Below are 115343 nucleotides of genomic sequence, written 5' to 3' on the forward strand. Positions count from 1 at the left end.
GGGCCGCTCCCCGTGGGGAGCGGCCCTTTTCGCGAAGCTATCGCGGCGGCGGCGACGTTCCGGACCGGTTCCGCCGGATCGTGTGCACCACGAACAGCGTGATCAGCAGCGCGGCCACACCGCCCGCGGTGCCGGCGAGCGCGACGATCATCGGCGTCGAGCTGATGCCGTCGGCCGGGGGCAGCTTGGCGTCCTGCACCACCGGTTTCGGCAGCGCGAGGTTGCCGGTGTCGCCCGGCAGGTTCGCGGTGAGCGCGGCCACCGGGTCGATCACGCCGTAGCCGAGGAAGTTGTCGCGCCCGCCCGGAGCGGCCGGGTGCTGCGCGGTCGCCTTGAGCCGCTTGACCACGTCGCGCGCGCTCAGGTTCGGGTACATCGAGCGGACCAGCGTGGCGACGCCCGCCACGTACGGCGCGGCGAAGCTGGTGCCCTGGATCGGCGACGGGTTGCCGTTCGCGATGGTCAGGTTCGCGAGCCCGGTCGAGTGTTCCGCCGGGTCGAGCGACACGATTTTGGTGCCCGGCGCGGCGACGCCGACCCACGGGCCGTGCACGCTGAACGGCGCGACGCCGCCGTCCTCCTGGATGGCCCCGACGGACAGCACGTCGTCGGAGAACCACGGCGGCGTGACGACCGACTTCGGCTTGTTCGGGTCGGCCTGGTCGTTCTGCGGGCAGTTTTCCGAGACGTTGCCCGCGGCCGCGATGACCACGATGTTTTTCTCCGCCGCGTAGTGCACCGCGGCCTGGACCAGGCGTTCGCCCTTCTGGATGTCGCCGGGCGCGGTGCCGGGGCGGCAGTGGTCGACCGACATGTTGATCACGCCGGCCCGGCCGCTGTCGGCGATGTTGCGGATGATCTGCGCGAGCGTGTTCAGCGTGCCCGCGGTGCCTTCCTTGGCCAGCTGCCGGTTGTCGCCCTTGTTGTCCTGCTGGGGCGAGGTGCCGGTGCCGGTGCCGCCGCCCGAGGACGGGGGCAGCTGGCTGTTGCTGCTGCCCTCCGGGGGCTTCTGGTTGCCGCCGCTCGCGGGCGGCTGGCCGGTTCCGCTGGACGGGGGAGCCGAGGGCTGCTGCGGGCTGTCGTCCTTGGCGTAGTTCTCGCTCAGCTGCCGGTAGGACACGATGCGCGCGTCCGGTGCGACGCCGATGAAGCCGACCTTCGGATCCTGCGGGTTGCCCGCGATGATCCCGGCGACCTCGGTGCCGTGGCCGTCGCAGTCCTGCAGGCCGGGTTCCGCGCCGTTGTCCGGGGTGGCGACGTAGTCCCCGCCGCTTTCCACCCGGCCCTGGAACCACGGATGCGGCGTGACGCCGGTGTCGATCACGGCGACCCGCTGGTTGCCGCCGACCGATCCGGTCGCCGCGCGGACGATCTCCTGCGCCTTCTGCAGCTGCAGGTAGTCCTGGCCCCACGGGCGGGAGTTGATCTCGACGTTCTGCCCGAGACTGCGCTGCACACAGTCGTTTTTCTTCTTGTACGTCGTGTCCGGGCCGTGGCCGTCCGCGGGCGGCGCGTCGCCGGGGCCCAGCGGTGGCGGAGTGGCCCAGGTGCCCGCGGGGGCGTCCGCCGTCTGTGCCGCCGCCGGAGCGGCGGCGAAGGGGGATGCCAGCCCGAGCCCTGCCGCGAACAGCGCCACCCCGGCCCGGCCGGGGAGGCCGAGCCTGCGGGGGAAGGAACGTCGGGAGCCCATCGCGCGGCTCACTTGAGGTTGAGGTGGCGCAGCGTCGAGTAGAGGTCCATCACGCCGAGGGCCAGCGGCAGCACCACGGCGATGCAGATCGCCTCGATGATCTCCACGGTGCGCCGCAGCGGCGGCGAGAAACGCTGGTCCGGGAAGACCACGCCGACCACGAGGGCGGCCGCGGCGATCAGGATCAGCGCGCCGAAGACGTACAGCAGCCGCTGCTCGGCGGTGGCGGAGAAGAACAGCCAGCCGAGCAGGATGCCCGCCGCGGCGACCATGCCGGTGGTGAGCAGCGCGATGGCCTGCGCGCCGTTGGCGTAGGCGCGGGCGCGCAGCAGCAGGACCAGCGTGGCGATGACGCCGAGGATGATGCCGAAGACGTTCGGCGCGGTGGCCGCGAGGACCGCCGCGACGGCCGTGGTGGCGCCGCAGCCGATCATCAGGCCGGTCATGTAGTCGTGCGCGACCGCGGTGCGCTGCTCGATCGCCTGGTAGTCCGGGAAACCGGAGTCTTCCTTCAGCTCCTCGGCGGTGCTCGGCACGTACGGCAGCGGCAGTTTGGCGAGCCAGATGGTGGCGCGCGGCAGGAACGAGATGCAGCCCAGCGCGACGGCGACCGTGCCCGCCGCGACCGCCGCGGTGCCCGCGCTGGTCACGAGCGTCGCGACGAGGAAGGCGAGCGCGCCGAACACGCCCGCGGTGGCGGTGGCGATGAACACCCGGATGCCCGCGCCGACCACGAGGATGCAGACCGCCGAGACGATCAGCACCAGTACCGCGCCGAGCAGCAGGTTCGCCCGGACCGACAGCCCTGGCACGATGTAGAACCCGCTCACGAACGCCAGCGGCAGACCGCCCGCGGAGGCGATCAGCACGCCGGTGGCCTCGGCCTGGTAGGCCTTGGCGAGCGTGGCGCCGACCGCGACGCAGGCGATCGCGCCGAGGCCGCCGGCGATCGCCGGGCCGAGCGCGGAACCGCCGTAGAGGGAACCGCTGAAGAACAGGGCCAGCGCGGAGAAGAACAGGGCGAGCCCGCCCGCGGTGTGACCGAACCGGCGCGCGGTTTCCTTCGTCCACGGGCGGAAGGTGTCCGGATCGGCCTCCGCGATGGCGTCGACCACGTCGTCGTACATCGGCGGCGGCGGGTTCTCGTTGCGCTTGCGCAGCTGCAGCAGCTCGCCGTCGACCACGCCGAGGGACGCGAGCGTCCGGCTCGGGTCGAGCGGGGCGTCGCCGAGCTTGGCCAGCGCCCATCCGCCGTGCCGGGCCCCGCCGTCCGGAGTGACCTCCTTGGCCATCTCCAGAAGCATGGGCAGCAGGTCGGCCACCGCCACGTCGGCCGGAAGCGCGACGTCGATGCGTGTCGACGGTGCGACCACCGTGACCCTGCTGAATACCGTCGTGCCCGTTGCCACTAGATCCCCCGCTCTGAAGAGTCAGCTCCCGGGGGAACTTATACCGAACCTGGTGACAGGTTTCAGCGCGTCTCCGCAAATCATCGGCGAAAGTACCCGTCCAGGCCGGGTTGGGCCAGACCGACCAGCGGGTTCGTCCGCCTGGTCCGATAACTGTCGGTGGCGGTCCTTACACTCGGGCGCACGGGGAGGACGGATCCCGCCGGGGGTCCGAGGAGGGGGTGTGAGATGCCGATCCTGGAGTTGGCCGGATTTCCGGGGCGACGTTCGATAGGTTGTCCCGCGCACCCGGGTGCAGGCGTCGAGCAGGAATAGAGGGGTCCCTTCGATGAGCACGCTGCAGTTCAAGAAGTCGCCGCGGCTGGCCGCGCCGCGCCCGCCCGGCGGCGAGGTGCATCTCGAGCCGCCGCCCGAGGTGCCCCGCACGATCCCGGGAAACATCGTCGCCAAGGCGATTCCGGGCGTGATGATCTTCGCGTCGCTCGGGATGATGATCTTCATGTTCACGGCGGGCGGAAAGAACCCGACCACGATCATGATGAGCGGCATGATGCTGATGGGCACCGTCGGCATGCTCGCCGGGGGCGGCGGCAAGGGCGGTGGCCAGAAGAAGGCCGAGATGGACGAGGACCGCAAGGACTACCTGCGGTATCTCGGCCAGATGCGCGACCGCGCCCGCGAGGCGATGGTCGACCAGCGCGCCGCTCTCGAATGGGTGCACCCGGACCCGCAGTCGCTGTGGTCGCTCGCGGCCAGCCGCCGGATGTGGGAGCGCAGGCAGAACGACCAGGACTTCCTGCACCTGCGCGTCGGCCGCAGCTCGCACCGCCTCGCCACCCGGCTGGTCCCGCCCCAGACCGGCCCGGTGGACGAACTGGAGCCGATCGCCACCCTCGCGCTGCGCCGGTTCGTGCGCGCGCATTCGATCGTGCCGGACCTGCCCACCCAGATCACCCTGCGCGGGTTCGCGGCGGTCAGCATGCAGGGCGAGCGCCACCGCACCCGCGCGCTGACCCGCGCGATGCTGGCTCAGCTGGTCGCCTTCCACAGCCCGGACGACGTCATGATCGCGGTCGCCACCGCGGGCAGGGCGAAGCAGGAATGGGAATGGGCGAAGTGGCTCCCGCACGCCCAGCACCCGACGCTGTCGGACGGCATCGGCCAGTTGCGCATGATGGCGGGCTCGCTCAAGCAGATCGAAGACTGGCTGGACGAGGAGCTGCGCGACCGGCAGCGGTTCTCCCGCAACGCGACGCCCGCGCCGGACCAGCCGCACGTCGTGATCATCATCGACGACGCCGAGGTCACCCGCGAGGAGCAGATCATCCTCGAAGAGGGCCTGGTCGGCGTCACCCTGGTCGACCTTTCCGATTCGATCGGCAACCTCGCCGCCCGGCGCGGCCTGCGGCTCGTGGTCGAGGAGGACCGGCTCGGCGCGCGCAGCGCGGGCGGGGTCGAATGGTTCGGCCGTCCGGACAAGCTCAGCGTGGTCGAGGTCGAGGCGCTGGCCCGGCTCATCGCGCCGTACCGCGTCGGCGGGGGCGGCGGCCAGGACGTCAGCGAGGAAGAGCCGCTGCTGTCCAACCCGTCGCTGCTGGAACTGCTCGGCATCCCGGGCGACCCGATGACGTTCGACGTCCAGCAGGCGTGGCGGCCCCGGCCGATCCGCGACCGCTACCGCGTCCCGTTCGGCGTCGGCGAGTACGGCCAGCCGGTGGAGCTGGACATCAAGGAAGCCGCGGCCGAGGGCATGGGGCCGCACGGCCTGTGCATCGGGGCGACCGGTTCCGGTAAATCGGAGTTCCTCCGCACCCTGGTGCTTGGCATGCTGGCCACGCACTCGTCGAGCACGCTGAACTTCGTCCTCGTCGACTTCAAGGGTGGCGCGACGTTCCTCGGGCTGGACAAGGCCCCGCACGTGTCCGCGGTCATCACCAACCTCGCGGACGAGGTCACGCTGGTCGACCGGATGAAGGACGCGCTGGCGGGCGAGATGAACCGCCGCCAGGAAGCGCTGAAGAACGGCGGCAACTTCAAGAACGTCTGGGAGTACGAGAAGGCCCGGGAAAACGGTGCCGACCTCGACCCGCTGCCCGCGCTGTTCATCGTCTGCGACGAGTTCTCCGAACTGCTGGCGGCGAAGCCGGACTTCATCGACCTGTTCGTCGCCATCGGCCGGCTGGGCCGGTCGCTGCAGATGCACATGCTCCTCGCGTCGCAGCGGCTGGAAGAGGGCAAGCTGCGCGGTCTCGACTCGCACCTGTCCTACCGGATCGGCCTGAAGACGTTCTCCGCGGCGGAGTCCCGCGCGGCGATCGGCGTGCCGGACGCGTTCGAACTGCCGTCGGTCCCCGGTGGCGGTTATCTGAAGTACGACACCTCGACCCTGGTGCGGTTCAAGGCTTCCTACGTCTCGGGCCCGTACCGGCCCGCCGGCATCAAGGCGGCCGGACCGGCCGCGACGGTGGTGCGCGCGGACAAGCGGCCGCAGCTGTTCGTGCCGGACTTCGTGGAACTGCCGAAGGAACCCGAGCCGGAGCCGACCCTTGAGGAAGAGGCTCCGAAGCAGCAGGAGTCCGAAGAGGCCGTCGAGCCCAGCGAACTGGACGTCATCGTCAGCCGCCTGGTCGGGCAGGGCCCGCCGGCGCACGAGGTGTGGCTGCCGCCGTTGAACGAGCCGAACTCGCTCGACACGATGCTGCCGAACCTCAACCCCACCGACGACCGCGGTCTTTCCCCGGTCGGGTTCTTCGGCAACGGCAGGCTGCAGGTGCCGATGGGCATCGTCGACCGGCCGTACGAACAGCGGCGCGACCTGCTGTGGGCGGACTTCTCCGGTGCGCAGGGCCACGGGGTCATCGCGGGCGGTCCGCAGTCGGGCAAGTCGACGATGCTCCGGACGCTGATCATGTCGATGGCGCTCACCCACACCCCCGAGGAAGCGCAGTTCTACTGCCTCGACCTCGGTGGCGGTACCCTCGCCGGCCTCGCCGACCTTCCGCACGTCGGCGGGGTCGCGGTGGCCCGGCGCGAGCCGGACAAGGCCCGCCGCATCGTGGCGGAGCTGACCACGCTGCTGACCGAGCGCGAAGGCCGGTTCGGGGCGCTGGGCGTCGACTCGATGACGGAGTTCCGGAACCGGAAGCGCCGCGGCGAGATCACGCCGGAGCAGGACCCGTTCGGCGACGCGTTCCTGATCGTGGACAACTGGCGGGCGCTGCGCGACGACTTCGAGGAGCTGGAGACGTCGATCACGCGGCTGGCCACGCAGGGTCTCGCCTACGGCGTGCACGTGATCATCTCGGCCAACCGGTGGGCCGACCTCCGGCCGGCGATCAAGGACATGCTCGGCACGCGGTTCGAGCTGCGTCTCGGTGACCCGACGGAGTCCGAAATGGACCGCCGGATCGCGGTCAACGTCCCGGCCGGGCGGCCGGGCCGCGGTCTCACCCGCGACAAGCTGCACCTGCTGACCGGCCTGCCGCGGATCGACGGGTCGAGCGATCCGGAGACGGTCGCGGCGGGCGTCGCGGACGCGGTCGCGAAGATCCGCGGCGCGTGGCGCGGCCGGGTGGCTCCGCAGGTGCGCCTGCTGCCGGAGATGATCACCTACGAAGAGGTCCTGCAGATCGACCAGAAGCGGGACACGAAGCTCGTCCCGATCGGCGTCAACGAGGAAGACCTGCAGCCGATCTACCTGGACTTCGACGCGGACCCGCACTTCTTCGCGTTCGCCGACGGCGAGTCCGGCAAGACGAACCTGCTGCGGCAGATCGCGCGCGGCATCACCGAGCGCTACACGCCGCAGGAGGCCGTGGTCCTGCTGGTCGACTACCGGCGCACGATGCTCGGGTTCCTCGAGGGCGATTCGCTGCTCGGCTACGCCGTCTCGTCGGCGCAGCTGGACAGCATGGTCCAGGACGTGCACGGGTCGATGACGCGGCGGCTGCCGGGTCCGGACGTCACCCAGGAGCAGCTGAAGACCCGGTCCTGGTGGACCGGTCCGGAGCTGTTCATCCTGGTCGACGACTACGACCTGGTGGCAACGCAGTCCACCAACCCGCTCAAGCCGCTGTCGGAGTTCCTCGCCCAGGCGAAGGACGTCGGCCTGCACTTGATCGTGGTCCGGCGCACCGGTGGTGCGTCGCGGGCGGCGTACGACCCGATCATCGGCAAGCTCAAGGAGCTGGCGGCGACCGGCATGGTGATGAACGGTTCGCGCGACGAGGGCGTGCTGATCGGCAACATCCGGCCGAGCGCCATGCCGCCGGGCCGGGGCAACTTGCTGAGCCGCAAGAACGGGAAGCAGCTCGTGCAGGTGTCGTGGATCCAGCCCGACTGACCGACTGGGGAGCCGTCGCGGTTGACGGAAGGGGTGCCCGGTGACGGTGCGGGTCGCGGTCGACTTCGGGACCTCGAGCACCTGTGTCGTCGTGTCGGTCAACGGCCGCGAGCCGCAGGTCGTGGTGGTCGACGGGCAGCCGCTGATGTCCTCGGCGGTGTACGCGGCGTCCGACGGCACCCTGTTCGTCGGCCAGGAGGCCGAGCGGCAGGCGGCCGTCGACCCGTCGCGGTACGAGCCGAATCCGAAGCGGCGGATCGACGAGGGCGATCTGCTGCTCGGCGATTCGGTGCTGCGGGTCATCGATGTCGTGCACGCGGTGCTGGACCGGGCGGTCGCGGAGGCGCGGCGCGTCGCGGGCGACGTCGAGGTGGATCTGCTGGTGCTCACCCACCCGGCGGACTGGGGCGCGATCCGCACCCGGCTGCTGCGCCAGGCCGCGGGCAGGCTGGCGCGTGAGGTGGCGCTGGTGCCGGAACCGGTGGCCGCGGCGGTGTACCACGCGGCCACCTTCGCCCCGGAAGCTTCGCCGGGCGGTCGGACGGTCGAGTTCTCCGGCCGTCCCGGTGACGCGCTGGCGGTGCTCGATCTCGGCGGCGGCACGGTCGACGTTAGCGTCGTCCAGCGGTCGCCGGAGGCCGCACGCGCGGCGCGGGTGCCGGGCGCACCGCCGCAGCGAGGCGGCTTTCAGGTGCTGGCCACTCGCGGCGACCCGAGTTTCGGCGGCGCGGACATCGACCAGGCGTTGCTGGAGCACGTCGGGTCGCTGGTGTCCGGTACGGATCCGCAGGCGTGGCAGCAGCTGGTCGAGGGCCGGGAGCTGGCCGAGCGGCGGCGTCGCCGGGTGCTGCGCCAGGACGTCCGCGGCGCGAAAGAGACGTTGTCGCGGCATACGTACACCGATGTGCCGTTGCCGCCGCCGTTCGCGGACGCGCACGTGACCCGGGCGGACCTGGAACGGCTGATCGGGGCTCAGCTCGGCCGGGTGGTCGAGCTGACCAGCGCCGCGATCGCCGACTCCGGCCTGCGCCCGAAGCAGCTCGCGGCGATTTTCCTCGTCGGCGGTTCGAGCCGGATCCCGATGATCTCCCGGCTGGTGCACGAGCGCACCGGGGTGGTTCCGACGAGCCTGGACCAGCCGGAGACGGTCGTCGCGCGCGGTGCGCTCCGGGCGGTGCTGCTGGAACCGGACCGCACCGGGGTGCTGCCCGGTTCGTCGATCCCGGGGCAAACCGACCACCGCACCGAGATCGTCCGAGGGGACGCACCGACCCGGCGCAGCCTGCCGCCGGTGCCGAATGCACGGAACGCGCCGCCGAACGCACGGAACGCTCCGTTGCCGCCGCGCGGGTTCTCGGCTGCCGAGCCGGCCAGGGGCCCGCAAAGCGTGCCGTTCGGTGCCGTAGCGCCCGTCGGTCCGAGTCCAATGCAGACTGGGCCGGGAAAGAACGCGTTGGGACAGAACGGTTCTGGGAACGCAGCGTTCGCCGTCCCCAGCGCGGACGCGCCTGCTGGTACCGGCGGCAAGGAGAAGAAACGCCGTCGGCTGTGGCTGATCACCGCTGCAGTAGCGGTCGTGGCGTTGGTCGCGGGCGGAGTCGTGTACTTCGTCAGCAGCGGGGACAACTCCGATCAAGGCCGCTCGTTCTCCCAATACGACTTCAGCCTCGTCGCGCCGAGCGATTGGATCCAGACCACCGACGAGGTCGCGGACCGGCAGGTGATCCTGCACCCGCAGGACGCCGACAAAGGCAACGATCTCGTGCTCGCGCAGGAGTTCGTCATGGACTACGACGCGACGGCCGACCGGCAGAAACTCGTCGACGCTTTGCGGTCCGGGGTCAGCGGAAACGCGAACTACACTGCGTTCCGCCCTGATCTGACTTACGGTGGCCGGAACGTGATCGGCTATGTCGAGAGCAAACCGGAACGGATTACCGTCCGCTGGTACGTGCTCGTGCAGGGGCGGATCCGGGTGCACGTCGGCTGTCAGTACCAATCGCCAGCGGTACAGCAGCGCGTCGACGCCGCGTGCGAGCAAGTGGTGCGCACGTTGAAGATCACCAGCTGAAGGAGTTCCCGTGGCGTCCGTTCCGGAATCCGAGCCGGCGGCATTCACCCGAGCGGGACAGGACGCCGTCACTTTCTCGCGCCGCGTCGCGGGCACCGCGCTCGCGCGCAGCGAACGGCACCGCAGCGAAAACCGGGAACTGCTGAAGGAGTTCGGCAGGCGGCGGCTTTCCGGCGCTCCGGAACCCGCGCCGTCCGCGTTGCGCGGGGCCGCCCGGCGGTTCCGCGCGGCCCGCGGATTGCCGATGCCGCCGGAGCCGGTCGCGCCCGAGCCGGTTCCCGTTCGTCCCAAGATTTCGCCCGAACAGACACGGACGAGTGAAGAGGACGAGGACTTTTCGCAGTCGCGAATCATGAGCCGGGACTCCTGAAATATTCCGGGAACCGGCTGTGCGTGTGCTAACCACGCTGGTGGACAAGGTTTTTTCGCGAGCACTCCAAGGCTGTTCACCCGCCTGTTGCCGGGCGGTTCCCTGATCTGGCGTTTCCGCAAGCAACTACTTGCGAAGAAGTCGCGACAAGTGTGAACCGAACTGGCAATGTCTTCGTCGTAGGTGCAGTGCCGGATACACCAGCCGGCGCGCACAACCACTGACGAAGGGGGTAGCTCCCATGGCTGCTGGCGGTTTCACTGGGGATCCGAAGGAATTCACCGCGGCGGAGGGGCGCGTCGTCGACGCGACCAGCCGGATGAACAAGAACCTGAGCGACCTGCGCTCCAACATCGAAGCGACCCGCGCGGGCTGGGAAGGCGACGCGCAGCGCGCCTTCGACAACGTCATGCGCCGCTTTGACGACTGCGGTCGTGGCCTGAACGACGCGCTGCACCGCATCGGTGAGCTGCTCCAGGAAGCGGGTTCCACCTACGCCAAGAGCGAGGCGGCTCAGCACGAGCACATCAACTCGCTCAACAAGGGCTTCGGCGTTCTCGGCTGATCCAGTTCTTTTCCGTTCAGATTCGCCTTTTTCCTCATTCTTTCTTCTGACAGGAGTTCGACATGCCTGACGGCCGCATTGTTGTTGATCCGGGTACCATCCACCGCGCCGCTGAGGACTGCACCGCCACCGGCGGCGAGCTGAAGACCCTCTTCGACAACCTGAAGAGCGACCTCAACCCGCTGACCCACAGCTGGACCGGTGAAGCGAAGGACCAGTACATCCAGGCCCAGAACGAGTGGGACCAGAAGTTCGACGAGTTCACCCAGCTTCTCGCGCAGATCGCCGCCGTGCTGCCGCAGATCGCGGACGGCTACCAGGCGACGGACCGCTCGGTGCAGAACCTGTTCTGAGCCAAGCTCCGAAACCACGGCGGGCCGGGCACCTTCGGGTGCCGGCCCGCCGTTTTCGTTGTCTGGAAAAGAATTTCGCGGCTCGCGTGCCGCGCGTCAGTGCGGAGCGCCGACAGAATATTCCGGCTTGTCGTTGAGTACCCGCACCGTCACTTTCTTCGGCTGCCCGCCGACCTGCACCGTGCAGTCGAACGTGGTGCCGTTCTCGATCGTCTGCCCCGACGGGCACGCGACGTTCTTCACGTCCGGTTCGCCGTAGTTCTCGTTGAGTACCCGGGAAACGCCTTCCTGCAACGACTTCTGGTCCAGCGTGTCGCCGCTGAAGACACCGGTCGCCCACGAGATCCCGGCCGCAGCGGCCAGCACCACCACGACCGCCCCGCCGATCAGGAACGGTTTCTTCGACCGCGGTTTTCCCGGCTTGGCCGAGGAAAACGCGCCGAGCCCGCCGTATTCGGACGGCTGAAACCCGCCGCCGTAAGGACTTCCGGACGGCTGCTGTCCCGGCTGGCCTTGTGGCTGGACCGGAGTCGGCTGGCTGTGCGCCTGGCCGGGCCCGCCGTACGGCTGACCGGGCGTCGGCTGGCTCTGTTGCTGACCGTACGGCTGGGCCGGATATCCCTGCTGCGGATACTGCGCCGGCGGGAACTGCTGCTGCGCCGGGGGTTGCGCCCACTGCCCGCCCTGCCAGCCGGAACTGTCCGCTTCGGACGGATAACCCGGCTGCTGCGGCGCGTTGGCCCCCGGCTGCCACCACTGCGGCTGTCCCTGCGGGTGCTGGTCGGGAGGCTGGGTCATCGGAGGTCACCTCGGCGGTCGATGAACGGGGAGGTCAGCGGAAGGGCGGGCATCAGCGCCCCTGCAGTTCGCCGAGCCGGCGGTAGAAGTCCTGTTTGGCCGCGTTGTCCGCGAGCACGGTGACCTGGGAGGCGTCCGGCACCGTCGGCAGATCGGACGCGGTGGCCTCGCCGGTGAACTTGAAGTCGTAGCGCAGTTCGACCTTGTGCCCGTCGCCCTCGAATTTCGCCGCCATGCTGAACTGGGCGAGCGAACCGTCCGGCTTGAGCGTGATCGTGCTCGGCACGACGGCCTTGCGCAGTTCCGGCCCGACCTGGTTGAGCACCTTGTCCGGCAGCAGTTCGACGCGCCGGTCGAGGAAGATCGGGAACGGCACGTTCACGGTCAGCTGCTCAGTGCCGTCCGCGGAGCTCTTCGCGCCGCGCAGCGCTTTCTTGTCCGCCTTGTAGGCGCTGTCGACCGCGTCGCCCATCTTGCACGCGATCTGCACCCCGCCCCACGCGCACGGCTGCACGAGCCCGGCCTCCGGTTTGGGCATCGACACCCACGGCGTCGGCGCGAGTGTCTTGTAGGCCGGGCCGAGGTAGAGATATTCGACAGTGCCGTCTGCCGGGGTGAACGAGTCGAGGAACTCGTTGGGGTTCTTCTGCGACCGGTTGTGCACGATGCGGCTCTCCGGGCTGCCGGTGCGCGCGGAGGTGACGATGTTGTGCAGGTACTTGTCGTCGAACTTGAAGAACCGGTCCGCGGAGTTGGTCACATTGCGCGGCTCGACGATCGTGTCCGCGAGCTTCGACATGGCCTTCTCGAACTTCGCGCCGACGTACGCGGCGGCCTGGTCGCCGTCGGGCAGCGCGGTGCCGCCCCTGGCCTGTCCGCACGCCGTCGCGAGCGCAAGCACGGCGGCGACGGCTCCCGCCGTCCGTGCGGCTCGGATCGTCCTCGCTCGTGTCTTCAACTGCTGTCCCCAGGTGCTCGTCGTCACGCGCGGCCGCGCGTGACGAATCGTCTCATCCTGTTCCGACCCGCGCGGCGGCGTGGTGGTTCCGGGAACCGGTCAGGTACGCTTTGACCGGCCGATGAGGCGCCTTCGCACCCCCGCTGCACAACAGGCGGGACCACAGGGGTATCTTCATATGTCGTTGTGCGTTGCGGCGCGTCAGCGCTCGGCCCGCACATTACCCACACGCAATGACGACGAGGTAGACCCTTGCCCACGTACAGCCCCAAGCCCGGCGACGTCACTCGTGCCTGGCACGTGATCGACGCCGAGGATGTCGTGCTCGGACGGCTCGCGACCGAGGTCGCCACGCTGCTGCGCGGCAAGCACAAGCCGACCTACGCCCCGCACGTGGACACCGGTGACTTCGTCATCATCGTCAACGCCGAGAAGGTCGCTCTCACCGGTAACAAGCGCGAGCAGAAGTTCGCGTACCGGCACAGCGGTTACCCCGGCGGTCTGCGGAAGCGCTCCTTCGGCGAGCTGCTCGACACCAAGCCTGAGCACCTTGTTGAGAAGGTGGTCAAGGGCATGCTGCCGAAGAACAAGCTCGGCCGCGCCATGGCCAAGAAGCTGAAGGTGTACGCCGGCCCGCAGCACCCGCACGCCGCGCAGCAGCCGCAGGCGCGCGAGATCACCAAGATCGCGCAGGTCGCGCAGTGAGTGAGGAACAGTTGACCAGCACCGAGACCGAGGTCGTCGCTTCGACCGAGACCCCCGCCGAGGCTGTGGCGACCAGCGAGTCCGCCGCCGCTCCGCGCCCGTCGCGTGCCGCCGGTGGCAACGCGCAGACGGTCGGCCGCCGCAAGGAGGCCGTGGTCCGCGTCCGCGTCGTGCCGGGTACCGGTGAGTTCAAGCTCAACGGCAAGTCGCTTGAGCAGTACTTCCCGAACAAGGTGCACCAGCAGCTCATCAAGGAGCCGCTCGTCACCGTCGAGAAGCCGGACTCCTTCGACATCTTCGCCAACCTCAAGGGCGGCGGGATCTCGGGCCAGGCGGGCGCGCTGCGTCTCGCCATCGCCCGTGCGCTGGTCGAGGTCGACGCCGACGACCGCCCGGCTCTGAAGAAGGCCGGCTTCCTGACCCGTGACGCGCGCGCCACGGAGCGGAAGAAGTACGGCCTCAAGAAGGCCCGTAAGGCCCCGCAGTACTCCAAGCGCTGATTTTTCAGCTCTGGCGCAACCCCGGAAGCGCCCATCCGTCCATCGGATGGGCGCTTCCGGCGTTTTCCGGGGCTGGCTGATGCGTTCTCTGCCGCTGGCACGACTGTCTTGGGGTAGGGCAGGGGAGCACCCTTGCCGAGTCCGGCGCTAGGTTTGTCGAGGCCCGGCGCGCCCCGAGGCTGGTGAATCCAAGACAAGGAGGTCGAGATGGCTCGACTGTTCGGCACCGACGGGGTACGCGGTCTGGCCAATGCCGACCTGACCCCCGAGCTGGCCCTGTCGGTCGCGGCGAGCGCCGCCCGAGTGCTGGCGGCGCACGACCGTTCGCACCGTCCGGTGGCCGTGGTCGGCCGCGACCCGCGCGCCAGCGGCGAGATGCTGGAGGCCGCCGTGGTGGCGGGCCTCGCGTCGGCCGGTGCGGACGTCCTGCGGCTCGGCGTGCTGCCGACCCCCGCCGTCGCGTACCTCGTGGGTGCGCTCGACGCGGACCTCGGCGTGATGATCTCCGCCTCGCACAACCCCATGCCGGACAACGGCATCAAGCTTTTCGCCGCCGGCGGGCACAAACTGCCGGACAGCATCGAGGACGAGATCGAATCCGGCCTCGCCGCGACGAACGTCACCCGCCCGACCGGCGACGGCGTCGGCCGCGTCACCGACGTTCCGGACGCGCTCGACAAGTACATCGAGCATCTGGTCGCCGCGACGCCGCACCCGCTGACCGGCCTGAAGGTCGTGGTGGACTGCGCGAACGGCGCGTCGTACGCGGCCGCGCCGGAGGCGTACCGCCGGGCGGGCGCCGAGGTCGTGGCCCTGCACGCGGAGCCGGACGGCATCAACATCAACGACAGCTGTGGCTCGAACCACCCTGACCTGCTGCGCGCGGCGGTCGTCGAACACGGAGCCGACCTCGGCATCGGCCACGACGGAGACGCCGACCGCTGCGTGGCCGTCGACGCCGCCGGCGAGCTGGTGGACGGCGACCAGATCATGGCGGTACTGGCACTGGCGCTGGCCGAAGAGGGCGCGCTGGTGAAGGACACTCTGGTCGCGACCGTGATGAGCAACCTCGGTCTGCACCTGGCGATGAAGGCGCACGGCATCACGGTCGTCACGACTGCGGTGGGTGACCGCTACGTGCTGGAGGAGCTGCGCGCCTCCGGGCTCGCCCTCGGCGGCGAACAGTCCGGCCACGTAGTCCTCCCCGCCCACGCCACGACCGGCGACGGCCTGCTCACCGCGATGCGGCTGATGGCCCGGATGGCCGCCACGGGCAAGCCGCTGGCGGAACTGTCCGCGGTGATGAACCGGCTGCCGCAGGTGCTGGTCAACGTCCCGGTCGCGGACAAGGCAGCGGTGGCGGGCTCGGCCGAGGTCCGCGACGCGGTAGGCGAGGTCGAAGCCGAACTCGGCGAGGAGGGGCGGGTTCTGCTGCGCCCCTCGGGAACCGAACAGCTCGTGCGGGTGATGGTGGAAGCCCCGGCCCACGCCACGGCCCAGGCGGCGGCGGATCGGCTTGCTGGAGTGGTGTCCGCGGTCTCCTGACCGAAATCTGGTGAATACTCTGCGCCACCACTGACCCGGCAGGTACATTCCGCAATGCGGGACCAATCGGGGAGGGGCGATGTACGACCAGAGTGAGGTGCCTCCACATTTCGCCAGAAGCCTGGCGGCGATGGAAGAGGTGCGCGCGCAATACAGCGCCGATCACGAACGCGCGATCGCCGACGACGAGGCTAGGCAGGCCGCGTTCGAGAAACTTCTCGAGGAACACCGCGCTCAGGACGCCCAGTCGCAAGCCGACCGCGAAGCCGCGATCGCTGCCGCTGCTGAGGGAACCGAGGACGACCGGGCCGCGTCGGAACAGGCAGAACGGACAGCCCAGCGGGTTGCCAAGCAGGTCGCCGAGGACGATGCCGCCGCCGCGATGTTCCGCGTCGAGGACGACACCGAACCGGTCGCGCCGGCAGCGGCGGCGCCCACCGCTCCGCCAGCGGTGCCTCCTCCGCCTGCTCCGGCGGCCCGGCACCGGGCGTGGGAGGACGACGACTTCTCGGCCACCAACTGGATTGACGCAGAGTAGCCGCGGGCGCGAGGGGAGAGGGCGACGATGGCGAAATTCCACATTGAGCCGGACCAGGTCAAAAAGGTGGCGAACGATGTCTCGACGATGAGCACCTCGCTCAAGGAGATCAAGACTTACACCGCGCAGTCCCAGCTGGCGCCGGCGCATTTCGGCAAGATCCCTGGCCTGTCCGAGGCGGCCGGAGCCTACGTGGCGAAGATGCAGGCGCTCGGCGACTCCGCCGCGAAGGGCAGCACTTTTCTCGGCGGTTTCGCGGAACGGCTCAACACCTCGGTGACCTTGCACAGCGAGAACGAGCAAGAGAACGCCTGGGGCGTCACGAACGCCGGCAAGGGAGCCTGACTGTGACTCCTCCGCCGGACCAGGGCACGGGTCGTCTCGGCGACACGATCATCGCCCCGCTGCAGCCTCCCGCGGACGTCCGTCTCGACGACACGTCCGACAACATTCTCAAGCCGCTGGCCGGTTTCCGGGAAAAGATGACCGGCAAACTCGTGCAGCCGTACACGCGGTGGATGGGGCATCCGTCGCGGAACCTCGGGCTGCGGTTCGCCCCGCCGTACGGCCAGGGGGACGAAGAAAACCGGATGCTGAACGAACTCGGCGGGTTCGGATTCGGCTATTTCTGGGGCGCGCAGGGACGTGCGGCGAATCTCGGCAAGGCTGCGAAAGCCGCGCAGGACGACACCGCGCAGGTCAAGCAGGGCCTGACCGCTGCCTGGCAGGGCAAGGCCGCCGATTCGGCCGCCGAAAAGCTGGACGATTTCAGCAAGGCATCCGGCGAATACCTCGGCACGGTCAACGGTTTCAGCCAGTTGCTTCAGCAGTTGTGGCAGACGGTCCGCAAGCCGATCGTCGATTTGGGACAGCTGCCCGAAAACGGCGGACAGGCGCCCAAGAAGTTCCTGGACGCGCACAAGCCCGAGGACACCGACGGGCTGCTGATGTTCATCGGCCGCCTCGACGACGCGATCAAGTGGGGACGCGCCGGGACAGCCGTTTCGGAGGTCGCCCAACGCGGACCAGGCACTGGCCCGATCGGCGCGCAGGACATCCGGAACATGTCAGTGGACCTGGACATCCATTACAACTCCAAGTGGTCCGACATGTTCTGCCGTCAGATGGACGAGTACTGCCAGCAGTACTCGGACGCGATGGATTGCTTCCGGCAGTACATCCGCAACGCGCACACGGCGGCGACGAACGCACTGCGCGCCTTCTCCGACGGCCTGAACGTGCCGACCGATCCGTTCGGCCGCCTGCAACTCGGTGCCGACAGCGGCGGGCACGACAAGGGATCGTCCGGCCGGAACGACGGCGGTGGCGGGGACACCAAGCCGCGTTCCTCCGGCGGTGGGGGCGACACGAAGCCGCAGGAGGCCACCGTGCCGCCGCAAGTCGGCCCGACCCCGGCTCAGCAGCAGACCCCGCCCGCGCAGCCGGATCCGAACCAGAACCCGGTCACGCACAAGCCGCTCGAGGTGGATCCGGAGACCGGCCAGCCATACCCGATCGACCCGCGGGCCGGGGAAGCGGTCAAGACCGAGCACGAAGCGCCGGACACCGTGACGGTCCAGCACGGCGATCACAAGATCACCATGTCCGAGCCGGACGACCACGGGAAGATGGCGGTCTCGATCGGCGACGGGACCGGGCACGACAAGGCGTATCAGCTCGATTTCGGCGACCAGACCGAGAAGGCCCCCGGAACCGCCACTGACCCGGCCCACGGCGCTCCCGCCGGCTCCGGACAGGCCCACGACGGCCAGACCCCCGCGGACAAGCCGCACGACGCCCCGGGCACCCCGATCCACAAACAGCCGGATGGCACCGCGCCGACGACGGACGCGAACCAGGTGCACCGTCCTGGCCCGGACGGCAAGATCCACATCGAGGACGGCAATCTCAAGATCACGGCCGAACGGCCGAGCGGGCCGGACGGTCCGACCGTCGTGACGGTGGACGACGGCTCCGGCGAGCCGACCAAATACACCCTCGACGACCACGGAAAGATCGACCCGGCCACCGGCCGGCCGGTCGACGGGTTGACCGCTCAGCACGGCGGCGGTGCCGGGAGCCCGGCGGCGCACCCGAACGAGCTGCCCGTGGACCAGGTTCGCGACGGTCGGCAGGTCGCCGCGGATGCTGCCCAGACCGGGCAGCAGGTCGCCGGCGACCATGGCCAGCCAGTGCAGGCTGCCGCGACGCAGGGTCAACCGACGGGTGTGCACGACCAGGCAACCGAGCACGCGACGGCAGCCGACGGGCACGACCAATCCGCTGGAGAGCAAACGGGGCGGCACCACGCCCAGCCGGTCGCCGCACAGGCGGACGTCACCCCGCCGCACGGCACGCCGGTGGCGAGCGAGCCGGACGAGTCCACTACGGCGCAGTCGGTGCTGGACCCGTTCAGCAGCGACCCCGGGCTGGGGCATGTGTCGTCGGATCCGGGGCTCGGGGATTCGGCGGTTCCGGCCGGATGGCAGCAGGACGAATCGGCACACCCTGCCGAACTCGGCACCGCGCCGACCACCACCGATCAGCAGCACGGTCAGTCGATGGGCATGATGGGCAGCCCGATGATGGGCGGCGGACAAGGCAACTCCGGCGGCGACCAGGAACGCGGGACCAGCGGTTACCGGGTCGACGGCGGCCTGTTCGGCACCGCGCCGGGCGGCAGCCGGATCAGCGGGTCGCTCGCGGAGGAGGACGAAGGACGGCGCTGATCAAGCAGCCGGTTCCTCGTCCTCCGGAACCTCGATCGGTGCCCGCTTCACGTCCGAGTCCAGCAGCGGCAGGTACTTGTCCGTACCCGTCAAATGCGTCAGGAAGAACGCCGTGAACAGCGCCTTCGTCAGCTGCTGAGTCGCGCGCTGCGGTTTGCCCTGCAGCAGCAGCTGGCTCCAGTGCCTGCCCTCGGTCACCGCCAGATGCGACGACTTCGCCAGCGTCCGCAGCTGCACCGGACCGGCCCATGCCTGCGCGATGGCGTCCGCGTGGCCGACTGCCGGGGCGACCAGGTCGCCGTCCACCGCCAGGTGCAGGCCGGGGGCGCTGATCACCTTCGCGGCTTCCGTCGCGGGCGGGAAGGTCTGTGCCGCGGCGACAGTCGCCACCGCGCGGACCTTCGGGCGGGCGTCGTCGCCCGCCGCGGCGGACTGGGCGGCTGCCAGCACCGCCGAACCGCCGCCGGTGGAGTGGCCGGCCAGGCCCAGTTTCTCCGGGTCGACGCTGATGCCGTCCGGGCCGAGACGGACCGTGGTGATGACGTCGAGCGTCGTCAGCAGGTCTCCGGCCAGCAGGCGGTGCGACGGCAGCGGGCTGAGCTGGGTCGCGGGGGCCGCGGCGACCACGCCCCAGCTCGCGAGGTGGTGCAGCAGCTGCCGGTAGCGGGTGGCCGGCTGCATCCAGCCGTGCCCGAACGCGATGGCGGGAAGGCCGAGGCCTTGGCGCGGGGTGAACACGACGCCGGGCAGTCCGACCAGGGCGAGGTTGCCGCGCAAAACCTCGTGGGGTCCCGGGTGGGACAGCTCCGTGAGCAGCTGCTTGGGCTTGCTGGCCATGCGCGTGACCTTACTGCCCGTGCCCAGCCTCGGCCCGGTGCGCCACCCCGATCGGTTTAGGGGTCGGCCGCCGCACCGCCGCGACACCTGGTCAATCGTTGTCCGGACGGTCGCTCGCCCAGCTCAGCGGCACTGAAAACCCCGCTCTAGGGACCGGAGTAGGGGACTGGACTTGTCTCGTTACGCTAGTTCGCGTGTGTGGAATCGTGGGATACGTCGGACACCGCCCGGCTCTGGACGTCGTGCTCGGTGGGCTCCGCCGCATGGAATACCGGGGCTACGACTCGGCTGGCGTGGCGGTGCTGGACGGCGCCGGCGCGCTGACTGTCGAGCGCAAGGCCGGCCGTCTGGCCAACCTGGAAGCCCGGCTCGACGAGGTCGGCCGCGACGCGTTCGCGGGCACCGCGGGCATGGGGCACACCCGCTGGGCCACGCACGGGGCCCCGATCGACCGCAACTCGCATCCGCACCGGGACACCACCGGCCGCGTCGCGGTGGTGCACAACGGGATCATCGAGAACTTCGCCGCGTTGCGCGCCGAGCTCGAGGCCGACGGCATCGAGATGGCCAGCGACACCGACACCGAGACCGCCGCGCACCTGGTTTCCCGCGCCTACAACGAGGGCGACACCAAGGGCGACCTGGCGGCCAGCGTCGCCGCGGTGTGCCGTCGGCTGGAGGGCGCGTTCACGCTCGTCGTGACGCACGCCGACGAGCCGGACACGATCGTCGCCGCGCGCCGGTCGTCGCCGCTGGTGGTCGGGGTCGGCGAGGGCGAGCACTTCGTCGCTTCCGACGTCGCGGCGTTCATCGAGCACACCCGCGAGGCCGTCGAGCTGGGCCAGGACCAGCTGGTCGTCATCACCCGCGACGGCTACCAGGTCACCGACTTCCACGGCGACGCCGCGCAGGCCAAGCCGTTCACCGTCGACTGGGACCTGTCGGCCGCCGAGAAGGGCGGCCACGAATACTTCATGCTCAAGGAGATCGAGGAGCAGCCGGAGGCGCTGGCGAACACGCTGCGCGGGCACTTCGAGGCCGGCCGGATCATCCTCGACGAGCAGCGGATTTCCGACCAGGATCTGCGCGACGTCGACAAGGTCTTCGTCATCGCCTGCGGTTCGGCGTATCACTCCGGCCTCGTCGCCAAGTACGCGATCGAGCACTGGACGCGCCTGCCGGTCGAGGTGGAGCTGGCGTCGGAGTTCCGCTACCGCGACCCGGTGCTCGACCGCGACACGCTCGTCGTCGCCGTCTCCCAGTCCGGCGAGACCGCGGACACCCTCGAAGCCGTGCGGCACGCGCGCGAGCAGAAGGCCCGCGTGCTGGCCGTCTGCAACACCAACGGCGCGCAGATCCCGCGTGAGTCCGACGCGGTGCTCTACACGCACGCCGGGCCGGAGATCGGGGTCGCGTCGACCAAGGCGTTCCTCGCGCAGATCGCCGCGAACTACCTCGTCGGCCTCGCGCTGGCGCAGGCGCGCGGCACGAAGTACCCGGACGAGGTCGCCCGCGAGTTCGCCGAGCTGGAAGCCATGCCGGCCGCGGTGCAGAAGGTGCTGTCCACTGTGGAGCAGACGCGCGAGATCGCGCGGCGGATCTCCGATTCGCGCGCGGTGCTGTTCCTCGGCCGCCACGTCGGGTTCCCGGTGGCGCTGGAAGGCGCGCTGAAGCTGAAGGAACTCGCGTACATGCACGCGGAGGGCTTCGCGGCGGGCGAGCTGAAGCACGGGCCGATCGCGCTGATCGAAGAGGGCCTGCCGGTCGTCGTCGTGATGCCGTCGCCGAAGGGCCGCGCGGTGCTGCACTCGAAGCTGGTGTCGAACATCAGCGAGATCCAGGCGCGGGGCGCGCGCACGATCGTGATCGCCGAGGAGGGCGACGAGACCGTGCGCCCGTTCGCCGACGAACTGATCGAGGTGCCCGCGGTGCCGACGCTGTTGCAGCCGCTGGTTTCCACCGTGCCGCTGCAGGTGCTGGCCGCGGAGATCGCGAGTTCGCGCGGGTACGACATCGACAAGCCGCGTAACCTGGCGAAGTCCGTCACCGTGGAGTAAGGAGCCGCCGCCGTGCAAGGAATCTGGACTACAGAACGGATTCGCGCGGCGGAGGACCTGCTGCTCGCGCGCACTCCGGACGGCGAGCTGATGCGCCGGGCCGCCTTCGGCCTCGCCGCTGAGGTGGCCGGGTTGCTGGCCGAGGACACCGGCGGCGTTTCCGGCCGGCGGGTGGTGCTGCTCGTCGGCTCGGGCAACAACGGTGGCGATGCGTTGTGGGCTGGCGCTTTCCTGCGTCGGCGCGGGGTCGCGGTGGCCGCGGTACTGCTGAAGCCGGAGAAGGCGCATCCGGCCGGATTGGCCGCGCTGCGGCGATCCGGCGGTCGAGTGGTGTCCATTGCGGACAGTCCACAATGGATCGAACAGGCGGACGTCGTCGTTGACGGCATCGTCGGTATTTCCGCTCGCGGCCCATTGCGGCCGGAAGCGGCCGAGTTGGTCGCGCGGATCGAAGCGCCCGTGGTGGCGGTGGATTTGCCGAGCGGCGTCGACCCGGACACCGGCGCGGTCGACGGTCCGCACGTCACCGCCGCGCGCACGGTCACGTTCGGCGCGCTGAAACCCGTACATGTGCTGGCTCCGCAGGAATGCGGCGAAATCGTGCTGGTGGACATCGGTCTGCGGCCCTGGCTGGACGAGCCGGATCTGCGACGCCTGGAGCTGGCGGATGTCGCCGAGGTGTGGCCGATTCCCGGTCCGGAAGACGACAAATACACCCAGGGCGTGGTCGGCATCGCGGCCGGATCGGCGACATATCCCGGGGCCGCGGTGCTCGCGTCCGGCTCGGCGGTCCGCGCGACGGCGGGCATGGTCCGCTACGCCGGACACGCGGCGGACGTCGTGCGCTCGCGCTGGCCGGAGATCGTCGCGACCGGCTCGGTCACCGACGCGGGCAGGGTGCAGGCGTGGGTGGTCGGCCCGGGCATCGGCACCGGCGGGGAAGGCCGGGAAATCCTGCGTCACATCCTCGGTCAGGGCGTTCCGGTGTGCGCGGACGCCGACGCCACGACGATCATCGCGCACAATCCTGGGGTCCTCGACGCCCGCGACCCGGACACTCCGCTCGTGCTTACTCCGCACGCTGGCGAGTACGAACGCCTGATGGGCCGCCGCCCGGGCGCGGACCGGGTCGCGGCGGCGCGGGAGGCGGCGAAGAAGTACGACGCTGTCGTCCTGCTGAAAGGTCATTGCACGGTGGTTGCCGCTCCGGACGGCCGCGTCGCGGTGAACACCCCGCGCGGTTCGTGGCTGGCCACCGCTGGTTCCGGCGATGTGCTGACCGGTCTGGTCGGTTCATTGCTGGCCGCCGGGCTCGACCCGTGGCTGGCTGCCGCAGCTGCCGCGCAGGTGCATTCGCTTGCGGGCGCGCTCGCCGCTGAAGACGTGCCGACGTCCGCGTCCGGTCTGGTCGACGCCATCCCCGCCGCGCTCCGGCTGATCCGCGCGACCGCATAGTTATCGAGTTACGTGTTAACTCGGCTCGCGATATCTGGTAAGAACGAGATGTGAGTCGAGACACGCCAGGACGGCCGAAGACGCGCCCGTCCGACGCCGCGGTGGAGCAGCGGCGGCAGGAGATCCTCGACTACGTCATCGACCAGAGCGAAGTCCGGATCGACGACCTCACCGCCCGGTTCGGCGTCAGCCTCATGACGATGCACCGCGACCTGGACGACCTCGCCGACAAGCGGCTGCTGCGGAAGCTGCGCGGCAAGGTCGAGGCGTATCCCGCGCTCACTATGGAAACCGCGAGCCGGTTCACGCTGCACTCGGCCGAGAAGGAAGCACTCGCCGACCTCGCGATCCAGCACGTCGAGCCTGGCCAGGCGGTGTTCGTGGACGACTCCACCACGCTGTTCCCGCTGGTCGAACGGCTCGCCCAGATCGAGCGCCTCACCGTGATCACCAACTCGCTGCAGGCCGCGCGGCTGCTGGGCAGCGGCGTCGAGGTGGTCCTCGCGGGCGGGCGTTACGACCCCGAGTACGACTCCTGCTCCGGCCCGGACGTGCTCGCGCTGCTTGAGCGAATTCGCGTGGACATCGCGTTCGTCTCGGTGAGCGCGGTCGCGGTGGGCAGGCTGTTCCACCCGGTTCGCGACTACGCCGAGTTGAAGAAGGCCGTGCTGCGCGCCGCGAACCGCAACGTGCTGGTGCTCGACCACTCGAAGTTCGGCCGCACCGCGACGTACGCGCACGGCACCGTCGGCGATTACGACCTCCTGATCACCAGCGAAGCCACTCCGACCGAGGAGATCGAGGCGGCGCTGAACGAGGGAACGGCGGTCGAGGCCGCGGAGTACGTCGAGGAGGGGCAGCCCTATGACAGCTGAGCTGGTGGCCGGGGTCGATTCGTCGACCCAGTCGACCAAGGTCGTGGTCTGCGACGCACGCACGGGCGAGGTCGTGCGGACCGGTCGCGCGCCGCATCCGGACGGCACCGAGGTCGACCCCGCAGCGTGGGCGCAAGCGTTTGCGGACGCCACTCGCGACGTTCTCGACGGGGTCAAGGCCATCGGCGTCGGCGGTCAGCAGCACGGCATGGTCACGCTCGACGAGGCTGGCGAGGTCGTCCGTCCGGCATTGCTGTGGAACGACACCCGCTCGGCGCAGGCGGCCAAGGACCTCACCGATGAACTCGGCGGTCCCGGGGTCTGGGCGAAGTCGGTCGGCCTGGTGCCGGTCGCCAGCTTCACCGTCACCAAGCTGCGCTGGCTCGCTGAACACGAACCCGAGAACGCCGATCGCGTAGCCCGCGTCCTGCTGCCGCACGACTGGCTCACCTGGCGGCTGCTCGGCCGCCCGGAAACCGCGGTGACCGACCGCGGCGACGCCTCGGGCACCGGCTATTTCTCGCCGACGGACAACACTTATCGCCCGGACGTCCTGGCGCACGCGTTCGGCGGCCGCACCCCGGATCTGCCGACGGTCCTCGGTCCGTCCGACATCGCCGGGCACACCAGCGACGGCCTGCTCGTGTCCGCGGGCACCGGCGACAACATGGCCGCCGCGCTCGCGCTCGAACTGGCCCCGGGCGACGCGGTGATCTCGATCGGCACCAGCGGCACGGTTTTCGGCGTCACCGAGACCGGCGCGGCCGACGCGAGCGGCCTGGTCGCCGGGTTCGCCGACGCCACCGGCCGGTTCCTCCCGCTGACCGCCGCCCTCAACGCCGCCCGCGTACTCACCGCGGGCGCGGCGATGCTCGGGGTCGACCTGGCCGAGTTCGATCGGCTCGCGCTGGCCGCCGAAGCGGGCGCGTGCGGGCTCACGCTGCTGCCGTACCTCGACGGCGAGCGCACCCCGAACCTGCCCGGCGCGACCGGCTCTCTGCACGGTCTGACCAGGGCGAACATGACGCCGGAGAACGTCGCGCGGGCGACCGTCGAAGGCATGGTCTGCGGCTTGGCCGCCGGGCTCGACGCAGTGCGCGCGCAGGGCATGGAGGTGAAGCGCGTGCTGCTCATCGGCGGCGGCGCGCAGTCCGCCGCCGTGCGGGCGATCGCGCCGATCGTGCTCGGCCTGCCGGTGGTGGTTCCCGACGTGGGCGAGTACGTCGCGCTTGGGGCCGCTCGACAGGCCGCCTGGGCGCTAGCTGGCGCCGCCGAGCCGCCCGAGTGGGCCGGAACCAAGAACCAGCTCGTAGTGGACGAGCCGACCGGGGCGCTGCGCGCCGCGGGCATCGAGATCCAGCAACGCCACCTCGAGGCGCGCGAGGCCGCGCACGGGGTTTCCGCGAAATTGGGAGAGGACTGACCGATGGCCAGCATCACCTACGACAAGGCGACCCGGCGCTACTCCGGGACCGAGCGTCCCGCCGTCGACGCGCTGGACCTGGAGATCGCCGACGGCGAGTTCCTGGTGCTGGTCGGACCGTCGGGTTCGGGCAAGTCCACCGCGCTGCGGATGCTCGCGGGCCTGGAGGACATCGACGACGGCGCGGTCTGGATCGGCGACCGCGACGTCACGCAGCTGCCGCCGCGTTCGCGCGACATCGCGATGGTGTTCCAGAACTACGCGCTCTACCCGCACATGACGGTCGCGCAGAACATGGGCTTCGCGCTGAAGATCGCCGGCCGGCCCGCGTCGGAGATCAAGCAGAAGGTGCTCGACGCGGCGAAGCTGCTGGACATCGAGCAGTATCTGGACCGCAAGCCGAAGGCGCTGTCCGGCGGTCAGCGTCAGCGCGTCGCGATGGGCCGCGCGATCGTGCGTGAGCCGCAGGTGTTCCTCATGGACGAGCCGCTGTCGAACCTCGACGCGAAGCTGCGTGTCTCCACCCGTACGCAGATCGCCGCGCTGCAGCGCCGGCTCGGCGTCACCACCGTGTACGTGACCCACGACCAGGTCGAGGCCATGACGATGGGCGACCGCGTCGCGGTGCTGTCAGACGGTCTGCTTCAGCAGTGCGACACCCCGCGCGCGCTGTACGACCGGCCCGCAAACGTTTTCGTCGCGGGCTTCATCGGCTCTCCGGCGATGAACCTGGTCGCCGCGAAGCTCACCGCGGACGGCGCCGAGGTCGGCGGCGTGCAGGTGCCGCTCAAGCCCGAGGTCCGGTCCGCGGCCGACGGCGACACGGTCACCATCGGTTTCCGCCCGGAGTCGCTGGAGGTCACCACCGACACCGACGGCGCACTGCCGATCAAGGTCGAGCTGGTCGAGGAGCTGGGCTCGGACGCTTACGTCTACGGCAAGCTCGGTGCCGGCGTCGAGGAGAGCACCGAAGGAGCGTCACGCAACGTGGTCGCCCGCGTCGACCCGCGTACCCCTCCCGGCATGGGCGACACCCTGCACCTGCGGATCCGTCCGGACGAACTGCACGTGTTCTCCGGTACTTCCGGGCAGCGTCTCTCCTGAGCCGATAGCGTGGGAAACTGGCAGTCGTTATGACTGCCAGTTCTCCGCACGCCGAGACCGTGGTCGATCTCGGCGCAGTGCGCCACAACGTTTCCTTGCTGGCCGCCCGGGCACCCGGCGCGGCCGTGATGTGCGTGGTCAAAGGCGACGCGTACGGCCACGGCGCGGTGCCAGTCGGCCGCGCCGCGGTCGAGGCCGGGGCGAGTTGGCTCGGCACCTGCTCGCTGCAGGAAGCCCTCGACCTGCGGGCCGCGGGCCTGTCCGGGCGGCTGTTCAGCTGGCTGGACGTGCCGGAGCTGGATTTCGCGCCCGGCATCGAGGCGGACATCGACCTCGGCGTCAGCTCGCTCGGTGAGCTGGCCCGGGTCGGCGCCGCGGCGGAGCGCACCGGAAAACGCGCCCGCGTTCACCTCAAAATCGACACCGGGCTGGCGCGCAACGGCTGCCCGCCCGCTGCCTGGCCCGAGCTGGTCGAGGCGGCGGCCAAGGCGCGCGGCGTCGAGGTCGTGGCGGTCTGGTCGCACCTGGCCTGCGCCGACGAGCTGGGCCACGCGTCGATCGACGCGCAGGCGAAGCTGTTCGCCGAAGCTTACGACGCGGCTCGCGCGGCCGGTCTCGACCCCATCCGGCACCTGGCGAACTCCGCGGCCACGCTGACCCGGCCCGATCTGCACTTCGACCTGGTCCGGCCGGGCATCGCGATGTACGGCCTCAACCCGGTGCCCACCGACGACGATCTGCGCCCGGCGATGACGTTCCGCTCCAGTGTCGTCCTCACGAAGCCGTTGGCGGCCGGTGAGTCCGTCTCCTACGGGCACACCTGGACCGCGCAGGAAGACACGACTCTCGCACTGGTGCCAGCCGGATACGCCGACGGAGTGCCGCGCACGCTGTCCGGGCGGATGGACGTCTGGCTGGGCGGGCGGCGGCGTCCGGTCGTCGGGCGGATCTGCATGGACCAGCTCGTGGTCGACGTCGGCAACGAGGACGTGCCCCGCGTCGGCGACGAGGTCGTGCTGTTCGGGGCCGGCCGCTCCGGCGAGCCGACCGCGCGCGAATGGGCGGACAAAATCGGCACCATCGACTACGAGATCGTCACCTCGATGTACCGGCCGCGAGTGCACCGCCGGTACGTGGGGGAGAAGGCGTGACTCCTTCGACGCGGCTGTGGGCGATCGTCGGCGGAGTCGGAGCAGTGGTGACGGGTGCGGCAGCGGCAGTTGTCGCGACGCAGCAACGCAAACCGGCCGAAGACCCGTTCGCCGACGAGCCGCTCGGCGAACTGAAGCCGGACCGGACGTCCACTGTCGCCGCCGAAGACGGCACGCCGCTGTCGGTCGAGGAAATCGACCCTGAGGACGGCGAAACACCCGAGTTGACTCTCGTCGGCGTACACGGCTTCGCGCTTTCGCGGCTCTCGTGGCACTTCCAACGCCGCGACGTTGCTTCGCTGCGACTGCCGCGCGTACGGCAGGTCTACTACGACCATCGCGGCCACGGCCTGTCCGGAGAAGCGTCCACCGAGACGTCGACGATCGAACAACTCGCGCACGACCTCGACAGCGTGCTGCGCGCGATGGTGCCCGAAGGACCGATTGTCCTCATGGGACATTCCATGGGCGGCATGGTGATCATGGAGCTGGCCGCGCAACGGCCAGACCTCTTCGAGGACCGCGTATGCGGCGTCGCCTTCATCGCGACCGCGGCGGGCGAAGTCGGCGCGCGCGGGTTGCCGAGGCCGTTGCTGTCCAAATACAACCCGCTCACGCGCGGCGTCGGAGAGCTGGCTGGGTGGCAACCCGGGTTGGTGGAGTTCGTGCGCGCAGCCGGCGGCCAGCTGACCCGGCAGGCAGTGCGACGGCTCGCGTTCGGCAGCCGCGACGTCTCGCCGCGGCTGGTCGACTTCATGCTGGAAATGCTGGCCGTCACTCCGGTGCGCGGGCTGATCAACTTCGTGGACACCCTCGGCAGCCACAATCGCTACGCTGTGCTGGCCGGGCTCAAACACGCGCAGGTGCTGGTGATCGGCGGGGATTCCGACCGCTTCACGCCGTACTCGCACGCCGAGCGGATCGCCGCCGAACTGCCGGACGCCGAACTGGTGCGCGTGCGCGGAGCCGGGCACATGGTGCAGCTCGAACAGCCCGAGCTGGTGAACAGCCATCTCATCGACCTGCTGCAGCGCTGTGGTGGCAGCGCCGCGCCGAACCGGCGAAACTGGTGGTGGACAAGGTGATTCTGGAAACCCCCGAGGACACGATGGCCTTCGGGCGGACGCTGGGCGCCGCCCTGCGCGCGGGCGACCTGGTGCTGCTGGCCGGCCCGCTCGGGGCCGGGAAGACGACGCTGACCCGCGGCATCGCGGACGGCCTCGGCGTGGGCGGACGAGTCAGTTCGCCGACGTTCGTGCTGGCGCGAGTGCACGCCGCGGGGACGGCCGGGGTGCCGCTGATCCACGTGGACGCCTACCGGCTCGGCGGCGATCTGACCCAGCTGGACGACCTCGATCTGGACACCGACCTGGAATCGTCGGCGGTCGTCGTCGAATGGGGCGAGGGCAGCGCGGAGCGGCTGTCGGAGGACCATCTGGTTGTCCGGCTGACTCGCCACGACGACGACACCCGGACGGTCGTGCTGGAACCGCATGGTTCCTGGGCTGACCGGGTCGACGAGTTGCAAGCGGCCTGAACGCCGTGAAGGGCTCCTTGCAGGAATCAGATTCCCGCAAGGAGCCCTTCACGGACAGAGGCCCGGTTACGAGCTGGCCTGAGCCGCCGCCTCCTCCGAAGTGGACAACGACGGAGCCGACCCCGGCAACGGCTTCTTCGCCGTCTCCCTCAGCTTCAGCAGCGTGAGCACGCCGACCACCCCGGCGATCATCAGGTAGTACCCAGGCCACTTGAGATCCCCGGTGGCCAGCACCAGCGCGCTCATCACCAGCGACACCGTCCCGGCGAACGCGGACACGAAGATGTTGAACGAGATCGACAGCCCGCCGTACCGGACCTCCGTCGGGAACAGCGCGGGCAGTGTCGACGGGCAGGTCGAGGAGAAGCAGATCAGCAGCAGTCCCATCAGGACCAAGCCGAGCAGCACCGCGATCAGCGACCCGCTCTTGAGCAGCAGCACCATCGGAATGCCGAGCACGATCAGGCCGCCGGCGCCGACCCACAGGATCGGCTTGCGGCCGACCTTGTCGCTGAGCTTGCCGAGCAGCGGGATCAGCAGCACGCCCAGCCACAGCACGCCGATCTGCAGCCACTCCGCCGCGGTGGCCGAGATCGCCTGTCCGCCGTTCGCGGACATCGTGCGGTCGTCCTTGAGATAAGTCGGCATGTAGCTGGTGAGCATGTAGTTGGTGACGTTCCAGGTCACCACGAGCCCGCCGGCCAGCAGCATCGTCGGCCAGTACTTCGAGAAGATCGTGCGCACCACGTGCTGGGACTCGGCGTCCTCGCGCTTGCCGGACTCGTCGAGCAGCTGCTGGAACGCCGGCGTCTCCTCGAGCTTCGTCCGCAGGTAGACGCCGACGATGCCGAGCGGCAGCGCCACCATGAACGGGATCCGCCAGCCCCAGGTGTCCATGAAGGCCGGGGTCGAAACCAGCGGCAGCACCGACGACACGGTCGCGCCCAGCGCGTACCCGATGAAGGTGCCGAACTCCAGGAAGCTGCCGAAGTAGCCGCGGCGGCGGTCCGGGCTGTACTCGGCGATGAACGTCATCGCGCCCGCGTATTCGCCGCCGGTGGAGAAGCCCTGCAGGACCCGTGCGCAGACCAGCAGGATCGGCGCGGCCAGTCCGATCGAGGAGTACGACGGGATCAGTCCGATGAGGAAGGTGCCGGTCGCCATCAGGATCACCGTCACCGCGAGCACCTTGGTCCGGCCGATCTTGTCGCCGAGCGGACCGAAGAACAGGCCGCCGAGCGGGCGCACCAGGAACGCCACCGCGAAGGTCGCGAACGTCGCGAGCTGGGCCAGCGCGGGATTGCCGGGCGGGAAGAACTGTGCCTCGATGGTGGTGGAGAGGTAGCCGTAGACCCCGAAATCGAACCACTCGGTGATGTTGCCGACCGCGGCCGCGCCGACCGCCCGGCGCATTGTCGCGTCGTCCGTGACGGTGGCGCCGCCCGACGGCCCCCTCCCGTCTGCTGCCTCTGTCACATCGCTCCCTTCGCGTTTGCAGGACTCACTGCGCAGAGCCCCCGACATCACCTACCGCGAGCGAGTCAAAGCCTAACGTGACACGTCTCACTCCCGCTCGGGGGTAGCGGAGGTAACGCGGACCGGGGAGCATGCGTTGTAGCAGGTAGATACCTGTAAAACCCCATCAACTCGCACGCGTCGGCCAGCGGATCACCCGGATTCGCCGACGGCATCGACGCATGCAACCCGTGAGGAGGAGCCGCAATGACGGCAGTATTCGTGGCCATCGCAAGCTGTGCAACCGCGGGAGTCGCTGTAGCGGCCACCCTCGCGTCCTACGCGCAGCGCAAGTGGCGGGTCCGCGCCGAGGCGTGACCGCTTAAGGCTTGACGATCCCGGCTGCCAGGCCGAGGCCGACCAGATCCTGCGGACGCAACCGCAGCTGGTCGGCCACGGCCGGCACGTCGGTCATCGGTCGTTTCAGGATCGCCGCCGCCGCTTCCGGGGAAGTGACCGAGAAGTAGGCGTCCGGGGCGATCCACGTCGCGCCCGGAGCGGCGAAAGCCAGCGCGCCACCGGAACCGCCTTCGCCGATCACCAGCGTTGTGACCGGCACCGCGGCGGTGGCGATCGCCTCGAAGAGTTCCGCGATCGCTGGTCCGATGCCGCCTTCTTCCGCGTCCGCGTCGTTTGCCGCGCCGGGCGTGTCCACCAGGGTCAGCACTGGAATCCCTAGCCGGGACGCCAGCCGGACCAGTCGCGCTGCGGTGCGGAAGCCCGCCGGACGCGTCGCCGTGCCGCACTGTGCTGCGTACGCGATCGCGCGACCTTCTTTCCAACCGAAGCCACATTGGACGCCTTCGTCCACGTGACCGGCGCGGTCGCCTTGTACGTTCTCTCGCCAGTCGAAATACGCGTCGAGGTATTCGGGTGCGCGCGCTCGCGAAGAAGCGCGTGCCGCGCGTACAGCGTCCCAGCCGGTCTCGGGCAGCGTGACGTCACGAAGGGCCGCAGGCGGGGGAGCGGGTTCTGTCGACGGCGAAGCCAACAGCTGTAGCCATCGCGCGAGTACGTCGCCCAGTTCGGCTGTCTCAACGAGACGGTCGACCTGACCCCACTCCAGTTTCGCTTCGACGCTGTACGCCTCCGCCGGTGATGTCGCAGGCCGTACGCGGGAACCTGCGAAGCCCACCTGAGCGTCGGGCAGTCCGAGCACGACATCCGAACCGGCACCGAGCGTCGCCCAGCCGCCGCCGGTGGACGGGTCGCGCAGAACGGAAATTTGCGGGACGCCTGCCGCGCGTGCTTCTGCGGAGGCGCGCGCGATGCGTTGGAGCTGGGAAAGCGCGCGCATGCCGTGTTGCATCCGGCTGCCGCCAGTCGCGACCAGCGACACCACCGGCAGTCCGCGCTCCTTCGCGTGGGCGAAAGCGGCTTCGACGCGGTCGCCGGTCTGCTGTCCGATCGAACCGCCGAGGAAGCCGAACTCCCAGGCGATCAGCACCGTCGGCACGTCGCCGATCCGCGCCTCCCCGACGACCACCGATTCGGTCTCGCCGGTGCGCGCGGCGGCTGCCGCCCGGGCCTCCGGATATCCCGGCCAGCCGAGCGGATCGTCCGCCGGAGTGTCCGCGACGGGCAGGTCGGTGAACCCGGCGGACAGGCCGGCCAGCAGCTCGCGCGCGGTGGTCCTCATCCGAGCGCTCGCTTCATGACTTTGCCCATGTCGTTGCGCGGCAACGCTTCCAGGTACCGCACGACGCGCGGCCGCTTATGCGGCGCGAGCAGTTTCGACACGTGGCCGGCGAGTTCCTCGACTGTCGGGCGTTCTCCGTCCGGCACGACCCACGCGACGATCCGTTCGCCGAGGTCGTCGTCCGGTTCGCCGGTGACCGCGACCTCGGCGACGTTCGGGTGTTCCAGCAGCGCGTTCTCGATCTCGCCCGCGCCGATCTTGTAGCCGCCGCTCTTGATCAGGTCGGTGGCCTTGCGGCCGACGATCCGGACGTAGCCGCACGCGTCGCGGGTGGCCATGTCGCCGGTGCGGAACCAGCCGCCGTCGAACGCGGCGGCCGTCGCGTCCGGCCGGTTGAGGTATTCGGTGAACAGATTCGGCCCGCGGACCTGGATCTCGCCGACCGCCTCCGGCTCCTCCACCGCGGCCCCGGATTCGTCGACCAGCCGCAGCTCGACCCCGGCGAGCGGGACGCCGACCGAGCCCGGCTTGCGTTCGCCGTCCGCGCGGACGCTGGTGTTCATCAGGGTCTCGGTCATGCCGTAGCGCTCCACGACCTGCTGTCCGGTCGCGGCGGTGATCCGCTGGTGGTCGTGCACCGGCAGCGCCGCCGAGCCGGACACCAGCAGCCGCGCGGTCTTGAGCGCGTTGGCGAGGGCTTCGTCGGTCGCGACCGCTTCGGCGATCCGGTGATACATCGTCGGGACGCCGAACAGCATCGTCGCGCCGCTCGCGAGTTCTTCGGTGACGCCTTCGAGGGAGAAGCGCCCAAGGTGCCGGACCGAGCCGCCGCGACGCAGCGGACCGAGGATGCCGAGGATCAGGCCGTGGACGTGGAACAGCGGCAGCCCGTGGACGAGCACGTCGTCGGCGGTCCACTGCCACGCGTCCTCAAGCGCGTCGAGGGTGGTCGCGATGGCCCGCCGAGGCAGCACGACGCCCTTAGGCGGGCCGGTCGTGCCCGAGGTGTAGACGATGAACGCGGGAGCTTCGGAGTCCGGCTCGCTGGCCGGCGGTTTCCCGTCGCCCTCCAGCGGAATGTCGCGACGCGGCAGATCGAGCGCGGCAGGCAGTTCAACGCCAGGCTCGGCAAGCACCAGCGCGGGCTCGCTGTCAGCGAGGATGTGGCCGAGTTCGCGTTCGCCGATCTTGGGGTTGAGCGGCACCACCGGAACCCCGGCGAGCAGCGCGGCGACCACCGCGACGCTGGTATGCAGCGTCGGCGTCGCCCACACCGCGACCCGGCGGTCTCGCGGCAGTTCGGCGGCCAGCGTCCCGGCGACCGCGCCGAGTTCGGCGTAGGTGAGTTTTCGGTCGCCGAAGCGCAGCGCTTCCTTGCCGGATCCGGCGACGACTGCGGGGAACAGCGGATCGGGCACTTTCGCGGACCTCCTGCGTCACCGGCACCTGGAATCGCACCGTACCGCCTTGTGGCAGCCACCACCTGCGACGCGATTCACAGCTTCCGAATGTCAGGGGTACCCAGGGTCAGGCGAGATTATCGAGCAGCGCGCGCACTCGTTCGACCATCGTTTCGTGGCGGGCCGGCGCGACGTTCACGTACCGCTCGCCGCCGTCGGTTTCGGAGAACGAGAACAGGTAGCGGCCGTGCTCGGTGTCGTAATACGTGCAGATGTCGCGCCCGCTGATCCGCCGCCCGCCGAGCCCGTCGCGGACCCCCGCGGTGATCTGCCCGCCGCCGACGCGAGGCAGCGCGGCGACGTCGAGCAGATGCCGGACGTCCTGCCTCGCCGGACCGCCGTCGATAGCCAGGTTCAATGCCGATTCAGGCACCGACACCGCCTGCCCCTCGGCTGGCCGGACGCGCGGCAACTCCCGGATCAAGTCCTCAGCCAGCGCGTCGGGCCGGGCTGGACGCAACACCACCGTGCTGGTCGACGGCATGTGGCAGGCGAGTACCGCGTCCTTCCCCAACGCCGCGACGACCAGCCGATACCGCCGATCCCGCCCGCTTTCGACGGTCGCCGACAGCTCACTGGCCCCACGGCACAACACGGTCATGGTGCGGGCGAACGTCTCGTCCAGACCGCCGCGACCCCACACCCCTTGGTCGGCCATCGCGCTTACCGCTGCTTCGCGGTAAGCGCGGCTCTCCTCGGGGTCGCGCCAAAGCGGCTCGGGCGCGAGCGCTGTCGGGAGCGAAACCCCCGCGAGTTCCGCCGCGAGGGGCAGGCAGTCGGCAGGGAGCACTACCTCGCGGGTGAGCACGAGCACCGTCAGAGCCCGATCACCGGCGGAACCGCCTTGGGAAGATCACCGATGAGCGCGGCGTCCGGGTCCTGCTCGACCAGGTAGTCGGCGGTCTCGTGGACGAGGTCTTCTTCCCCCTCGCCCTTCTGGCCGCGGCCCATCGCTCCCGCGCCCATGCCCGGTGCTCCCGCGCGCCCGTTGGCCCCGGCGGCCGCACCGCCCCGTCCGGCGGCCTCGGCGTTGCCGAACGGACCGGTACCGGTGCCTCGGCCTGCGTTGTTGCCCGCGTTGCCGCCTGCGTTCCCTCCCCGGCCGCTCACGTCGCCGCCGCCGGTTCCGGGGAGCCCTGGCGCGTACAGGTTGCTGCTGCCGCCGTTGGGGTTGCTGGGGTTGCCGGTGTTGAGCGACCAGGAGTTGGGATTGCCGGTGGTGTTGGGGTTGCTGGTGCTCGTCAGGTCCGGCGGAACGTAGCTGGACGTCCGGGTGTCGTCCGGCAGGTTGTTGTGCGGCGGCACGTACTTGCCCGGCGTCTCCGGCGGGTTGTTGTGCGGCGGGGTGTAGGGGCCCGGGTCCCAGCGATGGGTCTCGGAGGGAGGCGTCACGCCCGGCGGCCCGGTGCGGTCGTTGGTGTGGTCGCGGTGGCTGGTGTTGCCGCCGGTGCTGCTGGTGTTGTCGCCGACGTAGCCGCCCTCGGAGTACGTGCCCGCGGTGCCGCCAGGGCCGCCCGGGGTGTAGTGGGTGGGCAGATGCGCGGTGCCGGTGCCGCCGGGCTGGGTGATGGTGAAGTCACCGCCCGCGGAGGGCATGGCGAGCTGGCCGTATTGCGACGGGTCCGCCCAGCGACTCGAATTGTCCGTCGACTGCTGGTGGTAAGCGTCGTAGCTTTCGGTGACCGCCTGCGCTTTCCGGTTCCAATCGTCAATTTCGTCTTGACGATTGGAGAGGAACGAGAGCGGGGTGCCGGAAACCCAGTCGTCGGCTGGTTTGTCGCCGAGGTCGCCGACGTCTTGGATCTTGTCGTGCAATTGCTGGAAGGAGCCGCCCTGACCGTGGTAGAGGTCCTGCGCCTGCTGCAGGTGCTGCCCGCTGACCTGGGACGCCTGCACGAGCGGGCCCGCGCCTGCGTAGGCCTGACCGGCGGAATCTCCCTGCCAGTACTGGTTCATCTTGCCTTGCAGCTGCTGCATCCGGCTGGCGATTTCCTGGTGTTGCCGGGAGAGATCCGAGGACAGGTCTGCCCCGGTGTACATTCCGCCGGATCCCTTGCCGCCTTTGACGAAGCCGACGATTTGCTGCGGAGTGTAACTAGTCATCGCGCACCTGTCTTGATCGTCTTGATCGCCGCGGTAGCCGCTGTGATTGCCAATGCGCACGGGTCGCTGTAGTGCGGGGAAGATTTGCGAAGGATGACCGAACTGGTGAAGGTCTCGTCGTTCTTCACTCCGACGATGGCCTGGCAGCCGCCTTGCTTGCGGTCGTCGGTGGGGCCGGAGAGTACGGTCGGGTAGCCGTCGGTGTCCGGGGCTTTCTCGAAGTATCCGGATGAGCTGTCTTTGTACTGGTAGGCGCTGGCGAGTCCCCCGCCGTTGGGGACGAAGCCGATCCCGACGCTGCTGTTGTCGGGGCCGTACCAGCTGCAGATCGGTGCTCCGGCTCCCGCGTCGGTAGTGGTGCGGACCGACTCGATGACCTGTGCTGCCTGCGCCTGGGTAAGGAGCGTGCAGGGATTCTGTTCGTACTTGGCCACGTCGAGCGGGTTTGCTACCTGGGGAACGTCGGACGCGACAGAAGACGTTGCCGGCGGTGGGCTCGGAGTCGACGGCGCGGGAGAACCCGGATTCGACGTGCAAGCGGACAGGGCGAGGAGCGCGATTGCTGTCGCGGCGGCGCGGATGCTGGTCGTCACCGGGGTCATCCTTGCTTCCTCATGCTGGAGGTACTGGCCTGATCCTGCTTTTCGTACTTGTCGATGGCTTCTTTGAGCTTGTCGGCGTAACCCTGCGCGTACGTCTGCTGTTGCTGGAGGCTCGTGAGATAGGCGTCGGCATGCATGTCCGCTGCTCGCTTTTGCAGAGTGCTGCCGTCGTCGCCGGCTGGCGGTGTTACCGCGCGCAACTGCCGACCCGACCTGATCATGCCACTCAGACCGTCGGCGATGCTCTGCCATTCCGGTTGCAAGGCCCTCATCGCCGCGATGTCCATGTTGAACCCGCCACCCGCCGCCGCGGCGTTGACCTTGGCGTCCTCCGCCGCGCGCTGCTGGTAGACGCGCACGCCGTTGGAGTTCATCGCTTCGCCGAACTGCTTGTCCTGGCGATCGCGTTTGGCCTGTTCCTCCGGGTCGACGTACCCCGCGCGACCGTCCACCGGCTGGCTGCTGCTGGACGACTGCCCATTGCCCACGATGTCGCTCCCCCTCGCTCCCGGCGGCACTGTCCGCGACTGCCGACGTTCTGACTGAGCTTAATCGGTCGAGGTTCCGCGTGCGGACAAAATCCCCCAAGCCGGGCAGGGGTCAGGAGTTCGCCCTGAGGGTGGCGACGACCGCCTGAGCTGCTTTGAGTGCGACCGGACACGGGTCGGCGTACGACGGGGACCGGGGGAGGAGGACGACTGAACTGGTGAACGTCTCGTCAGGCTGGACACCGACCGCGACTTGGCAGCCGCCTTCCGATCTGTTGTCGACGATGTTGGTGAAGGCCGCCGGGTATCCGTTGATCGCGGGGGCCGTTTCGAAGTAACCGGTGCCGTGCCGGTTTTGGTCGACGGCGGCTAGGCCGCCCTCTGCCGGGGCGAAGCCGATGGTCAGGGAGCTGTTCTTGCTGTCGTTCCAAATGCAGGCCGGGATGGTGGCGCCTGCGGTTCTGCGGTGGCGGACCGCGTTGAAGTCCTCCGCGGTCTCCGGGAGCAAAGCGCACGGGTCCTGTTCGTATTTCCGCACGTTGAGCGGCGGAGGAACCTCGGGCGCGGAAGACGCGGAAGGCTCGGAAGACTCTGTCACCGGCACCGGAGCAGCCGAGCAACCAGCCAAAACCAGCATCCCGCCGAGCAAGGCCCCGAAAGACGACTTAGTCACGGAACACATCTTCCCGGACCCCCAAACCCGCTCCCCGGTCCCCTTCGGACCAGAGCTATCCTGGGAAATCGTGCTGGTATTGGCGATCGACACGGCTACTCCGGCGGTAACGGCGGGCATCGTTGCCGTCGACGAGGCTGAGCTTGTCACCCGGGCGGACCGCGTCACGGTGGATCCTCGGGCGCACGGCGAGCTGATCGCCCCGCATGCGCTCGCTGCCGCGGAAGAGGCCGGGGTAACGCTGCGCGAACTCGACGCGATCGTGTGCGGCGTCGGGCCTGGGCCCTTCACCGGGCTGCGGGCCGGAATGGCGACGGCGGCCGCGTACGCGCACGCGCTCGGCATCCCGGCGTACCCCGTCTGCAGCCTCGACGCGATCGCTGCGGACGTGGTGCGTACGGAGAAGCCGTTTCTCGTCTTCACGGACGCGCGGCGGCGCGAGGTCTACTGGGCTGCGTACGACGCTTCGGGCGCGCGCACTGACGGTCCTCACGTGCAGCGTCCCGCGGACATCGACACCGACGTTCGTGTCGCGGCGGGAGACGGGGCGTTGCAGTACGCGGCAGCGGTGGGCGTAGTGCCGATTGAGCCGCGGTTTCCGTCGCCGGCTGGGTTGGTGCGCGTCGCGCGTACGGCGCTTCTTGAGCGCGCGCAGCCGGAGCCGTTGACGCCGCTGTACCTGCGCCGTCCGGACGCTGTCGAGCCCACGGCGCGCAAGAGGGTGACTGCGCTGTGAAGCTCGACCAGTTGCGCCGCGCTGACGTCGCGAGGTGCGCGGAGATCGAGAAGATCCTCTTTCCCGGCGACGATCCGTGGAGTGCGCGCGCGTTCCATTCCGAGCTTGACCAGGGGCATTACTACCTGGCCGCGCGGGCGGACGACGGGACTCTGCTTGGTTACGCGGGGCTCGCGGTCGTCGGGCGGCGCGGTGACTACGAGGCGAGCGTGCACACGATCGGCGTGGTGCCGGAGGCGCAAGGGCAGGGCATCGGCAAGGCGCTGCTGCGTGCGTTGCTGACGCGCGCGGACGAGCTGCACGCAGCTGTGTTCCTCGAGGTGCGCACGGACAATGACCCTGCCGTGAAGCTGTATGAGGCGCACGGTTTTCAGAAACTTGGCATCCGGAAGCGCTACTACCAGCCTTCCGGTGCCGACGCGTTCACCATGGCCCGCCCCGCGCAGGCCCCGGCACGAGACGAGGTGGCCGGCTGATGGCGCGCGTCATCATGGGCATCGAAAGCTCCTGCGACGAGACCGGAGTCGGCCTCGTTCGGCTGCACGACGACGGCACGGTGGAGTTGCTTGCCGACGAGGTCGCGTCCAGTGTGGACCAGCACGCGCGCTTCGGCGGGGTCGTGCCGGAGGTCGCCAGCCGCGCGCATCTCGAAGCGATGGTGCCGACCACGGAACGGGCGTTCGCGACGGCGGGCCTGAAACTGTCCGATGTGGACGCGATCGCGGTGACGGCCGGTCCGGGGCTCGCTGGTGCGTTGCTGGTGGGGGTTTCGGCGGCGAAAGCCTATGCGACCGCACTGGATGTGCCGCTGTACGGCGTGAATCACCTTGCCGGGCACATCGCGGTGGACACGTTGCAGCACGGGCCGTTGCCGAAGCCGGTGCTGGCGCTGCTGGTTTCCGGTGGTCACACGCAGCTGTTGCGAGTGGACGACATCGCGTCGAGCATCACCGAGCTTGGGTCCACTGTGGACGATGCGGCGGGCGAGGCGTACGACAAGGTCGCGCGCGTGCTGGAGCTGCCGTATCCGGGCGGGCCGCCGATCGACAAGGCGGCCAAGCAGGGCAACCCGAAGGCGATCGCGTTCCCGCGCGGGATGACCGGTCCGCGTGACGCGAAGTTCGACTTCTCCTTCTCTGGCTTGAAAACGGCGGTGGCCCGCTGGGTGGAGAACGCCGAGCGCGCTGGCGACGGGGTGCCGGTGAACGACGTCGCGGCGTCTTTTCAGGAAGCCGTCGCGGACGTTCTCACCGCGAAGGCGATCCGCGCCGCTAGTGAGCAGGGCATTGGCACGTTGGTGATTTCCGGTGGGGTGGCAGCGAATTCACGGCTGTCCGAGCTGGCGGCGGAGCGGTGTGCGGAAGCGGGCATCGAACTGCGGGTGCCGCGACCGAGGTTGTGCACGGACAACGGCGCGATGATCGCGGCGCTGGGAGCGCATGTGGTGGCGGCGGGCCGGGCGGTGGCTCCGTTGGACTTCTCGGCGAACCCGGGCCTGCCGGTCAACGTTGTGTCCCTTTAGGACTTACCAGGGCGGCGGAGTTCGCGGAAACCCCAAGAAGCGCCTCGATCGCCGAAGCGGATCGTGCTGCCGCGGAACCGTTTCCGTACGGATTCGTTGACGCGGCAGCGCTGATCTCGCCGCGGAGGATGCGTGTGGCGGTGTCGGTGATGAGGTCCGTGTCGGTGCCGACCAGCCACGCGCAACCGGCTTCGACGGCCTCCGGGCGTTCCGTCGTGTCGCGCAGCACCAGCACTGGCGTGCCGAACGTCGGCGCTTCCTCTTGAATACCACCGGAATCAGTCAGCACCAGCGACGCCAGCCGCAGCGCGCGCACGAGATCCGGGTATTCCAACGGCTCCGTGACGGTCACTCGCGCGACCCCGCCCAGCACTTCCTCGACCTGCTTGCGCACGGCCGGATTCGGATGCACCGGAAACAGCACCTGCACGCGCGGATGGGCATCGACGATCTGGCGCACGGCGGTCAGCGTGCGCATCAACGGTTCGCCCCACGACTCACGGCGGTGCGACGTGACCAGCACCAGTTCCTCGTCCGCTTCGGCGATTCCCATCTCCAGCAACGCCAGCGCCGGATCGCGAGCGGGCAAATCGCGTGCGGCCACTGCGAGCACTGCATCGACGACTGTGTTGCCGGTGCGCGTGATTCGCTCCGCCGGCACGCCTTCGGCGAGCAACGCCGCGCCCGCGGCTGACGTCGGGACCAGGTGCAGCGCTGCGATCCGCGAGATCATCTGCCGCGTTCCCTCCTCGGGGAACGGCGACGCGAGATCGTGCGTGCGCAGCCCCGCTTCGAGGTGTACCACGGGGATCCCCAGCCAGAACGCGGCGAGCGCGCCGGCCAGTCCGGTCGTGGTGTCGCCTTGCACGACGACCGCCGACGGCTGGTACCGGCGCAGCGCGGCGTCGAGCGCGGGCAGCAGGCCGGACACCAGTTCCGCCTGGGTGCCGGATACGCGCGGCGGCACGTCGAGCCACGCGTCGATCTCGACGTCGAACGGGGCCAGCGCCTGTTCGACCATGCCCTGGTGCTGACCGCTGTGCACGACGAGCGGGTGCAGCCCGGGACGGGCCTCCAAGGCCAGCGCGAGCGGCGCGAGCTTCACCGCCTCCGGCCGGGTTCCGGCCAGCAGCATCACGTCCACGATTTTCACCCTTTCGAGTGTCCCGGAAATCCGGGCTGCCGGCCGGAACACGCCGGCAGCCCGGATTCTTCAGCCGTCCAGGCGGGCAAACCGCCGATTCCGGCGGCGGACGGCGATCAAAGCGGCGATCCCGAGGAGCACCAGCAGAACGCCGACCGCGAGCCACCAGCCGACGTCGGCTCCGGTGGCGGCGAGGGTGCCCACCCCGCCACCGGCTACGCCGACCCCGGCACCAGGCATCTTGTACATCGACCCATCACCTCACCGGAGTCAGGCAGCGGAACGACGGCGGGTGAAGCGGAGGCCGACCGGCACCGCGATCGCGGCGACCACGCCGAAACCGATCCACATGCCGGCGCCCGAGGCGAGCGGCATCGGCGGAGCGGCCGGGCCGCAGGTCGCCGACGACAGGATCACGTCGCCCGAGCCGAGCGCGCCCAGCGCGTCGCCGCCGAGCAGCTTGAGGTGCAGGGCGTTGACGGTGAGGCTGCCGTCCTTGTTCTTGATCTGCTCGTTCAGGATCAGCGTCGCCACGTGCAGCGGGCCGACCTGAACCTTCAGCTCGGTGTTCGCCGCCGGGGAGGCGTCGACCTTCCCGAGGCTGCCGAGGTTCGCGCCGACCAGAGTGGTGGAACCCTTGACGCCTTCCTGGGTCGCGGTGCAGACGGCTTCGACCGCCTTCGCGCCGACATCGCCCACGGCGGCCTTGAGCAGCGGCAGCCCGACGTCGGCGACGGACGCCTTCGCCGTGACCGCGCCGGAGTTGTCGTCGCGCACGGCGGACGTCTTGATCACGCCGGTGGTCAGCACGCCGGGAACATTCGCGGAGACCGCGGTGCTTTCCGTCGGGCCGTTGGTGTTCGCGGCCGCGAGCGGGCCGAGGTGCACCGCGGGCTGGCCGAGCAGCGTCACGTTGACGTCGACGCCGTAGGCCGACCCGTCGCCGGGAGCGGCGCTGGCCGGAGCGGCTCCGGCCAGGGCGATGCTCGCCACGACAGCGGCGAGCAGGCCGCCTCGTCGCACGAGGTGTCTCTTCACTGGTCCTCCGATTTTTCTCAGGGCGAGCCGCCGCGCGGACTAAACCCGCTGAGCAAGAGTCGGCACGCGGATCGGTTATCGGCGGGAGTTTCGGAAATAGCACAGATTTTTCGGGGTATCACCGGATCGAGTGATAAATATTTTGGTTTTCCCCAGGTCGCGTGAAGCATCACTCGAACGGAGTAGCAAGCATGAGCAAGAATATGCCGAAAGCTGCTCGGGCATCCCCGAAACGGGGCTGCCCGGCGAAGGGGCGGAAACCGTCGCGGACACGACCGTGGCTGGCTCCGCCCCGGTTCCGCTGGGTTTCTTCTCGAGAGGGTCGTCGTGACAGCAGTCAACGCGCCGGTGTCAGGCGCATCCCGGATTCCGCAGCGTATGGCGGTTTTCGGCGTGCTCGCCGCGGGGGTGGTGCTGGTGCTCGTGGAACGCGGGTACCGCGAGCTGGAGGTGCGACTGGCCGGTGCGATTCTCCGGGTCATCACCTCATCGGGGGTATACGTGGCCGGAAACCGGGAATCGGTCTACTTCGGGTTGTCTGGCGATACTCCATTCGGGTTGCGGATGACTCCGGAATGCTCCTCGGTATTCCTTTTGCTACCGTTGCTATTAATTACCGCCGCACTTCTGTGGTTCCGGCCACAGAATGCCCGCAGGCTCTTTTTCTCGCTGGGAATTTCCGCGATCGCGGTGATTCTGGTTAATCAGTTACGGATTCTCACCATCGTCGGGCTGGTCAACGGGCTCGGCACCGACGAGGGCTACTACTGGGGCCACACCCTGCTCGGCTCGCTGGTCAGCGTCATCGGCGGCGCGATCTCGCTGGTGCTCTTCGTGTGGCTGGCGACGAGGAAGACGAAGGCCGAGAAGCGGGCCGCGGCGTGAGCGACTCCGGCTTGAAGATCCTGCTGTCGGTCACGCAGGCGTTCGCGCTCACCATGAGCGTCGCGTTCCTCGTGTACGTCGTGGCGATCGTCGTGCCGTACTTGCGCCGCAAACCCGCTCCGGTCGGCGATCCGGCCGACTTCTCCTGGCACTTCTTCGTTCCCTGTCGCGACGAGGAGGTGGTGATCCGCGAGACGGTGAAGTACCTGCGCAGCACCTTCCGTCGCGCGCACGTGTGGGTCGTGGACGACGACTCCGACGACCGCACCGCCCGCGTCGTGCGCTCAGTGTGGCGGCGCAACGGCGGTTACGACGCGAACCTGCACCTGGTCGCCCGCCAGCGGCCGGAAGCGCGTACGGGCAAAGGGGACGCGCTCAACGCCGCGTACCGCGAGCTGGACAAATGGCTCGGTCCCAACGCGGATCGGGACCGGGTGGTGGTCGTGGTGGTCGACGCGGACGGCCGCCCGGCGCCCAACTGTCTCGAAGTGTGCGCGGCGGATCACCTGTTCGGCGACGAAACCGTCGGCGCCGTCCAGCTCGACGTCCGGATGAGCAACGCCCGCAGCCGTCCGCCCGGGCGCACGTGGTTCTCTCGCGCCTTCGGGCTCAAGCTCGCCCAGTTGCAAGACCTGGAGTTCCGCACCGCGATCGCGGCGATCCAGACGTCGCGCGGCTTCACCGGCACGATCTCCATGGGCGGCAACGGACAGTTCACCCGGCTGTCCGCATTGGACTCCATCGCGGGCGAGGAGCTGGCCCCGTGGCGGGGTTCGCTGCTGGAGGACTTCGAACTCGGCGTGCACCTGCTCACCGCGGGCTGGCGCACCGGGTTCACTCCGGATTCGCATGTGGCGCAAGAAGGTCTGTACAGCCTCCGCCGGTTCTTGGTGCAACGCACGCGCTGGGGTCAGGGGACCATGCAGTGCATGCGGTATCTGCGCCGGATCTGGGACTCGCCGCATCTGTCCACTTTGGGCGCCGCGGAGATGATGTACTACCTGGCGCAGCCGTGGATGCAGTTGCTCGGCTCGCTGCTGTACCCGGTGCCGTTCATCATGCTTCTCGTGACGACCGCGGGCGATCCGGGTCAGGTGTGGACGTGGTTCACCGGCGGCGCTTGGATTCTCTTCGCGATCTACGGTTCGTTCGGACTGCTGCCGTTCGTCGTCTGGGGCCCGATCTACCAGATGAAATGCTTGCGCAGCAAGAACATCTTTCGCGGTCTCGGCATGGGCCTGTTGTACGCGGCCTACATCTACACCTTCTACATCACGTCCTGGCGCGCGCTGTTCCGGCTGGTGCGCGGTCGCAACGGCTGGGCCAAAACCCGGCGCAACACCGAAGCCAGCGCTGGCGTGAAGGTGGCCCTGGACGCGTGAATGCCCGGGCCGGAAGCTTCCGGCCCGGGCATTCAGCGAGCTGCGGTCAGGACGCCGGTTCGAGGTCGACGTCCTCGCGGCTGACGTACGCAACGCGGTGGCCGAGCTGGATTTCCACGTACTTCGCCTTGCCCTTCACGACCTTGTTGGTCGCGACGTCGAAGGACGCCGAGTAGTACTCCGAGCCGGTCAGCCCGCCGACGGAGTACTTCTGGCCCGCGCTGAGCTGATACGGCAACGGCTTGAGTTCCTGTACAGGAACGTCCTTCGGGTAGGCCCCGGCCTCCGGGTACGCGCTGCCGTAGACCGGAATGGTCGCCTTGCCCTCCTTGGGAGTCGCGACGAATCCGTCGGCCGGATACGCGGCGGGCGCGTCGGCCGGGTTGCGGAACCAGCCCTTCTGGCCGAGATACCAGATCGCGGTCCAGTCGCCGCGGGTGTCCGCGACGGCGTACTTCTGGCCGGTGGCGACGCGGCTGCCGATATCCGAGACGTCCATTGTGGACGGATTAGGCCCGTGCATGCCCACATCGGACAGCAGCGGCGCGGACTCGCTCGGCTCGGTGTGCAGCACGACGGACCCGGAACCCCGCTCCGGGCAAGGGTTTCCGGACCCGATCTTGTCGCAGCCGGTGAACGCCGGACGGTTGGCGGAGAACTCCGGCGCGATCAGGACCAGGCCGGAATCCGGGTCGCCGTCGTGCCGCAGCGGGGTGCCGAGCAGGTCGAAGTAGTGCGCCCAGTCCCAGTACGGGCCCGGATCCCAGTGCATGCTCTTGATCTTGTCCGCGTTCGGGCCAGGCACGTTGTCGTGGCCGAGGATGTGCGCCCGGTCCAGCGGGACGCCGAAGCGGTGGGCGAGGTAGCGCACGAGCTTCGCGGACTGGCGGTACAGCGCCTCGGTGAACCAGGTGCCCTGTGCGGCGAAGCCCTCGTGCTCGACGCCGAGGGATTTTTCGTTCACGTACCAGTTCCCGGCGTGCCAGCCGACATCCTTGGTCGCCACGTGTTGGGCGACCTGGCCGTCCGAGGAACGGACCGTGTAGTGCCACGCGGTCTGGCCCGGCGTCTGGGCCTGCTTCAGCACCGAGTCCCAGGCGCCCTCGGTGTCGTGGATGACGATGTAGTCGATCTTCTGATCGCGCGGCCGGTCGGCCTTGTCGTAGTTGCCGTAGCTGTCGCCGATCTTCTGGAACGGCGCGGGCACCGATTCGCAGGACATCGACCTCGGACACTCGGTAGCCGGCGGTTTCCCGGCACGCAGGCCGAGCCGGTCCGCTTGGGTGCGGTCCGGGGTGACGCCGGAGGCCGCGGCGAGTTTGACCGCCTGGCCGTCGTCGGTGGTACGCGCGACGCCGCTGTTGAGGGTGGCGAAGACTTCGTCGGCGAAAGTGCGTGCGCCGGTGACGTCTTCGGAACCGCTGTAGCGCGCGACGGCTCCGTACCAGTCCTTCGCGCTGTCGCTCTCGACGCCTAGCTCTCGTTGGTACTCGGCGAGTAGCGCCGCGCCGCCGCGGATGTTCGCTTCGGCGTCTGTACGGAGCTTCGCTGCGTCGGTGTGCAGTAGCTCGGCGGCCTTGTCGAGGGTTTGGCTGCCGGACGGGGGAGCTGGGGCTTCGAGCGGCCGCAGGCGCAGGGTCGGCCGGGAGTCGTCGCCGCGGGGGTCTTCGTCGGGGTTGTCGAATTCGCTGGTGCGCAGGCCGGCGGTGCGGACGTCGGTGAGGTGCATCGGGCCGTAGCCGGCGGCGGTGCTGGGAGCGCCGGAATGAGTGTCCCAGCGGGATTCGAGGTACGAGACGGCCAGCAGGACGTCCACCGGGACGCCGAATTCGGAGGCGGCGTCGGCGAAGGCGCGCTGGCGGGACTCGTTGGCCGGTTGGGCGGAGGCCGGGACGCTGACCGCGATCGCGGCCAGTGCCAGCAGCCCGGTGGTGGCAGCGGCCAGGCGCCACGGGAGTGAGCGGGGCATAGGAGGACTCCAGGTGTGAGATTCCTGTCTGTGCGGATCCAACCAGGAGCCGCGGGCAGTTGGTGGGGTTTTTCCGCCGGATGGGGCAGATCGGGCACACAGCGGTGCCCTGGCCGCCAGTCGCCTGGTCGGGGCGCACGCGCGGCACCTTGGAACAAACGGGCCGGTCAACGGCTTCCGTCCGGCGGATCGCCAGGTCCGACGGACCCTCCTTGCGAAGCTGGCACTCACATGGCTAGAGTGCTAATCGAACGGCCCGGACACGCCCCGGCACCCGCGACGGCGGGGGTGGTATGAGCCGTAACCAGTCATCATGCCGACGCTTTCGACGACCGTGGAGGTCAACCCGGTGAGCGTGAACATCAAGCCGCTCGAGGACAAGATCGTTGTCCAGACGAGCGAGGCCGAGGAGACGACCGCTTCCGGCCTCGTCATCCCCGACACCGCCAAGGAGAAGCCCCAGGAGGGCAAGGTTCTGGCCGTGGGCCCGGGCCGCATCGACGACAAGGGCAACCGCGTTCCGCTGGACGTGGCTGTGGGCGACGTCGTCATCTACTCCAAGTACGGCGGCACCGAGGTCAAGTACAACGGCGAGGACTACCTGATCCTCTCCGCCCGCGACGTGCTGGCCGTCATCAACTGACGCGTCACTCGCAGCGCAAGGACGCCCCGGGCCCCGCTCATGCCGGGGTGCGGGGCGTTTTGCGTCGCACGACAACCGAAAGGTAAGCGGAAAGCGTTATGCCCAAGCAGATCAGTTTCGACGAGGACGCTCGTCGCGCGCTCGAGCGCGGGGTGAACAAGCTCGCCGACGCGGTCAAGGTCACCCTCGGCCCGCGCGGTCGCCACGTCGTTCTCGACAAGAAGTTCGGCGGCCCGACGATCACCCTCGACGGCGTCACCGTCGCGCGGGAGATCGAACTCGACGACCCGTTCGAGAACCTCGGTGCGCAGCTCGCGAAGAGCGTCGCCACCAAGACCAACGACGTCGCCGGCGACGGAACCACCACCGCCACGGTGCTGGCCCAGTCGCTGGTCAAGCACGGCCTGCGCAACGTCGCCGCCGGCGCCAACCCGACCGCGGTCGGCAAGGGCATCGAGGCGGCCGCGGAGAAGGTCGTCGAGGTCCTCAAGGCCAAGGCCACCCCGGTCAAGGGCCGCGACAACATCGCCCAGGTCGGCACCGTCACCTCGCGTGACGCGACGATCGGCGCGCTGCTCGGCGAGGCCGTCGAGCGCGTGGGCGAGGACGGCGTGATCACCATCGAGGAGTCGTCCACGCTGGCGACCGACCTCGTGATCACCGAGGGCGTCCAGTTCGACAAGGGCTTCCTGTCGGCGCACTTCGCGACCAACCCGGAGGACCAGAAGGCGATCCTCGAGGACGCCTACATCCTGCTGCACCGCGAGAAGATCTCGGCGCTGGCCGACCTGCTCCCGGTGCTGGAGAAGGTCGTCGAGGCGAAGAAGCCGCTGCTCATCATCGCCGAGGACGTCGACGGCGAGGCGCTGTCCACCCTCGTGGTGAACTCGCTGCGCAAGACGATCACCGCGGTCGCGGTCAAGGCCCCGTTCTTCGGCGACCGCCGCAAGGCGTTCCTGGACGACCTGGCCGTCGTCACCGGCGGCGAGGTCATCTCCGCGGAGATCGGCCGCAAGCTGTCCGAGGTCGACCTCGGCTCGCTGGGCAAGGCCCGCCGGGTCGTCGTCACCAAGGACGACACGACGATCGTCGACGGCGCGGGCACCAAGGACGCCATCGCCGCGCGGACCGCGCAGATCCGCAAGGAGATCGAGACCACCGACTCCGACTGGGACCGCGAAAAGCTGCAGGAGCGGCTCGCGAAGCTCGGCGGCGGCGTGGCCGTGATCAAGGTCGGCGCGGCCACCGAGACCGAGCTGAACGAGCGCAAGCACCGCATCGAGGACGCCGTGGCTTCGACCAAGGCGGCCGTCGAAGAGGGCATCCTGCCCGGCGGCGGCTCGGCGCTGGTGCACGCGGTCAAGGAACTTGAGGGCGACCTCGGCCTGACAGGCGACGAGGCCACCGGCGTGCGCATCGTCCGCGACGCGCTCACCGCCCCGCTGTTCTGGATCGCGACGAACGCGGGCCACGAGGGCGCGGTCATCGTGAACAAGGTCCAGGAGCAGGGCTGGGGCCAGGGCTTCAACGCCGCCACCGGCGAACTGACCGACCTGATCGCGGGCGGCATCGTCGACCCGGTCAAGGTGACGCGCTCGGCCGTCGCGAACGCGGCGTCGATCGCCCGGCTGGTGCTCACCACGGAAAGCTCCGTGGTCGAGAAGCCGGTCGAGGAGGAGCCGGAGGCCGCTGGCCACGGGCACTCGCACTGACGCTGGCTCGTTCCCGCGTTTTCAGCGGGGCGGCATTCCCTTCGGGGAGTGCCGCCCCGTTTTTTGTTGCGGTGCAGCGAAAAACCGAAAGCCGCGGCTCCAACGCCGCGGCTTTCGTGCGCAAGACGATCAGGCGGTGAACCCGCCGTCCACCGTGATCGACGTCCCCGTCAGGTACCGGCCGTCCGGTCCGGCCAGATACGCCACCGCCGCCGCGATGTCCGCCGGATTTCCGTAGTGCCCCAACGCGATATGGGCCAGCTGGTCACCGGAGTGCGGGCCGTCGGCCGGGTTCATCTCGGTGTCCGTCGAACCCGGGTGGACCACCATCGCCGTGATCCCGCGCGCCCCCAGGTCTCGCGCCAGGCCCTTGGTCATCCCGACCAGCGCCGACTTGCTCGCGGAGTACAGGCTCAACCCGACGAACGGCGAACGCTCCGCCAGATCGCTGCCGATCGACACGATCCGGCCGCCTTGCTTCATGTGCCGCACTGCTGCCCGGGCCGCGACCAGCGGGGCCTTCACGTGGATCGCCAGCGTGCGGTCGATCGTCTCCGGCGTCAGTTCGTCGACCGGCGCCGACGGGAACACCCCGGCGTTGTTCACCAGCACGTCCAGTCCGCCCAGTTCGGCCGCGGTCTGGTCGACCACGCTGGTCACGGCGTCCGCGTCCGCGACGTCCGCCTGCAGGGCGAGGCCGCGGCGGCCGAGTTTTTCGATGGCCGCGACCACGTCCGCCGCGCGGTCCGCGGCGCGTTCGTAGGTGATCGCGACGTCCGCGCCGTCCTCGGCCAGCCGGAGTGCGATCGCCGCCCCGATCCCGCGACTTCCGCCGGTGACCAGCGCGACCTTGCCGTCCAGGGTGCCCATGCCCCCACCTCTTTCTGTAGTGATGACTACATAAATAGCCGCGTACGATGGGCTGGGTCAAGACTTCTGTAACGCTCACTAAAGAAGGTGGTCCATGTCACCCCGCGGCCGCCCGCGCGCGTTCGATCGCGAGCACGCGCTCACCCAGGCCATGTTCGTGTTCTGGGAGCGCGGCTACGAAGGCGCGTCGCTAGCGGAGCTGACTGAGGCGATGGGGATCAAGCCGCCGAGTCTGTACGCGGCCTTCGGGGACAAGGAAGCACTGTTCCGCGAAGCGATCGAGCACTACCAATCTGCGTACGGGCAGTACACGATGCGCGCGTTGACCGAAGAGCCCACTGCGCGCGCGGCGGTCGAAGCGATGCTTCGCAACAACGCTTGCGCGTACGTCGAACCAGGTCGCCCCAAGGGCTGCATGGTGGTTCTGGCGGCTACCAATTGCACGCCAGCTAACGCGTCCGTATGGGAGTTTCTCGCTGCTTCGCGCGACGAGGTGCGACGCAAGCTTAGTGCGCGCCTTCGTCGCGGCGTGGAAGAAGGCGACCTCACGGACACTGTGGACACCGAGGCGCTCGGCGCGCTTTATTCGACCGTCTTTTATGGACTGACCTTGCAGGCCCGCGACGGGGTCGGTCTCGATTCGATGATGACCGTGATCGACCTGGCGCTCTCGCTGTGGCCCGAAAACGGCGGAGGGGCAGTGTCCACTATGGACACCGCCCCTTCCGCGCCGGGATGAAAGTCAGATGTGCGCCATGGTCAACGCGCGTTTGTCCTGTTTGATGATGTGGTCTCGTTCCGATTCGGACAGTCCGCCCCAGATGCCGTAGGGCTCGTGCACGGCGAGCGCGTGCTTGCGGCACATCTCCAGCACCGGGCACGACAGGCAGATCGCCTTGGCCCTGGCCTCGCGGCGCGCCCTCGCCGGTCCCCGCTCTCCGTCCGGGTGGAAGAAGGATCCGCTGTCCATCCCCCGGCACGACCCCTCCAGCTGCCAGTCCCACATGTCTGCGTTGGGGCCGGGGAGCCTGCGCGTGTCTGCCATCCTGACCGCCTCCGTCATCCGGTCGATGCCATTAGCTGCTCTGCTGTGGTGCCGATACTCCATTCGGTGCAACGGCGGTAACGTTAGAAGCGCGCCAATAGTTGTTCAATAGATCTGCGGCGATTCAGCCGTTAGGCATCCCCCAGATGTGTGAGCAGGGCTTTTGGCTCGGGTTGCCGGGACCGCGAGCGGGCAGGATATTGACCGGGTGGGATCCGGATCAGGCGATGGAGAACCCACCCTGCCGGTGGCCTCGGTCGCCCGTCGGCTCGGTGTCGCGCCGTCCACCCTGCGTACTTGGGACCGCCGCTACGGCCTCGGTCCCAGTCGCCACACCGACGGCAGACACCGCCGCTACGGCAGCTCTGACATCGGCCGTCTCGAACTTATGCAGCGCGCGCTCCTTCGCGGCGCTTCAACCGCGGAGGCCGCGCAGTACGCGTTAGAGCAGATGCCGCGCGCGGACTTTGTGCCAGCGCCTGCTGAGCCTGTCGAAGCGACGGAAGCGAAGGCGGCGGCTGACGACGTCGAAGTCCCTTCGCGACTCGCGCGCCGGCTGAGCACTGCTGCGTTGGCGATGGACGTCGGCGCGGTGCAGCGAATGCTCGTCGACGCCATCAGCGAGCTAGGCGTGCTTCAGGCGTGGTCTGGCGTGATTGACCCAGTCCTTACTGCGCTTGGCGCGCGGTGGCGAGGCGTGCACGCGGGTGCGGAAGTGGAGTACCTGCTCGCTGAGTGCGTGTACGCGGCATTAGTGCGCGCGACGCCAGTCCTCGATGAGCCTCGCAACCAACGGCCCGTCCTTCTCGCGTGCGTACCGGACGAACGGGACAACATGCCGGTGTACGCCCTCGCGGCGGCTCTCGCGGGGCGACGGATCGGCGCGCAGCTCTTCGGCATCGCGCTGCCACAAGAAGTGCTGGCGGTAGCTGTCCGGCGAAGCGCGCCTGCCGCGGTGGTGTTGTGGGCGAATCGCGCGCACGCCGACCCCCGGCTTTTCGCACGCGTGTCTCGCGGACGGCAGCGGACCCGGCTGTTTGCTTGCGGTCCCGGCTGGGATCCGGCGCTGTTGCCGCCGAAGGTCGAGCTGCTGGCGGATCTTTCCGCCGCGGCTGACCGCGTGGAGCACGTTCTTGTCGGTGCTCCACGCTAGAAAGGTCGGGTGGACGAAGAAGCGCTGGCGGCCCTCGCGTTTGGCCCGGATGCCGGGTCGGCGGACTCGATACCTCGCGACGGCTCGCCAAGGCAACGCCTCCTGGCGGCGATCGTGCTGGGCGCCCGCGGCCGGTACGCGGCGGCTGCGGACTTGCTTGACCCGCTTCGGCGCGGCCGGGATCCGCTGATGGCGTCGTTGGCGGCGAGCACGCTCGCGTCGCATCGGCGGCAGTTGGGCGGGCACGTGGCGGCGCGGAAGCTGGACGGGGAGGCGTTGCTGGCTGTTGGGCTGCGCGGGGTGGCGGAGCTGCGGGGGAGCGGTTCCGGGGCGGCGGGCCTGGGGGCGGGGCGTCCGGAGGCGGAACCGGGGGAGGGCAGTCGCGGGGCGGCTGGCGGCTTGGGTGGCGGCGGGGTCGGTGCTGGCTCGGCTTCGGCGGGCTTGGCCTCGGGTGGTGCTGGTTCGGTTTCGGCGGGCTTGGGCTCGGCAGGTTCTGGTTCGGCTTCGACTGGCTCCGGGGCTGCTGGCGGCTCGGGCGGCGGCAGGACCGTTGCTGCCTCGGCTTCGGCTGCCTCCAATCCGTCTGATGCCGGACCAGGCCAAGCCGCCACAAGCCCAGCCACCCCAAACACCAGCCGCCGAGCCGCCCCCACTGGTTCGCGCCCTCCCGGCTCCGATCCAGCCCAAGCGCACCCCGCAACGCCCAGCACCGCCACCGAGGGCCCCTGCGGACTAGACCTCCAAGGCGCCCGAGCCGACGCCCTCCTCGGCCTGGCCGCCGACAACCTCGCCCTGGGCCGGATCTCCGCCGCCCGCCGCCTGGCTGTCCGCGCCGCTCAGGCCGACCGTCGCTGGCGGGCGACCGTCCGGGGCGGCTGGGTGGGTGCCGAGATCGAACTCGCCGACGGTCAGCCCGAAGCGGCCGTCGCTCCGGCCCGCCTCGCCTACGAGACCGCCGTCGGTCGTCACGCTCGGCGACACATCGTCAAGTCCGGCATCGTCCTCGGTGTCGCCCTGCTCGCCGCCGGAAAGAGCGGGGCGCGGGAACTCGTCGTCGCAGCCGCCGAGGACGCCGAAAAATATGAATTGGATTCACTTAGCTGGGTGGCCACCCGGGTCGCCGCTGACCTCGACCACGACCGGGCCGAGGAGTATCGATTCAGGAGCCGTCAGGTGTTGCACGCAGTGTTACGGCACGCGGATCCTTGCGTGATGCGCGTCGCACACGAATCGCCGTGGGTGCCCGTCGGACCCGGGTAGGCCTGCGGGAACGGGCGTTCCGGCATCCGGGCTAAGAAACTTCAAAAAAAGCCACCGGATCGTGTCAAGGTTCGGACTAAAGCGTCCGATAGGGGAAGTGGAATGTCACCCGGCTGCAGGAAGGAAACCCCGTGACGACGGTCTTGATCTGCGACGACCGACGCAGTGTCCGCGAAGGGCTCACCCGTGTGATGTCCGCGGTGCCTGGGGTCAGTCGCATCGACTGCGTAGCGCACGGTGACGAGCTGCTGGCCCGGTACACCCGTCAGCCGGTCGACGTCGTGCTGGTCGGAACGCAACGCGCGGTCCCGACAGGCGTCGAGGCCACCCGCCGGCTCGTCTCCGCGAACCCCCAGGCGAACGTCATCGTCTTCGGAGCCCCGGACGACGCGGGCAGCATCGCGGCCGCCATCGCCGGCGGAGCGCGCGGCTACCTGCGCTGGGACGCTTCGCGGCCCGAACTGGTCGCCGCGCTGGCGCACACCCTGGCCAGCACCTCGGTGCCCGCGCCGCGGCAGCCGTCCGACCCGGGCGTGCAGCTCACCGAGCGCGAGCTGCAGGTCCTGCGCGGCATGAGCCAGGGCAAGAGCAACGGCCAGATCGGCCGCGAGCTGTACCTCTCCGAGGACACGGTCAAGACGCACGCGCGGCGGCTGTTCCGCAAGCTCGGCGTCCGCGACCGCGCGCAGGCCGTGGCGCACGGCTTCCGCCGCGGTCTCGTGTCCTGACCGAGGCCGAGCAAGCCAAAACGGGACTTCCGATCCGATTCCCGCGGTGACGAACGGGCCAGGGCGCAAGCCCTGGCCCGTACCTGTTGTCCTGGCCCCTGCTCGGGTGCCCCGCCCGCGTCCCCACCGCGTGACGGCACTGCCCCACCCCGTCTGCCTGCGACAATCGCCGCCCGGCCGCGCCCGGCGCGCCGGTCACCACCTCTGGCGGTTGTCTGGTAGGACTCCGACGGTACGGTAGCTGTGACCGGCGCAGGACGGGGACGACCACGCGCCGGATTCTTTGCACGCCTACACGTAACGCTGGGACTGTTGTCTGCGATGGCCACTGTGGGGGATGGACTGGACGAGCCGGTCGCCGCCGCTGTCGAGGGAGACCCTCAGGCAGTCGAGCGGTTGCTGGCCGCCATTCGTCCCCTTGTGGTGCGGTATTGCCGTGCCAGGGTAGGCAGGCAGGAGCGTTCGTTCGCTTCGGCAGACGACGTTGCGCAGGAGGTGTGTCTCGCGGTGCTTACGGCCTTGCCTTCGTACCGTGACCAGGGGCGCCCCTTTCTGGCGTTCGTCTACGGCATCGCCCAGCACAAGGTTGCCGACGCGCACCGCGCCGCGGCGCGCAACCGGGCGGAGCCGGTCGCCGAGATCCCCGACGAGATCGAGGGCGGCGTCGGCCCGGAGCAACGCGCTCTGCAGGGTGAGCTGAACGAGCGGATGGCGCAGTTGTTGCAGGTGCTGCCGGACAAACAGCGGGAAATCGTTGTTCTGCGGGTCGTGGTCGGATTGTCGGCGGAGGAGACGGCGGAAGCCGTCGGTTCCACGCCGGGCGCGGTCCGCGTCGCCCAGCACCGGGCGCTCGCCCGGCTGCGCAAGGTGCTTGCCGCCGAGGAGGTGATCTGAGTGACCGATCGCGAAGACCGGGACAGAGACCTGTCACCTTCCGCGCAGGCCAGCGGCCTGACCGGGTACGAAGCGGAAGCCGACGGCGACCTTACGGCCATCCAGGCCGACGACGCACTGCTCGACGCGCTCGGCGGGACCGATCCGGCTGTCGCCGACGGGCTCGGAGACCAGGAACTGAACGCGCTGCTGCTCGCGTGGCGCCGCGACATCGACAGCGAGCCGCTCGCCGAGCTGGTCGACGTCGACACCGCGGTCACCACGGTGAAGACCGCCACGCTGGCGCGCAAGTACCAGAACCGCGGCCGCCGTCGCCGCTATCTCGTGCCGGTGGCCGCCGCCTGCGCCGCCGCGGCCATCGCCTTCACCGGCACCGGGCTCGCCGCGCGGGACGCCCAGCCCGGCGACACGCTGTGGGGCCTCACGAAGGTGCTGTACGCCGACCACGCCCGCTCCGTCGAGGCCGCCGCCGCGGCGAAGCTCGACCTGGAGAAGGCGAACCTGGCGCTGGCCGACAACCGGCTCGCGGACGCCCGGCGCGCGCTCGCCGACGCGCAGGCCGCGCTCACCCAGGTCACCGACGCGGACAACCGCAACCAGCTTCTGCAGCAGCACCGCGAACTGGCCGCTCAGCTCGGCCAGCCGACCGCCCCGCCCACGGACCAGAAGTCGTCCACGCCGCCCGCGGTTCCGCCGCCGCACGACCCGGTCAGCAGCGCGGCGCAGCCGCCCGGCCAGTCGACGTCGCTGCCGGGCACCGGAGGCGGGCACACCAATCCGCCGCCGGTCACCTCGGCGACGCCGCTTCCTCCGGTCACGTCCACGCCGAGTTCGCCGCCGCCGTCGCCGAGCGCCACCCCGAACGACCCGGGCACGGGCAGCAGCCCGCGCAACGAGTCGTCGCAAGGGGCACAGGCTCCGAACACCAGCGGCTCATAGGTTTCGCGAAGGTCCCGGCACGCACAGTGCCGGGACCTTTTTCGTCTCAACGGGGGAGGGTGCGATGCTGGTTTTCGGGGAGCCGTTCGAGACCGCCAGCGGGACAGTGCTGGTCACCGTCACGCGGCAAGGTCGTCGAGGCGGGCCGGGGCGCGCGGTCGGGCTGTACACGATCAACGCGGACGGCGTGACGTGGACGCCCGCGGTCGATCAGGGCCGGATCGCGCTGATCGGCGTGTGCACCGGCTTCGTGGCGGCGGCACTCGGGACGCTGGCCGTGCTGCACCGGCCGCCGTGGCCGAACCTGAGCGAGCGGGTGATGATCGCCCAGGCGGAGAGTATGAAGCGCCGTCATTGACAGGTTGCCCACAGGACAGGCTGCCTGTGGACAAATCCTGTGGACAACCGCACGCGAAGAAGGTCCTGGTGGTCGATCTCACCAGGACCTTCTTTTCCGGCTGTTCAGGACCGGTCAGTACGCGCTTTCGTTCGCGGTGACCCCGTCCGCGAAACCGCGGCAGTAGTCCCAGCTCACGTAGTCGGTCGGGTTCGGGTCGAAGGCCGGCTCGTGCGGGCGCATCCGGCCGTCGGACAGCAGCTGTTCGAGACTCGCGCGCAGCAGCGTCCAGTCGTGATAGTGGGGTTCGTCGCACTCGCCGCAGTCGACCACGATGCCGCGAACCCCGCGAGGCTCCAGCAGAGCCTGGTACACGGCGAGGTCGGACAGGTCGGCCAGCAGCTCGGTGCGCTCGTCCGCGCTGATCGGCTCTTCCAGGTGGTCGTCGGGGTCGGGGATGGCCCGGGCCGGATCGTCCGGGTCGTCCGCGAACGGATCGGGGGGCAACACATCGTGCGGCACGGCCTGCACGCTACCCGCCGGGCCACCCACCCGGGCCAGTACCCCGGCCCGGATATCATGAGGGGAAGGCCTGAGCACCCTCGGCCCACGCCCGGCACCGCTGCCCGCGACTCCAGCCCACTCCCGCCAGGAAGGCCCTTCGCCCCTCATGACCAGCGAAAGCATCACCCCCGCAGTGCCCAGCAAGTTCGCGATGCTCGGCTTGACCTTCGACGACGTGCTGCTGCTGCCGGCGGAATCGGACGTGGTGCCCAGCGGGGTGGACACGAGCACCTGGCTCACCCGCAACATCAAGCTCAACGTTCCGCTGGTCTCCGCAGCGATGGACACGGTCACCGAGGCGCGGATGGCGATCGCCATGGCCCGCCAGGGCGGCGTGGGTGTGCTGCAGCGCAACCTGCCGATCGAGGAGCAGGCGGCGGCGGTAGAGGTCGTCAAGCGGTCCGAGGCCGGCATGGTCACCGACCCGGTCACCTGCGCCCCGGACGACACGCTCGCCGAGGTCGACGCGCTGTGCGCGCGGTTCCGGATCTCCGGCGTCCCGGTCACCGACGCCTCCGGCGCGCTCGTGGGCATCATCACCAACCGCGACATGCGGTTCGAGGTCGACCACACGCGGCTGGTGAGCGAGGTCATGACCAAGCCGCCTCTGGTGACCGCTCAGGTGGGCGTCACCGCGGAGGCCGCGCTCGGCCTGCTGCGCAGGCACAAGATCGAGAAGCTGCCGATCGTCGACGGCGCGGGCAAGCTGCGCGGCCTGATCACGGTCAAGGACTTCGTGAAGACCGAGCAGTACCCGCGGGCGTCGAAGGACCCGGACGGCCGCCTCATCGTCGGCGCGGCGGTCGGCGTGGGCCCGGACGGGCACAAGCGCGCGATGGCGCTGGCCGAGGCGGGCGTGGACGTGCTGATGGTCGACACGGCGCACGGCCACTCGCGCGCGGTCGTGGACACCGTGCGGCTGCTGAAGAAGGAACTGGGCGACACCGTCGACATCGTCGGCGGCAACGTCGCCACGCGGGCCGGTGCGCAGGCGCTGGTGGACGCGGGCGTGGACGGCGTGAAGGTCGGCGTCGGCCCGGGCTCGATCTGCACCACGCGCATCGTCGCGGGCGTGGGCGTGCCGCAGATCTCCGCGATCTACGAGGCGGACCAGGCCTGTCGTCCGGCGGGCGTCCCGGTGATCGGAGACGGCGGCATCCAGTACTCCGGCGACATCGCGAAGGCCATCGCGGCTGGCGCGTCGTCGGTCATGCTGGGCAGCCTGCTGGCCGGCACCGCCGAATCGCCGGGCGACCTGATCCTGGTCAACGGCAAGCAGTTCAAGGTCTACCGCGGCATGGGCTCGCTCGGCGCCATGCAGTCGCGCGGCCAGGGGAAGTCGTACTCCAAGGACCGCTACGCCCAGGACGACGTGCTCAACGAGGACAAGCTGGTGCCGGAGGGCATCGAGGGCCGGATCCCGTTCCGCGGTCCGCTGTCGAACGTCGTCCACCAGCTCGTCGGCGGACTGCGCGCGGGCATGGGCTACGCGGGCGCGGAGACGATCGCGGCGATGCAGGAGGCGCAGCTGGTCCGGATCACCGCGGCCGGGCTCAAGGAAAGCCACCCGCACGACATCACGATGACGGTCGAGGCCCCGAACTACACGACCCGCTGATCGACCCGATCTGCCCTGTTCGCCCGCTCCTTTCTCCCGCCACACTGGATCTCCAGGTGACGGCGAGGGGAGCGGGCGAATGCGGTTTTCCCGACGGTTCGTGCTGACGGCGGTCGCGGCGATGGTGCTCGGCGGAGGCGCTGCGGCAGCTTCGGCGGCCACTCCGGATTCGCCGGACAGTTCGCTGTGGAAACGCACTGAGCTGTACTTCGGCACCTCGAAGCCCGGCGGCGGCGAGGTCAGCGAGAAGGAGTTCGCGGACTTCTCGGCGAAGGACATCACGCCGCGCTTCCCGGACGGCTTCACTCAGCTCGAAGGCACCGGCCAATGGCGGTCCGGCACCGGCACGGTCGTCCGGGAGCATTCGATCGTGCTCGTCGTGCTGTACCCGCCGACGAACCAGCACGCGAACGACGACCTCGAACAGATCCGCACCGACTACAAGCACCTGTTCGATCAGGAATCCGTGCTGCGCACCGATTCCACCGCGCGCGTCTCGTTCTGAGCGCGGTTCCACCCGAGCAGCAGCAACGGCGTCGCCAGCATCAACGCGCCCGCCAGCCCCAGCGCGCCGCGCGTGCCCAGCCACGCCGCCACCAAACCCCACAGCAGCGTCAGCCCAGCCGTGCTGGCGCTGCCGCTGATCCGCCACGCGGACAACATCCGGCTCACGTACCCGTCTTCAGTCTCCTCGAGCCGGTATGTCGCGAGGACCGTGCTGTACGCCGCCGCGCAGACGATCAGGCCGAACTCCACCGCCATCACCCAGAGCAGCCCGCCGACCCCAGGCGGCACGAAAGCCAGCAGCACGACCCAGAACGTCCGAACCGTGGCGAGGATCGGCAGCAGCCGCACCTGGCCGTAGCGCGGCACCAGCCGGCGGGCGAGCCGCGAGCCGACCAGGCCGCCGAGACACGGGACGCCGAATGCGAGCCCGTACTGCCAGGTCGGCAGCCCGAGTTCGCCGAGGAGCAGCACCGCCAGCACCGGCGAGGTGGCCATGATCAAGCCGTTGACCACGCAGCTGTTGAGGAACAGCATCCGCAGCCGCGCGTGCCGGAAGAGGTAGCGCCAGCCTTCGACGAGGTCAGTGGCGCGGAAGGCGGCGGGACGGGCGGGTTTGCGCTCTCGGGTGCGGATGGTCGAGAGCGAGAGTGCCGACAGCAGGTAGCTGATCGCGTCCAGGAGCACGGTGGCCAACGGGCCGAAAAACCCGATCGCCGCGCCGCCTGCTGGCGGGCCGAGCGCGGTCGCGGTCCACAGGGTGGTTTCGAAGCGGCCGTTGGCGGTCAGCAGGTCTGGACCAGCCGCCAGCGCTTTCAGATACGCGCCGCTCGCCGAGGTGAACGCGATGTTCGCCGCCGCTGCGACCACGGACACGATCACGAGCTGCGCGAACGTCAGCACGTCGAGCAGGTACGCCGGGAGCAGGGTGAGCAGGGCGGCGAACCGGACGAGATCCATGGCGATCAGCACCGGCCGTTTCCGGCGGAATTCCACCCACGGGCCGAGCGGAAGGGCGGCCAGCGAGCCCGCCGCGAGCCCGGCTCCGGCCAGCAGCGACACCTGCGCGGCACTGCTGTGCAGCACCCGTACCGCGATGATCGAGAAGGCGTCGAGGGCGAAGTAGGTGCCCGCGATGCTGACCGCGTACGCCAGCCACAGCCGGTGAAAGTCCTTGCCCAGCGCCAAATCCGTCCCCCTCGTCCAGCGGGGGAGCCAACCATCCGCCTGCGCCGGTGGCAAACAACCGCGCGCACAACCGGTGGTTGTCGCCACCACAACGGGGCCCCGTGCGCAGGTCACCCGTGCCGACTCGCGACAATGGACCACGAAGGCGTCAGGCGCGAGAAGGGACATCACGTGCGGGATCTGGTCGAGATCGGCATGGGCCGCACCGCGCGGCGGGCGTATGACCTCGATGACGTGGAGATCGTGCCGTCGCGGCGCACGCGGTCCTCGTCGGTGGTGTCCACTGCCTGGCAGATCGACGCGTACCGGTTCGACCTGCCGCTGGTCACCCACCCGACGGACGCGATCGTGTCGCCGGGAACCGCGGTGGCGATCGGCGAACTGGGCGGCCTCGGCGTGCTCAACGCCGAGGGGCTGTGGGCCCGGCACGCCAACGTCGAGGAGGCGATCTTCCGCCTCGTCCGCGCCGCCGAGGACAGCGACGACCCGGCCGCGGTCGTGCGCGAGCTGCAGGAGCTGCACGCCGCGCCGATCCGGCTCGACCTGCTGACCGAGGCGATCAAGACGGTCCGCGAATCCGGCGTGACGGTGGCCGCGCGGGTCAGCCCGCAGCACGCCGCCGAGCTGACGCCGGACCTGATCGCCGCGGGCGTCGAGATCCTGGTCGTGCAGGGCACGATCATCTCCGCCGAGCACGTGCAGCGCGACGCGGAACCGCTCAACCTCAAGGAGTTCATCGGCCGTCTCGACGTGCCGGTGATCGCGGGCGGCGTGAGCGACTACCGCACGGCCATGCACCTGATGCGCACCGGCGCGGCGGGCGTCATCGTCGGCCACGGCTCCACCGAGGGCGTCACCAGCACCGACCGCGTGCTCGGCATCGGCACCCCGATGGCGACGGCGATCGTGGACGCGGCCGCCGCCCGTCGCGACTACCTGGACGAGACCGGCGGCCGTTACGTGCACGTCCTCGCCGACGGCGGCATGACGACGTCCGGCGACATCGCGAAGGCGATCGCCTGCGGCGCGGACGCGGTCATGCTCGGCGCCCCGCTGGCGACCGCGTCGGACGCCCCGGGCCAGGGCCTGTACTGGACCGCCGCCGCGGCGCACCCGTCGCTGCCGCGTTCGCGCGTGGTGGCCGGGCCGGACTCGGACTACGCGGTGGACCTGAAGACGCTGCTGTTCGGTCCGTCCTCGGACGCGGAGGGCGTGGTGAACCTGTTCGGCGCGCTGCGTCGCGCGATGGCGAAGACGGGTTACTCGGACCTGAAGGAGTTCCAGCGCGTCGGGCTCACCGTGCGCGGCTGAGCTTCGCCTGATCGGCCGTGAAGGGCCCCTTGAGGGAATCAGATTCCCTCAAGGGGCCCTTCACGTACGTCGGAGACTTTTGCGCACCGTTCGCACCCAGGTTCCGTTATACTTTCGTTATCTTTGGCGCGCCGGAAGGGTGGGCGGATGGCACTGCTGGGGGAGTCCGCGTCGACCTGGTGGCTCGGCGGCATCGTGGTGGGCAGCCTGCTGATCCGGCTGCTCGCGCTGGTCGTGGCGTTGCGCGGGACGGAGCCGGCGGAACGGCCCGCCATCATCCGGGCGCTCGGCGAACTGTTCCGATTCGCGCCCCGGCGCAAGACCCGCTGAGGTAACTCGCCAGTAACTTACCTCTGGTCTGGCGGCTTCCCGGGGGTTACCCTCTTTCCTGTGACTGCCAGTAACACCACCACCGCGCGGCAAGAACCCGACTACGACGTCCTCGTGGTCGGTTCCGGGTTCGGCGGCAGCGTCGCGGCGTTGCGGCTGACCGAGAAGGGCTACCGCGTCGCGGTGGTCGAGGCGGGCAGGCGCTTCGCCGACGACGAGTTCGCCAAGACGTCCTGGGATCTCAAGCGCTACCTCTGGGCCCCGCAGCTCGGCTGTTACGGCATCCAGCGCATCCACATGCTCAACGACGTGATGGTGCTGGCCGGCGCGGGCGTCGGCGGCGGGTCGCTGGTGTACGCGAACACGCTGTACCGCCCGCTCAAGCCGTTCTACCAAGACCGGCAGTGGGCGCACATCACCGACTGGGAAAGCGAACTCGCGCCGCACTACGACCAGGCCAGCCGCATGCTCGGCGTCGTCACGAACCCGACGATCACGCCGTCGGACGTGGTGATGCGGGACGTCGCGAAGGAAATGGGCGTCGAGGATTCGTTCCACGCCACGCCGGTCGGGGTGTATTTCGGCAAACCCGGCGAGACGGTGAAGGACCCGTTCTTCGGCGGTGCCGGACCGGATCGGGTCGGGTGCACCGAATGCGGTTCGTGCATGACCGGCTGCCGGGTCGGCGCGAAGAACACGCTGGTGAAGAACTATCTGTACCTCGCGGAAAAGGACGGCGCGAAGGTTATTCCGCTGACCACGGTGACGTCGGTAAGCCCGCGCGGTGACGGTTACGAGATCACACTGCAAAAGACCGGTACGCGTTCGAAGCGGTTCCGGACAACGGTCACGGCGTCGCAGGTCGTGTTCGCCGCGGGCACGTGGGGTACGCAGAACCTGTTGCACCGTATGAAGGACACAGCCGCGCTGCCGAAATTGTCGCAGCGGCTTGGAGAATTGACGCGGACGAATTCCGAAGCCATTATCGGCGCGGCACGGACCACAGTGGACCCCGAACGAGACTTCAGCCGCGGCGTCGCGATCACCTCGTCGATCCATCCGGACGAGAACACGCACATCGAACCAGTGCGTTACGGCAAGGGCAGCAACGCGATGAGCCTGCTGCAAACCGTCGCCACTGACGGATCTTCGAGCGTTCCGCGCTGGCGGCAGGCGGTCACGTTCCTGGTCAAGCACCCGGTGCAGTCGGCGAAACTGCTCAACGCGTACCGGTGGAGCGAGCGCACGGTGATCCTGCTGGTGATGCAGAGCCTCGACAATTCCATCACCACTTACACCCGGCGCGGCCTGTTCGGGCGGCGGAAGTACACGTCGAAACAGGGGCACGGCGAGCCGAACCCGAGCTTCATCCCGGCCGGGCACGAGGCGAACGTCCTTACCGCGGAACGGATCGGCGGCATGCCGGGCGGCACCTGGGGCGAGGTCTTCGACATCCCGCTCACCGCGCACTTCATCGGCGGCGTGCCGATCGGCGACAGCGCCGACACCGGCGTGATCGACCCCTACCACCGGGTTTACGGCTATCCCGGACTGTCCGTTGTGGACGGTTCGGCGATCACCGCGAACCTCGGGGTGAACCCGTCGCTCACCATCGCCGCGCAGGCCGAGCGGGCGTTCTCGTTCTGGCCCAACAAGGGCGAGGAAGACCAGCGGCCGGAGCAGAGCAGCGGGTACGCCAGGGTGGAGCCGGTCGCGCCGAAGAATCCGGCAGTTCCGGCGAACGCTCCCGCGGCACTGCGCCGCTGATCTACGATCGTCCGGTGACGACTGCGGCGCTGGACCGAATCCGGGAACTGCACGACGAATGGGCACGAGTCGCCGAGGCCATGCCGGCCGCGGCGTTCGGCGAGCCGAGCAAATTGCCCGGCTGGACGCGCGCGCACCTGCTCACTCACCTCGCGCGCAACGCCGACGCCATCGGCAACCTGTTCACCTGGGCCGAAACCGGGGTCGAGCGGCCGATGTACGGCCCCGGCAGTGCCCGTGACGACGAGATCGAGGCCGGGGCCGGCCGCGCCCCGGCGGAGATCGTGGCCGACCTGGTGGCGTCCGGGAAGCGGCTGACCGACCATGCCGCGCGGCTTCCGGAGCGGGCGTGGTCGGCGCGAGTCCGGCACCGGCTCGGCGGCGAGATGACCGGCGCGGACGTGCTCACGCTGCGGCTGTCCGAGACCACGATCCACCTCGCCGACCTCGATGCCGGCCACGATTTCGACAGCGCCACCGCGCTGCTCGGCGAGCATCTCGACGCGGTGATCGCCGCACTCATCCGGATGTCCCCGCGCCCGCTGCCGTCGTTCCGCATCACCGACGGCGTCCGCACCTGGACCCTCGGAGACGGCGGCGAGCTGGTCACCGGTACCCCGGGCGCGGTGCTGGCCTGGCTGACCGGCCGCGCCGACAGCTCCGCGCTTTCCGGGCCGGTGCCGGAGATGGCTCCGCTGATCTGACCCGGCCTTCAGCCCGACTGGCGGGCGGCGGCGAGTTCGTCGTCGTCGCCGACGATGCCCAGCTGCTGCAGGATGGCGAGCCGGTCGGTCTGGATGTCGAGTTCGGAGATCCGGCCGTCGGTCACCCGCGCCAGCACGAAACCGCGCCAGGTTCCGTGCTTGCCGGTGGCGAAACCTCTGCGGTAGTAGCCGGTGTTGGTCGCGGTGAGCGTCACCGTGGCCGCGGCCCGATCGCCTTCGGCGAGCAGTGAATCGACGTCGACGCGCAGGTCCGGGAACGCGGTCAGCATCTGCGTCCAGCCGGTGCGGAAGGCGGCGAGGCCGCCGGTTGGCGCGTCGACCACGACGGGGCCGGCCTCGGTCACGTCGTCGGCCACCACGGTGTCCAGTTCGCTGAGGTCGTGGCTGTTGACGAGGGCGAAAAAGCGGCGCAGGACGGTCTTGGGGTCGGTCATCGTTCCTCGATTCTTACGCTGTAAGAGACAGTGACAGTGGTACCTTACGGTGTAAGAAACGTCAAGGGGGACCGGTGGCTGATCGGAGGGCCCGGCCGCGTGCCGGGCTGACCAGGGAGCGCGTTGTGGACGCCGCGCTCGCGTTCGTGGACGAGCACGGCATCGCCGCGCTGTCGATGCGCAAGCTCGGTGCGGAACTCGGCGTGGAGGCGATGACGCTCTACCACTACGTGCCGAACAAGGAAGCGCTGTTCGACGCCCTGATCGACCGGCTCGTCTCGGCGCTGGCCGGGATCGAGCCGGAGCCGGGGGAGTCCGGTCCGCACTGGCTGGGCCGGGTGGCGCGGGCTTACCGGGAGCAGTTGCTCGCGCATCCGGGCGTGCTGCCGCTCGCCGCGACCCGCCCCGCGGTCAGCCCGGATTCGCTGCAGGTGCTCGAAACCGCGCTGCGGCTGCTCGAGTTGCCGCCGGCGCGCGGCCTGGACAGGGTGAACGCCGTGATGACTTTCGTCCTCGGCCACACCCTCGCCGAGGCTGGCCGGACCCCCGGCACTGAGTCCGATGTGGACAGTTTGGCGCACCTTGATCCGGATCGCTTTCCGCTGCTCGCGGAAGCGCTGCGAGACGGGGCCAGGCACGACGAGCGATTCGAGTTCGCCCTTCGGGCATTACTCGCCGGACTTTTCGCAACCCACCCACGGTCTGAGGCGTCTGAATGAACATGACACTGGGGAGAAGGACGTTCTTGCGCGCCGCCGGGTTGACGGCGGTCGGCGCGGTGGCCGCGGCGTGCTCGCCGAAACCGGGACCGCCGGTGCCGCAGACCAGCCCGACGTCCAGAACGTCTGTTCCGCCGAGCACCAGCTCGAAGCCGTCCGGACCGCCGGACTGGAACGCGTTGCGCGGCAAGCTCTCCGGAGATCTCGTACTGCCCGGCGACAGCGGATTCGCCAGCGCGAAGCGCGCGTTCAATCCGCTTTTCGACGGCCATAACCCGGTCGCGGTCGCGAAATGCGCGAAGCCGGAGGACGTGCAAGCGTGCGTCGAAACGGCCGGCGGACGGGTGCCGCTCGCCGCGCGCAGCGGCGGGCACAGCTATGCCGGATATTCGGCTCCGGACGGCGGGTTGGTCATCGACGTCGGCGGCATGGCAGGCGTGGACGTCCAGGGCGAGCAGGTCGTGATCGGTGCGGGCGCGAAACTCGGCGACGTCTATTCGGAGCTGGCGAAGGCGGGCCGCTGCCTGCCCGCGGGCTCGTGCCCGACGGTCGGCATCGCCGGGCTCGCGCTCGGCGGCGGAATCGGTGTGCTGACCCGCAAATACGGCCTGACCTGCGACCGGCTTCAGTCCGCGCAGATCGTCACGCCGGACGGCAAGCTGCGCACGGTGAGCGCGCAATCGGACGACGACCTGTTCTGGGCATTGCGCGGCGGCGGTGGCGGAAACTTCGGCGTGGTCACGTCGTTCACCTTCAAGACCGTGGAAGCGCCGACCGTTACGGTGTTTTCGCTGAAGTTCCCTTCCGGTTCGGCGAGCGACGTGGTCGACGCGTGGCAGCGCTGGCTGCCGAGCGCTCCGTCCGAATTGTGGTCGAACTGCGTGGTTTCCGGCGGGCCGGGCGGTGCGTGCCGGATCGGTGGGGCGTTCGTGGGCAGTTCGGCTGGCCTGACGTCGGCGCTGAGCGGATTGTCCGTGACGCCGTCCAGCCGCACGATGAAGACACTCGGCTATGGCGCGGCGATGAACTATTTCTCCGGCAGTTCGGAGCGGCAGACTTTCGTGGCGTCGTCGCGAATCATCACCGATCCGGTGGACGGCGGCAAGATCGCCGATCTCGCGTCCGGGCACAAGGGAATGGACCTGCTCATCGACGGTCTTGGCGGCGCGGTGGGCGAAATCGCGCCGACGGCCACGGCGTTCCCGCACCGGAAAGCGCTGGCCAGCATCCAGGTCTACGCCCCGGCCACCGCGAGCAGCCAGGAGAGCGCGCGCAAGTCGGTGTCCACTGTGGTCTCCGGGCTGGCGGACGCCGGTGCGCGCGGCGGCTACGTGAACTACATCGACCCGGACCTGCCGGACTGGAAGACGGCCTATTACGGCGACAACGCGGCCCGGCTGGACCAGGTGGCGAAAAAATACGACCCCAAAGGGATTTTCAAGTTCGCTCAGTCTGCCTGAGGAGGGGGCCAGACGTAGCGCACGTCTGGCTCGCCCTCTTCGTTTCGCTGTCCGTCGGTGTATTCGACGGCGGCGAAACCGTGCCGTCGGTAAAACCGTTGCGCTGGCTCGTTGATCTGGAACGTCCACAGGGACAGTCCGTCAGGACGGAGCTGTTTGGCTAACTCCACCAACTGATCGCCGATTCCTCGCCCGCGCCACGGAGGGTCGAGATAGAGCTGCGCCAGCTCCGCGCCGTCGAGCACGAGCAGTCCGACCACAGTGGACTCGACCGCCGCGACCCAGGTTTCCTGCTGGGGCAAAACGATATTCGCGAACCACCACCGCACTTCATCGTCGTCATGGGCGCGACGGACTGTCGGCAGTGCGGCGGAGAACGACCGCAGCCACACGTCGGCGATGTCGCGTGCGTCGACGGCCGCCGCCCGCCGCAAGTCCACTGTGGTCAGAGGTCGACTCCGGTGAAGACCGTCACGCGCTCCTCGGTCAGGTCGTGCATCGCCGACAGCACGCCTTCCCGGCCGACGCCCGAACCCTTTACGCCGCCGTACGGCATCTGATCCGCGCGGTACGACGGCACGTCGCCAATGATCACGCCGCCGACTTCCAGCTCCGCGGACGCGTGGAAGGCCAGCTGCACGTCGCTGGTGAACACCCCGGCCTGGAGCCCGTATGCGGACGCGTTCACCGAAGCGAAAGCCTCATCCACACCATCCACAATGGACACCGCCAGCACCGGCCCGAAGATTTCCTCCGACCAAGCCTTGGCGTCCGCGGGCACGTCAGTCAGCAGAGTCGGGGCAACCGTTGCGCCAGAACGAGTTCCGCCGGTCAGCACCCGCGCGCCACCGGCCACCGCTTCCTCGACCCACGCGAGGATCCGTTCCGCGGCCGCCTCGTCGACGACCGGGCCGACGTCGGTGTTGCGGTCGTAGGGGTCGCCGGTCTGCTGCGCTTCGACGGCCTCGGTCAGCGCGGGCACGAACTCGTCCGCGATCGCCGCGTCCACGATCACACGCTGCACCGCGATGCACGACTGGCCTGCCTGGTAGTTGCCGAACGTCGCGATCCGCTGCGCGGCTCCCTCGACATCCGGCCAGTCCCGCAACACGACGGCCGCGGCGTTGCCGCCCAGTTCGAGCACCACGTGCTTGCGCGCCGCCGCGTCCGCGATCGACCAGCCGACCGGGCCCGAGCCGGTGAACGACACGACTGGCAGCCGAGGGTCGGCGACGAGTGCCTGAGTCTCCTCGTTTCCCAGCGGCAGCACGGAAAATGCGCCTTCGGGCAGGTCGGTCTCGGCGAGCAGTTCGCCGAGCACCAGCGACGACAACGGGGTGCGCGGCGCCGGCTTGACGATGATCGGCGCGCCGACCGCGAGCGCGGGCGCGACCTTGTGCGCCACCAGATTCAGCGGGAAGTTGAACGGCGCGATCCCGAGCACCGGTCCCCGCGGCACCCGGCGGGTCAGCGCGAGCCGGGCGTCGCCGGACGGGTCGGCGTCGAGCCGCTGGACCTCGCCGCTGAACCGGCGCGCCTCCTCGGCCGCGATCCGGAACACCGACACCGCACGCTTCACCTCGGCCTCGGCCCATTTCAACGGCTTGCCGTTCTCGGCGGTGATCACCTCGGCGAGTTCGTCGGCCCGCATCGCCAGCCCGCGCGAAACGTGCTCCAGGGCGGCCGCCCGCTGATGCGCGGGAGTGCTCCGGAACTCCTTCGCGACCGCGGCCGCTGCGGCCACTGCCCGTTCCACCTGGTCAGCGCCGGGCACCGCGACCGTCGCCACTTCGCTGCCGTCGAACGGGTGGTGCACCACGAGGGTGCTCGCGCCCTGCTCAGCCTGACCGGCGATCCACGCGGCACGCGGCTGTGGGGTGATCGTGTCCATGCGCTCAAGGTATTAGGGAGTACCAGGCCCGGCACGCCGGACTCGGTCCTTCTTTTGTGGCACCTGTCCTGGCGTCGAGATGACATTTGTCCGGGGTCTCCGGCGTCGGCGCGCCATATCGTCAGCCTATGACCAACTCGGTTGCCTCTCGCTGGTCCGAAAGCCCGGTGCGGGCCTTCTTCGCTCGCGTCGGAACACCGCGCCGTCCGGTGTTGACCGGCGCGGTGTTCCTCGTGACCGCAGCCGTGCTCGTCGCCCAGCTGGCGGACCCGTCCCTCTTCGACCGTTTCAAGCGCGACGCCACCGCGATCGACGCCGGGGAGTGGTGGCGGCTGCTGACCGGCATGTTCTTCCAGGACGGCAAGCTGCTCGGCGGGATTTTCAACCTGGTCGCGCTCGCCGTGGTGGGCCTGTTCGCGGAATGGTGCCTCGGCCGGGTGGCCTGGTTCGTCCTGTACTTCGGATGCGGGCTGTTCGGCCAGTTCCTCAGCTACGTCTGGCTGAACCCGGTGGGGGCGGGGAACTCGATGTGCGTCGCCGGACTGCTCGGCGCGCTCGCGGCCGTCGTGTGGCGGGCGCGCGACGCCGAGCCGCCGCAAGCGCTGTACCTCGCCGCGCTCCTGCTCGTGCCGCTGGCCGTGCTCGACACGGTGCTGCACGACAACCACGGTGCCCCCGCACTGCTCGGAATCGTGCTGGGGCTGCTGGTCACCGGTTTCGGTAAAGGTCGCGCAGCAGCAGGATCTCCGCGCAGTGATGGATCATCTCTCGGTTGATGTGCAAGACCAGCGCGGCCATCGACAGCTCCGCGTACGGTCCTTCAGCCGGACCGCACGGGCGAGCCAACGCTTCGGCGTCGAGACTGCGTACCCCGGCGATCCAGGTCGCGTACGCGTCGTCGAGCTGCTTCAGTGCTTCGTCGGCAGTGCCCGCGTACGGGAAGTCCTGATAGGACACCGGCGGCCCGCCGAAGTGCGACGCGGAGCGCATGCCCAGCACGCCCGGGATGATGTGGGCCAGCCGCCACGCGATCGTGGTCACCGGGGGCGGAGTCGGCTCCGGGAACGAGAAATCGACGGTGAAGTCGCCGGTGCCCGGGTCGTTCTCGCTCGTGCGGGGGTGCACCGTCCAGCAGTTCGCGACCGGCTGCCAGAAGTACTCGTCGTCGGTGAGCCCGTCCAGCTTCGGGCGCACGTGGTTCTGCCAGTGCCAGTCGAGTTGCTCAGTCAGTTCGTTGGTCCAGTCGTTGGTCATGCAGGCACGGTAAGCCGGTCCGCGGACAGCTGCTGTCCTCATTCCGGGGGCATTGCCGACGTGACCGAGCCCACCTGGGACGATGGTGGCAAAAGCGCTCATTCGCCTGGAGGTCGTAGGTGGCCAATCCCACCGGTCCGGTACTCGTCATGGACTTCGGGGCGCAGTACGCGCAGCTGATCGCCCGTCGCGTGCGCGAGGCGCAGGTCTTCTCCGAGGTCGTGCCGTCCAGCGCGACCGTCGAGGAGCTGCTGGCCAAGAACCCGTCCGCGATCATCCTGTCCGGCGGCCCGTCGAGCGTGTACGCCGAGGGTGCCCCGGCGATGGACCCGAAGCTGGTCGAGGCCGGCGTGCCGATCCTCGGTATCTGCTACGGCCACCAGCTGCTCGCCCGCGCGCTCGGCGGCGTCGTCGAGCCGACCGGCGTGCGCGAGTTCGGCCGTACTGACGTGCGGATCGTTGGCGAGGGCGGCGTCCTGCACACCGGGCTGCCCGGCCACCAGACGGCGTGGATGAGCCACAACGACAGCGTCACCAAGGCTCCCGAGGGCTCGGTCGTCACGGCCAGCTCCGACGGTGCCGAGGTCGCCGGTTTCGAGGACGTCGAGCGGCGTTTCGCGGGCGTGCAGTACCACCCGGAGGTGGCGCACTCGCCGCACGGGCAAGAGGTGCTGCGCCGGTTCCTGTACGACATCGCCGGTGTCCAGCCCGGGTGGACCACTTCGTCCATTGTGGACGAACAGGTCGCTGCGATCGCCGCGCAGATCGGCGAGGGGCGGGCGATCTGCGGCCTGTCCGGCGGCGTCGACTCGGCGGTCGCGGCCGCGCTCGTGCAGCGCGCCATCGGCGACCGGCTGACCTGCGTGTTCGTGGACCACGGCCTGCTACGGGCAGGGGAGCGCACCCAGGTCGAGCGCGATTTCGTGGCCGCGACCGGCGTCAATCTGGTCACCGTGGACGCGCGCGAGCGGTTCCTGAACGCGCTGGCCGGCGTCACCGACCCGGAGCAGAAGCGCAAGATCATCGGCCGCGAGTTCATCCGCGTGTTCGAGCAGGCCGAACGCGACCTGAAGGCACAGGGCGACTACCGGTTCCTCGTGCAGGGCACGCTGTACCCGGATGTCGTCGAGTCCGGCGGCGGCGAGGGCACCGCGAACATCAAGAGCCACCACAACGTCGGCGGCCTGCCTGACGACCTGCAGTTCGAACTGGTCGAACCGCTGCGGCTGCTGTTCAAGGACGAGGTCCGCCGGGTCGGGCTCGAACTGGGGCTGCCGGAGACGATCGTGCAGCGCCAGCCGTTCCCCGGACCGGGCCTCGGCATCCGGATCATCGGCGAGGTGACCGCGGACCGGTTGGAGACCCTGCGCGAGGCCGACGCGATCGCCCGCGAAGAACTCACCGCGGCCGGGCTGGACCAGGAGATCTGGCAGTGCCCGGTGGTGTTGCTCGCGGACGTCCGCAGCGTCGGCGTCCAGGGCGACGGACGCACGTATGGTCACCCGATCGTGCTGCGCCCGGTGTCGTCGGAGGACGCGATGACCGCGGACTGGACGCGGCTGCCGTACGAGGTGCTGGAGCGGATCTCGACCCGGATCACGAACGAGGTGTCCGAGGTCAACCGCGTGGTACTGGACGTGACGAGCAAGCCGCCAGGCACCATCGAATGGGAATGACATGAAAAACGGGGCCCCTTCCGGGGCCCCGTTTTTTGTTTCAGGGACGTCGTTTGCGGAACGACGCGCCGAGCATCAGGATCCCGCAGAACACCGCGCCGCCCGCGATGATCCAGCGGAAGTCGAAGGTCGGCAGCCAGCTGGAGCCGTCGGTGAGGACGTAGCCGGACACCAGCAGCGTCGCGACCCCGACGACCAGCGTGATCCAGTCGACCCCGCGGCGGCGAGCCGGCGCTTCGGGCTCGTCGTAGGAGTAAGGGTTCTCAGCCACGGCGCACCTCCACCTGGCCCACGCCGTTGGTGACGTGGAGCGTGATCTTCTGTCCGCCGACGTTGTCGTCGCCGTTGTCGGTCCCGGTGATGGCCGGCTGGCCGACCCCGTTGGACGTGCGGTTCAGGCAGTCGACCTCACCGGCGGTGTTCTCGCAGGTGAACGTCACGTCCGCGGTGCGCGGAACGATGACCTCGGTGTTGCCCGCGCCGTTGGAGACCGTCGTGGTGATCGGGTCGCTCGCGGGCAGCTGGGTCAGGTCGATCTTCATGTTCCCGGCCGCGTGCCGGTACACCGGCTGCAGTTCGGCCACCGTACGCGGGGTGGCGGACAGGTCGCCCATGCCGCCGCGGACGTCGAGGTTGTCGAACGTGCTGGTCGTGAGCACCATCCCGGCGACCGACAGCGGAATCGCCAGCCCGATCAGCCCGCGAGCGCCGCGAGCGAACGCCCCGGCCACGAGCCCGACACCCAGCACGGCGAGCGTCATGCCGATGATGTGCCGCAGCGAGAACCAGTCGAACCCGTTCAGCGAGAGGGCGACGCCGACTCCGGCCACGATCACCGCGACCCCGAACGTGGCAGCCCCGATCTTGGACCGCCGCCGCGGCGGCTTCGGCGCGTAGTCGTTGTAGTCGCCGGTCGGCGGAGGCGGCGGTGACGGCGCCGCCGGATCAGGCAGATCCCAGCCCGCCGGGTCGGCGGCCAGCGGATCCCAGCCCGGTGCCGCCGCCGCGGGAGTCGGGGTGTCGCTGTTCATCGTGAAAGCTCCGGTTCCGGAAGCGGTTCCGTCCGCCGCGAACGCGACGACCGGCGCCGGTCGGTTGTCCTGCCCGCGGCTGCGATGCAGGAGATAGAGGGCCGTGGCGAGCAACGCGAACCCGATCAGGCCGCCGCCGTCGAACCAGCCGCCGCCGAACGTCCACCCGACAACCGGAATCAACGCGACAGTCAAGACGGCCGCGAAAGCCTTCGTCATGGTCGACCGGCCCCGCCCGATCAACGCCTCGAAGCCGGAAACCTCGTCGCCGTCGGAGGGGAAGAACAGCCACCCGAGCAGGTAAAGCACCAGCCCGAACCCCCCGAAAACGGTCGCCGCCGCCAACGCGACCCGAATCACCACGGGATCGATCCCGTAGCGGTCCCCCAGTCCAGCCGCGACCCCCGCGACCTTCCGACCCGAGAGCGGCCGCCGAGGCCTGCTGGCCCAGAAGTCCTTGACGGTCTCCTCGAACCCGTTCAGCGGGTTCGTCCGCGGAGGCCGCACGTCGTTCGCACCACTCATGCCTTACAGCATGGTCGACATCGGGGAGGGGCACATCGGGGAAGGTCCCTGAGGTTATCCCCGAGATGGGCCCTGGGGTGTGCGGTCAGGGCTTGGGGAGGAGCGGGTCCAGCTTGGTAGCCAGGCTTTCAGCGGCTTTACACGCTACGTCCGTGTCGCTGCCGTTAGTGACATCGAGAATCGCGCGAGAAGTAGTCGCGACGGCCAACTTGATCACGCATGATCCACTCGAACCGAGTGGTTCACGCTCCTCGATCAGCGGGCGGCCATTGACATTGCCTGAATGGGCTTTGCTGGGGTTGGCGATGTTGTCTGTGTAGCGTTGACCGTCCTGCAAGGTAAGGCCGACAACGCCAGCGTCCGGGCCGTCTCCTGGCTTCTGGGTGACGCAGGAGCGTTTCGAATCAGCGACCGAGGGAATCGCCTTCGGGTAGCCGCGGCCAGTCAGGATCTGATCCAGCAGGGCGCACTGGTTCCTCGCGGCGAAGGGGTTCCCGGGTGACGACGGTGCAGGCGGGGCAGTTGTGTGACGTGCTTCCGCAGCGCCATCGATGGGTTTGTCGCACGCGACCATCAGCACTGTGACCGTGCTGAGCAGGAGCAGGATTCTAGGGCTTCGCGATGTGGTGATCAGTTGACCTGCCGGGTCCACCTGATTGCGACGCCAGGCTCCAAATCTTCACTTCTTCGGGAGAAGGGGCTCAAGCTTGCTGGCTAAATCTTCCGTAGTCTTGCACGAGGCAGCTGTATCCGTGCCGCCGGTGACGTCGAGAACTGCGCGCGAATTGGGCTCGACTGCCAAAAATATTGAGCACTGGCCGTTGGACCTCAAGGGCTCGGGATCTTCAACAAACGGTCGGCCGTTGAGCTTTCCGCTGCGAGCCTTGCTGGGATTTTGAATGTCGTCGGTGTATCGCTGACCTTCTTGAAGAATTAGCGATACGACAGTGAAGTTGGCGTCCTTGCCGCCCTGGGAAGCGCAGGATCGCTTCGATTGCGCCTCCATGGGGGTTGCTTTCGGGTACCCTCTTCCGCTGAGAATCTGATCCAAGAGGGCGCATTGGTTGCGCGTGGAAAAGGGGTTTTCGGGCGCGCCGGAAGAGGGGGGAGCGGCTGAGGGCGCTGGTGTGCTCGGCGATGCTTCGCCGTTGACGGAATTGTTGCACGAAACTAGGGCTGCCGACGTGATGCCGAGCGCCAGAAGGAGTCCGAGGGTTCGTAGCTGTTTCACTTATTGTCAAGTTTCTTGTTCAACTCCGCGAAGGAGACAGAATGTGCGTGTTCTGTTTCTCGGTAGTTCTTGCGGGCGATATTGATAGCTTGCAATGCGGCGTCCACGGCGTCTCGCATTAGCACAAGGTTCGGCAGCATTGCGTCGTCGCCGACGCTTGCCACCTGAACGTTGAAATTCGCGACAGCTACGCCGTAGTCGAAATTTCCCATTCTTGCAGGGACGGAAAGCGCGTGCAGTTCGGCAATCATATTATTGTAGCCGTCAATAAAAAAATTACAGGCCTTCAGGTAGGCGTTGAAGCCGGCTTCATTGACCGCGAGCGATCCATTCTGCGCCAAGGTTTTCAGGGTGTTCCCGGCGTTCTTCATCTTCTGCGCGGCGTCGTGGCTTCCGGGCCCGTCGGTGAACCCAGCCAAAAAGTCGTTGGCCGCCGTGCCTGCGGCAGGAGTGCTTTCGGTTGGTCGGGCCTGGTCCCACTCGAATCCAGTCATCGACTGCTCCTGTGTCTAAGTCTGCGCGCTAGGGGTGAAAGACCGCGGCGAGCACGGCGAGGATCGAGTACTGGTCAACCGCCGAGAACCGGAGGAGTGATCTTCTCCCCGTCCGGCCCCCGCTCCGGCTTGACCTCGAAGACCTCGTCCGGATCGACCTGCGTCGGGATCTTGTTCTTGTGTTCCTTGTCCTCTTCCTTCTTCTTCCCCGCACCCGCCGCGCCAGCGCCAGCGCCCGCAGCACCAGGCTTTCCGCCCTTCCCAGCGTTCGCGGCGGCAGTAGCCCCGCGCTCAAGCCGTTCGGCAGCACCCTTACCGCCGGACTCGCCCGGCTTCCCGGCACCACCCGAACCAGCAGCACCACCAGTCACCCGACCACCAGCACCACCCCGGCCAGCACCGCCACCCGAGCGGCTGCGCGGCGTCTCCTCCGCAGGATTTCCGACACCGCCCCCGCCCAGTGCAAGCCCCTCGGGCGACAGACGGCCGAGCGGACCGGGCGTGGTCCGAACGTTGTTGCCACCAGTCAAACCAGGGTTGCTGAGCGGCCCAGTACCAGTATTGATGCCCGGCCCAGGGGTATACGGCACCCCGGCCGCGGGAACCCCGGGATTCCCCACAGACGGCGGGCCGAAAGTATTGGCCGCAGGACCGCCCAACGGCGGATTCGTGCCAGTGAAGCCAGGGCCGCCAGTAACCGGTCCACCAGGACCACCAGGCCCGACATAAGGCCCGCTAGAAGCCCCACCCGGCACAGTCACCGGCGCGGCACTGCTCGCATGCGTGCTGTCGTTGTTCATCTGCGGCGGCGGCGAATAAACCGGCTGCGTAGTAGAAGTCTCGTGATAAGTGGCGTCCAGCCCGTGCATCACCTGAACCGCCTGCTGATGCGCCGCGTCCGCCTGTTGCTGCTTGGCCGCCACGTCGTTCAACGCGATCACACCCTGCAACGGGTTGCCGTTCTGGAACTGCTCGGTCGCCTTGGCCATCTCGGCCTTCTGGTTAAACCCAGTCGGCTCCGGCATGTTCTTGTGCGCGTAATCGGCCGCCGCGGACTGTTGCGAGTAGCGGTTCGACACCAGCTGCATCGCGTTGCCGGTCTTCTCCGTGTGCTCGGCCGTGCTCTGGAAGAACGAATGAGCTTTCGCCGCGGCCTCGCCCTGCCACTCGGCGCCCGCGGTGCTGGCCGCCTCGCGGAACTGGTTGGACGCGTCCGCGAGCCAGTTGCCGTAGGTGTTCGTCACGCGGCTGCGGTCGTTGATGCTCTCCAGATTCAAGCCCTGGTTGACCATCTTGTGCAGGTCTTCGTGGCTGTACGACGCGTAATTCGCGTCCGGAGCCGGTGCGTCGCCGCGGGTTTGCTGTCCCTGGAGCAGCTGCTGGCCCTGCTGAACCGAGTACTGCGAAGCATCCCGCTCAGTGGCGCTGCGCGTCTCCGGCGAGTCCACGCCGACCGAAAAAACCTGGTGCACGTTCTGCGTCCGGGCGTAGTAATCGCCTGCGGACTCGACGTGCTCCGCGCGATGCTGCTCGGTCATCCGGCCTCCCCGCCCCGTGTACGCACTGTGATCGCTCGCCCCCTGCATCGTACCGAGTCCCGGGCAGCGGCAGGGAGGTTCGCGGAATTTCCCCGCACCGGCCATCTGGGGGAATGGATCAGGGCCTTCCCCGATGTCCACGCCGCTTCCGCGTGTGACGATGGGACTCGTGCAGGACTTTCTCGACATCAGTGCCCCAGGGCGGGTGTCCTCGACCGCTGAGGAGCCCTCGGCACTTGTGTCCGCCCAGGCGATGGAGGTCGCCGAACCCGAATCGCGGCCCAAGATGTTCCGGCGACGGTCCGGGCGGGCCGTCGCGGGCGTCGCGAGCGGGCTCGCCGACCACCTCGGGGTTCCGGTCGTCTGGGTACGCGTCGTCTTCGCGGTGCTGGCCGCGCTCAACGGGGCGGGCCTGCTCGCCTACGGCCTGCTCTGGGTGTTCGTGCCGCAGAGCTCCGAGGAAAGCGAGACCGCTCCCAAGCCTCGCGACCGCCAGCAGGCGTACGGGCTGATCGCGCTCGGCATCGGCCTCGCGATCGCCAGCAGCACGCTCACCGGTGCCATCCGCGGCTGGGTCGCGGTGCCGCTCGCGCTCGCCGCGCTCGGTGCGGCGGTCGTCTGGCGGGAGGCGGACGAGTCGCAGCGGCGGCGCTGGCGCGTCGGGGCCCGCGACGGCCTGGTCGGGGAGGGCGGCCGGCTCTCGGCGATCGTCCGGATCCTCGCCGGGGTCGCGCTGGTGGCCACCGGCATCGGCTTCGTCGTGTTCGCCAGCGGCGACTTCGACCAGGTCAAATTCGCTCTGATCGCGGTGATCGCGACGCTGATCGGCGTCGCCGTGCTCACCATTCCGTTCTGGCTGCGGCTGGTCCGCGACCTCGGCGAGGAACGCCAGGCCCGCATCCGCACCGACGAACGCGCCGAGATCGCCGCGCACCTGCACGACTCCGTCCTGCAGACCCTCGCGCTGATCCAGCGTCAGGCCGACCAGCCCGCCGAGGTCGCCCGTCTCGCCCGCGGCCAGGAACGCGAGCTGCGCGGCTGGCTGTACGGCCCCGGCGGCTACGGCAAACCCAGCGAAAAGCGGACCAAAGAAGAGGAAGAGGGCACCCGGCAGCAGCTGTCCGAGGCGCTCGCCGCGGCGTGCGGCGAGGTCGAGGACCAGTTCGCGATCTCGGTCGGCCAGGTCGTGGTCGGCGACGCCGAGCTGAACCCGCCGCTCACCGCGCTGGTGCAGGCCGCCCGCGAGGCGATCGTGAACGCGGCCAAGCACGCCGGCGTCGACGAGGTCAGCGTGTTCGCCGAGGTCGAGCCCACCGAGGTCACCGTGTTCGTGCGCGACCGCGGCAAGGGCTTCGACCCCGAGGTCGTGCCCGCCGACCGGCACGGCCTCGCCGACTCGATCCGCGGCCGGATGGAACGCCACGGAGGCACCTGCAAGCTGCGCACCGCGCCCGGCGAAGGCACCGAAGTCCAGCTCGCCATGCCGGTCAAAGCGAGCAAAGGGGTGGCATGACCTCGCTATGCTCGAGGCAGGCGAAGCGAGGGAGTGGGCAGTCGTGACGGAGAGCCAGCGGGAACCGGTCAAGGTCTTCCTCGTGGACGACCACGCGTTGTTCCGCGCGGGAGTGCGCACGGAGCTGGATTCGATCACCGACGAGGTGCGGGTGGTCGGCGAGGCCGGGTCGGTCGCCGACGCGGTCGCCGGCATCGCGCGCACCCGTCCGCAGGTCGTGCTGCTCGACGTCCACATGCCCGACGGCGGCGGTGCCGAGGTGCTCCGCCGCGTGCGCCCGGAGCTGCCGGACGTCGTCTTCCTCGCGCTGTCGGTGTCCGACGCCGCCGAGGACGTCATCGCGGTGATCCGCGCCGGTGCGCGCGGGTACGTCACCAAGACGATCTCGTCGAAGGAACTCGTCCGCGCGGTGGTCCGGGTGGCCGACGGCGACGCGGTGTTTTCCCCGCGCCTGGCCGGTTTCGTCCTCGACGCCTTCGCCGACCGTCCCGGCTCCGCGCCGATCAACGACCCCGAACTCGACCTGCTCACCCCGCGCGAGCGCGACGTCCTGCGCCTGCTCGCCCGCGGGTACGCGTACAAGGAAATCGCGTCCGAGCTGTTCATCTCGGTGAAGACGGTCGAGACGCACGTGTCGAGCGTCCTGCGCAAGACCCAGCTGTCGAACCGCTACGAGCTGTCCCGCTGGGCCTCCGACCGCCGCCTCGTCTAAGCCGGAGTCAGTTCCTCTTCCGGGGCCGCCGCCGGTTTGCGCTGCAACCGGGTCAGCGCGACGCCGAGCAGCACCACGACCATGCCCGCGATCACGCGCAGATTCAGCTGCTCGTGCAAGAAAACCGCGCCCAGCAACACCGACACCACCGGCAGCAGATAGCCGACCACGGACGCGGCCACCGCGCCTTCGCTCGCCAGCAATTGGTAGTTGAGCGCGAACGCGATCCCGGTCGAACCGAGGCCGAGGATCACCATCGCGATCACCGCGACCGGGCTCAGGTGCACCGGCGTGAAGCCGCCGAACGGCATGGCCAGCACCAGGAAACCAGTGGCCAGCAGCATCTGCCCGGCAGCGATCGCGTACGGCGAGGAGCTGGTGTTGGACAGGTACCGGCCTTCGTAGACGAACGCGAACCCGTAGCTCGCCGCGGCGGCGAGGCAGGCCAGCGCGCCCCAGCTGAGCAGCCCGGACGCCTGCCACGGCGCGAAAATCAGCAGGATTCCGCCGAGCCCGATCACCAGTCCGGCGATCCGCGTCGCGTTCATCCGGCTCGACGCTCCGAGGAACGGTGCCGCCACGAGCACCCAGAGCGGGGTGGTGGAGTTCAGCACCCCGGTGATGCCGGAGTCCACAGTGGTCTCGCCGACCGCGAAAAGCAGGAACGGCAAGGCATTGTGGAAGAACGCCGCGACGAGCAGGTGACCCCAGGTGCTCCGCTGTGCCGGGAGGCTCCGTCGGCCGATCAGGCACAGCGCCAGCAGCACCGCCGCGCCGAGCACGAGCCGCGCGAGCACCAGCTGCACCGGTGAAAACGCTTCCAGCCCCAGTTTGATCCAGAAAAAACTCGAACCCCACATCAACGCGAGCGCCGCGATCCTCAGCAGCGTCTTCGTCTCGCCCACCCCAGGTTCCTCCTTCTCTTCATCAGCCAGCTTCGCCGGGGTGAGGTGTAAGAACAAGCGAAAATAACTGCAGGGACGATTAAGCAAAGCTGTAGGATCGCGGCCATGCTCGATGTACGGCGCATGCAGGTGCTGCGCGCGGTGATCACGAGCGGTTCGATCACTGCCGCGGCGAGGAATCTCGGGTACACCCCGTCGGCGATCAGCCAGCAGCTGGCGGTGCTCGAACGCGAAGCGGGAACGCCGTTGCTGGAACGCGTCGGCCGCGGCGTCCAGCCGACCCCGGCGGGAACGCTGCTGTCCGAACACGCCGAGACGCTCAGCGCGGAGCTAGCCCGCGCCGAAGCCGCGCTGACCGAGCTGAAGGAAGGCCGCACCGGCAAGCTCGCGATCCGCTACTTCGCCACAGCGGGCGCGACGATGGTGCCGTACGCGGTGGCAGCGCTGCGTCGCGAACACCCCGGCGTATGGCTCGATCTCAAGCTCATCGATCCGGGCGACCCGCTCCCCGAGGTCGAGGAAGGCCGCGCTGACCTGGCGATCATCGTGTATCCGCGCTCGTCGTACCCGCGCCGGGACATCGAGCTGGTGCCGTTGCTGGACGACCCGTACCGCGCGGTGTTGCCTCGGGCGCACCGGCTGGCCCGCAAACGCGTCCTCGACCTGGCCGACCTAGCCGATGAACCGTGGGTCGGCGTCGACCCGATCCCCGGCGCGTGCCGGGCGATCCTGGAAGGCGCCTGCGCGTCGGCCGGTTTCCACCCGAACGTCGTGGTCGAGTCCGAGGACTATCCGTCGGCGCAGGGCTTCATCGCCGCCGGACTCGGCGTCGGGCTGGTCCCGGAGCTGGGGCTGGGCACGCCGCATCCGGGCGTGGTGGTGCGCCGCGTCCGGAATCCGCAGCCGAGCAGGCACATCCACGCCGCGGTGGCCAGCAGGGTCGCGGGCAGCCCGGCCGTGCAGACCTTCCTCGCCGCCATGCAAGAGGCGACCGAGAACGTCGCCTGACCCGCCGCTCAGACGAACAGCAGCTGCGAAACGCCGACCCCGATCAGGATCGCGCACAGGATCGCCGCGACGGTGAGGATGATCCGCCGCCGTGCAGCTGCCTTCTCGCGAGCAGCAGCCTGTGCGGACGCGGCCTGCTGCGCCGGCGTGGGCGTGTACCGGGCGGTCGGCTGCATCGCTTGCTGCATTGGCTGTGCCGGCGCGGGAGCCTGCGGCACCTGCTGGACCGGAAGCTGCATGAGCGGAGCCGGTTGCTGCGCGGGCATCGGCTGCTGCGGCGGCAGAATTTGCTGGGTGGCTTCCGGCAGGATCTGCTGGGTGGCTTCCGGCTGGTTGGGCGGCTGCGTCGGAATCGGCCGCGACGCTGGAAGGGTCGGCAGCGCGGGCGCGGTCGGCGGAATGAACGCGGTCTGCTCACGCCCGACGGTGATCGCCTTCAGCGCGTGCACGGTGTCGTCCATGGTCGGCCGGGCCGCCGGGTCGGCGCGCAGCATCTTCTGCAACGCCCCGGCGAGCGGGCCCGCGTTCTCCGGCGGCCGCTCCGGGGATCGACCGTCGTCGCCGAACGGCGGCACGCCTTCGACCGCCGTGTACAGCGTCGCGCCCAGCGAAAACACGTCCGCCGCTGCCGACGGAGGCGCGCCACGGGTGACTTCGGGCGCCCGGTAAGCGGCGTGCGGACCGCCGCCGGTGATGCCGATGTCGGTGAGCTTGACGCTGCCGTCGTCCGCCAGCAGCACCGTGTTCGGTTCCAGCGTGCGATGGACGATGCCCGCCGAGTGGATCGACGCCATCGCGTCGCCGAGCTGGATGCCCAGGAACGCGGCCTGTTCCGGGGTGAGGCGGCCGTGCTCGGCGAGGAACACCGACATCCCGCGCGACGGGATGTACTCCATCACCAGCCACACGTCCTGGCCGTCGGGCAGCACGTCGTACACCGTGATCGCGCACGGATGGTCGATCCGGGCCGCGGCCTTGCCCTCTTCCATCGCCATCGCGCGGGCCTGTTCGGCGCGCTCCGGCGGCAGGCCGACGGGCAGGTACATGCGTTTGACGGCGACGGTCCGGAACAGCCGCGTGTCGAACGCGAGCCACACGATGCCCGCGCGACCGCGCCCGATCGGCTGGTCGAGCCGGTACCGCTCCCCGACGATGCTGCCTTCTGAACTCAATGCTGTCCCTGAATCGCTTAGCTGGTCGGACCCGTCGGCGGCGCGGCCGACGAGGTTTCCGACTGCTGTGGCTTGGACTCCGACGGCTTCGTCGGAGACACCCGCGTCTTCGACGGCTGCTCCTGCGTCGGAGTGTCCTCCGCACTAGTAGACCGCCGCGAGTGCCGCGTCGACTGGGTCTCGCGGGTCCCGCTTTCCCGGAAAGACGTAGGCGGGGACGTAGTGGTTGCTTCCGAAGGCGGCTGTGTGACGGACGTCGGCGCGACCGCGGACGACGAAGCAGGCGGCGCGGGCTGCGAAGCGTCGGGCGGATTGCCTGGAGTCAGCAGCCACACGCCGAGCGCGACCAGGCCGACGACCACGACACCGCCGATGAGCGCGGGCTTCTTCCAAGCACCGGGCTTCTCGTCCTCGTCGTCCTCGGGCGCGGTCTGCACCCGGGTCCGCGGGGCTGGTTCCTCGTCGTACGCGTCGTCCTCATAGCGGTCCGGCACCGGGACCGCGCGAGTGGCGGCGAGGCCGTTGCGGCTCGGGTCGCCGTAGAGCGGCGGCTCCTGATAGCCGCCCTGCTGGTAATCGTGGTCGTCGTAGTCGTTCTCCGGGTAGCCGGAGCCCTGCGGATACGGGTCCTCGTCGTAGTACTGCTGCGCGCTCGGGTCGTATTGCTGGGTGACACTGGGGTCGTCGAGCAGCGTGCCGGAGTGGCTGGCCTGCTCGTCGTCGTGCAGCAGACCGGCCGCCCCGCCCGCCGCGCCCAGCGCAGCCGCGCCGAGGGTGCCCGAGGACGAGGCCATCAACGTCTCGTCGGCCGGACCGCCGAGCGGGGTCTCGCCGCGCGCGACCGCGGCCAGCAGCTCCTCGCATTCGTCGGCGGTGGGCCGATGCTGGGTCTCCGGGTGCAGCAGCACCGCGAGGACGCTCGCCAGCGGACCGGACTGCCGCGGCGGGTTGATCTGTCCCGCGGCGACCGCGTGCAGCAGGCTCAGCGTGTTCTCGGACAGGCCGAACGGCGGCTGGCCCTCGCAGGCGGCGTAGAGCGTGGAGCCGAGAGAGAAGACGTCCGACTCGGGGCCGGGGTCGCCGCCGATCGCGACCTCAGGAGCCAGATAGGCCGGGGTGCCGGCGATCATCCCGGTCTTGGTGACCGTGACGTCGTCCTTGGCGCGCGAGATGCCGAAGTCGGTGATCTTCACGGTGCCGTTGCCGGCGAGCAGGATGTTGCCCGGCTTGATGTCGCGGTGCACGATGCCGACCGCGTGCGCCTCGCGCAGTGCGGCGGCGATCTGCGCGCCGATCCGCGCGACCTCCAGCGGCGGCAAGGTGCCCTTCTCCTGCAGCACCTGCGCCAGGCTGGTGGAAGCCAGGTATTCCATGATCAGGCACGGCTGGCCGTTGTCGTCGGTAACGACATCGAACACGGTGATCGCGTTCGGATGGTGCAGCCGGGCGGCGATCCGGCCCTCGCGCATGGTGCGCTGCCGGGCGTCCTCCGCCTCGTGGTTCTCCAGCCCTGGCTGGAGAAGCAGTTGCTTGATGGCGACCGTACGGCCCAGCACCTCGTCGTGGGCGCGCCAGACGGCCCCCATCGCGCCGGAACCGATCTTCCCGACGATCCGGTACCGGCCGGCGACCAGACGACCCTCGTCGCTCACGCGACCTCCCTTTGGGGCTCCGACTTCGCAGGGCGGGACTTGTCTACCCCAAAGGGGTGAGTTCGAACCCGCCGCAGCACCGGAGCGTAGGCACCTGCTGTGGACCGTGTGCCGGTTTTGCCGAGACCGACCCGTGACAAGGCTAGGCGCTCACTCTGCGCACACGCACGCGGCACGCTTGCGGTGTCCAGGCATAACCACGTTCGCGCAGGTCAGGAGTAGACCGCGGACAGTACGCGAGCCTGGGAGATCACATCCTGCTCGACGACCTCGAACAATTGGGTCACGCGCAAGAGGGTTCCGTCGGCCTGGTGGACCAGCGCCACGGCGAAGACCGAACCGTCGTCCTGGACGTGCAATTCCTGGACGTCGATCGAGTCGGCCCCGCTCCACGCGCGGACCAGATCGCCCGTTTCGCCGCGCGCGACGCTCGGAGTCAGCAGCGAAAGCGCGCTCTCCGGCTGGTGGTCGATCGAGGCGTAGAACTTGCGCACCGCTTCGAGCTTCACCGGGTTCGGCGCGGCCGCCGACGAGGTAGCGGACTTCTTGTGCGACTCCGCCGAGGACGGCGCGCTCGGCGCGGCCGACGACGACGTGCCGGAGGTGGTTTCCGGAGTCGTGGCACCCGAACTCGACGGCGTCGTGGCCGCGGAGCCGGTGCGCTTGGACTGCGTCGTGCTTTCGCTCTGCCCCGACGTCGCGCCGCCGGACGAGTGGAGCTTGCGCTGCTGCGGCACAGCCTGGCCGCCGAGCGCTGCCGCGCCGCTGAACCCGGCCGGCATCGCGGTTTCCCCGGCGACCGGCACGGTGGGCCGCGGGCCGCCGCTGAGCAGCGAGGCGGTGACGACGGCGCCGGCGACGAGCGCGCCCGCCCCGACGAGCCCGGCCAGCTTCGCGCGGCGGGCGAGCTTGCTTTCGGGTTCTTCGACGGGTTCCTCGGTCCGGACGACCGGGCGGCGGGTGCGCGGCGGCAGGTACTTCTGCGGTTCGCGGAACACCTGCTCGAGGTACTCGCGGTCGGCTTCGGCCACGTCCTCGAGCAGTTCCGGCGGGATCACGTCCTCGACGCGCACGGCGTCGGGTTCTCGCCGGGTTCGCTGCCGTTCAAGCACGAAAATCCTCGCTCTGGGGGTTCGGGGCGGGACACGACACGGTGGCGGTGTCCCCGGGGCGGTCCGGGCAGCCGATTCGTGGTCGGCGCCGGACCTCGTAGTCGCCAGGTAACCCTGTGCCGACAGGTGGCCGCCAGACTCCGTCGCCGGAATGCCGCCGTCGTACGACGAACGGCAGCTTATGTCACCCGACCGGACGAGGGAACAACCGCTCACCGCTCCGCACGTGCATCGGCATTTGCAGACAGTGCGCTGGTCAGCGGCCGTCGTCGGTGATCTTGCCGTTGTCGTCGAAGGTGAGCGTGCGCTGCTCGGTGCTCTTGCTGCCGTCCTTGTGCGTGACCTCGACGGTGTTCACCGTGGTGCCGTGCTGCGGGTCGATGGTGACCTTCTTGACCTCGAAGTACGCGACGTCGGCGTAACGCTTGCGCAGCCCCTGCGGGCCCTCCTGCTTGAGGTCGCCGGACGTGACCGACGAGGCCGTCGACGGGTCGGTGGTGACGTTGTTGAAGAACTTCTCCGAGTTGTTCCCCATCGTGTTCGGGTCGTTGGCGGTGAAGTACGGGGGTTCCTTCGTCTCCCGCTGAGCGGGAGTGACCGGTGGCTTCTCCGGCTCTTCGCTGGACGAGGGCGAGTCCGTGGTGGTCGGCGAGGACGTCCTGCTGTGGGTGCCGGGACCGGACGGTGTGGTCACGTCGGCGGAACTGCTGCTCGCGGAACTGCTCGGGCCGGTGCCCTGCTGCGGTTGCGTGCCGTTGTCCGAGGTGACGCCGTCGGGGCTGGTGCTGGAGCCGACGGGCGGGACGTTGCCGCCGACCCCGCCGTGCTGTCCGTCCGGGATGAGCGCGCTGAGGTTCGGGTTGCCGCCGTTCTGCCTGCCCGGCCAGCCGCCGCCACCGACCGCGTCGGTCGTCGTGGTGGTGGGCCCGCCGACCAGGAACGTCCCGGCGAACAGCAGCCCGACGACCACCGCGCCGGACGCGCCGGTGGCGAACCACGCGGCCTTGCGCCAGGTCTTCGGCGGGGTGACCGACGCGGGCACCGAACCGAGGTCGAACGTGCCGAGCCCGTCCAGCAGCGGCGCGGCGTACACGCGCACCTCGTCGTCCTGCTGCTCTTCTTTGTCCTGCGCGGAAACGGTCGGCTCGCGCAGGGTGACGCGCTGGCGCCGGGGCGGTTCGTCCGAAACCGGGTTCAGCTCGACGCGTTCGCGGGGGCTTTCCGGCCGGTTGGCCAGCGCGGCGGAGGTGGTGGCGACACGTTCCTGCCGGGTGCGCCGGGTCGGCTGGGGGAGCGCGCTTTCCGGCGGGGCGAAGGCGCGGTGTTCCTCGGGGATGTGGCCCTGCGGGGGCGCGAAGGAAGCGCGGGATTCGGTGCTCCGGGCGGGCGGAGCGGCGGGGGAGTTTGGGTGCTCGGCCTGGGGGCCCTGGGGGTGGACTCGCTGGGCAGAGGCGGCTTGGTGGCTGCGGGGTTCGGCCAGCCGGTCCTGGAGGGAGGTTTGGCTGCTCTGCGGTTCGGCGGGCTGGCCAGGGAGAGTCGCGGTCCGGCGGCCGTGGGGTTCGGCCTGTCGATTCGGTGCGGCGGTTTGGCGGGTTTGCGGTTCGGCGGGTTGTTCAGAGAGAGTCGCGGTCTGGCGGCCGCGAGGCTCGGCCTGCCAATTCGGTATGGCGGTCTGGTGGCTTTGCGGCTTGGCTGGCTGTCCAGGAAGAGCTGTGGTCTGACGGTCGCGAGGCTCGGCCAGCCGTTCCGGTGCGGCGGTCTGGCGGAGCGGGGCTTCGACCGGGGCCCGGCGGCCCCGCGCATCGATCGCTCCCCGGCGGCGCTGCGGCTGGGGCAACGGGGGTTCGCCGATCGGCAACGTGCCGCTCGCGGAGGGGAAAGCCGTCTGGTTCGGGGCCGGGCGGTTCCCGTCGTCGGGCGTCCGGTTCGCGCGCGGGGCCGGTGCACCGCGGCGCTGCGGAATCTCGCTGCCCCGCTGCGCCGGAGCGCTGTCGGCGGCCGGGACGCCGCCGGTGCGGTGCCGGTGATGTCCGGCGGCACGGGGCGGCACCACCGGCGTCCAGGTGCCGTCGGCGCGGACGCGGTGCCGTCCGGGGACGGTGACCTCGGCGTCCGGCACCGCGCCGGGACGGCCAGCGTGCCGCGGACCGCCCATCGTGTTTCCCGTCATGCCGGTCCGACCCCTCCGTGCGAGGGACGTGACGGCACCGGGGCGCTCGTCAACCCGAACGGAGCAGGCGAGCGGAGAATGGCCCTTGCGTCCACACTTGCGGACTCCCGAGCAAATGCACGCGCACGCGGAGAACGACGCGCGGAGCCGCAGCTCCCGCGCGTCCCCCGGGCATAGCCCGGCGCAGACGCCAGGGTTCTCACGGGCTTCACAGTAGGAAACCGGCAGGCGAATGTCTTCACCCATCCTGCAACTTGCACCGGTTTCACTCGGTCGGGCGCGCCTGAACGGGCGGCACGTCACGCTGTGCAGCGTGTGGCGTGGTGTTTGCCCAGTTCAGAGGCTTTCAGCCGCCGCTGCGGTACTTCGTCTGCGTCGACTGAAGGGCCTTCACCGACGTCGCGCCGCTACCGACCGCAATAACAATGGCGAGGATGTCCAGCACGACGTTGCCGGAAGTGAGCAGCCAGGCGAACAGCGAGGCCGCCGTGGCGCCTCCGGCCAGCGCCCAGCGGCTGCGCACGTACTGCGCGACCGGGGCCCCGCCCGCCCGCTTGCCCGCCGCGTTGTTCAGCAGCGCCAGGTAGCCGACGTGGCCGAGGGCCGCCAGCACGCTCGCGATCGCGATGATGACGGCGATGAGGTTAATCATGTGTCCAGTCTGCCCGGTTTCCGTGCGGCGCGAATCGGGGATGCCCCGGATGCCTCGTCAGCGGCCCAGCCTGCCGCGGCCGAGGTTCAGCAGCAGCAGCGCCAGCTGCCTGCCCTCCGGGCCCAGTTCGCGGTAGCGCGCCAGCACGTCCATCTCGCGGTTGTAGACGATTTTCGTGCCGCCCGCGGCCATCCGTGCCGCGCCGATGGTCTTCGACACCTCGACCCGGCGCTTTACGAGCCGGAGGATTTCGGAGTCGAGCCAGTCGATTTCCTCGCGAAGCGAGGAGATGTCCTCGCCCGCCGGGGTGTGCTCGGCGGGCTGTCCGTCGGCGTTCTGCGTCTGCGCGTTCATCGGGACCTCTCTGAAGTCCGGACTCCCTGTGGCCCAGGGACGGCGAAAGCCCCGGGTCCAGTGGACTCCGGGGCTGCGGGTGATGGCGGGTGGGGCACTACGCGATCACGGGAGCCGGAGTCCGGGTCCCGTAAAAAAATCGCTCGCTGCTGTGCCGCACGGGTTCAGTATGGCACAGGCGCGCCCGGCCGCCGCCGGAACGCCCGCACCCGCGCGTGCAGCACAAGGCTGATGAACAGCCAGAACAACGGCATCGCCGGCCAGAAGAAGAACGCGCCGCCGACCGCCCAGCGGACGATCAGCAAAGTCGCGAGCACGACGGCGATGCCGAGGTGGACGCGCAGCGCCGGATGCTCGCGCAACGCGGCCCGGGTGAGCGGCCAGCCGCCGCCGCGCGGCCGGACCGGCTCCGGGCGGGGAAGGTCGGCGGTGAGTTCGCCGAGTTCGTCGGTGTAGCGGGCGGCGTAGACCGTGCGCAGCCGCTCTTCCACCTCTTCGAGAGTGAGCCGTCCGGTGGAACCGGCGGCCTGGATGGTCTCGGCGACGCGTTCGCGATCGTCGTCGGAAGCCCTCAGCCGGGCGGGAATCTTGTCGTCCATGCCGTTCAATGCTCCGCGCGGGAGCGGCGTCGCGCGTCGGACGCGAGGCGACACCGCCGCGTACGTCCGGAAGCGCAGGCCGACCCCGTGGCTGTTCCGGGACTGTCGTACCCCCGGGGTAGCGTTGACAGACGATGGACACCCTCTTCGATCTCCCCGCAGACCCGCCCGCCCGCGCTGCCCGGCCGGGAACCGCAGACCTGCTCGAGGACCTCAACCCCGCCCAGCGCGAGGCGGTGACGCACGCCGGAGGTCCGCTGCTGGTCGTCGCGGGAGCCGGATCGGGCAAGACGCGCGTGCTCACGCGCCGGATCGCCTACCTGCTCGGCCAGCGCGGCGTGCATCCGGGCGAGATCATGGCGATCACGTTCACCAACAAGGCCGCCGCCGAGATGCGCGAACGCGTCGCGGCGCTCGTCGGCAAGCGCGCGAACGCGATGTGGGTGTCCACGTTCCACTCGATGTGCGTGCGGATCCTCCGCCGCGAGGCGAAAACGCTCGACATGTCGTCGAGTTTCTCCATCTACGACTCCGACGACACGAAGCGGCTCATCACGCTCGTGGCGCGCGATCTCGACATCGACCCGAAGAAGTACGCCGCGCGCACGCTCGCGGTGCACATCTCGAACCTCAAGAACGAACTGGTCGATCCGGAGGAAGCGGCCTCGAAGGCGGCCAACGACCTGGAGCGCCGGGTCGCCGAGGTCTACGCGGAGTACCAGCGCAGGCTGTCGAGCGCGAACGCGTTCGACTTCGACGACCTGATCATGCGGACAGTGTCGTTGCTGCAAGCGTTCCCGGACGTCGCGGAGTACTACCGGCGGCGTTTCCGGCACGTCCTGGTCGACGAGTACCAGGACACCAACCACGCGCAGTACACCTTGGTGCGCGCGCTCGCCGGCACCGAAGCGACGGACACCGGGATCGAGCCCGCGGAACTGTGCGTGGTCGGCGACGCGGACCAGTCCATCTACGCCTTCCGCGGCGCGACCATCCGCAACATCGAGGAATTCGAACGCGACTTCCCGAACGCGCACACGATTCTGCTGGAGCAGAATTACCGCTCCACGCAAACGATCCTGTCCGCGGCCAACGCCGTGATCGCGCGCAACCCCAACCGGCGCGCCAAGCGGCTGTGGACGGATTCGGGTGACGGCGAGAAGATCGTCGGCTACGTGTCGGACAACGACCACGACGAGGCCGCGTTCGTGGCAGGGGAGATCGACTCGCTGGCGGAAAAAGGCGAGGCGGACTACTCGGACGTCGCGGTGTTCTACCGCACCAACAACCAGTCGCGAGTCTTCGAGGAAATCTTCATCCGGCTGGGCCTGCCGTACAAGGTCGTCGGCGGGGTGCGGTTCTACGAGCGGCGCGAAGTGCGGGACATGATCGCGTACCTGCGGGTGCTCGCGAACCCGGACGACACCGTCAGCCTGCGGCGGATCCTCAACGTCCCCAAGCGCGGCATCGGCGATCGAGCCGAGGCAGTCGTAGCGACCCACGCGGAACGGGAACGGATCTCGTTCTGGGCCGCGCTGCGCGACGCCGTCGACGACAAGGTGGCGCTGCTGAACCCGCGGTCCGCCAAGGCGATCACCGGATTCGTGACGATGCTGGACGAACTGCAGGAAATGGCGTCGTCCGGCACCGAGGTGCACGACCTGCTCGAAGCGGTCCTGGAGCGCACCGGCTACCGCGCGGAGCTGGAGGAGTCAGACGACCCGCAGGACGCGTCGCGCGTCGAAAACCTCACCGAATTGGTGACAGTGGCCCGTGAATTCGCGGAGTTCACCGCCGAGGTCACCAACGACGAAAACGCGGAACTGGTCCTGGACGACGGCGTCCCCGCGCCCGGTTCGCTCCCCGCGTTCCTGGAACGGGTTTCCCTGGTCGCCGACGCCGACTCGATCCCGTCGCCAGACGGCGGCGAGGAAGGCGACGGCGGCGCGGGCGTGGTCACGCTGATGACCGTGCACACCGCCAAGGGCCTGGAGTACCCGGTCGTCTTCTGCACCGGCTGGGAGGACGGCGTCTTCCCGCACATGCGTGCCCTGGGCGATCCCGCGGAGCTGGCGGAAGAACGCCGCCTTGCCTACGTGGCGATTACCCGTGCGCGGCAACGGCTTTACGTGTCGCGGGCGCTCACCCGGTCGGCGTGGGGACAGCCGCAGATGAACCCGGCCTCCCGCTTCCTGGACGAACTGCCGCCGGACCTCGTCGACTGGCGTCGCCTGGAACCGTCCTCGCCCGGCTTCGGGAACTTCGGGTCGTCTTCCGGTTCTTCCTCCGGTCCTCGAGCCGCGACGACGTGGGGCCGCCGGTCCTCGACATCGACGTCTTCGAGTTCTCCGTTCGGGAAGGGGTGGAAGGACACGGTGGCTCTGAAGCTGGACGTCGGAGACCGGGTCAGCCACGACAAGTACGGCCTGGGCACGGTCATTTCGTGCGACGGCATCGGACCTCGCGCGACGGCGACGATCGACTTCGGGGCCTCGGGCAAGGTCCGGCTGATGCTGATCGGCAGCGTGCCGATGGTGAAGCTCTGACAGTTGCTGCGGTTTGGGGGTGGATCCCTCCGTGCCGTGCCGGTTTGCCTTGAGTGAGCTGGCTAGGTCGATGCTGAGCGCTTCTCAGAGCTCAGATCTCCGCTCCCAGTACGGCGCTGCCGCACGGTCACTCGCGCGTCCGCAGCCCTAGGCACCGCCCTTCGCCCGCGGTGCTGTCGTGCTCGCCGTCGGCGGCAGGCCGCTCTTGGCTCCAGCCCGTCCGGGACATCTTTCGCCGGACCGAGTGAACTGCCCGGCGAACCCGCCGATCTTGTCGGTCCCCTCCGGCATACTTAATTCATCGAACACAAGTTCGATGAAATGCGGTAGGCTGTGGGAGGGACGCAGGGGATGGACGCGGTGCTGTTTGGGGTATTTGCAGCTGGGGTACAGGAGTACTTGAGGAGAGTCGCGGGGACGGTTGCTGTGGGGACGGCGACCCGGCCAGCTCGGGACGTGCCAGGGGATGTGGCACGGCTGGCTGCGGCATGGCGTGCGTTGCTGAGGCAGCACGCCTTAGGTCCAGACGGCAGATGTGTCGTCTGTGGAGGAGCGTCGCGCGCCGACGAGGGGGTCGCGCGATGGATGCCGTGGCGAAGACGCGCGGACCTGTGCACGGTGTGGCAGGTGGCAGTCGCCTACTTCGTCCGTCGCTTGCCTGGCAGCGATCCGTGACGTCGTCCGCCGCTGCTAACGGCTGAGGCCTCGCTCAGGCTGTTCACGCCTGGTCTCGGCATGATCCGCCGCCGGTCCTTCTGCGCTGCCGATTGTTCGAAGCGACTTCTCTATTGCGGTGCACTGCAATAGAAGCAGAGTCGGCTGGTTGGCGACCGGCTGCGGTGCAAGGCTGTGTACTCGCTGCGGGCGGTACGCGCCGAAGGTGCGACCAGGATTCCTTCAGGCGAAGCAGATTCCGCCGCTAGCCGCCTGGAGGCGATCCGTGCGGATCAAGCCTCAGGCGGCGACGTCGTGGCGTCGTGCGGCGGATGTCACTGCTCTGGTTTGCCCTGGAGGGCGGGAAAAGCGGGTCAGCTCACGTTCACGCCGCGGGCGGCGAGCCACGGGCGGGGGTCGATCTTCTTGGAGCCGTCCTGCCAGACCTCGAAGTGCAGGTGCGGGCCGGTGCTCTCGCCGCGGTTGCCGATCTCGGCGATCTGCTGGCCGCACTTGACCTTCTGGCCCTCGCGGACGGAGAAGCTGTTCATGTGGCCGTAGACCTGGATGGTGCCGTCGTCGAGCTGGATGCGGACCCAGAGGCCGAAACCGCTGGCGGGGCCAGCCTGGATGACGGTGCCGTCGGAGGCGGCGTAGATCGGGGTGCCGATGGAGTTGGCGATGTCGATGCCGAGGTGGCTCGTGCCCCAGCGGGCGCCGAAGCCGGAGGTGAACGTGCCGTGAGCGGGCATGCAGGTCTTCGGGCGGGCGGCCTCTTCGGCGGCCTGGCGCGCGGCTTCGGTTTCTGCCTGCACGCGGGCCTTGGTGACCTTGGCGCTGTCGGCCATCTTCGCGGCTTCGGCGGAGGCGTCGACGGCGTGGCCGGCCGGCAGCAGTTCGGGAGCTCCCCCGGAGCCCGCGCTGCCGAGGGTGAACGAGGCGCTCGCGTTCTGTGCGTTGGCGAGCGGGGTGACGGCGGCGTCGGAGTCTCCGCCGCTGGTGGACTTGAGGGTCTGCCCGGCGGCGGCCGCGGCGAACGCGCCGGCCGCGACAGCGGCGACCACGACCCGTCCGCGAAGGGCGGAGGAGGGCGGGGAGATGCGGTGCTGTCCCCGGACGCGGATGACCGCACCGTCCAGTGCGTCTTTCAGCGCCGGGGAAGGGGCTTGGCCGCCGGGGGAGCGGTGTGAAGCCAAGACAGGGCCTTCCATCGTCGGGGAGTCGGGGCGGAAGCGAACTCGGGCGGGGGATCCCGTGAACGAACCTCGGGGGTGATTCGCTCAGCGTTCGGCTTCGTGACCTGACTGTAATGGGGACCGCAGGACAGTAACGAAGCGGTGCCTCAATGAGCAAGACGCTGCCCGGCTTTCGGCCGAACGAGTGGAAGTCATCGAGCTTCTAGCTGTGGAAACTACCCAAAGTTAAGGGAGAACTACTTCGCTGGATGTGGCTTGAGTCACATACGTTCGGATGGTTCGACGCTTCCGGGGCCCCTTCCGGTCGCCCTGAGGGCGAAATAACCGGCCGCCCGGGTGCGTTGAAGCAGTTTCGCGGCGGATCTTGTGATGACGGTCACTCGCAGCAAGGCTGCCGAGGCGCTTTTCGAAGGATTCGCGCCCGCTCTCCAATGGACGAATCCTCTTGCCCGACCCGCCTGGATCCGCAGGCTCCGCGGCTTGGTCGGCTCCCGTCCGCGCCATGTGGTCCAGCCTGGCCGGACTCTGTCCCTGGTCGGCTGGCACTCGTCGCGGCTGTTCACCGAGGTGCGGCCGGTTGCCTGCCCTCCCCGGCAGGTCCCGGCCGTCCCCATCCCGGCCCCTGGCGGATCGTCTCTGAGGTCTGGCGGGATTCTGTCGCGACTGCCTCTGCGACCTGGCCGATCACCCGGCAGGCCTTGGCCGTCTCGATCCGGCCTCGGTGGATCGTCCCCGCGGTCTGGTTGGAGCCTGTCGCAGTTCTCTCCGCGATTCGGCCGGTCACCCGGCCTTGTGCCATCCCCATCCGGTCCCTGGCGGATCGCCCCCGCGGTCTGGACCGGAGCCTGTCGCAGCTCCCTCCGCGACTTGGCCGGTCACCTGGCCCCGGCCGTCCCCATCCCCGGCTCCCTGGCGGAATCCCCGGTTCCCTGGCGGATCGTTTCTGCGGTCCAGCAGGAGTCTGTGGCGACTGCCTCTGCGACCTGGCCGGTCACCCGGCCCTGGCCATCCCCGTCGGGCCCCCGGCGGATCGTCCCCACGATCTGCCAGAACCTGTCGCGACCCCCTTCGCGACCGGCCGGTCACCTGCCCCTCCGCCAGGCCCAGGCCGTCTCCATCCCAGACAGGCCCTCCCCGGCCTGCCTGGGATGAAGATCGCGGCTCCCCTCCGCGGGGCGGCCGGTACCTGCCCTCCCCGGCAGGCCTCGGCCACTTCATCTCAGTCCCGGCAAGCCGTCCCCACGACCTGCCGGCACCCGCCGCGGCTCCCCTCCGCGACCTGGCCGGGCACCTGCCACGAACAGGCGTCCGACCTCGTTCCATCGCCCCCGCGATGTGTCCCCGTGCTTCGTCCCGCGCCGGAGTGACGCCCCGAACGTCTCTCCCTTACGCGACTTCCCCGAAGTTTTTCCTCGACGCTCCCTCCGGCACTTCTGTCCCTCTGCCGTCGAGACCTCCGGCCCGCGCCCCTCTTACGCGGATCGGCGGATTTTTTCTTCGCACCCCTCAGACGCGCGGGGACGGCCCGAGGTTCATCCGCCGCGGAATTCACCTGGAAGTGCGTTCCGGCCTGGTCGAGGCGGCCCTGCTGTCCCCGTGGCGAGACCGGTCCTTGCTAGCGTCGCGAGCGATGACTCCGCCGACCCCAGAGCCTTCCGACGGCGATTCCGCTCCGGACACCCCGGGCCGTCCCGCCGGACCCCGGCGTCCCAGCCTCGCCGAGCGCAAGGCCGCCGCCCGCGCCCGAGCCCGCCGCGACGCCGGTCGCGCGAAAACGGACCCAGCCGACTCGCCGCGCCGCAGCGGAGCGACTTCCTCGGGAAGCTCGCTTGGCCGTGGCGAAGAGCCGGGAAGCGGCCCGTCCCGCCGTGGTGCGCCGGAAGGCTCTGACGAGTCCCGTGCCGAAGCGGTCTCTGCGGAGAGTTCAGCTGATCTGTCCGGGCACAGCGAGCCCGCGGCGGACAGCCGAGCCGTCCAACCTGGCCGAGATGAAGCGTCCACCAGGCAACGGCGGGCCGAAGCAGACCTCGAAAAGCCAGCCGTCGAGCCAAGGTCAGCACCGAGCCGCCAAGGCACGGACCTCCTGGACCTGACCGACCAAACTCCCTCCCCGAGGCTCCGCGCCGCCACCGTCCTCCTCGGCCTCGGCGCACTGGCTTTGGCCGCCGGTGCCATCGCCCCGGTCTCGCCCGACGCCGGGCCCGGCTATCTCTCCTGGCCGCTCCTCGTGCTCCTCGCCGTCGTCCCGGCCGGGATCGCGTTCGCGGCGGCTCGCAGCGGACGGCACGGGCTGGCCGCCGGTCTCGTCACCGGTCTCGCCGCGCTCGCGCCGGGACGGCTGATTCTCGATCTCCAATTCCTCGTCAACGGCTCCAAAACCATCCGTCCCGAGCTGTACCTCCCGGACCGGCTGCTCGACCGCAGCGGTGTGGGCATCGGGTTCTGGCTGCTGATCGCCGGGCATCTGCTGACGCTCGTCGCCGGGATAGTGGCCGCGCGCGTCGTGCGGGAGCGCAACGAGATCGCCGGAGGCGACGGCAAACGCCGCTGGCGGTTGATCATTCCGCTGCTCGCCGTGGTCGCGGCGGTCGGACTGTTGATGACCCCGGTCCTCTCCGACGACCCGTTTCTCCTTGCGCGGTCAGCCTTTGAAGGGCCTGGCCTGGCGCTCGCCGGCTACCTCCTCCTCGCCGGTGCGCTGCCGGTCGCCGCGGTGCTCGGGGTTTTCGCCGGATCCGACGGCGTCGCCCGCGGGACGCTCGGCGGGCTCGCCGCGGCGGTGCTCGCCGTCGCGGTGCCGACGTGGGTCGCCGGGCTGGCCGTGTCGGGGCTGGAGGTGTCGACGGGCGCTTATCTCGCCGTCGTGCCGATGGTGCTGGTCCTCGTCCTCACTCCACTTGCGACACCGCAGCAGACGCAAACCGAACGCACCGACCTGGCCGGCGAGGCTCGCGTCCCCGGCCTCACGATCTGGCGCACGCTCACCGCTCTGCTCGCGTTGCTGACCGGAATCGCGGCGGCGATCGGCGCGCTCGCGCCGCAACTCGGCAACACCGGCAACGGCACTGACAGCCCGGCCCGCTGGCAACTGCTGATCGCGGCAATTCTTGTCGTACTCCCAACGCCTTTCCTTCTCTCGCGCCGCACCGCGCCAGTCGCGCGCGGGATTCTCGCGGTGTTGTGGGCTGGCGTTGTTCTCGCCGGAACTGCTGTGCTCAGTACCGCCATCACAGCTTCGGAAGCCACGGGACTCGGCGGGCTTGGCGGTGCGATCAATTACCGCCTCGGCGCGGGTGCCGTTTTCACCGCCATCGCGCTTGGCCTCGCCGGGCTTGCCGCCTTGGCCGCAGTGGTGACCGGCGTCGTGGAACGCGACGACACCGGTACCGAAGGCCCGCGACCGCGAGTTCTGCTCCCGGCCGGAATCGCCGCGGTGCTGGCGATCGCGGCGTTCGGCACGCCGGTATTCACCGCGCCCGATTACTCGACGCCCGGTCTTTGGTCCGATTTCGACACTCCGTCGTGGGGATTGCTCGCCGCGCTGCTCGTTGTTCTCGGGACCCTCGGGTTGAGCGTTCGTTCGCGGCCCGGCGCCGCGGCGGCGGGGCTGGCGGGAGTGGCGGTGCTGCTGGCATTGCACGTCGCCGACGTTCCGTTGGTCAGTTCGGCGTTCCACGGCGCACAGCCGGGAGCGGGTTTCTGGCTGGGGCTGGCTGCGGTGGCGGCGGCAGTCGCCGCCACCGTCACCGCGGCTGCCGGTGCGAAGAAGTGAGCCCGCGCCGAGTCGTCCTCGTGGAGCTGGCCGAAGAAACCGCGGCGATTCCCTTGGCGCGAATGCTGCGCGACGCCGGTTTCGAAGTCGTCCACGTAGGACACCTCGACACCGCAGAAAAGATCGTGCGCACCACCGAACAGGAGGATCCAGACATTCTGGGTCTCCTCGGCGGCCCCATTCCGCCGGGTCTCGCCGAAGCGCTCCCCGGAGCCCACGTGGTCGAGCTGGGCTTCGAAAGCCCCGAAAAGGCCGCCGAAATGCTTGTCGGTGGGCGGTCTCACACCCTGGAGACACCCTCTGACCGCGTACGGTGACCGACTTCACCAGGTGCGGCGTCCCCTGCGTCTGCGCTGGTCGCTAACCTCGACTGGTCCGACAGCGCGGTCCGGAAAACGGACCACCACAGTGGCGTGTCGTCAGGAGACTGGAGTAGTGGACCTCTACGAGTACCAGGCGAGGGATCTCTTCGCCGCCCACGGAGTACCGGTTCTGCCGGGCGCCGTGGCAAGCACCCCGGAAGAAGCCAAGGCCGCCGCGGAGCAGATCGGCACCCAGGTCGTCGTCAAGGCGCAGGTGAAGGTCGGCGGCCGGGGCAAGGCGGGCGGCGTCAAGCTGGCCCAGACGCCCGACGAGGCGAAGGAGAAGGCGGAAGCCATCCTCGGCCTCGACATCAAGGGCCACATCACGCACCGCGTGCTGGTGGCGGAAGCCTCGGACATCGCGTCCGAGTACTACTTCTCCTTCCTGCTCGACCGCGCCAACCGCACCTTCCTCGCGATGGCGTCGTCCGAGGGCGGCATGGAGATCGAGCAGCTCGCGGTCGAGCGCCCGGACGCGCTGGCCAAGATCCCGGTCGACGCGATCAAGGGCGTCGACAAGGCGACGGCGCTCGAGATCCTGAAGGCCGGCAACTTCCCGGCCGAGATCATCGACGAGGCCGCCGACGTCGTGGTGAAGCTGTGGGAGACCTTCGTCTCCGAGGACGCCACCCTGGTCGAGGTCAACCCGCTGGTCCGCGACCCGCAGGACAAGATCATCGCCCTCGACGGCAAGGTCACGCTCGACGAGAACGCCGCGTTCCGCCACCCGGCGCACGAGGACCTCGTCGACAAGCAGGCCGAGAACCCGCTCGAGGCGAAGGCCAAGGCCAAGAACCTCAACTACGTCAAGCTCGACGGCGAGGTCGGCATCATCGGCAACGGCGCGGGCCTCGTGATGTCCACTTTGGACGTCGTGGCGTACGCGGGCGAGAAGCACGGCGGCGTGAAGCCCGCTAACTTCCTCGACATCGGCGGCGGCGCGTCGGCCGAGGTCATGGCGGCCGGGCTGGACGTCATCCTCAACGACACCGACGTGAAGAGCGTGTTCGTGAACGTCTTCGGCGGCATCACCGCCTGCGACGCGGTCGCGAACGGCATCGTCGAGGCGCTGAAGATCCTGGGCGACGAGGCCAGCAAGCCGCTGGTCGTCCGCCTGGACGGCAACAACGTCGTCGAGGGTCGCCAGATCCTGGCCGACGCGAACCACCCGCTGGTCACCGTGGTGGACACAATGGACAACGCGGCCGACAAGGCTGCCGAGCTCGCCGCGGCAGGTGCGTGAGATGTCGATCTTCCTCAACGAGAACAGCAAGGTCATCGTCCAGGGGCTCACCGGCTCCGAGGGCATGAAGCACGCGACCAAGATGCTGAAGTCCGGCACCAACATCGTGGGCGGCGTCAACTCCCGCAAGGCCGGCCAGACGGTCACCATCGAGGGCAAGGACCTCACCGTGTTCGGCACGGTCGAGGAGGCCATCAAGGAGACCGGCGCCGACGTTTCGGTCATCTTCGTGCCGCCGAAGTTCGCGAAGGACGCGGTCATCGAGGCCATTGACGCCGAGATCCCGCTGGCCGTCGTCATCACCGAGGGCATCCCGGTGCACGACTCGGCCTACTTCTGGGCGCACGCGGTCGCGACCGGCAACAAGACCCGGATCATCGGGCCGAACTGCCCCGGCGTGATCAGCCCCGGCAAGTCGAACGCGGGCATCATCCCGGCCGACATCACCGGCGCGGGCCCGATCGGCCTCGTGTCGAAGTCGGGCACGCTGACCTACCAGATGATGTACGAGCTGCGCGACATCGGCTTCTCCACCGCCGTGGGCATCGGCGGCGACCCGGTCATCGGCACCACCCACATCGACGCCCTCGAGGCGTTCGAGAAGGACGCCGACACCAAGGTCATCGTGATGATCGGCGAGATCGGCGGCGACGCCGAGGAGCGCGCCGCGGCCTACATCAAGGAGAACGTGACCAAGCCGGTCGTCGGCTACGTCGCGGGCTTCACCGCCCCCGAGGGCAAGACGATGGGCCACGCGGGCGCGATCGTCTCCGGTTCGTCGGGCACCGCCGCGGCGAAGAAGGAGGCCCTCGAGGCCGCCGGCGTCAAGGTCGGCAAGACCCCGAGCGAGACCGCTGTTCTCGCGCGTGAGCTGTACAACAGCCTCGGCTGACCAGCTGCGACTCCACTGGCGGAGGCCGGGCACCGACACGGTGCCCGGCCTTCGTCGTTTCCGCCCGCAACCGATCCGGTGTTCAGTGCGTCCAACGTCGCGGACGCCCCGGCCGGATGCGCTAGCGTGCAGTCACTCGTGAGCGGGGGACGCCGCCGGTGCACCCCGGGTGCCTCAAGATCCCGAACCGCCGGTCGATGAGACAGGAGATCTTCCGATGACCTTCCCCAGTGGCGGGCCCGGCTACCCCCAGCAGGGCCAGCCGTCCCAGGGACCGCCCCCGTCGGGCGGGTTCCCGCAGCAGCCCCAGCCGCAGCAGGGCCCGCCTGCCACGGGCGCTGGAGCGCCGCCGAACCTTCCGCTGCTGCTGTCCCTCGGCGTGGCCGGGCTCGGCCTGGTGCAGTACTTCCTCGGCTTCGCCGCCGAGGCGGGCACCGCCGGGCAGCCCATTCTGTTCCTGCTCGTCGGCGGTCTGCTGTCGGCGCTGAACCTGCTGCCCAAGGGGCCGAAGACGCTGCCGTTCGCCGCGCTGTTCAGCGTGCTCGGCGGGCTGGGCGCGCTCGACGCCGTCATCTCCGGGCGAACGTCCGCCATCGTGATCGTGGTGCTGATCCTCGGTCTCCTGCAGATGGCCGCGTCGGTCGCCGTGCTGCTGTTCGAGTACGGCGTGCTCAAGCCGCCGGCCCCGCAGCCGTCCGCCCCGGCCTACCAGCAGCCCTACGGCCAGCAGGGCCAGTACCAGCCGACGCAGTACCAGCCGGCTCCCGGCCAGCAGGGTCAGCAGCAGCCGCAGCCGCCCGCCCCGGGACAGCAGCCGCCCGCCACGCCGCCGCCGGGCGGACAGGCGACGACGTACGCGCCGCAGCAGGGCCAGTTCTTCCAGCCGCCGGCTGACCAGAACAAACCGGGCACACCGCCCGGCGGTTTCGGACAGCAAGGCTGAAACCTCTTCGGATTACCCACCCGCTGTGACTCTCCGTGTCACAGCGGGTGTTTTTATTGGCCTCGTGCCACGACCGGGTGGGCGTTGGGTTCGCCACGTCCGCCGGGCGGCGTGCCTCACCCGGACGGCCGAGCGCGGATGTCATGGTCGGGGACATGCAGGTGCTCACCAGTCCCGGACGCCCCTCGGGCGACGAGCCGGTGGGCGACTCCGTTGGCCAGGATGTCCCGCAGGCACCCCGGTTGCGGGTGTTGCTCGTCGCGGCGCTCGGCCCGCTCGTCATCGGCTACGCGGTGGTCGCCGCCCTGCTCGCGCTCGTCACGCTGACCGCCGGGCACGCGATCTTCTCCGCGGGCGGCGTGCTGCTCTCGGCCGGACCCGGCTGGCTGGCCGCCTACCAGGTGGAACTCGGGATTGGCGGCCATCCGCTCGGGATGCTGCCGCTGCTGCCCACAGTCGGCGCGGTGCTGCTGGTCGCGCGGGCGGCGGCGAAGGCGGTGCGACGGCTTCGCTGCGCCAGGCTTCGGCACACAATCCCGTTGATCGCCACGATTTCCGGCGCGCATCTGCTGTTCGGCCTGCTGGTCTCGTTGCTGTCGATCGGCGAACCGGTACGGGCGAATGTCGCGCTCGCCGCGGTGGTGCCTGCCGTGCTCTCCGGCCTCGCGGCCACCGGCGGGGTGCTTCGCCGGTTCGGGATGCCGCAGGTGCTTGCCGAACGGCTCGATCCGCTGGCTCTTCGCGGTTTGCGCGCTGGCCTGCTCGGACTGTTCGCGCTGCTGGCTGCTGGCGCTCTGACACTGACTGCTGCGACGGCGCTGTCCGCGCGCACGGTGTCCGGACTGTTCGAGCCGTCGTTCGGGAGCAGCTTCGGCCTGTTCCTGCTTTCCGTGCTGTACCTGCCGAACGCCGTGGTCGCCGCGATGTCGTTCGTGAGCGGGCCGGGGTTCAGCATCGGCAGCCTCAACGTGCACCTCGTCGGCTACCGCGGCGGTTCCGTTCCCGGGGTGCCGCTGCTCGGCGGCATCCCCGAGCACGCCGCGTCGTGGTGGCCGGCCCTGCTGGTGCTGCCGCTGGCGGTCGGCGTGCTGGTCGGCTGGTCGGTCCGCGCGGTGGACGACGATCCGGCGGCGCGGCTGCGTGCGGTGGTCGTCGCGGGCGCCGTGGTCGGGTTCGGCTGCGTGCTGCTGGGCACGCTCGCTGGCGGACGCCTTGGCGACGGTCCGTTCGATCCGGTCAGCGTGCCGGTCGGAGTGGCGTCGATCGTCGCGTTCTGCTGGATCGTGATTCCGGCCGGGTTCGTAGCGTTCTTCGCGGGGGCGCACTCCCCGATGCGGCCGGTCGGCTCGCTCGAGGTGGAGGACGCGGCCGAGCCCGAGACCGAGCCCGAGGACGCTGAGCCTGGTGCGCCCGAGTCCGATGAGGACGTTGCGGACGGCGAAGCCGAAGAGGATTCGGACCTGGCTGAAGAACCCGGGGAGGACTCCGGGGAAAACTCCGGGGACGACGAGGACTTCGACGCCGAAGCCGACGCCGAACTGGGCCTCGACCTGCCGGAGGACGAGCCGGAAACCGAAACCGCCGAAGCGGAAGACAAGCCCGAAGCCCCTGCCGAGGAGCCGGAGGCTGTGACCGAATCCACCGAGGACTCCGGCGACGCGAAGCCCGCCGAGGACGACCGTTAGGGTTGGGGCGACCTGGTGAAGCGCCGTGCGCCCGAGGCGTACCGCCGTGCAAGGAGCCCGTTCTGGCCAGCCGCTTGGAACTGCCCACTCCGGTGAAGATCGTCGTGCTCGCGTCCGGTTCCGGCACGCTGCTGCAGGCGGTGCTCGACGCCGCCGGGCAGCCCGGGTTTCCGGCCGCCGTCGTCGCGGTCGGAGCCGATCGCACCGGCATCGAGGCGCTCGCGCGGGCGGAACGGGCTGACGTGCCGTCGTTCACCGTGCGTGTCGCCGACCATCCGGACCGGGCCGCGTGGGACCGCGCGCTCGCCGAGGCGGTCGCGGCGTATCAGCCCGACCTCGTGGTGTCCGCGGGCTTCATGAAGATCCTCGGGCCGGAGTTCCTGTCGCGCTTCGCGGGCCGCGTGATCAACACCCATCCCGCGCTGCTGCCGTCGTTCCCCGGGATGCACGCGGTCGCCGACGCGCTGGCCGCGGGAGTACGCGTCACCGGATCGACGGTGCATTTCGTCGACGCCGGGGTGGACACTGGCCCGGTCATCGCCCAGGAGGCGGTGCCGGTGGAGACCGACGACACCGAAGACGTCCTGCACGAGCGGATCAAAGCCGTGGAACGCAGGCTGCTGGTTGAAACGATCGAGCGACTCGGCCGTGGTGGGTGCACCGTGGACGGACGAAAGGTGAGGTTTTCGTGAGCACAGCACAGGGGCGGCGCCCGGTCCGGCGCGCGCTGATCGGCGTCTCGGACAAGGCCGGCCTGCTCGAGCTCGCGACCGGCCTGCACGCGGCCGGCGTGGAGATCGTGTCGACCGGCGGCACCGCGAAGGTCATCGCGAACGCCGGGGTCCCGGTCACGCCGGTCGAACAGGTCACCGGGTTCCCCGAGTCGTTCGACGGCCGGGTCAAGACGCTGCACCCGCGCGTGCACGCCGGGCTGCTCGCCGACCAGGGCAACGAGGACCACGTCGCGCAGCTCAAGCAGCTCGACATCGCGGCGTTCGACCTGCTCGTGGTGAACCTGTACCCGTTCCAGGCGACCGTCGCGTCCGGTGCCAGCCCCGAGGACTGCGTCGAGAACATCGACATCGGCGGTCCCGCGATGGTGCGCGCGGCCGCGAAGAACCACGGCAGCGTCGCTGTCGTCGTGGACCCGGCGCGGTACGAGTGGGTGCTCGAGCAGGTCTCCGCGGGCGGCTTCGAACTCTCTGACCGCAAGCGGCTCGCTGCGCAGGCGTACGCGCACACGGCTGCGTACGACACGGCTGTCGCGTCCTGGTTCGCCAACGCGTACGCGCCTTCGGACGACAGCGGCTTCCCGGACTTCCTCGGCGCGACGTGGGACCGTGCGGACGTACTGCGCTACGGCGAGAACCCGCACCAGAAGGCGGCGCTGTACCGCAGCGCGCAGCCGGGCCTCGCGCACGCGGAGCAGCTTCACGGCAAGGCGATGTCGTACAACAACTACGTCGACACTGACGCCGCGCGTCGGGCCGCCTTCGACTTCTCCGAGCCGGCTGTCGCGATCATCAAGCACGCCAACCCGTGCGGGATCGCTGTCGGTGCGGACGTTGCCGAAGCGCACCGTAAGGCGCACGCCTGCGACCCGGTGTCCGCGTACGGCGGCGTGATCGCCACGAACCGGCCGGTGAGCGTCGCTGCGGCGGAGCAGATCGCCGAGGTCTTCACCGAGGTCGTGCTCGCCCCCGACTTCGAGCCGGAAGCGCTGGAGATCTTGCAGCGCAAGAAGAACGTGCGGCTGCTGAAGCTGCCCGCGATCGAGAACGCGGCCCCGGTGGAGTTCCGGCCGATCTCCGGCGGCGTGCTCGTGCAGACCGCCGACGCGATCGACGCTCCCGGCGACGACCCGGCGAACTGGGAGCTGGCCACTGGCTCGCCCGCCGACGAGCAGACCATGGCGGACCTGGAATTCGCCTGGCGGGCCCTGCGCGCGGTGAAGTCCAACGCGATCCTGCTGGCGCACGAGCAGGCGACCGTCGGCGTCGGCATGGGACAGGTCAACCGCGTCGACTCGTCGCGGCTGGCGGTCTCGCGCGCGGGCGACCGGGCGAAGGGCTCGGTCGGCGCGTCGGACGCGTTCTTCCCGTTCCCGGACGGGCTGGAAGTTCTGATCGAGGCCGGCGTGCGGGCCGTCGTGCAGCCCGGCGGGTCCATTCGCGACGCCGAGGTGATCGCCGCCGCCGAGGCGGCCGGGATCACGCTGTACCTCACCGGAACGCGGCACTTCGCGCACTGATTTTCTGGTGACCGGCCGGGACTTTCGGGTCCCGGCCGGTTTTTTCATCCCTCGCGCAGGATCGCGTAGACGACCTCGTCGCGGTAGCCGCCGTCGCGCCAGGTGACCTGGCACAGCAGGCCCTCGCGGTGGAAGCCGGTCTTCTCCAGCGTGTGCTGCCCGGCGAGATCCTCGCTGTCGACAAAGGCTTCGAGCCGGTGCGCGCGGGTGTGCCGGAAGACCTGGTCGACGAGCAGCTGGTACGCCTTCGTGTCGGTTCCGTGGCCGCGATAGTCCGGCAGCAACGCGACGCCGACCCGGAAGCACCCGCCGGCGGGCCCGCCCCGGTCGGCCGCCTCCCAGGTGGCCATCCCGGCGACGACCGAGTCGACAGTCACCGCGACCGCGCTTGACGCCGGGCTGAGGAACCCGTCCTCGGCGAACCGGCGGCGTGCCCTCGGTCCGGTGAAATTCGTCCACTGGAAGGTCCCGGTGCCGTCCGGGTCCGTGGAGAACCGGTCGAGCACCGGCAGGTCAGCTTCGGCGAAACCCCGCAGGGCGATGTGTCCTGTCTTCATCAGGGTTCCCAGTGTAAAGAGCGGTTTCCCCGGGCGTCCGGTGATCTTTCGGGTTCTTTCCCCGTTCGCGCTTGACAGTGGGGAGCGGGCGAGTGAGACTGGATGAGTCGAACGGGTGTTCGATACTGTTCGGCGCAGTGGTGTGTTATTGGGTGCGATTGCTGGGTGACCGTGCGGATTCCGCACGGATGAGGATGCGGAACCGCCTTCCCCGCGGTGTGTCGGCGTCCGTCCCGGGCTTGGTTTGGCGGCCTTGCCCGGGACGGACCGTCGGCTGATCTCGGCGGAGGGAGGAAACCGGTGACAACCGGAGTGGCTTCGGGGGTTGTTTCTTCGAGGGTTGCTTCGGAGATCGCGGAAGAGCCGGGGGCGGCTTGCGAGGCTGAGGGGACTTCTGCGGGCGACACTTCGGCTCTGTCCGAGACGGCCGTGGGGACTTCGGCGGCGGACGGTGCTTCGGTCGTGGCCGGGGTGGCTCCGGGGGCGGTCGCTCTGGCTCCGGGCGATGCGGTGGTGGCTGCCGGGGTTGGGGTTCCTTCGGGGGCGTTGGCGTCAGGCCTGGCTGGGGAGCTGGACTCGGCTGATTGTTCTGGCCTAGCGGGTTTTCTTGGTGTAGCGGGGATTTCGAAGAGCTTTTCCGACGCGGAGCTTCAGGCTTCCGCGCCTGCGAGCGTGCCGGAGGCGCGGCCGGCACGCTCGTGGGAAGTGCTGGTGCCGTGGTCGGCGATCGAGGCATTGGCGAAGGAACGGACGCCGGTCGCTGCTGGTTCGCCTAGGTTGATGTCCTCGTTGGGATCGCGTACTCGGCTGAGTTCTCGGGACGTAGCGTTCGAGCCATGGGCACCGGCCAACTTCAGCGGAGCGGGAGAAGCTCACTCGCCGGTTGGGCTTCGTGCGCAGGCTCGGTCGGCTGAGCCTGGTCGTGAGCTTCGTCCCGGTTCGTTTTCCGCCGGGGCTGCGTCGTCTGCTGACCCGCGGGTGCCTGATTCACCGGCTTCGTTCAAACCGGCTAGCCCGTCTGGTTCGGGGGCCTGTCCGCGGCCTTCGGCTCGAAGTGGTTTGTCTGCTGAACGCGATTCTCCGGCTCGGCCTGCGTCGGAGAAGGAGATCGAACCGCTGGTTCGGCTTCGTCCGGCAGATCCGGTTGAGGCTGGGGTGGAATCTCAGTCCGAGGGTTCGCTTGCCGCTTCGGCTCAGTTGCGTCCCATAGACCCGGCTGAGTCTGGTTCGGTGGCTGAGCGCGAGGGTTCGCTTGCTTCTTCGGCTCGGTTGCGCTCGGCTGAGTCTGGTTCGGCGACCCAGCCCGAGGGTTCGCTTGTCGCTTCGGCTCAGTTGCGCCCAGCTGAGTCGGGTTCGGCAGCTCACCTCGAGAGCCCGCTTGCCTCTCCGGCTCAGCTGCGCTCGGCGGCCTCAGCTGTGTCTGGTCCTGCGACTCACTCCGAGAATCCGCTCGCTTCTCCGGCTCAGCTGCGTTCGGTGGATCCAGCTGTGTCCGGTTCGGCGACTCACCTCGAGAGCCCGCTCGCTTCTCCGGCTCAGCTGCGCCAGGCGGCCCCAGTTGCGTCCGATTCATCGACTCACCCCGAGAGCCCCCTCACCCCTCCGACTCAGCTGCACCCGGCAACCCCGCCCACCCCGGAAACTCCCGCACCGGCAACTCCCGACCCGCCGAAACTCCGTCCCCCCACCCAACTCCACCCCGCCGACTCCCAACCCCAGCCGACGGATCCAGCGCACCCGTTGGCCAAACTGACCGCCCTCCCCGGCGTCAGCACTGCCAGCACCGTCGCAGCCGAACGGGCTTCCCGGACTGACTGGGATCGCGCCACCGGCCGGATGCTCCCCGTGGCTCCAGCTCTGGCCGACCTTCTCCCCGGGGCCGGCCTGCGCCGCGGAAGCATCGTCGCGGTTCACCACTCCACCTCGTTGCTGTTCGCGTTGCTCGCGGAGGCGACCGTCGCCGGAGCGTGGGCTGCGGTGGTCGGTGCCCCTTCACTGGGGATTGTCGCGGCGGCTGAGCACGGGGTCGCCGTGTCGCGGCTCGCGTTGATTCCTCAGCCAGGAGCCGAATACCAGGCGGTGATGGCCGCTTTGCTCGACGGTGTCGATCTCGTTGTCACCGAGCCTCGTTCGGTCCGGCCGGATGTCGCGCGACGGCTCGCGGCGCGGGCCCGGCATCGTGGGGCGGTGCTGCTTTCGTTGGGGCACTGGCCTTCTGCCGACGTCGAGTTGCACTGCACCCCAGGCACCTGGACCGGAGTGCTCGAACACGGTGCCGGGCACCTCCGTTCCCGGCCAGTCGAAGTGCACGCTCGCGGACGTGGTGCAGCGGCTCGGCCTCGGTCGGCTCCGGTCTTGCTGCCCGGTCCGGATGGACGGGTTTCCCGGGGCGAGAAGCGCGTCGCTGCACGGGAGGAGGCAGTCGGGTGACGCGTGATGTCCACAAAGGACAAACAGATCCCCGCCGTCATCCGGCGCGGATGCTGGTTCTGTGGTGTCCGGACTGGCCCGCGGTCGCTGCCGTCGCCGCGGCGGGGAGTGTGCTTACCCGGCCGGCGGCGGTGTTTCACGCCAACCGGGTCGTCGCGTGCACGGCGGTCGCGCGGGCGCGGAACGTGCGGCGCGGAATGCGACGGCGGGAAGCGGAATCCCAGTGTCCCGACCTGGAGGTGTTCGGCGTCGACGAGGCGCGGGACGCGCGGTTGTTCGAGAGTGTCGCGTCGGCGGTGGAGGAGCTGGTCGTCGGGCTGGAAGTGGTGCGGCCGGGACTGCTCGCGGTTCCCGTCGCGGGGGCGGCCGGGTACTTCGGCGGCGAACTGCGGCTCGCGGAGAAACTGGTGGACCAGGTGGCCGCGTCAGCGGGAGTCGAATGCCAGGTCGGCGTGGCGGAAGGGCTGTTCGCGGCGACCCTCGCCGCGCGGCAGGGGGCGCTGGTCGAACCTGGGCGGGCCGCCGAATTTCTCGCTCCGTTGCCGGTGACTGAACTCGACCAGCCGGACGCTGAGCGGGCGGAGCTGGTCGGTTTGCTTGTCCGGCTCGGGTTGCGCACGCTCGGTGCCTTCGCCGAACTCGGCGAGCGGGACGTGGCCGCTCGGTTCGGGCGCACCGGGGTGCTCGCGCATCGGCTGGCCCGCGGGCTGTCCGACCGGCCGCCGTTGCGCCGCAACCCGCCGCCGGAACTGTCGCTTGCCGAATCGTTCGACCCGGTGCTCGCCCGCGTGGATGTCGCCGCGTTCATGGCCAAAAAACTCGGTGCGCGATTCCACGCCGCACTCGCTGATCGCGGGCTCGCGTGCACTCGATTGGGTATATACGCGACCACCGAGAACGGCGAACAGCTCGGTCGCGTCTGGCGTTGTGCGGAACCACTGACGCCGCAAGGGGTCGCGGACCGGGTCCGGTGGCAGTTCGAGGGATGGCTGAAGGCAGCGCCCGGCGAACGGCCCACGGCCGGGGTCGCGCGGTTGCGGCTCGAACCGGAAGAGACTGTCGAAGGGAGGTCATTGCAGCTGGGGCTGTGGCGGGGGAGCGATCCCGGCGCCGGTCCGGGCGAGGACGAGGAATTGGCCGCCGAACGGGCTGGCCGCGCGTTCGTGCGGGTGCAAGGTCTGCTCGGCCCGGAGGGAGTGGTCACGCCGTTGCTCGACGGCGGACGCGATCCGGCGAGCCGGGTCCGGCTCATTCCGTGGGGAGATCCGCGGGAACCCGCCGGGCCACCGGACGCCACCTGGCCTGCCCGGCTGCCCTCCCCGTCTCCGGCGACGGTGCTGGAAAAACCGTTTCCAGTCCAGGTCATCGACGATCAGGGGCGGCCAGTCGGCCTCACCGCGCGCAAGCGGTTGACCGCGCCGCCGCACGGGCTTCGCGTCGCAGGCGGGCCGCCTCGGCTGATCACCGGGTGGGCCGGTCCGTGGCCGGTCACGTCGGGTCGTCGTTCGACCGGGCCGCAGCGGGCTCGGCTGCAACTGCTGCTCGAAGCAGGGGAAAACGAGGCGCCGGAAGCGGTGCTCGTTCTCTGCTCCGGAACTGAAAATCCAGTGTGGACAGTGGAGGGAAGTTACGACTGACGGCCTAGGAACCGCCGGAGCCACGCGTTCGTCCCTCGTCAAGGAAAACCTGCAGAGAAAAGGAAGCCGCAACTGATGGACCACAACCTGCCACTGCCCCGCGTCCCGGTCGAACCGCCGCCGTGCCCGTTCGATCCGGTACCGGTCGCGCTGCTGATCCCGGAACCCCGCAGATCACCCGAGAACCGGATGGACTGACAATGGGCTGGAACAACCCGCCGGTCCCGTGGAAGGACCTCGCGCGGGCGCTGTCGGGCGGGAGGCCGCCCGGCGACCACGGCGACAGTCCCGCGTGGGGCCGCAAACGCGAGGCGTACCGCCGCCCCGCCGACATCCCGCCGCCGCGCAGCGACCTGGAAGCCGGGCCGCGAGTGGCGTACGCCGAACTGCACTGCCATTCCAACTTCAGTTTCCTCGACGGCGCCAGCCATCCCGAGGAACTGGTGGAGGAAGCCGCACGGTTGCGGCTCGACGCGATCGCGCTCACCGACCACGACGGCATGTACGGTGTGGTCCGCTTCGCCGAAGCGGCCAAAGAGCTAGGCGTCGCAACGGTATTCGGCACCGAGCTGAGCTTCGGGCTGTCCGGTCCGCAAAACGGCGTGGCCGACCCGGAAGGCGAACACCTCCTGCTGCTGGCCCGCGGCGACGACGGCTACCGCAGCCTGTGCCGCGCGATCACCGCCGGGCAGTTGCGCGGCCACGACGACGAAAAAGCGGAACGTGCCGAGAAAGGCCGTCCGATCTACGACTTGTCCGCGGTCGCGGAGGAAGTCGCGGGGAAATGCGCGGTGCTTACCGGCTGTCGCAAGGGATCCGTGCGTTCGGCGCTGGTGCGCGAAGGGTCGGATGCCGCCTTCGCCGAACTGCGCCGGCTGGTCGACCTCTTCGGCCAAACCCAGGTCTATGTCGAGCTGATCGACCACGGTCAGCCGCTCGACAGCGTGCACAACGACCTGCTCGCCGAGATGGCGAGCGAACTCAAGCTGCCGACCGTCGCCACCACCGCCGCGCATTACGCCCGTCCGGAACGCGGCCGGCTGGCGGACGCCCTCGCCGCCATCCGCGCCCGGCGCAGCATCGACGACCTCGAAGGCTGGCTGCCCGGCGACGCCGCCGCCTTCCTGCGCTCTGGCAACGAAATGGCGGAAATCTTCCAGCGATACCCGGGCGCGGTGCAGCGGTCGGCGTTGCTGGGCATGGAATGCGCCTTCCCGTTGAAGCTGCTCGCGCCGGAGCTGCCGCCGTTCGATCTGCCGGACGGCGAGACCGAGACCACGCATCTGCGAAACCTCGTCCAGGAGGGCTTCGACGAGCGCTACGCGGGCAAAGACCACGCGGACAAGGCGTGGCAGCAGATCAAGCACGAGATGGCGGTGATCGAGAAGCTCGAGTTCCCCGGATACTTCCTGATCGTCGCGGACATCGTGCGGTTCTGCCGGAGAAGCGGAATCCTGTGCCAGGGAAGGGGTTCCGCGGCCAACTCGGCGGTCTGCTACGCGCTCGGCATCACCAAGGTCGACCCCATCGAGTACCACCTGCTCTTCGAACGATTCCTCGCGCCCGACCGCGACGGCTACCCGGACATCGACCTCGACATCGAGTCCGACCGGCGCGAGGAAGTGATCCAGTACGTCTACGGCAAACACGGCAGGCTCAACGCCGCACAGGTCGCGAACGTGATCACCTACCGCGCCCGCTCCGCGATCCGCGACGCCGCCCGGGCGCTCGGCTACTCGCCCGGCCAGCAGGACGCGTGGAGCAAGCAAATCGACCGCTGGGGAGCCTTGCAGAGCACGGAAAAAGACCACGACCACGACATCCCGCAGGACGTCGTCCAGCTCGCCTTCGCACTCGAAGACTTCCCGCGGCACCTCGGCATCCACTCCGGCGGCATGGTGCTGTGCCGGGAGCCGGTGAGCCAGGTGTGCCCGGTCGAATGGGCGCGGATGGAAAACCGCAGCGTTCTGCAGTGGGAGAAGGAGGATTGCGCCACGGTCGGGCTGGTGAAGTTCGACTTGCTCGGCCTCGGCATGCTCTCCGCGCTGCACTACATGCTCGACCTGGTCAAGGAATACAAGGGCGTGGAGATCGATCTCGCCGAACTGGACCTCACCGACGAGAACATCTACGAAATGCTCTGCCGCGCCGACGCGATCGGTGTGTTCCAGGTGGAAAGCCGGGCCCAGCTGGCGACGTTGCCTCGGTTGCGGCCGAAGGAGTTCTACGACCTGGCCGTGGAAGTCGCGCTGATCCGCCCCGGCCCGATCCAAGGCGGTTCGGTGCACCCGTACATCCGCCGCAAACAAGGGCGCGAGAAGTGGGAGTACGACCATCCGCTGCTGGAGAATGCTCTAGAGAAAACGCTCGGGGTGCCGCTGTTCCAGGAGCAGATGATGCAGATCGCCCTGGACGTCGCGAACTTCACCCCGGCCGAGGCCGACCAGCTGCGGCACGCGATGGGATCGAAACGGTCGCAGCGGAAAATGGAACGGCTGCACAAACGGTTCCTCGACGGAGCCGTCGCCAACGGGCTGGAGGAGGAGCTGGCGGAGAAGATCTTCCAGAAGCTCAAGGCGTTCGCCAACTTCGGCTTCCCGGAAAGCCACGCGCTGAGCTTCGCGCATCTGGTGTTCGCCAGCGCGTACTTCAAGCACTACCACCCGGACGCGTTCTGCGCGGGTCTGCTGCGGGCGCAGCCGATGGGGTTCTACTCGCCGCAGTCGCTGGTGGCGGACGCGCGGCGGCACGGCGTCACCACGCTCGGCCCGGACATCAACCGGAGTCTCCCGCACGCGACGCTGGAAGCGTTGCCGGACAACGGAAAGCTCCACGCGGTGCGCGGCGGGCTCAGCACCGTCCGGATGATCGGCGAGACGCTGGCCGAGGAGATCGTGGCGGAACGACAGGCGAACGGCCGGTACGAGAGCATGTCCGACCTCGGCAGGCGCGTCCGGCTCACCACTCCACAGCTGGAAGCGCTGGCCACCGCGGGTGCGTTCAGCGCGTTCGGACCGGACCGGCGGCAGGCGTTGTGGTCCGCGGGCGCGGTCGCACAGGACCGGCCGGAGAAACTGCCCGGCACCGGCGTGGGCGTGGACGCGCCGATGCTGCCCGGGATGGACGGGCTCGACCTCGCCGCCGCCGACGTGTGGGCCACCGGGATCTCGCCGGACAGCTACCCGACGGAGTTCATCCGCGACCGGCTCGACGCGCTCGGGGTAGTCCCCGCCGACAAGCTGCTGGACCGGTCCGACGGGGAACGAGTGCTCGTCGGGGGAGCGGTCACGCATCGCCAGCGGCCGGCGACGGCCGGTGGAGTCACGTTCCTGAACCTCGAGGACGAGACCGGCATGGTGAACGTGATCTGCACTCTCGGCCTGTGGCAACGGTTCCACCGCATCGCGCGGGGCAGCTCGGCGCTGCTGGTGCGCGGAGTGCTCGAAAAAGCGGACGGCGTGGCGAGCGTGCGCGCGCAGAAACTGGAGCCGCTGACGCTGCGGATCCCCACGAAATCCCGGGACTTCCGATGACCGGCGGACAGTTCGCGGACACACGCCTTTCGGCGGCTCGCAGCCACCCCGTCGGCACAGCGGCCTCGGGGCTGATGTCATCCTGTCGGGGTGACGGAGACCGGCGAGGACTACACCGAAGCGCGACTTTCCGGCCAGTGGTGGGAAAAACGCCAGTTCGTGGGTTGCGATTTCACCGAGGCGGACCTGCGCGACCTGCGCACTCGCGGCTGCACCTTCGACAACTGCGATTTCACCAAGGTGGATCTCGCCGGTTCGCGGCACGACGCGTCGGCGTTCCGTTCGTGCACCTTCGACCGCTCGGTGCTCGCAGACAGCCGATGGTCGTCGTGCTCGTTGCTTGGCTCGTCCTTTGTGGACTGCCGGTACACCGGGATCGCGCTGACCGAATGCGATCTGTCGCTGGCGTCGTTCGCGCGCGGCCGGTTGCGGAAACTGGACCTGTCGGGGCTGCGGATGCGGGAAGTGAACCTCAACGAGGCAGATCTGACGGATTCCGATCTGCGAGGCACGGATCTGTCCGGGGCCCGGATGATCGGCACGAAACTTCCCGGGGCCGACCTGCGCGGCGCGGCGGTCGACGCGAACGGGCTGGTGCAGGCGGATCTGCGTGGCGCTTACGTGGACGTCGAACTGGCGGTGGCGTTCGCCGCGGCCCATGGCTTAGTCGTCAAGTAACGCGTTTCCGGGCACGGAAAAGGGGCGAAGCCCGCTGGCCCCGCCCCTCTTCCGTGCCCTCAATGCCCTCAGCGTCCTCAGTCGATCGGCGGTTCGCCCGGGTCGAGTTCGATCAGGTCGCCCTCGGCGAGCAGTTCCTCGATGCTCGCCGGGAGCAGGTACGCCGACCCGCCGCCCGGCTGGTTGAACCACGGGATCGCGACCCCGGCGAGGGTTTCGAGCGGCCGCTGCACCCGGTACACGTGGTACGGCCGGTTCACCCACTCCGGCACCAGCGAACGCTCCTCGAACGGGGTGCCCGCCGCGTAGGTCAGGTTGCCGTTCGGGCCGCCGAAGCGGTCCAGCTCGCTGCCCGCGGGCAGTTCGCGCAGTTCCTTGCCGCGGAACAGGGTCAGCGGCGGTTCCCCGGACAGCGGCGCGATCGGCCACTGCCCGCTGCCGCCGGTTCCGTTGGCGCGCACCGGTTCCTCGCGCCGCACCGGCGGTTCCCGCCGCGGCGGCGGGCCGACCGGCGGCGCGACCTGGGTGGGCGGTGCGCTGACCGGCGAGGCGATCTGCGTCGGCGGGGCACTGACCGGGGGAGCCACCTGGGTCGGCGGGCTCACCGGTGCCGCGATCTGCGTCGGCGGAGCTGGCGGCGGAGTCTGCCGGGCCGGCGGCTCATCGTCGGCCAGCAGCTGGTCGGCAGGCGTGAACGCGGTCTGCTCCTGCGGCGGCACGTTCTCGCGCGGACGCACCGGGAACGAGCCCGTCGCGACCTCCGGCGACAGCGTCGCCACCACCGGCGGCTTCGGGGCTTCCGCGACTGGCTCAGCCGGTGCGGGGGCTTCCGCCGGGATGTACCCGTCTGGGTACAGCAGCACCTTGCCGAGCATGAACGCCGCGGCGTCCTCCGCGTCGCCGAACACCGCCGGGTTGATCAGCTCGCCGTCGTACCAGCCGACGCGCCAGCCTTCGCCCACCTGCTCGACGCTCCACCCGCGTTCGGTGGGGCCGCCGAGCCGGTACGCGGCCTCGGGCACGTTCAGCTCGTCGAGCTTCGCCTGCAGTTCGGCCAGCTCCGGCTGGGCGGGCTGTTCCCGCCGCGCGACCGGGGCCGGTTCGGCCTGCTCCCGTGCCGCGCGCCGCCCGCCGGACGGCGGGGGCACCGGCATCTCCGGCACCGGAAGCCCGCCGGGGATCTCGGACCCCGGCATGATCATCGCGGTGGGCGGGCCAGCGTCGTAGTCGGCCTCGCGGCGGTTGTCGTCCTCGTAACCACCGGAGTGCGTGAACAGTTCGGCACGCTGCTCGTCGTCGTCGCGGGACGGTTCGTTGCCGTGCGTGAAGAGCACCGGCTCGTCGTGCTCGGCGTCGACCGGCCGGTGGACGTCAGTGTCGTCCTCGTCGTCCGGACCGGAGCCGTTGCGGCTGGGGACGAGGTCGTGGTGGACGTCGGTGTGGTCCTCGTCGTCGTAATGACCGTCGTCGTAACGGTCGTACTGCGCGCCGTCGAAGTCCTGCTCGAACGGCGGCTCGTCAGGATGCTCCGGCGCGGTGCCGTGGCGACCCTCGGCCTCCTTCTCGCGACCTCGACCGTGCGCGGCGACAAGACCCGCCGCGGCCAGCCCACCGGCCGCGGCGATCCCGGCCGCAGCCGCGCCGACGTGGCTCCCGTGTTCGTCCGCGGGCTCAGCCTGGGCATCGGGTTCTGCGCTGCGCCGTCCACCTTCCTCGGTGGCCAGCCGCGAGTCTTCCCGACGGCTGTCGTCCGCTTCAGCGTCCGGCTGAGCCCGTCGGCGACCGCCCTCTTGGTCTCCGGCGCGGGAGTCTTCCGGCGCGTTGTCCGCACCGGTGAGTCCGCCCGCACCGATGAGACCATCCGTGCCGACAAGCCCGTCCTCCGCGCTCGGGGCAGCAGGCTGCTCGAACGCGCCGACGCCGGGGATCTTGCTCCCGTGCGCGTCGAGGTGGTCGTCGTACCCGTGCGCGTCGTCGTAGTCGCCCGCTGTGCCGCGGTCGTCGACGTGGTGCGCGGGCTCGTCGTAACCCGCTTGGTCGTGACCGTGCTGATCGGCGTAACCGGCCTCGTGAGATGCGGCGTCCTCGTACCCGTGCTGGTCGGAGTAAGCGCTCTCGGCTTCGTCGTACCCGTGCGGCTCGGCGTCGTATCCGCGGGCATCGTGCGGTGCGGATTCGTCGTAGTCGTCGTGGGATGTGCGGTAGCCGTCGTGGCCGGGCTCGTCGTAGCCCTCGCCGTGCTGGTCGTAGTCCTCGGCGTGGCCGGGCTGGTCGTAACCGCTGGCCTGACCGTGCTGGTCGTAACCGTCCTGGGCGTGGTCGTCGTAGCCGGATGCCTCGTGGTGCTCGTCGTAACCAGCCTCGTGCGGGTGCCCGGGTTCGGCGTGGGCATTGCCCGCGGCAGCTCCCACCGCGCCGGCGACGCCCGCCGCTCCGGCCGCAGCAGCGGCTACGCCCAGGCCGTGCGACCCGCCGGGGCTGTCCGGCCCACCGGACACCGGGGCGGACACCCTCGTGCCCTGCGGACCGCTCGGCATCTCGACGCCGCCTGCGGAACCTGGAGCGCCTTGCCCGCCGGGGCCCTGCGGACCCGGCCGGTCGCGCCTGCTCGAACCGCCTCGTTCGGCTGGGCCGCCGGGCTCGAAGGGATCGTCCGAGCCGCTGCGATCGTCGAAGCCGGGTTCTTCCGCCGCACCGGGCTGGCCAGGGCCGCCGAATTCGTCGGCGGGGTGGAAGCTGTCCGGTCGGCCAGCCGCGCCGGGCCTGCCGGAATCGCGGTGGTCGAACTCGTCGGCTGGGCCATGCCGGTCGGCGCGGGGGTCACCTGGGCCGCCGGGTTCGGGGCTGTCGAAGTCGCTGGCCGGAGCGTGCCGGTCGGGGCCGGGGCTGCCTGGTCCGCCGGGGCGGCCGGATTCGGGGACGCCGAAGTCGCTGGCTGGGCCGTGCCGGTCGGCGCCGGGCCTGCCGGACTCCGGGTCGCGGAAGTCGCTGGCCGGAGCACGCCGGTCGGGGCCGGGGCTGCCTGGTCCGCCGGGGCGGCCGGATTCGGGACTGCCGAAGTCATTGGCTGGGCCACGCCGGTCGGCGCGGGGGTCGCCTGGGCCGC

At 69.6% G+C, this 115343-nt stretch carries 102 protein-coding genes (1 of these 102 running past the window's edge); 59 read left to right on the plus strand and 43 right to left on the minus strand.

The features are described from left to right. Positions 1–37: 37 nt before the first annotated feature. Both ACWGIC_RS06345 and eccD read right to left on the minus strand, forming a co-directional pair. The gene (locus tag ACWGIC_RS06345) at positions 38–1690 is read right to left on the minus strand and encodes a S8 family serine peptidase (protein WP_452074858.1); all 1653 of its coding nucleotides are present in this window, start codon (positions 1688–1690) and stop codon (positions 38–40) included. Between the two features lie 8 nt (positions 1691–1698). Further along, positions 1699–3099 carry a type VII secretion integral membrane protein EccD gene (gene eccD / locus ACWGIC_RS06350; RefSeq protein ID WP_452074859.1) on the minus strand — a complete coding sequence of 467 codons (1401 nt, stop codon included), beginning with the start codon at positions 3097–3099 and terminating at the stop codon, positions 1699–1701. 328 nt (positions 3100–3427) lie between these two features. On the opposite strand from eccD, the gene eccCa reads away from it, so the two are divergent. The 5 genes from eccCa to ACWGIC_RS06375 all read left to right on the plus strand — a co-directional run bounded on the left by eccCa (position 3428) and on the right by ACWGIC_RS06375 (position 10800). After that, positions 3428–7441, plus strand: coding sequence for a type VII secretion protein EccCa (gene eccCa, locus ACWGIC_RS06355; protein ID WP_452074860.1), 4014 nt, complete (start codon positions 3428–3430; stop codon positions 7439–7441). A gap of 40 nt (positions 7442–7481) precedes the next feature. Next, positions 7482–9512: a type VII secretion-associated protein gene (locus ACWGIC_RS06360; RefSeq protein WP_452074861.1), complete on the plus strand. Its 2031-nt coding sequence runs from the start codon at positions 7482–7484 to the stop codon at positions 9510–9512. 10 nt (positions 9513–9522) lie between these two features. Then, positions 9523–9882, plus strand: coding sequence for a hypothetical protein (locus tag ACWGIC_RS06365; RefSeq protein WP_452074862.1), 360 nt, complete (start codon positions 9523–9525; stop codon positions 9880–9882). A gap of 241 nt (positions 9883–10123) precedes the next feature. Next, entirely contained in the window at positions 10124–10447 is a 324-nt protein-coding gene (locus ACWGIC_RS06370; RefSeq protein WP_009072357.1) for a WXG100 family type VII secretion target, read from the plus strand. A 62-nt stretch (positions 10448–10509) separates the two neighbouring features. Further along, entirely contained in the window at positions 10510–10800 is a 291-nt protein-coding gene (locus tag ACWGIC_RS06375) for a WXG100 family type VII secretion target (RefSeq protein ID WP_182894638.1), read from the plus strand. Positions 10801–10896: 96 nt separating this feature from the next. On the opposite strand, the gene ACWGIC_RS06380 is transcribed toward ACWGIC_RS06375, so the two are convergent. Beyond that, positions 10897–11598 (minus strand): DUF4333 domain-containing protein, encoded by a 702-nt coding sequence (locus ACWGIC_RS06380; RefSeq protein WP_452074863.1) that lies wholly within the window; start codon positions 11596–11598, stop codon positions 10897–10899. A gap of 52 nt (positions 11599–11650) precedes the next feature. Beyond that, a complete protein-coding gene (locus ACWGIC_RS06385; protein WP_452074983.1) occupies positions 11651–12499 on the minus strand; it encodes a hypothetical protein in 849 nt (282 codons plus the stop codon). Between the two features lie 309 nt (positions 12500–12808). Between ACWGIC_RS06385 and rplM the strand changes: the two genes are divergently transcribed. The 6 genes from rplM to ACWGIC_RS06415 all read left to right on the plus strand — a co-directional run bounded on the left by rplM (position 12809) and on the right by ACWGIC_RS06415 (position 18573). Further along, positions 12809–13261, plus strand: coding sequence for a 50S ribosomal protein L13 (gene rplM, locus ACWGIC_RS06390; RefSeq protein WP_009072361.1), 453 nt, complete (start codon positions 12809–12811; stop codon positions 13259–13261). 11 nt (positions 13262–13272) lie between these two features. Then, positions 13273–13761, plus strand: coding sequence for a 30S ribosomal protein S9 (gene rpsI, locus ACWGIC_RS06395; protein ID WP_037816243.1), 489 nt, complete (start codon positions 13273–13275; stop codon positions 13759–13761). A gap of 207 nt (positions 13762–13968) precedes the next feature. Then, complete coding sequence (glmM, locus tag ACWGIC_RS06400) at positions 13969–15306, plus strand: phosphoglucosamine mutase (protein ID WP_452074864.1); 1338 nt, start codon at positions 13969–13971, stop codon at positions 15304–15306. A gap of 79 nt (positions 15307–15385) precedes the next feature. Further along, positions 15386–15844 (plus strand): hypothetical protein, encoded by a 459-nt coding sequence (locus ACWGIC_RS06405; RefSeq protein WP_452074865.1) that lies wholly within the window; start codon positions 15386–15388, stop codon positions 15842–15844. A 27-nt stretch (positions 15845–15871) separates the two neighbouring features. Continuing rightward, positions 15872–16189: a hypothetical protein gene (locus ACWGIC_RS06410; protein WP_452074866.1), complete on the plus strand. Its 318-nt coding sequence runs from the start codon at positions 15872–15874 to the stop codon at positions 16187–16189. 2 nt (positions 16190–16191) lie between these two features. Beyond that, positions 16192–18573: a hypothetical protein gene (locus ACWGIC_RS06415; RefSeq protein ID WP_452074867.1), complete on the plus strand. Its 2382-nt coding sequence runs from the start codon at positions 16192–16194 to the stop codon at positions 18571–18573. Here the strand turns inward: ACWGIC_RS06415 and ACWGIC_RS06420 are convergent, their stop codons facing one another. Beyond that, positions 18574–19410 carry a poly(ethylene terephthalate) hydrolase family protein gene (locus ACWGIC_RS06420; RefSeq protein WP_452074868.1) on the minus strand — a complete coding sequence of 279 codons (837 nt, stop codon included), beginning with the start codon at positions 19408–19410 and terminating at the stop codon, positions 18574–18576. It abuts the gene before it with no gap. 194 nt (positions 19411–19604) lie between these two features. On the opposite strand from ACWGIC_RS06420, the gene glmS reads away from it, so the two are divergent. The 8 genes from glmS to tsaE are packed head-to-tail and all read left to right on the plus strand — an operon-like array spanning position 19605 to position 29012. Beyond that, on the plus strand, positions 19605–21467 hold the full coding sequence (glmS, locus tag ACWGIC_RS06425) for a glutamine--fructose-6-phosphate transaminase (isomerizing) (protein ID WP_452074869.1): 1863 nt from the start codon (positions 19605–19607) through the stop codon (positions 21465–21467). Positions 21468–21479: 12 nt separating this feature from the next. Continuing rightward, positions 21480–22922: an NAD(P)H-hydrate dehydratase gene (locus ACWGIC_RS06430; RefSeq protein WP_452074870.1), complete on the plus strand. Its 1443-nt coding sequence runs from the start codon at positions 21480–21482 to the stop codon at positions 22920–22922. Positions 22923–22972: 50 nt separating this feature from the next. Beyond that, the gene (locus ACWGIC_RS06435; RefSeq protein ID WP_452074871.1) at positions 22973–23797 is read left to right on the plus strand and encodes a DeoR/GlpR family DNA-binding transcription regulator; all 825 of its coding nucleotides are present in this window, start codon (positions 22973–22975) and stop codon (positions 23795–23797) included. Beyond that, positions 23787–25220 carry a xylulokinase gene (xylB, locus tag ACWGIC_RS06440; RefSeq protein ID WP_452074872.1) on the plus strand — a complete coding sequence of 478 codons (1434 nt, stop codon included), beginning with the start codon at positions 23787–23789 and terminating at the stop codon, positions 25218–25220. The genes ACWGIC_RS06435 and xylB overlap by 11 nt, the downstream gene beginning before the upstream one ends. Positions 25221–25223: 3 nt before the next feature. After that, a complete protein-coding gene (locus ACWGIC_RS06445) occupies positions 25224–26324 on the plus strand; it encodes an ABC transporter ATP-binding protein (protein WP_452074873.1) in 1101 nt (366 codons plus the stop codon). A 29-nt stretch (positions 26325–26353) separates the two neighbouring features. Beyond that, positions 26354–27475, plus strand: coding sequence for an alanine racemase (gene alr, locus ACWGIC_RS06450; protein WP_452074874.1), 1122 nt, complete (start codon positions 26354–26356; stop codon positions 27473–27475). Then, complete coding sequence (locus tag ACWGIC_RS06455; RefSeq protein WP_452074875.1) at positions 27472–28560, plus strand: alpha/beta fold hydrolase; 1089 nt, start codon at positions 27472–27474, stop codon at positions 28558–28560. Before alr ends, ACWGIC_RS06455 begins: the two co-directional genes overlap by 4 nt. After that, positions 28557–29012, plus strand: coding sequence for a tRNA (adenosine(37)-N6)-threonylcarbamoyltransferase complex ATPase subunit type 1 TsaE (gene tsaE, locus ACWGIC_RS06460; protein WP_452074876.1), 456 nt, complete (start codon positions 28557–28559; stop codon positions 29010–29012). Before ACWGIC_RS06455 ends, tsaE begins: the two co-directional genes overlap by 4 nt. 66 nt (positions 29013–29078) lie before the next feature. Here the strand turns inward: tsaE and ACWGIC_RS06465 are convergent, their stop codons facing one another. The 8 genes from ACWGIC_RS06465 to ACWGIC_RS06500 all read right to left on the minus strand — a co-directional run bounded on the left by ACWGIC_RS06465 (position 29079) and on the right by ACWGIC_RS06500 (position 37492). Then, on the minus strand, positions 29079–30488 hold the full coding sequence (locus ACWGIC_RS06465; protein ID WP_452074877.1) for an MFS transporter: 1410 nt from the start codon (positions 30486–30488) through the stop codon (positions 29079–29081). Positions 30489–30849: 361 nt separating this feature from the next. Then, positions 30850–32166, minus strand: a complete 1317-nt coding sequence (locus ACWGIC_RS06470; RefSeq protein WP_452074878.1) for a carboxyl transferase domain-containing protein — start codon at positions 32164–32166, stop codon at positions 30850–30852. Continuing rightward, complete coding sequence (locus tag ACWGIC_RS06475) at positions 32163–33584, minus strand: acyl-CoA synthetase (protein WP_452074879.1); 1422 nt, start codon at positions 33582–33584, stop codon at positions 32163–32165. Before ACWGIC_RS06475 ends, ACWGIC_RS06470 begins: the two co-directional genes overlap by 4 nt. Before the next feature lie 109 nt (positions 33585–33693). Then, positions 33694–34440 carry an ESX secretion-associated protein EspG gene (locus tag ACWGIC_RS06480; protein WP_452074880.1) on the minus strand — a complete coding sequence of 249 codons (747 nt, stop codon included), beginning with the start codon at positions 34438–34440 and terminating at the stop codon, positions 33694–33696. Between the two features lie 2 nt (positions 34441–34442). Further along, positions 34443–35729: a hypothetical protein gene (locus tag ACWGIC_RS06485; RefSeq protein ID WP_452074881.1), complete on the minus strand. Its 1287-nt coding sequence runs from the start codon at positions 35727–35729 to the stop codon at positions 34443–34445. Further along, positions 35726–36331, minus strand: a complete 606-nt coding sequence (locus ACWGIC_RS06490) for a DUF3558 family protein (RefSeq protein WP_452074882.1) — start codon at positions 36329–36331, stop codon at positions 35726–35728. Before ACWGIC_RS06490 ends, ACWGIC_RS06485 begins: the two co-directional genes overlap by 4 nt. Then, positions 36328–36819 (minus strand): hypothetical protein, encoded by a 492-nt coding sequence (locus tag ACWGIC_RS06495; RefSeq protein ID WP_452074883.1) that lies wholly within the window; start codon positions 36817–36819, stop codon positions 36328–36330. Before ACWGIC_RS06495 ends, ACWGIC_RS06490 begins: the two co-directional genes overlap by 4 nt. A 112-nt stretch (positions 36820–36931) precedes the next feature. Next, complete coding sequence (locus tag ACWGIC_RS06500) at positions 36932–37492, minus strand: DUF3558 domain-containing protein (RefSeq protein WP_452074884.1); 561 nt, start codon at positions 37490–37492, stop codon at positions 36932–36934. A 70-nt stretch (positions 37493–37562) separates the two neighbouring features. On the opposite strand from ACWGIC_RS06500, the gene tsaB reads away from it, so the two are divergent. From tsaB to tsaD, 3 genes are read left to right on the plus strand one after another with little or no spacing between them, the layout of a single operon-like run. Continuing rightward, the gene (gene tsaB / locus ACWGIC_RS06505) at positions 37563–38228 is read left to right on the plus strand and encodes a tRNA (adenosine(37)-N6)-threonylcarbamoyltransferase complex dimerization subunit type 1 TsaB (RefSeq protein ID WP_452074885.1); all 666 of its coding nucleotides are present in this window, start codon (positions 37563–37565) and stop codon (positions 38226–38228) included. Then, a complete protein-coding gene (gene rimI / locus ACWGIC_RS06510) occupies positions 38225–38704 on the plus strand; it encodes a ribosomal protein S18-alanine N-acetyltransferase (RefSeq protein ID WP_452074886.1) in 480 nt (159 codons plus the stop codon). Before tsaB ends, rimI begins: the two co-directional genes overlap by 4 nt. Beyond that, positions 38704–39750, plus strand: a complete 1047-nt coding sequence (gene tsaD / locus ACWGIC_RS06515; protein ID WP_452074887.1) for a tRNA (adenosine(37)-N6)-threonylcarbamoyltransferase complex transferase subunit TsaD — start codon at positions 38704–38706, stop codon at positions 39748–39750. Before rimI ends, tsaD begins: the two co-directional genes overlap by 1 nt. Here tsaD and wecB read toward each other — a convergent pair. The 3 genes from wecB to ACWGIC_RS06530 form a co-directional block, all read right to left on the minus strand. Then, entirely contained in the window at positions 39731–40894 is a 1164-nt protein-coding gene (gene wecB, locus ACWGIC_RS06520) for a non-hydrolyzing UDP-N-acetylglucosamine 2-epimerase (protein ID WP_452074984.1), read from the minus strand. The genes tsaD and wecB overlap by 20 nt on opposite strands. Positions 40895–40963: 69 nt before the next feature. After that, positions 40964–41143: an LPXTG cell wall anchor domain-containing protein gene (locus tag ACWGIC_RS06525; RefSeq protein ID WP_452074888.1), complete on the minus strand. Its 180-nt coding sequence runs from the start codon at positions 41141–41143 to the stop codon at positions 40964–40966. 21 nt (positions 41144–41164) lie between these two features. After that, the gene (locus tag ACWGIC_RS06530; protein WP_452074889.1) at positions 41165–41932 is read right to left on the minus strand and encodes a choice-of-anchor P family protein; all 768 of its coding nucleotides are present in this window, start codon (positions 41930–41932) and stop codon (positions 41165–41167) included. Positions 41933–42310: 378 nt separating this feature from the next. Between ACWGIC_RS06530 and xrtP the strand changes: the two genes are divergently transcribed. Further along, positions 42311–42817: an exosortase P gene (gene xrtP / locus ACWGIC_RS06535; RefSeq protein ID WP_452074985.1), complete on the plus strand. Its 507-nt coding sequence runs from the start codon at positions 42311–42313 to the stop codon at positions 42815–42817. A gap of 53 nt (positions 42818–42870) precedes the next feature. Beyond that, positions 42871–44199 carry a glycosyltransferase gene (locus ACWGIC_RS06540; RefSeq protein ID WP_452074986.1) on the plus strand — a complete coding sequence of 443 codons (1329 nt, stop codon included), beginning with the start codon at positions 42871–42873 and terminating at the stop codon, positions 44197–44199. A 46-nt stretch (positions 44200–44245) separates the two neighbouring features. Here the strand turns inward: ACWGIC_RS06540 and ACWGIC_RS06545 are convergent, their stop codons facing one another. Continuing rightward, positions 44246–46168, minus strand: a complete 1923-nt coding sequence (locus tag ACWGIC_RS06545; protein WP_452074890.1) for an N-acetylmuramoyl-L-alanine amidase — start codon at positions 46166–46168, stop codon at positions 44246–44248. 349 nt (positions 46169–46517) lie between these two features. On the opposite strand from ACWGIC_RS06545, the gene groES reads away from it, so the two are divergent. Together groES and groL are read left to right on the plus strand one after the other, a co-directional pair. Beyond that, positions 46518–46811, plus strand: a complete 294-nt coding sequence (groES, locus tag ACWGIC_RS06550; protein ID WP_009072407.1) for a co-chaperone GroES — start codon at positions 46518–46520, stop codon at positions 46809–46811. Between the two features lie 98 nt (positions 46812–46909). Further along, entirely contained in the window at positions 46910–48523 is a 1614-nt protein-coding gene (gene groL / locus ACWGIC_RS06555; RefSeq protein ID WP_452074891.1) for a chaperonin GroEL, read from the plus strand. 129 nt (positions 48524–48652) lie between these two features. On the opposite strand, the gene ACWGIC_RS06560 is transcribed toward groL, so the two are convergent. After that, positions 48653–49393: an SDR family NAD(P)-dependent oxidoreductase gene (locus tag ACWGIC_RS06560; RefSeq protein ID WP_452074892.1), complete on the minus strand. Its 741-nt coding sequence runs from the start codon at positions 49391–49393 to the stop codon at positions 48653–48655. Between the two features lie 94 nt (positions 49394–49487). Here ACWGIC_RS06560 and ACWGIC_RS06565 point away from each other — a divergent pair, with 94 nt between their 5' ends. After that, positions 49488–50132, plus strand: coding sequence for a TetR/AcrR family transcriptional regulator (locus ACWGIC_RS06565; RefSeq protein WP_452074893.1), 645 nt, complete (start codon positions 49488–49490; stop codon positions 50130–50132). 3 nt (positions 50133–50135) lie between these two features. On the opposite strand, the gene ACWGIC_RS06570 is transcribed toward ACWGIC_RS06565, so the two are convergent. Beyond that, positions 50136–50438: a WhiB family transcriptional regulator gene (locus tag ACWGIC_RS06570; RefSeq protein ID WP_037816439.1), complete on the minus strand. Its 303-nt coding sequence runs from the start codon at positions 50436–50438 to the stop codon at positions 50136–50138. A gap of 247 nt (positions 50439–50685) precedes the next feature. Between ACWGIC_RS06570 and ACWGIC_RS06575 the strand changes: the two genes are divergently transcribed. Further along, a complete protein-coding gene (locus ACWGIC_RS06575) occupies positions 50686–51591 on the plus strand; it encodes a MerR family transcriptional regulator (RefSeq protein ID WP_452074894.1) in 906 nt (301 codons plus the stop codon). Between the two features lie 732 nt (positions 51592–52323). Here ACWGIC_RS06575 and ACWGIC_RS06580 read toward each other — a convergent pair. Beyond that, positions 52324–52560, minus strand: coding sequence for a hypothetical protein (locus ACWGIC_RS06580; protein WP_452074895.1), 237 nt, complete (start codon positions 52558–52560; stop codon positions 52324–52326). A gap of 422 nt (positions 52561–52982) precedes the next feature. On the opposite strand from ACWGIC_RS06580, the gene ACWGIC_RS06585 reads away from it, so the two are divergent. The 4 genes from ACWGIC_RS06585 to ACWGIC_RS06600 all read left to right on the plus strand — a co-directional run bounded on the left by ACWGIC_RS06585 (position 52983) and on the right by ACWGIC_RS06600 (position 55770). Then, on the plus strand, positions 52983–53579 hold the full coding sequence (locus ACWGIC_RS06585) for a response regulator transcription factor (RefSeq protein ID WP_020662719.1): 597 nt from the start codon (positions 52983–52985) through the stop codon (positions 53577–53579). Positions 53580–53900: 321 nt separating this feature from the next. Further along, complete coding sequence (locus tag ACWGIC_RS06590; RefSeq protein ID WP_009072423.1) at positions 53901–54473, plus strand: sigma-70 family RNA polymerase sigma factor; 573 nt, start codon at positions 53901–53903, stop codon at positions 54471–54473. Next, the gene (locus ACWGIC_RS06595) at positions 54474–55412 is read left to right on the plus strand and encodes an anti-sigma-D factor RsdA (RefSeq protein WP_452074896.1); all 939 of its coding nucleotides are present in this window, start codon (positions 54474–54476) and stop codon (positions 55410–55412) included. Positions 55413–55476: 64 nt separating this feature from the next. Beyond that, positions 55477–55770, plus strand: a complete 294-nt coding sequence (locus tag ACWGIC_RS06600; protein ID WP_452074897.1) for a hypothetical protein — start codon at positions 55477–55479, stop codon at positions 55768–55770. Between the two features lie 114 nt (positions 55771–55884). On the opposite strand, the gene ACWGIC_RS06605 is transcribed toward ACWGIC_RS06600, so the two are convergent. After that, positions 55885–56280 (minus strand): DUF5319 domain-containing protein, encoded by a 396-nt coding sequence (locus ACWGIC_RS06605; RefSeq protein WP_009072430.1) that lies wholly within the window; start codon positions 56278–56280, stop codon positions 55885–55887. A gap of 139 nt (positions 56281–56419) precedes the next feature. On the opposite strand from ACWGIC_RS06605, the gene guaB reads away from it, so the two are divergent. Beyond that, on the plus strand, positions 56420–57931 hold the full coding sequence (gene guaB, locus ACWGIC_RS06610) for an IMP dehydrogenase (protein ID WP_452074898.1): 1512 nt from the start codon (positions 56420–56422) through the stop codon (positions 57929–57931). Positions 57932–58010: 79 nt separating this feature from the next. Then, positions 58011–58436 carry a DUF3574 domain-containing protein gene (locus ACWGIC_RS06615; protein ID WP_452074899.1) on the plus strand — a complete coding sequence of 142 codons (426 nt, stop codon included), beginning with the start codon at positions 58011–58013 and terminating at the stop codon, positions 58434–58436. Here ACWGIC_RS06615 and ACWGIC_RS06620 read toward each other — a convergent pair. Further along, on the minus strand, positions 58388–59623 hold the full coding sequence (locus ACWGIC_RS06620; protein ID WP_452074900.1) for an MFS transporter: 1236 nt from the start codon (positions 59621–59623) through the stop codon (positions 58388–58390). The two genes, ACWGIC_RS06615 and ACWGIC_RS06620, sit on opposite strands and share 49 nt — an antisense overlap. Positions 59624–59794: 171 nt before the next feature. On the opposite strand from ACWGIC_RS06620, the gene ACWGIC_RS06625 reads away from it, so the two are divergent. The 4 genes from ACWGIC_RS06625 (at position 59795) to ACWGIC_RS06640 (ending at position 63735) form a co-directional block, all read left to right on the plus strand. Next, positions 59795–60934: a GuaB3 family IMP dehydrogenase-related protein gene (locus tag ACWGIC_RS06625; protein WP_452074987.1), complete on the plus strand. Its 1140-nt coding sequence runs from the start codon at positions 59795–59797 to the stop codon at positions 60932–60934. A 147-nt stretch (positions 60935–61081) separates the two neighbouring features. Further along, on the plus strand, positions 61082–61264 hold the full coding sequence (locus ACWGIC_RS06630) for a hypothetical protein (protein WP_406640658.1): 183 nt from the start codon (positions 61082–61084) through the stop codon (positions 61262–61264). Positions 61265–61324: 60 nt separating this feature from the next. Further along, positions 61325–63031, plus strand: a complete 1707-nt coding sequence (locus tag ACWGIC_RS06635) for a GMC family oxidoreductase N-terminal domain-containing protein (protein ID WP_452074901.1) — start codon at positions 61325–61327, stop codon at positions 63029–63031. Between the two features lie 14 nt (positions 63032–63045). Continuing rightward, the gene (locus ACWGIC_RS06640) at positions 63046–63735 is read left to right on the plus strand and encodes a maleylpyruvate isomerase family mycothiol-dependent enzyme (RefSeq protein ID WP_452074902.1); all 690 of its coding nucleotides are present in this window, start codon (positions 63046–63048) and stop codon (positions 63733–63735) included. Between the two features lie 8 nt (positions 63736–63743). Here the strand turns inward: ACWGIC_RS06640 and ACWGIC_RS06645 are convergent, their stop codons facing one another. Continuing rightward, positions 63744–64190, minus strand: coding sequence for an ester cyclase (locus tag ACWGIC_RS06645; protein ID WP_452074903.1), 447 nt, complete (start codon positions 64188–64190; stop codon positions 63744–63746). Between the two features lie 74 nt (positions 64191–64264). Between ACWGIC_RS06645 and ACWGIC_RS06650 the strand changes: the two genes are divergently transcribed. Together ACWGIC_RS06650 and ACWGIC_RS06655 are read left to right on the plus strand one after the other, a co-directional pair. Further along, on the plus strand, positions 64265–64909 hold the full coding sequence (locus tag ACWGIC_RS06650) for a TetR/AcrR family transcriptional regulator C-terminal domain-containing protein (protein WP_452074904.1): 645 nt from the start codon (positions 64265–64267) through the stop codon (positions 64907–64909). Beyond that, the gene (locus ACWGIC_RS06655) at positions 64906–66369 is read left to right on the plus strand and encodes an FAD-binding oxidoreductase (protein ID WP_452074905.1); all 1464 of its coding nucleotides are present in this window, start codon (positions 64906–64908) and stop codon (positions 66367–66369) included. The genes ACWGIC_RS06650 and ACWGIC_RS06655 overlap by 4 nt, the downstream gene beginning before the upstream one ends. Here ACWGIC_RS06655 and ACWGIC_RS06660 read toward each other — a convergent pair. Together ACWGIC_RS06660 and ACWGIC_RS06665 are read right to left on the minus strand one after the other, a co-directional pair. After that, positions 66357–66809 (minus strand): N-acetyltransferase family protein, encoded by a 453-nt coding sequence (locus tag ACWGIC_RS06660; protein ID WP_452074906.1) that lies wholly within the window; start codon positions 66807–66809, stop codon positions 66357–66359. The genes ACWGIC_RS06655 and ACWGIC_RS06660 overlap by 13 nt on opposite strands. A gap of 5 nt (positions 66810–66814) precedes the next feature. Next, entirely contained in the window at positions 66815–68260 is a 1446-nt protein-coding gene (locus ACWGIC_RS06665; RefSeq protein ID WP_452074907.1) for an aldehyde dehydrogenase family protein, read from the minus strand. Positions 68261–68388: 128 nt separating this feature from the next. On the opposite strand from ACWGIC_RS06665, the gene ACWGIC_RS06670 reads away from it, so the two are divergent. Then, positions 68389–69036: a rhomboid family intramembrane serine protease gene (locus tag ACWGIC_RS06670; RefSeq protein WP_452074908.1), complete on the plus strand. Its 648-nt coding sequence runs from the start codon at positions 68389–68391 to the stop codon at positions 69034–69036. On the opposite strand, the gene ACWGIC_RS06675 is transcribed toward ACWGIC_RS06670, so the two are convergent. Beyond that, the gene (locus tag ACWGIC_RS06675) at positions 68969–69514 is read right to left on the minus strand and encodes a DinB family protein (protein WP_452074909.1); all 546 of its coding nucleotides are present in this window, start codon (positions 69512–69514) and stop codon (positions 68969–68971) included. The two genes, ACWGIC_RS06670 and ACWGIC_RS06675, sit on opposite strands and share 68 nt — an antisense overlap. A gap of 119 nt (positions 69515–69633) precedes the next feature. Between ACWGIC_RS06675 and guaA the strand changes: the two genes are divergently transcribed. Continuing rightward, positions 69634–71190 carry a glutamine-hydrolyzing GMP synthase gene (gene guaA, locus ACWGIC_RS06680; RefSeq protein WP_452074910.1) on the plus strand — a complete coding sequence of 519 codons (1557 nt, stop codon included), beginning with the start codon at positions 69634–69636 and terminating at the stop codon, positions 71188–71190. A 40-nt stretch (positions 71191–71230) separates the two neighbouring features. Here the strand turns inward: guaA and ACWGIC_RS06685 are convergent, their stop codons facing one another. The 6 genes from ACWGIC_RS06685 to ACWGIC_RS06710 all read right to left on the minus strand — a co-directional run bounded on the left by ACWGIC_RS06685 (position 71231) and on the right by ACWGIC_RS06710 (position 76009). Then, entirely contained in the window at positions 71231–71461 is a 231-nt protein-coding gene (locus ACWGIC_RS06685; protein ID WP_037816197.1) for a hypothetical protein, read from the minus strand. Next, positions 71454–72746, minus strand: a complete 1293-nt coding sequence (locus tag ACWGIC_RS06690; protein ID WP_452074911.1) for a PspC domain-containing protein — start codon at positions 72744–72746, stop codon at positions 71454–71456. Before ACWGIC_RS06690 ends, ACWGIC_RS06685 begins: the two co-directional genes overlap by 8 nt. Before the next feature lie 85 nt (positions 72747–72831). Further along, the gene (locus tag ACWGIC_RS06695) at positions 72832–73326 is read right to left on the minus strand and encodes a hypothetical protein (RefSeq protein ID WP_452074912.1); all 495 of its coding nucleotides are present in this window, start codon (positions 73324–73326) and stop codon (positions 72832–72834) included. 99 nt (positions 73327–73425) lie between these two features. After that, a complete protein-coding gene (locus ACWGIC_RS06700) occupies positions 73426–73752 on the minus strand; it encodes a hypothetical protein (RefSeq protein ID WP_452074913.1) in 327 nt (108 codons plus the stop codon). A gap of 221 nt (positions 73753–73973) precedes the next feature. Beyond that, positions 73974–74471 (minus strand): hypothetical protein, encoded by a 498-nt coding sequence (locus tag ACWGIC_RS06705; RefSeq protein WP_452074914.1) that lies wholly within the window; start codon positions 74469–74471, stop codon positions 73974–73976. Positions 74472–74545: 74 nt separating this feature from the next. Beyond that, a complete protein-coding gene (locus tag ACWGIC_RS06710) occupies positions 74546–76009 on the minus strand; it encodes a hypothetical protein (protein WP_452074915.1) in 1464 nt (487 codons plus the stop codon). A gap of 253 nt (positions 76010–76262) precedes the next feature. Between ACWGIC_RS06710 and ACWGIC_RS06715 the strand changes: the two genes are divergently transcribed. Both ACWGIC_RS06715 and ACWGIC_RS06720 read left to right on the plus strand, forming a co-directional pair. Then, positions 76263–77522, plus strand: coding sequence for an ATP-binding protein (locus ACWGIC_RS06715; protein WP_452074988.1), 1260 nt, complete (start codon positions 76263–76265; stop codon positions 77520–77522). Between the two features lie 7 nt (positions 77523–77529). Then, positions 77530–78234, plus strand: a complete 705-nt coding sequence (locus ACWGIC_RS06720) for a response regulator (protein WP_452074916.1) — start codon at positions 77530–77532, stop codon at positions 78232–78234. Here the strand turns inward: ACWGIC_RS06720 and ACWGIC_RS06725 are convergent. Continuing rightward, the gene (locus tag ACWGIC_RS06725; protein ID WP_452074917.1) at positions 78231–79139 is read right to left on the minus strand and encodes a DMT family transporter; all 909 of its coding nucleotides are present in this window, start codon (positions 79137–79139) and stop codon (positions 78231–78233) included. The genes ACWGIC_RS06720 and ACWGIC_RS06725 overlap by 4 nt on opposite strands. A gap of 105 nt (positions 79140–79244) precedes the next feature. Here ACWGIC_RS06725 and ACWGIC_RS06730 point away from each other — a divergent pair, with 105 nt between their 5' ends. After that, entirely contained in the window at positions 79245–80147 is a 903-nt protein-coding gene (locus ACWGIC_RS06730; protein ID WP_452074918.1) for a LysR family transcriptional regulator, read from the plus strand. 8 nt (positions 80148–80155) lie between these two features. Here ACWGIC_RS06730 and ACWGIC_RS06735 read toward each other — a convergent pair whose 3' ends face one another. The 7 genes from ACWGIC_RS06735 to ACWGIC_RS06765 all read right to left on the minus strand — a co-directional run bounded on the left by ACWGIC_RS06735 (position 80156) and on the right by ACWGIC_RS06765 (position 87858). Next, positions 80156–81319 (minus strand): protein kinase domain-containing protein, encoded by a 1164-nt coding sequence (locus ACWGIC_RS06735; protein WP_452074919.1) that lies wholly within the window; start codon positions 81317–81319, stop codon positions 80156–80158. A 17-nt stretch (positions 81320–81336) separates the two neighbouring features. Then, positions 81337–82971: a protein kinase domain-containing protein gene (locus ACWGIC_RS06740; protein WP_452074920.1), complete on the minus strand. Its 1635-nt coding sequence runs from the start codon at positions 82969–82971 to the stop codon at positions 81337–81339. Positions 82972–83183: 212 nt separating this feature from the next. After that, the gene (locus tag ACWGIC_RS06745; protein WP_452074921.1) at positions 83184–84083 is read right to left on the minus strand and encodes a hypothetical protein; all 900 of its coding nucleotides are present in this window, start codon (positions 84081–84083) and stop codon (positions 83184–83186) included. 256 nt (positions 84084–84339) lie between these two features. Further along, positions 84340–86253 carry a hypothetical protein gene (locus ACWGIC_RS06750; protein ID WP_452074922.1) on the minus strand — a complete coding sequence of 638 codons (1914 nt, stop codon included), beginning with the start codon at positions 86251–86253 and terminating at the stop codon, positions 84340–84342. Between the two features lie 346 nt (positions 86254–86599). Further along, a complete protein-coding gene (locus ACWGIC_RS06755; RefSeq protein WP_452074923.1) occupies positions 86600–86905 on the minus strand; it encodes a hypothetical protein in 306 nt (101 codons plus the stop codon). Between the two features lie 57 nt (positions 86906–86962). Continuing rightward, a complete protein-coding gene (locus ACWGIC_RS06760) occupies positions 86963–87259 on the minus strand; it encodes a chorismate mutase (RefSeq protein WP_409183406.1) in 297 nt (98 codons plus the stop codon). A gap of 164 nt (positions 87260–87423) precedes the next feature. Beyond that, complete coding sequence (locus tag ACWGIC_RS06765) at positions 87424–87858, minus strand: DUF1707 SHOCT-like domain-containing protein (protein WP_452074924.1); 435 nt, start codon at positions 87856–87858, stop codon at positions 87424–87426. Between the two features lie 134 nt (positions 87859–87992). On the opposite strand from ACWGIC_RS06765, the gene pcrA reads away from it, so the two are divergent. Beyond that, complete coding sequence (gene pcrA / locus ACWGIC_RS06770) at positions 87993–90404, plus strand: DNA helicase PcrA (RefSeq protein WP_452074925.1); 2412 nt, start codon at positions 87993–87995, stop codon at positions 90402–90404. 1028 nt (positions 90405–91432) lie between these two features. Here the strand turns inward: pcrA and ACWGIC_RS06775 are convergent. Continuing rightward, positions 91433–92122: a M23 family metallopeptidase gene (locus ACWGIC_RS06775; RefSeq protein ID WP_452074989.1), complete on the minus strand. Its 690-nt coding sequence runs from the start codon at positions 92120–92122 to the stop codon at positions 91433–91435. 1762 nt (positions 92123–93884) lie between these two features. On the opposite strand from ACWGIC_RS06775, the gene ACWGIC_RS06780 reads away from it, so the two are divergent. The 8 genes from ACWGIC_RS06780 (at position 93885) to purH (ending at position 103402) form a co-directional block, all read left to right on the plus strand. Beyond that, entirely contained in the window at positions 93885–96026 is a 2142-nt protein-coding gene (locus tag ACWGIC_RS06780) for a hypothetical protein (RefSeq protein ID WP_452074926.1), read from the plus strand. A 20-nt stretch (positions 96027–96046) separates the two neighbouring features. After that, on the plus strand, positions 96047–96343 hold the full coding sequence (locus ACWGIC_RS06785) for a hypothetical protein (protein ID WP_452074927.1): 297 nt from the start codon (positions 96047–96049) through the stop codon (positions 96341–96343). Between the two features lie 118 nt (positions 96344–96461). Next, positions 96462–97631 carry an ADP-forming succinate--CoA ligase subunit beta gene (sucC, locus tag ACWGIC_RS06790; protein ID WP_452074928.1) on the plus strand — a complete coding sequence of 390 codons (1170 nt, stop codon included), beginning with the start codon at positions 96462–96464 and terminating at the stop codon, positions 97629–97631. A gap of 1 nt (position 97632) precedes the next feature. Continuing rightward, positions 97633–98523 carry a succinate--CoA ligase subunit alpha gene (sucD, locus tag ACWGIC_RS06795; protein WP_452074929.1) on the plus strand — a complete coding sequence of 297 codons (891 nt, stop codon included), beginning with the start codon at positions 97633–97635 and terminating at the stop codon, positions 98521–98523. Between the two features lie 217 nt (positions 98524–98740). Further along, the gene (locus tag ACWGIC_RS06800; RefSeq protein ID WP_452074930.1) at positions 98741–99466 is read left to right on the plus strand and encodes a DUF5336 domain-containing protein; all 726 of its coding nucleotides are present in this window, start codon (positions 98741–98743) and stop codon (positions 99464–99466) included. A gap of 155 nt (positions 99467–99621) precedes the next feature. Beyond that, positions 99622–101151, plus strand: a complete 1530-nt coding sequence (locus ACWGIC_RS06805; RefSeq protein ID WP_452074931.1) for a cell division protein PerM — start codon at positions 99622–99624, stop codon at positions 101149–101151. Positions 101152–101225: 74 nt separating this feature from the next. Further along, complete coding sequence (purN, locus tag ACWGIC_RS06810; RefSeq protein ID WP_037816178.1) at positions 101226–101843, plus strand: phosphoribosylglycinamide formyltransferase; 618 nt, start codon at positions 101226–101228, stop codon at positions 101841–101843. After that, positions 101840–103402 carry a bifunctional phosphoribosylaminoimidazolecarboxamide formyltransferase/IMP cyclohydrolase gene (gene purH / locus ACWGIC_RS06815; protein ID WP_452074932.1) on the plus strand — a complete coding sequence of 521 codons (1563 nt, stop codon included), beginning with the start codon at positions 101840–101842 and terminating at the stop codon, positions 103400–103402. Before purN ends, purH begins: the two co-directional genes overlap by 4 nt. 44 nt (positions 103403–103446) lie before the next feature. Here purH and ACWGIC_RS06820 read toward each other — a convergent pair whose 3' ends face one another. Then, entirely contained in the window at positions 103447–103959 is a 513-nt protein-coding gene (locus tag ACWGIC_RS06820; protein ID WP_452074933.1) for a GNAT family N-acetyltransferase, read from the minus strand. A 1836-nt stretch (positions 103960–105795) separates the two neighbouring features. Between ACWGIC_RS06820 and ACWGIC_RS06825 the strand changes: the two genes are divergently transcribed. The 5 genes from ACWGIC_RS06825 (at position 105796) to ACWGIC_RS06845 (ending at position 112237) form a co-directional block, all read left to right on the plus strand. Continuing rightward, complete coding sequence (locus ACWGIC_RS06825) at positions 105796–106389, plus strand: hypothetical protein (protein WP_452074990.1); 594 nt, start codon at positions 105796–105798, stop codon at positions 106387–106389. A 50-nt stretch (positions 106390–106439) separates the two neighbouring features. Then, positions 106440–108026 (plus strand): DNA polymerase Y family protein, encoded by a 1587-nt coding sequence (locus ACWGIC_RS06830; RefSeq protein ID WP_452074934.1) that lies wholly within the window; start codon positions 106440–106442, stop codon positions 108024–108026. 75 nt (positions 108027–108101) lie between these two features. Next, positions 108102–108224 (plus strand): hypothetical protein, encoded by a 123-nt coding sequence (locus tag ACWGIC_RS06835; protein ID WP_452074935.1) that lies wholly within the window; start codon positions 108102–108104, stop codon positions 108222–108224. A gap of 2 nt (positions 108225–108226) precedes the next feature. Next, complete coding sequence (locus tag ACWGIC_RS06840) at positions 108227–111559, plus strand: error-prone DNA polymerase (protein WP_452074936.1); 3333 nt, start codon at positions 108227–108229, stop codon at positions 111557–111559. Positions 111560–111649: 90 nt separating this feature from the next. Beyond that, positions 111650–112237, plus strand: coding sequence for a pentapeptide repeat-containing protein (locus ACWGIC_RS06845; RefSeq protein WP_452074937.1), 588 nt, complete (start codon positions 111650–111652; stop codon positions 112235–112237). A 77-nt stretch (positions 112238–112314) separates the two neighbouring features. Here ACWGIC_RS06845 and ACWGIC_RS06850 read toward each other — a convergent pair whose 3' ends face one another. Further along, positions 112315–115343 carry the 3' portion of a glycohydrolase toxin TNT-related protein gene (locus tag ACWGIC_RS06850; protein ID WP_452074938.1) on the minus strand. Its footprint extends 1426 nt past the window's final position, so the window shows 3029 of its 4455 coding nt (coding positions 1427–4455); its start codon lies beyond the right edge, outside the window; it ends in the stop codon at positions 112315–112317.

The organism is Amycolatopsis sp. NPDC054798, from assembly GCF_053611505.1.

What these genes read in the sequence shown, in the direction of transcription:
- ACWGIC_RS06345 (WP_452074858.1), bottom strand. Translation starts at nt 1,690, where the DNA reads ATGGGCTCCCGACGTTCCTTCCCCCGCAGGCTCGGCCTCCCCGGCCGG.
- eccCa (WP_452074860.1), top strand. Translation starts at nt 3,428, where the DNA reads ATGAGCACGCTGCAGTTCAAGAAGTCGCCGCGGCTGGCCGCGCCGCGC.
- ACWGIC_RS06370 (WP_009072357.1), top strand. Translation starts at nt 10,124, where the DNA reads ATGGCTGCTGGCGGTTTCACTGGGGATCCGAAGGAATTCACCGCGGCG.
- ACWGIC_RS06375 (WP_182894638.1), top strand. Translation starts at nt 10,510, where the DNA reads ATGCCTGACGGCCGCATTGTTGTTGATCCGGGTACCATCCACCGCGCC.
- ACWGIC_RS06380 (WP_452074863.1), bottom strand. Translation starts at nt 11,598, where the DNA reads ATGACCCAGCCTCCCGACCAGCACCCGCAGGGACAGCCGCAGTGGTGG.
- glmM (WP_452074864.1), top strand. Translation starts at nt 13,969, where the DNA reads ATGGCTCGACTGTTCGGCACCGACGGGGTACGCGGTCTGGCCAATGCC.
- ACWGIC_RS06405 (WP_452074865.1), top strand. Translation starts at nt 15,386, where the DNA reads ATGTACGACCAGAGTGAGGTGCCTCCACATTTCGCCAGAAGCCTGGCG.
- ACWGIC_RS06410 (WP_452074866.1), top strand. Translation starts at nt 15,872, where the DNA reads ATGGCGAAATTCCACATTGAGCCGGACCAGGTCAAAAAGGTGGCGAAC.
- ACWGIC_RS06420 (WP_452074868.1), bottom strand. Translation starts at nt 19,410, where the DNA reads ATGGCCAGCAAGCCCAAGCAGCTGCTCACGGAGCTGTCCCACCCGGGA.
- xylB (WP_452074872.1), top strand. Translation starts at nt 23,787, where the DNA reads ATGACAGCTGAGCTGGTGGCCGGGGTCGATTCGTCGACCCAGTCGACC.
- ACWGIC_RS06445 (WP_452074873.1), top strand. Translation starts at nt 25,224, where the DNA reads ATGGCCAGCATCACCTACGACAAGGCGACCCGGCGCTACTCCGGGACC.
- alr (WP_452074874.1), top strand. Translation starts at nt 26,354, where the DNA reads ATGACTGCCAGTTCTCCGCACGCCGAGACCGTGGTCGATCTCGGCGCA.
- ACWGIC_RS06470 (WP_452074878.1), bottom strand. Translation starts at nt 32,166, where the DNA reads ATGAGGACCACCGCGCGCGAGCTGCTGGCCGGCCTGTCCGCCGGGTTC.
- ACWGIC_RS06485 (WP_452074881.1), bottom strand. Translation starts at nt 35,729, where the DNA reads ATGACTAGTTACACTCCGCAGCAAATCGTCGGCTTCGTCAAAGGCGGC.
- ACWGIC_RS06490 (WP_452074882.1), bottom strand. Translation starts at nt 36,331, where the DNA reads ATGACCCCGGTGACGACCAGCATCCGCGCCGCCGCGACAGCAATCGCG.
- tsaD (WP_452074887.1), top strand. Translation starts at nt 38,704, where the DNA reads ATGGCGCGCGTCATCATGGGCATCGAAAGCTCCTGCGACGAGACCGGA.
- ACWGIC_RS06525 (WP_452074888.1), bottom strand. Translation starts at nt 41,143, where the DNA reads ATGTACAAGATGCCTGGTGCCGGGGTCGGCGTAGCCGGTGGCGGGGTG.
- xrtP (WP_452074985.1), top strand. Translation starts at nt 42,311, where the DNA reads ATGGCGGTTTTCGGCGTGCTCGCCGCGGGGGTGGTGCTGGTGCTCGTG.
- ACWGIC_RS06540 (WP_452074986.1), top strand. Translation starts at nt 42,871, where the DNA reads ATGAGCGTCGCGTTCCTCGTGTACGTCGTGGCGATCGTCGTGCCGTAC.
- ACWGIC_RS06545 (WP_452074890.1), bottom strand. Translation starts at nt 46,168, where the DNA reads ATGCCCCGCTCACTCCCGTGGCGCCTGGCCGCTGCCACCACCGGGCTG.
- groL (WP_452074891.1), top strand. Translation starts at nt 46,910, where the DNA reads ATGCCCAAGCAGATCAGTTTCGACGAGGACGCTCGTCGCGCGCTCGAG.
- ACWGIC_RS06560 (WP_452074892.1), bottom strand. Translation starts at nt 49,393, where the DNA reads ATGGGCACCCTGGACGGCAAGGTCGCGCTGGTCACCGGCGGAAGTCGC.
- ACWGIC_RS06565 (WP_452074893.1), top strand. Translation starts at nt 49,488, where the DNA reads ATGTCACCCCGCGGCCGCCCGCGCGCGTTCGATCGCGAGCACGCGCTC.
- ACWGIC_RS06570 (WP_037816439.1), bottom strand. Translation starts at nt 50,438, where the DNA reads ATGGCAGACACGCGCAGGCTCCCCGGCCCCAACGCAGACATGTGGGAC.
- ACWGIC_RS06590 (WP_009072423.1), top strand. Translation starts at nt 53,901, where the DNA reads ATGGCCACTGTGGGGGATGGACTGGACGAGCCGGTCGCCGCCGCTGTC.
- ACWGIC_RS06600 (WP_452074897.1), top strand. Translation starts at nt 55,477, where the DNA reads ATGCTGGTTTTCGGGGAGCCGTTCGAGACCGCCAGCGGGACAGTGCTG.
- guaB (WP_452074898.1), top strand. Translation starts at nt 56,420, where the DNA reads ATGACCAGCGAAAGCATCACCCCCGCAGTGCCCAGCAAGTTCGCGATG.
- ACWGIC_RS06615 (WP_452074899.1), top strand. Translation starts at nt 58,011, where the DNA reads ATGCGGTTTTCCCGACGGTTCGTGCTGACGGCGGTCGCGGCGATGGTG.
- ACWGIC_RS06630 (WP_406640658.1), top strand. Translation starts at nt 61,082, where the DNA reads ATGGCACTGCTGGGGGAGTCCGCGTCGACCTGGTGGCTCGGCGGCATC.
- ACWGIC_RS06645 (WP_452074903.1), bottom strand. Translation starts at nt 64,190, where the DNA reads ATGACCGACCCCAAGACCGTCCTGCGCCGCTTTTTCGCCCTCGTCAAC.
- ACWGIC_RS06655 (WP_452074905.1), top strand. Translation starts at nt 64,906, where the DNA reads ATGAACATGACACTGGGGAGAAGGACGTTCTTGCGCGCCGCCGGGTTG.
- ACWGIC_RS06665 (WP_452074907.1), bottom strand. Translation starts at nt 68,260, where the DNA reads ATGGACACGATCACCCCACAGCCGCGTGCCGCGTGGATCGCCGGTCAG.
- ACWGIC_RS06670 (WP_452074908.1), top strand. Translation starts at nt 68,389, where the DNA reads ATGACCAACTCGGTTGCCTCTCGCTGGTCCGAAAGCCCGGTGCGGGCC.
- ACWGIC_RS06675 (WP_452074909.1), bottom strand. Translation starts at nt 69,514, where the DNA reads ATGACCAACGACTGGACCAACGAACTGACTGAGCAACTCGACTGGCAC.
- ACWGIC_RS06690 (WP_452074911.1), bottom strand. Translation starts at nt 72,746, where the DNA reads ATGAGTGGTGCGAACGACGTGCGGCCTCCGCGGACGAACCCGCTGAAC.
- ACWGIC_RS06700 (WP_452074913.1), bottom strand. Translation starts at nt 73,752, where the DNA reads ATGGAGGCGCAATCGAAGCGATCCTGCGCTTCCCAGGGCGGCAAGGAC.
- ACWGIC_RS06705 (WP_452074914.1), bottom strand. Translation starts at nt 74,471, where the DNA reads ATGACTGGATTCGAGTGGGACCAGGCCCGACCAACCGAAAGCACTCCT.
- ACWGIC_RS06710 (WP_452074915.1), bottom strand. Translation starts at nt 76,009, where the DNA reads ATGACCGAGCAGCATCGCGCGGAGCACGTCGAGTCCGCAGGCGATTAC.
- ACWGIC_RS06715 (WP_452074988.1), top strand. Translation starts at nt 76,263, where the DNA reads ATGGAGGTCGCCGAACCCGAATCGCGGCCCAAGATGTTCCGGCGACGG.
- ACWGIC_RS06720 (WP_452074916.1), top strand. Translation starts at nt 77,530, where the DNA reads ATGCTCGAGGCAGGCGAAGCGAGGGAGTGGGCAGTCGTGACGGAGAGC.
- ACWGIC_RS06730 (WP_452074918.1), top strand. Translation starts at nt 79,245, where the DNA reads ATGCTCGATGTACGGCGCATGCAGGTGCTGCGCGCGGTGATCACGAGC.
- ACWGIC_RS06750 (WP_452074922.1), bottom strand. Translation starts at nt 86,253, where the DNA reads ATGACGGGAAACACGATGGGCGGTCCGCGGCACGCTGGCCGTCCCGGC.
- ACWGIC_RS06755 (WP_452074923.1), bottom strand. Translation starts at nt 86,905, where the DNA reads ATGATTAACCTCATCGCCGTCATCATCGCGATCGCGAGCGTGCTGGCG.
- ACWGIC_RS06760 (WP_409183406.1), bottom strand. Translation starts at nt 87,259, where the DNA reads ATGAACGCGCAGACGCAGAACGCCGACGGACAGCCCGCCGAGCACACC.
- ACWGIC_RS06765 (WP_452074924.1), bottom strand. Translation starts at nt 87,858, where the DNA reads ATGGACGACAAGATTCCCGCCCGGCTGAGGGCTTCCGACGACGATCGC.
- pcrA (WP_452074925.1), top strand. Translation starts at nt 87,993, where the DNA reads ATGGACACCCTCTTCGATCTCCCCGCAGACCCGCCCGCCCGCGCTGCC.
- ACWGIC_RS06780 (WP_452074926.1), top strand. Translation starts at nt 93,885, where the DNA reads ATGACTCCGCCGACCCCAGAGCCTTCCGACGGCGATTCCGCTCCGGAC.
- sucD (WP_452074929.1), top strand. Translation starts at nt 97,633, where the DNA reads ATGTCGATCTTCCTCAACGAGAACAGCAAGGTCATCGTCCAGGGGCTC.
- ACWGIC_RS06800 (WP_452074930.1), top strand. Translation starts at nt 98,741, where the DNA reads ATGACCTTCCCCAGTGGCGGGCCCGGCTACCCCCAGCAGGGCCAGCCG.
- ACWGIC_RS06805 (WP_452074931.1), top strand. Translation starts at nt 99,622, where the DNA reads ATGCAGGTGCTCACCAGTCCCGGACGCCCCTCGGGCGACGAGCCGGTG.
- ACWGIC_RS06820 (WP_452074933.1), bottom strand. Translation starts at nt 103,959, where the DNA reads ATGAAGACAGGACACATCGCCCTGCGGGGTTTCGCCGAAGCTGACCTG.
- ACWGIC_RS06825 (WP_452074990.1), top strand. Translation starts at nt 105,796, where the DNA reads ATGCTCCCCGTGGCTCCAGCTCTGGCCGACCTTCTCCCCGGGGCCGGC.
- ACWGIC_RS06830 (WP_452074934.1), top strand. Translation starts at nt 106,440, where the DNA reads ATGCTGGTTCTGTGGTGTCCGGACTGGCCCGCGGTCGCTGCCGTCGCC.
- ACWGIC_RS06835 (WP_452074935.1), top strand. Translation starts at nt 108,102, where the DNA reads ATGGACCACAACCTGCCACTGCCCCGCGTCCCGGTCGAACCGCCGCCG.
- ACWGIC_RS06840 (WP_452074936.1), top strand. Translation starts at nt 108,227, where the DNA reads ATGGGCTGGAACAACCCGCCGGTCCCGTGGAAGGACCTCGCGCGGGCG.